Source organism: Fodinicurvata sp. EGI_FJ10296 (genome assembly GCF_040712075.1).
In the GTDB taxonomy this organism is placed as follows: domain Bacteria; phylum Pseudomonadota; class Alphaproteobacteria; order DSM-16000; family Inquilinaceae; genus JBFCVL01.
In genome coordinates, this window is sequence record NZ_JBFCVL010000001.1 from 295299 (window position 1) to 408762 (window position 113464).

Annotated in this window: 107 protein-coding genes and 2 tRNA genes (2 of these 109 only partly in view); 40 read left to right on the plus strand and 69 right to left on the minus strand. The window is 63.1% G+C overall.

Features of this window, described 5'->3' with window-relative positions; genetic code table 11:
• Positions 1–400 carry the 5' portion of a Xaa-Pro peptidase family protein gene (locus ABZ728_RS01320; RefSeq protein WP_366653781.1) on the minus strand. 788 nt of this gene lie to the left of the window's left edge, so 400 of the gene's 1188 nt are visible here — the first part of the coding sequence; it begins with the start codon at positions 398–400; its stop codon lies off the left edge, out of view.
• Positions 397–1596: a diaminopropionate ammonia-lyase gene (locus ABZ728_RS01325; RefSeq protein WP_366653783.1), complete on the minus strand. Its 1200-nt coding sequence runs from the start codon at positions 1594–1596 to the stop codon at positions 397–399. The genes ABZ728_RS01320 and ABZ728_RS01325 overlap by 4 nt, the downstream gene beginning before the upstream one ends.
• Positions 1597–1747: 151 nt before the next feature.
• On the opposite strand from ABZ728_RS01325, the gene ABZ728_RS01330 reads away from it, so the two are divergent.
• Positions 1748–2209 carry an Lrp/AsnC family transcriptional regulator gene (locus ABZ728_RS01330; RefSeq protein ID WP_366653784.1) on the plus strand — a complete coding sequence of 154 codons (462 nt, stop codon included), beginning with the start codon at positions 1748–1750 and terminating at the stop codon, positions 2207–2209.
• 93 nt (positions 2210–2302) lie between these two features.
• A complete protein-coding gene (locus ABZ728_RS01335) occupies positions 2303–3472 on the plus strand; it encodes a mandelate racemase/muconate lactonizing enzyme family protein (RefSeq protein WP_366653786.1) in 1170 nt (389 codons plus the stop codon).
• Positions 3473–3723: 251 nt separating this feature from the next.
• Here the strand turns inward: ABZ728_RS01335 and ABZ728_RS01340 are convergent, their stop codons facing one another.
• From ABZ728_RS01340 to ABZ728_RS01350, 3 genes are all read right to left on the minus strand, one after another.
• Positions 3724–3993: a hypothetical protein gene (locus tag ABZ728_RS01340; protein ID WP_366653788.1), complete on the minus strand. Its 270-nt coding sequence runs from the start codon at positions 3991–3993 to the stop codon at positions 3724–3726.
• Positions 3994–4168: 175 nt separating this feature from the next.
• On the minus strand, positions 4169–6577 hold the full coding sequence (locus ABZ728_RS01345) for a DUF2309 domain-containing protein (RefSeq protein ID WP_366653790.1): 2409 nt from the start codon (positions 6575–6577) through the stop codon (positions 4169–4171).
• 22 nt (positions 6578–6599) lie between these two features.
• Positions 6600–8162 carry a proton-conducting transporter membrane subunit gene (locus ABZ728_RS01350; protein WP_366653791.1) on the minus strand — a complete coding sequence of 521 codons (1563 nt, stop codon included), beginning with the start codon at positions 8160–8162 and terminating at the stop codon, positions 6600–6602.
• Between the two features lie 115 nt (positions 8163–8277).
• Here ABZ728_RS01350 and ABZ728_RS01355 point away from each other — a divergent pair, with 115 nt between their 5' ends.
• Positions 8278–9168: a LysR family transcriptional regulator gene (locus ABZ728_RS01355; protein ID WP_366653792.1), complete on the plus strand. Its 891-nt coding sequence runs from the start codon at positions 8278–8280 to the stop codon at positions 9166–9168.
• Positions 9169–9199: 31 nt separating this feature from the next.
• Here the strand turns inward: ABZ728_RS01355 and phnE (ABZ728_RS01360) are convergent, their stop codons facing one another.
• From phnE (ABZ728_RS01360) to ABZ728_RS01380, 5 genes are all read right to left on the minus strand, one after another.
• On the minus strand, positions 9200–10015 hold the full coding sequence (gene phnE / locus ABZ728_RS01360) for a phosphonate ABC transporter, permease protein PhnE (RefSeq protein ID WP_366653793.1): 816 nt from the start codon (positions 10013–10015) through the stop codon (positions 9200–9202).
• Positions 10015–10824, minus strand: a complete 810-nt coding sequence (gene phnE / locus ABZ728_RS01365; protein ID WP_366653794.1) for a phosphonate ABC transporter, permease protein PhnE — start codon at positions 10822–10824, stop codon at positions 10015–10017. The genes phnE (ABZ728_RS01360) and phnE (ABZ728_RS01365) overlap by 1 nt, the downstream gene beginning before the upstream one ends.
• On the minus strand, positions 10821–11666 hold the full coding sequence (phnC, locus tag ABZ728_RS01370; protein WP_366653796.1) for a phosphonate ABC transporter ATP-binding protein: 846 nt from the start codon (positions 11664–11666) through the stop codon (positions 10821–10823). The genes phnE (ABZ728_RS01365) and phnC overlap by 4 nt, the downstream gene beginning before the upstream one ends.
• A gap of 113 nt (positions 11667–11779) precedes the next feature.
• The gene (gene phnD / locus ABZ728_RS01375) at positions 11780–12766 is read right to left on the minus strand and encodes a phosphate/phosphite/phosphonate ABC transporter substrate-binding protein (RefSeq protein ID WP_366653798.1); all 987 of its coding nucleotides are present in this window, start codon (positions 12764–12766) and stop codon (positions 11780–11782) included.
• Positions 12767–13108: 342 nt separating this feature from the next.
• Positions 13109–13810 carry an FCD domain-containing protein gene (locus tag ABZ728_RS01380; protein WP_366653799.1) on the minus strand — a complete coding sequence of 234 codons (702 nt, stop codon included), beginning with the start codon at positions 13808–13810 and terminating at the stop codon, positions 13109–13111.
• Between the two features lie 238 nt (positions 13811–14048).
• On the opposite strand from ABZ728_RS01380, the gene ABZ728_RS01385 reads away from it, so the two are divergent.
• From ABZ728_RS01385 to ABZ728_RS01405, 5 genes are all read left to right on the plus strand, one after another.
• Positions 14049–15035, plus strand: a complete 987-nt coding sequence (locus ABZ728_RS01385) for an ABC transporter substrate-binding protein (protein ID WP_366653800.1) — start codon at positions 14049–14051, stop codon at positions 15033–15035.
• A gap of 80 nt (positions 15036–15115) precedes the next feature.
• Positions 15116–15943: an ABC transporter permease gene (locus tag ABZ728_RS01390; protein ID WP_366653802.1), complete on the plus strand. Its 828-nt coding sequence runs from the start codon at positions 15116–15118 to the stop codon at positions 15941–15943.
• Positions 15940–16770, plus strand: coding sequence for an ABC transporter ATP-binding protein (locus ABZ728_RS01395; RefSeq protein ID WP_366653804.1), 831 nt, complete (start codon positions 15940–15942; stop codon positions 16768–16770). Before ABZ728_RS01390 ends, ABZ728_RS01395 begins: the two co-directional genes overlap by 4 nt.
• Before the next feature lie 4 nt (positions 16771–16774).
• The gene (locus ABZ728_RS01400; RefSeq protein WP_366653805.1) at positions 16775–17527 is read left to right on the plus strand and encodes an ABC transporter permease subunit; all 753 of its coding nucleotides are present in this window, start codon (positions 16775–16777) and stop codon (positions 17525–17527) included.
• Positions 17527–18258: a fumarylacetoacetate hydrolase family protein gene (locus tag ABZ728_RS01405; protein ID WP_366653806.1), complete on the plus strand. Its 732-nt coding sequence runs from the start codon at positions 17527–17529 to the stop codon at positions 18256–18258. The genes ABZ728_RS01400 and ABZ728_RS01405 overlap by 1 nt, the downstream gene beginning before the upstream one ends.
• Before the next feature lie 96 nt (positions 18259–18354).
• On the opposite strand, the gene ABZ728_RS01410 is transcribed toward ABZ728_RS01405, so the two are convergent.
• Positions 18355–18786, minus strand: coding sequence for a DUF305 domain-containing protein (locus ABZ728_RS01410; RefSeq protein ID WP_366653807.1), 432 nt, complete (start codon positions 18784–18786; stop codon positions 18355–18357).
• A gap of 140 nt (positions 18787–18926) precedes the next feature.
• Complete coding sequence (locus tag ABZ728_RS01415) at positions 18927–19541, minus strand: hypothetical protein (RefSeq protein WP_366653808.1); 615 nt, start codon at positions 19539–19541, stop codon at positions 18927–18929.
• 628 nt (positions 19542–20169) lie between these two features.
• Between ABZ728_RS01415 and ABZ728_RS01420 the strand changes: the two genes are divergently transcribed.
• The gene (locus ABZ728_RS01420) at positions 20170–20946 is read left to right on the plus strand and encodes a response regulator transcription factor (RefSeq protein ID WP_366653809.1); all 777 of its coding nucleotides are present in this window, start codon (positions 20170–20172) and stop codon (positions 20944–20946) included.
• Positions 20947–21204: 258 nt separating this feature from the next.
• On the opposite strand, the gene ABZ728_RS01425 is transcribed toward ABZ728_RS01420, so the two are convergent.
• Positions 21205–21849 carry a hypothetical protein gene (locus ABZ728_RS01425; protein WP_366653810.1) on the minus strand — a complete coding sequence of 215 codons (645 nt, stop codon included), beginning with the start codon at positions 21847–21849 and terminating at the stop codon, positions 21205–21207.
• 135 nt (positions 21850–21984) lie between these two features.
• Between ABZ728_RS01425 and ABZ728_RS01430 the strand changes: the two genes are divergently transcribed.
• The 5 genes from ABZ728_RS01430 (at position 21985) to ABZ728_RS01450 (ending at position 26263) form a co-directional block, all read left to right on the plus strand.
• Complete coding sequence (locus ABZ728_RS01430; protein WP_366653812.1) at positions 21985–22755, plus strand: CsgG/HfaB family protein; 771 nt, start codon at positions 21985–21987, stop codon at positions 22753–22755.
• A gap of 2 nt (positions 22756–22757) precedes the next feature.
• Positions 22758–23816 (plus strand): hypothetical protein, encoded by a 1059-nt coding sequence (locus ABZ728_RS01435; protein WP_366653813.1) that lies wholly within the window; start codon positions 22758–22760, stop codon positions 23814–23816.
• Between the two features lie 198 nt (positions 23817–24014).
• On the plus strand, positions 24015–24533 hold the full coding sequence (locus tag ABZ728_RS01440; protein ID WP_366653815.1) for a hypothetical protein: 519 nt from the start codon (positions 24015–24017) through the stop codon (positions 24531–24533).
• Positions 24487–25029, plus strand: a complete 543-nt coding sequence (locus tag ABZ728_RS01445) for a hypothetical protein (protein WP_366653816.1) — start codon at positions 24487–24489, stop codon at positions 25027–25029. Before ABZ728_RS01440 ends, ABZ728_RS01445 begins: the two co-directional genes overlap by 47 nt.
• Positions 25030–25273: 244 nt before the next feature.
• Complete coding sequence (locus tag ABZ728_RS01450) at positions 25274–26263, plus strand: cation transporter (RefSeq protein ID WP_366653817.1); 990 nt, start codon at positions 25274–25276, stop codon at positions 26261–26263.
• 313 nt (positions 26264–26576) lie between these two features.
• Here ABZ728_RS01450 and ABZ728_RS01455 read toward each other — a convergent pair.
• Positions 26577–26652 (minus strand) — tRNA-Ala (locus tag ABZ728_RS01455).
• Positions 26653–26874: 222 nt separating this feature from the next.
• Here ABZ728_RS01455 and ABZ728_RS01460 point away from each other — a divergent pair.
• The 3 genes from ABZ728_RS01460 (at position 26875) to ABZ728_RS01470 (ending at position 28342) form a co-directional block, all read left to right on the plus strand.
• Positions 26875–27171, plus strand: a complete 297-nt coding sequence (locus ABZ728_RS01460) for a YggT family protein (protein WP_366653818.1) — start codon at positions 26875–26877, stop codon at positions 27169–27171.
• Between the two features lie 9 nt (positions 27172–27180).
• On the plus strand, positions 27181–27549 hold the full coding sequence (locus ABZ728_RS01465) for a DUF167 domain-containing protein (RefSeq protein ID WP_366653820.1): 369 nt from the start codon (positions 27181–27183) through the stop codon (positions 27547–27549).
• Positions 27550–27610: 61 nt separating this feature from the next.
• Positions 27611–28342 (plus strand): NnrU family protein, encoded by a 732-nt coding sequence (locus tag ABZ728_RS01470; RefSeq protein WP_366653821.1) that lies wholly within the window; start codon positions 27611–27613, stop codon positions 28340–28342.
• Between the two features lie 17 nt (positions 28343–28359).
• On the opposite strand, the gene ABZ728_RS01475 is transcribed toward ABZ728_RS01470, so the two are convergent.
• The 5 genes from ABZ728_RS01475 to ABZ728_RS01495 all read right to left on the minus strand — a co-directional run bounded on the left by ABZ728_RS01475 (position 28360) and on the right by ABZ728_RS01495 (position 32203).
• The gene (locus tag ABZ728_RS01475; protein WP_366653823.1) at positions 28360–29589 is read right to left on the minus strand and encodes an argininosuccinate synthase; all 1230 of its coding nucleotides are present in this window, start codon (positions 29587–29589) and stop codon (positions 28360–28362) included.
• A gap of 181 nt (positions 29590–29770) precedes the next feature.
• Complete coding sequence (locus ABZ728_RS01480; RefSeq protein WP_366653825.1) at positions 29771–30034, minus strand: hypothetical protein; 264 nt, start codon at positions 30032–30034, stop codon at positions 29771–29773.
• Positions 30035–30038: 4 nt separating this feature from the next.
• On the minus strand, positions 30039–30329 hold the full coding sequence (locus ABZ728_RS01485; protein ID WP_366653826.1) for a hypothetical protein: 291 nt from the start codon (positions 30327–30329) through the stop codon (positions 30039–30041).
• On the minus strand, positions 30326–31525 hold the full coding sequence (rlmN, locus tag ABZ728_RS01490; protein WP_366653827.1) for a 23S rRNA (adenine(2503)-C(2))-methyltransferase RlmN: 1200 nt from the start codon (positions 31523–31525) through the stop codon (positions 30326–30328). The genes ABZ728_RS01485 and rlmN overlap by 4 nt, the downstream gene beginning before the upstream one ends.
• Positions 31526–31660: 135 nt before the next feature.
• A complete protein-coding gene (locus tag ABZ728_RS01495; protein ID WP_366653828.1) occupies positions 31661–32203 on the minus strand; it encodes an invasion associated locus B family protein in 543 nt (180 codons plus the stop codon).
• 331 nt (positions 32204–32534) lie between these two features.
• Here ABZ728_RS01495 and ABZ728_RS01500 point away from each other — a divergent pair, with 331 nt between their 5' ends.
• Together ABZ728_RS01500 and ABZ728_RS01505 are read left to right on the plus strand one after the other, a co-directional pair.
• On the plus strand, positions 32535–33131 hold the full coding sequence (locus tag ABZ728_RS01500; RefSeq protein ID WP_366653829.1) for a sigma-70 family RNA polymerase sigma factor: 597 nt from the start codon (positions 32535–32537) through the stop codon (positions 33129–33131).
• A gap of 108 nt (positions 33132–33239) precedes the next feature.
• Complete coding sequence (locus ABZ728_RS01505; protein ID WP_366654339.1) at positions 33240–33929, plus strand: ChrR family anti-sigma-E factor; 690 nt, start codon at positions 33240–33242, stop codon at positions 33927–33929.
• 15 nt (positions 33930–33944) lie between these two features.
• Here the strand turns inward: ABZ728_RS01505 and ABZ728_RS01510 are convergent, their stop codons facing one another.
• Positions 33945–34472 carry an RNA methyltransferase gene (locus tag ABZ728_RS01510; protein ID WP_366653830.1) on the minus strand — a complete coding sequence of 176 codons (528 nt, stop codon included), beginning with the start codon at positions 34470–34472 and terminating at the stop codon, positions 33945–33947.
• A gap of 204 nt (positions 34473–34676) precedes the next feature.
• Between ABZ728_RS01510 and ABZ728_RS01515 the strand changes: the two genes are divergently transcribed.
• Both ABZ728_RS01515 and ABZ728_RS01520 read left to right on the plus strand, forming a co-directional pair.
• A complete protein-coding gene (locus ABZ728_RS01515) occupies positions 34677–35741 on the plus strand; it encodes an asparaginase (RefSeq protein WP_366653831.1) in 1065 nt (354 codons plus the stop codon).
• 42 nt (positions 35742–35783) lie between these two features.
• A complete protein-coding gene (locus tag ABZ728_RS01520; protein ID WP_366653832.1) occupies positions 35784–37106 on the plus strand; it encodes a class I SAM-dependent methyltransferase in 1323 nt (440 codons plus the stop codon).
• 9 nt (positions 37107–37115) lie between these two features.
• Here ABZ728_RS01520 and ABZ728_RS01525 read toward each other — a convergent pair whose 3' ends face one another.
• The 3 genes from ABZ728_RS01525 to ABZ728_RS01535 all read right to left on the minus strand — a co-directional run bounded on the left by ABZ728_RS01525 (position 37116) and on the right by ABZ728_RS01535 (position 39156).
• Positions 37116–38318, minus strand: a complete 1203-nt coding sequence (locus ABZ728_RS01525) for an AMP-binding protein (protein WP_366653833.1) — start codon at positions 38316–38318, stop codon at positions 37116–37118.
• A 4-nt stretch (positions 38319–38322) separates the two neighbouring features.
• Complete coding sequence (gene pyp / locus ABZ728_RS01530; RefSeq protein ID WP_366653834.1) at positions 38323–38700, minus strand: photoactive yellow protein; 378 nt, start codon at positions 38698–38700, stop codon at positions 38323–38325.
• A 255-nt stretch (positions 38701–38955) separates the two neighbouring features.
• Positions 38956–39156 carry a succinate dehydrogenase assembly factor 4 gene (locus tag ABZ728_RS01535; RefSeq protein WP_366653835.1) on the minus strand — a complete coding sequence of 67 codons (201 nt, stop codon included), beginning with the start codon at positions 39154–39156 and terminating at the stop codon, positions 38956–38958.
• A gap of 162 nt (positions 39157–39318) precedes the next feature.
• Here ABZ728_RS01535 and htpX point away from each other — a divergent pair, with 162 nt between their 5' ends.
• From htpX to ABZ728_RS01555, 4 genes are all read left to right on the plus strand, one after another.
• Positions 39319–40188 (plus strand): zinc metalloprotease HtpX, encoded by an 870-nt coding sequence (htpX, locus tag ABZ728_RS01540; protein WP_366653836.1) that lies wholly within the window; start codon positions 39319–39321, stop codon positions 40186–40188.
• A gap of 111 nt (positions 40189–40299) precedes the next feature.
• Complete coding sequence (locus ABZ728_RS01545; protein ID WP_366653837.1) at positions 40300–41793, plus strand: transcription antitermination factor NusB; 1494 nt, start codon at positions 40300–40302, stop codon at positions 41791–41793.
• A 70-nt stretch (positions 41794–41863) separates the two neighbouring features.
• A complete protein-coding gene (rpe, locus tag ABZ728_RS01550) occupies positions 41864–42523 on the plus strand; it encodes a ribulose-phosphate 3-epimerase (protein WP_366653838.1) in 660 nt (219 codons plus the stop codon).
• Between the two features lie 13 nt (positions 42524–42536).
• Positions 42537–44279, plus strand: coding sequence for a heparinase II/III family protein (locus tag ABZ728_RS01555; protein WP_366653839.1), 1743 nt, complete (start codon positions 42537–42539; stop codon positions 44277–44279).
• A gap of 529 nt (positions 44280–44808) precedes the next feature.
• On the opposite strand, the gene ABZ728_RS01560 is transcribed toward ABZ728_RS01555, so the two are convergent.
• From ABZ728_RS01560 to ABZ728_RS01570, 3 genes are all read right to left on the minus strand, one after another.
• Positions 44809–45321 carry a DUF3576 domain-containing protein gene (locus tag ABZ728_RS01560; RefSeq protein ID WP_366653840.1) on the minus strand — a complete coding sequence of 171 codons (513 nt, stop codon included), beginning with the start codon at positions 45319–45321 and terminating at the stop codon, positions 44809–44811.
• A 201-nt stretch (positions 45322–45522) separates the two neighbouring features.
• A complete protein-coding gene (locus tag ABZ728_RS01565; protein ID WP_366653842.1) occupies positions 45523–46887 on the minus strand; it encodes a porin in 1365 nt (454 codons plus the stop codon).
• Between the two features lie 209 nt (positions 46888–47096).
• A complete protein-coding gene (locus ABZ728_RS01570; RefSeq protein ID WP_366653843.1) occupies positions 47097–48446 on the minus strand; it encodes a porin in 1350 nt (449 codons plus the stop codon).
• 300 nt (positions 48447–48746) lie between these two features.
• On the opposite strand from ABZ728_RS01570, the gene ABZ728_RS01575 reads away from it, so the two are divergent.
• Positions 48747–49454, plus strand: coding sequence for a YggS family pyridoxal phosphate-dependent enzyme (locus tag ABZ728_RS01575; RefSeq protein ID WP_366653844.1), 708 nt, complete (start codon positions 48747–48749; stop codon positions 49452–49454).
• Positions 49455–49673: 219 nt separating this feature from the next.
• On the opposite strand, the gene ABZ728_RS01580 is transcribed toward ABZ728_RS01575, so the two are convergent.
• The 6 genes from ABZ728_RS01580 to ABZ728_RS01605 are packed head-to-tail and all read right to left on the minus strand — an operon-like array spanning position 49674 to position 53097.
• Positions 49674–50171, minus strand: coding sequence for a L,D-transpeptidase family protein (locus ABZ728_RS01580; RefSeq protein WP_366654340.1), 498 nt, complete (start codon positions 50169–50171; stop codon positions 49674–49676).
• Between the two features lie 49 nt (positions 50172–50220).
• Positions 50221–50622 (minus strand): DUF971 domain-containing protein, encoded by a 402-nt coding sequence (locus ABZ728_RS01585; protein WP_366653845.1) that lies wholly within the window; start codon positions 50620–50622, stop codon positions 50221–50223.
• A gap of 2 nt (positions 50623–50624) precedes the next feature.
• Positions 50625–50861 (minus strand): Trm112 family protein, encoded by a 237-nt coding sequence (locus ABZ728_RS01590; protein ID WP_366653847.1) that lies wholly within the window; start codon positions 50859–50861, stop codon positions 50625–50627.
• A 59-nt stretch (positions 50862–50920) separates the two neighbouring features.
• Positions 50921–51583, minus strand: a complete 663-nt coding sequence (locus tag ABZ728_RS01595) for an LON peptidase substrate-binding domain-containing protein (RefSeq protein WP_366653849.1) — start codon at positions 51581–51583, stop codon at positions 50921–50923.
• Positions 51580–52497 carry a thioredoxin gene (gene trxA / locus ABZ728_RS01600; RefSeq protein WP_366653850.1) on the minus strand — a complete coding sequence of 306 codons (918 nt, stop codon included), beginning with the start codon at positions 52495–52497 and terminating at the stop codon, positions 51580–51582. The genes ABZ728_RS01595 and trxA overlap by 4 nt, the downstream gene beginning before the upstream one ends.
• Positions 52498–52557: 60 nt before the next feature.
• Positions 52558–53097 carry a prolyl-tRNA synthetase associated domain-containing protein gene (locus ABZ728_RS01605; RefSeq protein ID WP_366654341.1) on the minus strand — a complete coding sequence of 180 codons (540 nt, stop codon included), beginning with the start codon at positions 53095–53097 and terminating at the stop codon, positions 52558–52560.
• A gap of 235 nt (positions 53098–53332) precedes the next feature.
• Between ABZ728_RS01605 and ABZ728_RS01610 the strand changes: the two genes are divergently transcribed.
• A tRNA-Gly gene (locus ABZ728_RS01610) sits at positions 53333–53407 on the plus strand.
• A 124-nt stretch (positions 53408–53531) separates the two neighbouring features.
• Here the strand turns inward: ABZ728_RS01610 and ABZ728_RS01615 are convergent.
• From ABZ728_RS01615 to ABZ728_RS01625, 3 genes are read right to left on the minus strand one after another with little or no spacing between them, the layout of a single operon-like run.
• On the minus strand, positions 53532–54209 hold the full coding sequence (locus tag ABZ728_RS01615) for an ABC transporter ATP-binding protein (protein WP_366653851.1): 678 nt from the start codon (positions 54207–54209) through the stop codon (positions 53532–53534).
• The gene (locus ABZ728_RS01620) at positions 54206–55411 is read right to left on the minus strand and encodes an ABC transporter permease (protein ID WP_366653852.1); all 1206 of its coding nucleotides are present in this window, start codon (positions 55409–55411) and stop codon (positions 54206–54208) included. Before ABZ728_RS01620 ends, ABZ728_RS01615 begins: the two co-directional genes overlap by 4 nt.
• Positions 55411–56442, minus strand: coding sequence for an efflux RND transporter periplasmic adaptor subunit (locus tag ABZ728_RS01625; RefSeq protein WP_366653854.1), 1032 nt, complete (start codon positions 56440–56442; stop codon positions 55411–55413). Before ABZ728_RS01625 ends, ABZ728_RS01620 begins: the two co-directional genes overlap by 1 nt.
• A gap of 398 nt (positions 56443–56840) precedes the next feature.
• On the opposite strand from ABZ728_RS01625, the gene ABZ728_RS01630 reads away from it, so the two are divergent.
• Positions 56841–57212 carry a helix-turn-helix domain-containing protein gene (locus ABZ728_RS01630; RefSeq protein ID WP_366653855.1) on the plus strand — a complete coding sequence of 124 codons (372 nt, stop codon included), beginning with the start codon at positions 56841–56843 and terminating at the stop codon, positions 57210–57212.
• Here the strand turns inward: ABZ728_RS01630 and ABZ728_RS01635 are convergent.
• The 4 genes from ABZ728_RS01635 to ABZ728_RS01650 all read right to left on the minus strand — a co-directional run bounded on the left by ABZ728_RS01635 (position 57199) and on the right by ABZ728_RS01650 (position 67048).
• Positions 57199–58617 carry an HlyD family type I secretion periplasmic adaptor subunit gene (locus tag ABZ728_RS01635; RefSeq protein WP_366653857.1) on the minus strand — a complete coding sequence of 473 codons (1419 nt, stop codon included), beginning with the start codon at positions 58615–58617 and terminating at the stop codon, positions 57199–57201. The two genes, ABZ728_RS01630 and ABZ728_RS01635, sit on opposite strands and share 14 nt — an antisense overlap.
• Before the next feature lie 126 nt (positions 58618–58743).
• Positions 58744–60948: a peptidase domain-containing ABC transporter gene (locus ABZ728_RS01640; protein WP_366653858.1), complete on the minus strand. Its 2205-nt coding sequence runs from the start codon at positions 60946–60948 to the stop codon at positions 58744–58746.
• On the minus strand, positions 60945–62804 hold the full coding sequence (locus ABZ728_RS01645; RefSeq protein WP_366653860.1) for an ATP-binding cassette domain-containing protein: 1860 nt from the start codon (positions 62802–62804) through the stop codon (positions 60945–60947). The genes ABZ728_RS01640 and ABZ728_RS01645 overlap by 4 nt, the downstream gene beginning before the upstream one ends.
• Positions 62805–62866: 62 nt before the next feature.
• The gene (locus ABZ728_RS01650; protein WP_366653861.1) at positions 62867–67048 is read right to left on the minus strand and encodes a DUF4114 domain-containing protein; all 4182 of its coding nucleotides are present in this window, start codon (positions 67046–67048) and stop codon (positions 62867–62869) included.
• Between the two features lie 317 nt (positions 67049–67365).
• On the opposite strand from ABZ728_RS01650, the gene ABZ728_RS01655 reads away from it, so the two are divergent.
• Entirely contained in the window at positions 67366–67563 is a 198-nt protein-coding gene (locus tag ABZ728_RS01655) for a hypothetical protein (protein WP_366653862.1), read from the plus strand.
• Positions 67564–67612: 49 nt separating this feature from the next.
• Here ABZ728_RS01655 and ABZ728_RS01660 read toward each other — a convergent pair whose 3' ends face one another.
• Positions 67613–68224, minus strand: a complete 612-nt coding sequence (locus ABZ728_RS01660) for a hypothetical protein (RefSeq protein ID WP_366653863.1) — start codon at positions 68222–68224, stop codon at positions 67613–67615.
• Positions 68225–68420: 196 nt separating this feature from the next.
• Between ABZ728_RS01660 and ABZ728_RS01665 the strand changes: the two genes are divergently transcribed.
• On the plus strand, positions 68421–69965 hold the full coding sequence (locus ABZ728_RS01665; RefSeq protein WP_366653864.1) for a M81 family metallopeptidase: 1545 nt from the start codon (positions 68421–68423) through the stop codon (positions 69963–69965).
• A 27-nt stretch (positions 69966–69992) separates the two neighbouring features.
• Here ABZ728_RS01665 and ABZ728_RS01670 read toward each other — a convergent pair whose 3' ends face one another.
• Positions 69993–70517, minus strand: a complete 525-nt coding sequence (locus tag ABZ728_RS01670) for a hypothetical protein (RefSeq protein ID WP_366653865.1) — start codon at positions 70515–70517, stop codon at positions 69993–69995.
• A gap of 228 nt (positions 70518–70745) precedes the next feature.
• Here ABZ728_RS01670 and ABZ728_RS01675 point away from each other — a divergent pair, with 228 nt between their 5' ends.
• Complete coding sequence (locus ABZ728_RS01675) at positions 70746–71969, plus strand: pyridoxal phosphate-dependent aminotransferase (protein ID WP_366653866.1); 1224 nt, start codon at positions 70746–70748, stop codon at positions 71967–71969.
• Between the two features lie 24 nt (positions 71970–71993).
• Here ABZ728_RS01675 and ABZ728_RS01680 read toward each other — a convergent pair whose 3' ends face one another.
• From ABZ728_RS01680 to ABZ728_RS01715, 8 genes are all read right to left on the minus strand, one after another.
• The gene (locus ABZ728_RS01680) at positions 71994–73406 is read right to left on the minus strand and encodes an MFS transporter (RefSeq protein ID WP_366653868.1); all 1413 of its coding nucleotides are present in this window, start codon (positions 73404–73406) and stop codon (positions 71994–71996) included.
• Between the two features lie 73 nt (positions 73407–73479).
• On the minus strand, positions 73480–74016 hold the full coding sequence (locus ABZ728_RS01685; RefSeq protein ID WP_366653869.1) for a PRC-barrel domain-containing protein: 537 nt from the start codon (positions 74014–74016) through the stop codon (positions 73480–73482).
• A 234-nt stretch (positions 74017–74250) separates the two neighbouring features.
• Complete coding sequence (locus tag ABZ728_RS01690; RefSeq protein WP_366653870.1) at positions 74251–75156, minus strand: hypothetical protein; 906 nt, start codon at positions 75154–75156, stop codon at positions 74251–74253.
• Complete coding sequence (locus tag ABZ728_RS01695) at positions 75153–75728, minus strand: sigma-70 family RNA polymerase sigma factor (RefSeq protein WP_366653871.1); 576 nt, start codon at positions 75726–75728, stop codon at positions 75153–75155. The genes ABZ728_RS01690 and ABZ728_RS01695 overlap by 4 nt, the downstream gene beginning before the upstream one ends.
• A gap of 204 nt (positions 75729–75932) precedes the next feature.
• Entirely contained in the window at positions 75933–77342 is a 1410-nt protein-coding gene (locus tag ABZ728_RS01700) for a ferric reductase-like transmembrane domain-containing protein (RefSeq protein ID WP_366653873.1), read from the minus strand.
• Between the two features lie 69 nt (positions 77343–77411).
• Positions 77412–78764: an MFS transporter gene (locus tag ABZ728_RS01705; RefSeq protein ID WP_366653874.1), complete on the minus strand. Its 1353-nt coding sequence runs from the start codon at positions 78762–78764 to the stop codon at positions 77412–77414.
• Positions 78765–78931: 167 nt separating this feature from the next.
• Positions 78932–80023: a hypothetical protein gene (locus tag ABZ728_RS01710; RefSeq protein WP_366653875.1), complete on the minus strand. Its 1092-nt coding sequence runs from the start codon at positions 80021–80023 to the stop codon at positions 78932–78934.
• Positions 80020–80613, minus strand: a complete 594-nt coding sequence (locus ABZ728_RS01715; protein WP_366653876.1) for an RNA polymerase sigma factor — start codon at positions 80611–80613, stop codon at positions 80020–80022. Before ABZ728_RS01715 ends, ABZ728_RS01710 begins: the two co-directional genes overlap by 4 nt.
• A 173-nt stretch (positions 80614–80786) precedes the next feature.
• Here ABZ728_RS01715 and ABZ728_RS01720 point away from each other — a divergent pair, with 173 nt between their 5' ends.
• Positions 80787–81164 (plus strand): DUF4168 domain-containing protein, encoded by a 378-nt coding sequence (locus ABZ728_RS01720; protein ID WP_366653877.1) that lies wholly within the window; start codon positions 80787–80789, stop codon positions 81162–81164.
• A gap of 87 nt (positions 81165–81251) precedes the next feature.
• On the opposite strand, the gene ABZ728_RS01725 is transcribed toward ABZ728_RS01720, so the two are convergent.
• Positions 81252–82502, minus strand: a complete 1251-nt coding sequence (locus ABZ728_RS01725; RefSeq protein WP_366653879.1) for a PqqD family peptide modification chaperone — start codon at positions 82500–82502, stop codon at positions 81252–81254.
• 46 nt (positions 82503–82548) lie between these two features.
• Here ABZ728_RS01725 and ABZ728_RS01730 point away from each other — a divergent pair, with 46 nt between their 5' ends.
• On the plus strand, positions 82549–82977 hold the full coding sequence (locus ABZ728_RS01730; protein WP_366653880.1) for a hypothetical protein: 429 nt from the start codon (positions 82549–82551) through the stop codon (positions 82975–82977).
• 46 nt (positions 82978–83023) lie between these two features.
• Here the strand turns inward: ABZ728_RS01730 and ABZ728_RS01735 are convergent, their stop codons facing one another.
• Entirely contained in the window at positions 83024–87946 is a 4923-nt protein-coding gene (locus tag ABZ728_RS01735; RefSeq protein ID WP_366653882.1) for an NAD-glutamate dehydrogenase, read from the minus strand.
• A 352-nt stretch (positions 87947–88298) separates the two neighbouring features.
• On the opposite strand from ABZ728_RS01735, the gene ABZ728_RS01740 reads away from it, so the two are divergent.
• Positions 88299–88814: a hypothetical protein gene (locus tag ABZ728_RS01740; protein ID WP_366653883.1), complete on the plus strand. Its 516-nt coding sequence runs from the start codon at positions 88299–88301 to the stop codon at positions 88812–88814.
• Between the two features lie 119 nt (positions 88815–88933).
• Here ABZ728_RS01740 and ABZ728_RS01745 read toward each other — a convergent pair whose 3' ends face one another.
• From ABZ728_RS01745 to ABZ728_RS01770, 6 genes are all read right to left on the minus strand, one after another.
• Complete coding sequence (locus ABZ728_RS01745) at positions 88934–89257, minus strand: hypothetical protein (protein WP_366653884.1); 324 nt, start codon at positions 89255–89257, stop codon at positions 88934–88936.
• Between the two features lie 119 nt (positions 89258–89376).
• Complete coding sequence (locus tag ABZ728_RS01750; RefSeq protein WP_366653885.1) at positions 89377–89973, minus strand: L,D-transpeptidase family protein; 597 nt, start codon at positions 89971–89973, stop codon at positions 89377–89379.
• A gap of 101 nt (positions 89974–90074) precedes the next feature.
• Positions 90075–90629, minus strand: a complete 555-nt coding sequence (gene thpR, locus ABZ728_RS01755; RefSeq protein ID WP_366653886.1) for an RNA 2',3'-cyclic phosphodiesterase — start codon at positions 90627–90629, stop codon at positions 90075–90077.
• 117 nt (positions 90630–90746) lie between these two features.
• Entirely contained in the window at positions 90747–91790 is a 1044-nt protein-coding gene (locus ABZ728_RS01760; protein ID WP_366653887.1) for an NADP(H)-dependent aldo-keto reductase, read from the minus strand.
• A 42-nt stretch (positions 91791–91832) separates the two neighbouring features.
• A complete protein-coding gene (locus ABZ728_RS01765; RefSeq protein WP_366653888.1) occupies positions 91833–93035 on the minus strand; it encodes an FIST N-terminal domain-containing protein in 1203 nt (400 codons plus the stop codon).
• Positions 93036–93131: 96 nt separating this feature from the next.
• Positions 93132–93893 carry an arylesterase gene (locus ABZ728_RS01770; RefSeq protein WP_366653889.1) on the minus strand — a complete coding sequence of 254 codons (762 nt, stop codon included), beginning with the start codon at positions 93891–93893 and terminating at the stop codon, positions 93132–93134.
• Between ABZ728_RS01770 and ABZ728_RS01775 the strand changes: the two genes are divergently transcribed.
• The 3 genes from ABZ728_RS01775 to ABZ728_RS01785 all read left to right on the plus strand — a co-directional run bounded on the left by ABZ728_RS01775 (position 93892) and on the right by ABZ728_RS01785 (position 98117).
• Positions 93892–94638, plus strand: coding sequence for an ABC transporter ATP-binding protein (locus ABZ728_RS01775; RefSeq protein WP_366653890.1), 747 nt, complete (start codon positions 93892–93894; stop codon positions 94636–94638). The genes ABZ728_RS01770 and ABZ728_RS01775 overlap by 2 nt on opposite strands.
• The gene (locus ABZ728_RS01780; protein ID WP_366653891.1) at positions 94635–97226 is read left to right on the plus strand and encodes an FtsX-like permease family protein; all 2592 of its coding nucleotides are present in this window, start codon (positions 94635–94637) and stop codon (positions 97224–97226) included. The genes ABZ728_RS01775 and ABZ728_RS01780 overlap by 4 nt, the downstream gene beginning before the upstream one ends.
• Positions 97227–97364: 138 nt before the next feature.
• Positions 97365–98117: a Bax inhibitor-1/YccA family protein gene (locus ABZ728_RS01785; protein WP_366653892.1), complete on the plus strand. Its 753-nt coding sequence runs from the start codon at positions 97365–97367 to the stop codon at positions 98115–98117.
• 97 nt (positions 98118–98214) lie between these two features.
• On the opposite strand, the gene ABZ728_RS01790 is transcribed toward ABZ728_RS01785, so the two are convergent.
• From ABZ728_RS01790 to ABZ728_RS01840, 11 genes are all read right to left on the minus strand, one after another.
• Entirely contained in the window at positions 98215–98742 is a 528-nt protein-coding gene (locus ABZ728_RS01790; protein WP_366653894.1) for a DinB family protein, read from the minus strand.
• Positions 98743–98837: 95 nt separating this feature from the next.
• Positions 98838–100433 (minus strand): bifunctional phosphoribosylaminoimidazolecarboxamide formyltransferase/IMP cyclohydrolase, encoded by a 1596-nt coding sequence (purH, locus tag ABZ728_RS01795; RefSeq protein WP_366653895.1) that lies wholly within the window; start codon positions 100431–100433, stop codon positions 98838–98840.
• Positions 100434–100567: 134 nt separating this feature from the next.
• On the minus strand, positions 100568–101575 hold the full coding sequence (locus ABZ728_RS01800) for a hypothetical protein (protein ID WP_366653896.1): 1008 nt from the start codon (positions 101573–101575) through the stop codon (positions 100568–100570).
• Between the two features lie 200 nt (positions 101576–101775).
• Positions 101776–103902, minus strand: a complete 2127-nt coding sequence (locus ABZ728_RS01805; protein WP_366653897.1) for a peptidase domain-containing ABC transporter — start codon at positions 103900–103902, stop codon at positions 101776–101778.
• Positions 103902–105038 carry an HlyD family efflux transporter periplasmic adaptor subunit gene (locus ABZ728_RS01810; RefSeq protein WP_366653898.1) on the minus strand — a complete coding sequence of 379 codons (1137 nt, stop codon included), beginning with the start codon at positions 105036–105038 and terminating at the stop codon, positions 103902–103904. The genes ABZ728_RS01805 and ABZ728_RS01810 overlap by 1 nt, the downstream gene beginning before the upstream one ends.
• Positions 105039–105258: 220 nt before the next feature.
• Positions 105259–105420 carry a hypothetical protein gene (locus tag ABZ728_RS01815; RefSeq protein ID WP_366653899.1) on the minus strand — a complete coding sequence of 54 codons (162 nt, stop codon included), beginning with the start codon at positions 105418–105420 and terminating at the stop codon, positions 105259–105261.
• 263 nt (positions 105421–105683) lie between these two features.
• Positions 105684–105830, minus strand: a complete 147-nt coding sequence (locus tag ABZ728_RS01820; protein WP_366653900.1) for a hypothetical protein — start codon at positions 105828–105830, stop codon at positions 105684–105686.
• A 49-nt stretch (positions 105831–105879) separates the two neighbouring features.
• Positions 105880–106047, minus strand: a complete 168-nt coding sequence (locus ABZ728_RS01825) for a hypothetical protein (RefSeq protein ID WP_366653902.1) — start codon at positions 106045–106047, stop codon at positions 105880–105882.
• Positions 106048–106170: 123 nt separating this feature from the next.
• Positions 106171–106341, minus strand: a complete 171-nt coding sequence (locus ABZ728_RS01830) for a hypothetical protein (protein WP_366653903.1) — start codon at positions 106339–106341, stop codon at positions 106171–106173.
• Between the two features lie 177 nt (positions 106342–106518).
• The gene (locus ABZ728_RS01835) at positions 106519–107124 is read right to left on the minus strand and encodes a hypothetical protein (protein WP_366653905.1); all 606 of its coding nucleotides are present in this window, start codon (positions 107122–107124) and stop codon (positions 106519–106521) included.
• Positions 107121–107630 (minus strand): disulfide bond formation protein B, encoded by a 510-nt coding sequence (locus ABZ728_RS01840; RefSeq protein WP_366653907.1) that lies wholly within the window; start codon positions 107628–107630, stop codon positions 107121–107123. Before ABZ728_RS01840 ends, ABZ728_RS01835 begins: the two co-directional genes overlap by 4 nt.
• 374 nt (positions 107631–108004) lie before the next feature.
• Between ABZ728_RS01840 and ABZ728_RS01845 the strand changes: the two genes are divergently transcribed.
• Positions 108005–109762, plus strand: a complete 1758-nt coding sequence (locus ABZ728_RS01845; protein ID WP_366653908.1) for a sulfatase-like hydrolase/transferase — start codon at positions 108005–108007, stop codon at positions 109760–109762.
• Positions 109763–109800: 38 nt separating this feature from the next.
• Here the strand turns inward: ABZ728_RS01845 and ABZ728_RS01850 are convergent, their stop codons facing one another.
• Entirely contained in the window at positions 109801–111780 is a 1980-nt protein-coding gene (locus ABZ728_RS01850) for an acetoacetate--CoA ligase (RefSeq protein WP_366653909.1), read from the minus strand.
• A 178-nt stretch (positions 111781–111958) separates the two neighbouring features.
• Here ABZ728_RS01850 and ABZ728_RS01855 point away from each other — a divergent pair, with 178 nt between their 5' ends.
• Both ABZ728_RS01855 and ABZ728_RS01860 read left to right on the plus strand, forming a co-directional pair.
• Entirely contained in the window at positions 111959–112678 is a 720-nt protein-coding gene (locus ABZ728_RS01855; RefSeq protein WP_366653910.1) for an HAD family hydrolase, read from the plus strand.
• A gap of 54 nt (positions 112679–112732) precedes the next feature.
• Positions 112733–113464, plus strand: partial view of a BMP family ABC transporter substrate-binding protein gene (locus ABZ728_RS01860; RefSeq protein ID WP_366653912.1) — the 5' portion only. 276 nt of this gene lie beyond the right edge of the window; only the first 732 of its 1008 coding nucleotides appear in the window; the start codon lies at positions 112733–112735; its stop codon lies beyond the right edge, outside the window.

Genomic DNA, 113464 nt, shown 5'->3' on the forward strand with positions numbered 1-113464 from the left:
GCGGCATCCGTACATGCGTCTCCGCACCCATGGGCACGCCCAGCCGACCACCGGGACCGACACTCTCCGCCACCGTGGCGGCGAGCAGGCTCACCCCCTCGTCGGCCGGTGCGGGCGACGGCCAGGTGCGGATATCGTCGACCCAGGTTGCGCCCATGCACGCGGCGCCGATGGCCGGGATCACCGCGACCGGCTTGCCGGCGGCGGGCAGGATCAGGAACCACGGCCGGGTCGGACTTTGCCAGAACTGGGTCAGAAAACCGGAGAAATAGCGGATTTCGGGTTCGGTGGTCAGCAGCATGGCGTCCAGCCCCGCCGCAGCCATCAGCGACTGCGCGCGGGCGGTCCGGTCGGCGTATTCACCCGCCGGAAAGCCGCGCGGCGGGGCGGCCCCCGTCATGCGGCGGCACCGTCGACCAGGGCGCGGTAAATATCGGGATCGGTCGCGCCCTCGCTGCCGAACAACAAAACGCGGCTGTCACCGTCAAGACCGATGGCGCGGCGCAATTCGGGATCGGCCGCGACGCCGAGCAAGCCGACCAGACCGGCCACACCCGATTCCCCGGCCACCACCGGGCCGCCGCCGGCCTCGCCCGTTGCCAGCATGCGCATGGTCGACGCGACCGCATCGTCGCCGACGGTCAGGTAATCGCCAGCGCCCTGCTTCAGCACATCCCAGGCCAGCAGCGACACCGTTCCGCAGGACAGGCCGGCCATGATGGTTTCCTCCTCGATCGTCACGACGGTTGGACGGCCCTGACGGGCGGTGGCGGTCAGGCAGGCCGCGCGGCTGGGCTCGACCACGACGAATCGTGGCCGGTTCGGGCCCAGCACCTGCCAGAAGCGCGCCAGCACGGCCGCCGCCAGCCCGCCAACGCCGCCCTGGATGAAGACATGGGTCGGATGCCGGCCGGCGGTCTGGTCGAGCGCCTCGGACGCCATGACGCTGTAGCCCGCCATGACATCGCGCGGCACCTCCATATAGCCGTCATACGAGGTATCGGAGACCACGAACCAGCCATTGGCGGCGGCGTCCTCGGCACAGCGCCGCACGCTGTCGTCGTAGTCGCCGTCGATGCGCACGATCTCCGCCCCCAATGCCGCCATGGCGTCGCACCGCCCCTGGCTGACACCGGCATGGACATAGATGCGGCTGCGGCACCCGGCCATCGTCGCGCCCCAGGCGACCGACCGGCCATGATTGCCGTCGGTGGCGGTGGTGACGGTCAGCGACGACAGCACCTGGCGGAACGCGCCCTCGCGGATGCGGCGCAACGGCGGGGGCGCCTCTCCCGTCTCGGCGACGTGTTGAGCCGCCAGCCGCAAGACCGCATAGGCCCCGCCCAGCGCCTTGAAGCTGCCGAGACCGAAACGCGTGCTCTCGTCCTTGTACGCGATGTCGGCAACGCCGAGCTGCCGGGCCAGAACGTCCAGCCGGCGCATGGGTGTCGGCGCATAGTTCGGCCAGTCGGTGATTTCCCGCTGCGCCGCGTCGGCCATGGCGGCGGAAAGGACGCCATCCAGCGCTTGCGGCCATCCGCCGTCGCCGGTCGGGCGGACGACATGGTCGAGGATTGCGGGCGCCGGGGTCAGCATGGCGATATTCCTTTGGCTGGGCGGATGTTCCTGTTCGATAAACAGCCTACCGCCGTTTCGCGTCGGAATTTCCGACGAGATTGGCGAAATCAGGCGCCGTTTTCGCTATTATGACAATTTGAGCGCGGAAATTCGGAACAAGGGGGACCGCATGGACAAATTCGACGCCCGGATCCTCGACCTCGTGCAGCGCAACAACCGCATGACGGCGGAGGACATGGGCGAAGCGGTGGGCCTCTCGCCGGCCGCCTGCCAGAAACGCCTGAAGAAACTGCGCGACCGGGGCGTGATCGAAGCCGATATCGCCGTGCTGGCGCCCGAAGCGGTGTCGCGCGGCCTGACCATGATCGTCGAGGTCAGCCTGGAGCGGGAACGCGCGGCCTTCCTCGACGCCTTCAAGGCATCGATGCTGAAGGCGCCGGAAGTCATGCAATGCTATTACGTCACCGGCAGCGCCGACTTCATCCTGATCCTGACCGTCCGCGACATGCAGGACTATGACGCCTTTACCCGCCGGCATTTCTTCGCCGAATCCAATGTCAGCCGGTTCCGGACCAATGTGGTCATGGATCGGGTCAAGGTCGGGCTCAGCGTGCCGGTCGAGGTGTCGTAAACCTTGCCCGCAGCGCGTGGGCGCCGCATGCTGGCGCATACCAAGAGAACCTTCGCGATAACCCGCGAATAACCTGAAAATGGATCGCCATCTATGCGTATCGTCGACATCGCCGAAGTCACGGCCTCTATCGCTTCGGACATCCGCAACGCCTATATCGATTTTTCCAAGATGGACGTCTCGGTGGTAAAGATCACCACCGACGTCATCCGCGACGGCAAGCCCGTGGTCGGCTATGGCTTCAACTCCAACGGCCGCTATGCCCAGGGCGGCATCATGCGCGACCGCATTCTGCCGCGCCTGCGGGCGGCGTCGCCGGACGACCTGCGCGATCCCGAACGCGACAATCTCGACCCGTTCCGGGCCTGGGACATCATGATGGCCAACGAAAAGCCGGGCGGCCATGGCGAACGCTCGGTCGCGGTCGGCGTGGTCGACATGGCGCTGTGGGATATCGTCGCCAAGATCGAAGACAAGCCGCTGCATATCCTGCTGGCCGAACGCTATGGCACGGGCCGGGCCGAGCCGACGGCTTTCGTCTATGCCGCCGGTGGATACTATTATCCGGGCAAGGATATCGAGGCCCTGCAGGCCGAGATGCGGGGCTATCTGGCCATGGGCTATGACACCGTCAAGATGAAGATCGGCGGCGCGCCGCTGGCCGACGATATCAAACGGATCGAAGCCGTGATCGCCATTCTCGACGGCGATGGCAGCCGTCTGGCGGTCGACGCCAACGGCCGGTTCGACCTGGACACGGCGATCGCCTATGCCCGGGCGCTCGATCCGTATGGCCTGAAATGGTACGAGGAAGCGGGCGATCCGCTGGACTACGCCCTGCAGGCGACACTGGGCGAGATCTATCAGGGGCCGATGGCGACCGGCGAGAACCTGTTCTCGCACCAGGACGCGCGCAACCTGCTGCGCTATGGCGGCATGCGCCCGGACCGGGATATCCTGCAATTCGATCCGGCGCTGTCGTATGGGCTTGTGGAATATCTGCGCACGCTGGCGGTCATGAAGCAGGCCGGCTGGTCGCCGCGCCGCTGCATTCCCCATGGCGGCCACCAGTTTGCGCTGTCGATCGCCGCCGGCCTGGGCCTGGGCGGCAACGAATCCTATCCCGGCATCTTCGCACCGTTCGGCGGTTTCGCCGACGACGCCCCGCTGTCGGCCAGCCGCGTCGACCTGCCGGCCGTGCCCGGGGTCGGATTCGAGACCAAGGCGAAGCTGATGGACCTTTACGGCCGCCTGTTCGACTGACGGCCCCAACCCTGCCCCCTTGCTCCTCCCCGGAAACGCGAAGCGCTGTCCGTGCCGCACACGTTCCAGGAGAACGCCGGTAGTGTGGTCCCCGGCTCTGCGAAGCAGCACTTCGTGCCGCATCGCGTCCGGGGAAGCGATTTTTTAACGAGACAACAATTCTCTATCTCCTCCCCGGAAACGCGCAAGCGTTGTCCGGGGTCCACACGTTCCGCGAGAACGTTGCTGCAAGTGGCCGGGCCCCGAACCCCTCAGGCCGCCCGGGTCAGCCAGGCAATCGGTTCGCCCGTAACACCGGCATCAGCCAGCGCCGCACCAAAAACGTCCGACGTGATGAAGGCTTCGGCCTTTTCCCGGGTTTCGAAGTCGTGCCAGACGGTGACATCGTTCGGGTCGTCGAGGGCGTGGAAAATGCCGTTGGCCTGAACGCCACCCGCCTGACGCAACGGCTCCATGCCGTCAAAAGCCTCCCGCCATTGGGCGAAGTCTTCGACGATGTGGCGCAGGAACACTCTGATCATGAAATTTCCCTTCGGGTCGATGGAGCGGGGCACGGTAACATTCCCTGCCCATTCATCAACCCGCGCGATGGCCCCCTTATTTAAGCGGGTTTTATTAAGCGCTCCCGCTAATTAAGCAAAAGGCCTTTTGCTTAATTAAGCGGCCGCCTGTCTTGCCGGGCCCGCATATCGGGCGTCACGCCGCGAGTTCCGCCACCGGTTCGCTGGACCATGCGCGGCCGGGCCGGTAGCGCGCGGCGATGCGCCCTTCCTTCAGCGCGAAGAGATGCAGCCAGCCGTTATCGAACAGCGCCTGAACATCCGGGTGACGGTCGAGCACATCGGCGATCGCCGACTGTGGCGCCTCGATCATGACGGAAAGACGCAGCGGATCGTGGACGAGGCGCTCGCCGTCGTGGACGGCCTGCCACGGCAGACCCGGGCGCAGCCGTCCGCCGTTGCCCTCGACCACGCCGATTCCGCCCACGACGTTGTGGATCAGCTTGTTGCCCCCGCCGAAAGCCTCGGGCGCGACAGCAGAGCCGTAATACTGAAGGCTGATCCAGCTCGCCACGACGACCGGCGCGGTGAGGATCAGTTCCAGTGTCGTGAAGTCCTTGTCCGCCTGCCAGTCATAGCTGTGCAGGAAGGCCCGGCCGCCAAGATCGGCCCCCGATGTCACGGCCCTTGGGGCCGCGATGAAGGCGGCGCATCCTGCCAGCCCCCATTCCGGCCGGACCTCGGCCCAGTTGACCGCCCGCCCGGCGACGGTCTCGGCCGTGGCGCGCGGAAGCCGCAGGGCCCGTTCGGCGCGCGCCTGCGCGCCGGCCCGGGTCAGATATGTTTTCAATGGCGCGAGATCCGCCGTGGCGACGATGTCGCGGTCGTCCTCGAAGATCGTGACTTCGTCGGTCGTCGTGTCGTGAAGCCCGGCAAGGAAGACCGTGTCCGCCGGGACCTCGATGCCGTGATCGGGCAGGCCTGCGCGCGTCTCGGGGTCATTGAGCAACCGCGCGAGCAGGCGGGCGGACACTTCGCCGGAGTAACCGCCGCAGGCGCCGCAGTGATAGGCGCTTTCGTGCGGGTTGTTGGTCACTTGCGCCCCGTGCCCGATCAGCAGAACAACCGGCGCGTGGTCACGCGTCAGGCTCATTGCCGTCAGAACCATCGCAGCGGTCTCGGCCTTGGCCCCAAGGCCGGAGTGGTGGCCGGAGCGTTGGCCGAGGCCGGTTTCCAGACGCGGCGCGGGCGCCACTGCCGACGACTTTCGCACCAGCCCGAGCGCGTCCTTGACGAGTTTCCAGCCATAGAAGGGGCCAGCCGCCTCGACAAAGGCGAAGGAAGAAACCGCCGCCTGCCGGAACCGGCCCCAGGCCCGGGCCGCGCGGGCTTTGATGCGCGTGCCGTGTTCGGTCTCGGCGGCACCATGGCTCGTCGCTGCCAGCGACGGCTTCAGCAGTACCGGGAGATGGTTCTCGACCACGTCCGAACCGTGCGCCCGATGGGCCACGGGCAGGCCGAAGAAGCCGGCGAAGCCGATGGTTTCGATGCCCGGCGCCTGATTTTCGAGGGCGCGGCGGAAGACCTCTGAACGGACATCGATGCAGAAGGCGGCCTGAAGCGTGGGGCGCGCACCGGCGGGTGCCCGGCCCTGCAGCTTGTCGGCGAGCCGGCGTTGCGCCGCGCGTTCCGCAGCCTCCTGCAGGATCGCATCGATGACCTGATCGGGCGTGGCTTCAACCGGCTTTTCATGGTCGGCAACGGTCTCGCGCCACCGCTGGTCCAACTGCTGGTCCAATTGGGGCACATGCGCGAACAGCGCTTCCTCCCAGACCAGGCGGATGGCCAGCATATCGACGAGCGTGCCGTCGGAAGCGCCGTCGTGCTCGGCCTGCCAGAGCATCCAGCGCGCGTGCTGGGCCCAGCCGCCGAGATCCATCAGCAGCCGGTGGAATACGGTCGCGGCCGCCTTTTCGCTGATCTTCAGGCGATCGGCGGCGCGGACGATGGCCCGTTCGGACGTATCGGGCGCCGAATTCACATGGGCGCAGAATCCCCGCAAACCGGCGATTTCCGGCGTCAGGTCGCGGCTCGCCCAGGTCTGCCAGGCGGTATAGGCGCCGTGGCCCGGAGCGGGCGACCAGAGCGCCTGTCCGTCATCGAAGTGTCCGGCCGCCCACAGCCCGACCGTCCGCTCGATGATCGCCGGCCAGTCGATGCCCGTGATTTCCGCGGCCAGGTCCGCGACGGTCACAAGGGCCCGCGGTGCGGGGCACGGCGCCGATGCCCCGGCCTTGAGCAGGGCGAGATCGCCGGGTTTGTGCGGCGACGCATTCGCCATCAGGGCCGCGGCGAGATCGTCGTCGGTGATGCGTCCCGATGCGATCTCGGCGGCATAGGCCGCCCGCGGCCGGGTCAGCCCCACGCCCGCGACACGCGCCAGGCGTGCCGAGGCCTTGGCAAGGTCGTCTTGCGTCTGCCCGAGAAACGGGTTGACCGCGACTGTCGCGGCCAGCGGAAAGGCGGGCGGAAGGGCGCGGGCGGCGGTCTCGGCCGCTTCGAGAAGCCCGGAAATCCGGGTTGGAGCAATTTGCGCGTGCGTCATGAACATACGTGTTGCCTTTGCTTCAGCTGGATTTCGTGACCCGGAATCCGCCAATCAGACGATCGAGGAGTGCATTGAGATAGAGTCCGTTCGCGATATGCACGCGCAGACCCGCCGCGGAAGGGTGGTGCGCCCAGAGCGGAAACAGTGTCTGAGCAACGGCCACGACGCCGAAGGAACAGACCGCCAGCACGATCAGGGCCCATTCCAGCGGACCCGCGAACGGCGCGGCCGGAAGCGACGCGCCCCAGAGCGCATCTGCCGCCTGCTGGAACGTGAAATAGGCCAGCGCGGCACCGAGGGCGGCGAGACCCGTACGGCGGGTAAGCGCCGCTGGCGCGGCATCGGCCAGCCCCTGGGCCACGAGATAGGCGACGCCGAATATCAGCATCGCCCCGATTGCCAGCGCCTGCGGCGATTTCGGCCCCGCCATCAGCGTGAAGGTGAGAGCGACGGCGCCATAAAGCGCGAGCGCAAGGCCAAAGGCTTTTACCACCGCCGCAGCCTTCGGTACTGCGATCGGACCCGGCCGGGACAGGCTGGCGATGGCCTTCACGGCGCTCCCTGAACCGAGGAAGGCATGGGCCTTGTACATCGAATGCGCGACGATATGCAGGAGCGCGAGCGGCCACAGCCCGAGCCCGCATTGCAGCAGCATGAAGCCCATCTGCGATACGGTCGACCAGGCAAGCGCCGTCTTGACCGCGCTCTGGGTCAGCATCACGACGGCGCCGAACAGTGCCGTGAACCCGCCGATGATCACGAGCGCGGCCATGGCACCGGCGCTGGCCTGAACCATGTCCGCCGTCCGGATCAGAAGAAAGCCGCCCGCATTGACGACCCCGGCATGCAGAAGGGCCGAGACAGGGGTCGGTGCCTCCATGACTTCGGTGAGCCAGCCGTGCAGCGGAAAGGCCGCTGTCTTCAGCGCTGCGGCGAGCACGAGCAACGCCACCGCCAGATGGGCGGCAATGGGCAGGCCCGACGCGGCGGCGGCGGCAAGGGGCGCGATTTCAGACGAGCCGAAAGCGACGAAAAGCAGCAGCGCGGCCAGGACCAGCGCGGCGTCGCCGGCATGCCAGACCAGCGAGAATTTGGCGGCGGCGCGACGGGCGGCCGCGCGTTCGGGATAGAACAGCAACAACCCGCGCAGTCCGGTTCCGACGCCGACAAAAGCGAGAATCAGAATTGTGAAACTGCCCGACTGTACGACGATCAATACCGCGGCAAGCGTCGCCAGCATGCGCCCGTGGAACCATCCCTCGCGGGCCTCGCCATCCAGATAGGTGCGGGAATAGCGCATCACGACCCAACCGATGAAGGCGACGAGCAGGGTCATCGTTGCGCCGACGGCATCGAGACGGATGACAAGCGCGAAGGGCCCGTCGAAGAGGGAGAGCTGCGCCGGTCCGGTGGCGAGAAGTTGCACGAGCCCCGCCGCCGCCAGTCCGAGTGCCGCCAGCGGCGCGGCCTCGGACAGCCACGGCGTGGCACCGGGGCGCGTGCCCGGACGTGCAAACGCGACAACCGCTGCGGCCAGGAGGGCGATCGGGGCGAAAACGGTCAACGGCAGAAATGACAACAAGGCGGACCTCTGGACGGCAACGGGCGGGCGGAAACGGGCTCGCCATGCATTTACCGCCTTACGTCCCATCAAAAAATTACATATTATTCGCTTTATCGTTCGGTATAATAGAATAATGACCACACTGAACCTGCATCACCTGCGCCTGTTCCGTGCCGTCGCGCGGGACGGCACCCTGACCGGCGCGGCGCGGGCGCTGAACCTTTCGCAGTCTGCGGTGTCCACGCAGATCAAGGTCCTTGAAGCGGCGCTCGGCCACGATCTCTTCGAACGGCGTGGGCGGGGCATCACGCTGACCGAGGCCGGCCGCATCGCGCTCGACCACGCCGACGCCATCTTCCGGACCGTCGACGACCTTAGCGCCACGTTGCGCGACACCGGAACGACGCGGCGGGCGCTCAGAATCGGGGCGTTGGCCACACTGTCGCGCAACTTCCAGATCGGATTGCTGAAGCCGCTGATCGGCCGTCCGGACGTCGAGGTCGTTCTTCGCTCGGGTTCACAGGCGGAGCTTCTCAGGGGCCTGGAGGCGCTGTCGTTCGATATGGTGCTGACCAACCTCGTTCCGGCACGAGACGCGACGAGCCGCTATCTCATCCGGAACCTCTCCGAACAGCCCGTCAGCCTGATCGGCACGCCGCCACCACCCGATCGCGTGCCCCGACCCCTGGCCGATCTGTTGGCTGAAGAACCGTTGATCCTGCCAACGCCGGAATCGGCGCTTCGGGCATCGTTCGACGCGCTGGTCGAACGGCTCGGCATTGTGCCGAGGATCGCCGTCGAAGCGGACGACATGGCGATGATGCGCCTTCTGGCGCGCGCGAATGCCGGGCTGGCCGTGCTCCCGCCCATCGTGGTGCGCGACGAGTTGGCCGCCGGATCACTGGTCGAGCTCTTCCGGCTCGACGGCATCACCGAAGGCTTCTTCGCCGTTACCCTGCAACGACGCTTCCCGAACCCGCTCGTCGGCGAGCTGCTGGAGGCCTTCAGCCTTGATCATGGATGACGGAGACGAACACGGCCGCCCGCCCCGCGCCTCAGATAATCGCGTGGCGGACCCGGGCGGAGACCCATTCGCTGACGACCACGGTGGCCAGGATGGCCAGGAAGATGACCGAGACCTGGTTCCAGGCCAGCGAGTTCACCGAGGCCTGTAGCTGGATGCCGATGCCGCCCGCGCCGACGAGGCCGAGGATCGTGGCTTCGCGGATGTTGATGTCCCAGCGATAGACGCTGATGCCGGCGAAGGCGGGCATGATCTGCGGTGCGACGCCAAAGGCGAGGCGCTGCGCCGATCCGGCGCCGGTGGCGCGGATGGCTTCGACCTGGCGTTCGTCGATTTCCTCGATCGCCTCGTACAGCAGTTTGCCGATGAACCCGATCGAGCGCAGCCCGATCGCGATGATCCCGGCCAGCAGCCCCGGTCCCAGCATCAGCACCAGCAGCAGCGCCCAGATCAGCGAGTTGATCGACCGCGACGCCACGATCACCGCCAGCGCCACCGGCCGCACGAAGGCGCGGCTGGGGGTCGTGTTGTGCGCCGCCAGGAACGCCACCGGGGTCGCAATGGCAACACCCAGCAGGGTGCCCAGGGTCGCGATGTTGATCGTGTCCCAGAGCGGTTTGGCGATGACTTCGAGATAGGCCCAGCGCGGGTTCGACATGCGCGACGCCATGTCGAAGGCCTGCTCCGGCGCGTCGAGAACGAACATCCAGATGGTCTGGTTGCTGATATACTGCCAGCAGACAACGGCGATCGACACACAGACCAGCCACACCAGCCACAGCCCCAGCTTTTCCCGGGCGTCGCGGCGTTGCCAGACCCTGCGGCCGGCGATTTCGGCAACGGGCATTACAGAAACCTCCTGCGGATCGCGCCGGACGAATATTCCACGATCAGCACGATGCCGATGATGGTCATCAGGATGGCGGCGGCGCTGTCGTACTCATAGCGCGCGACGGCGGTGTTCAGCGTCGCGCCGATACCACCGGCGCCGACGATGCCGATCACGGCCGATTCCCGGAAATTGATGTCGAGGCGGTACAGCGACAGCCCGACGAACCGCGCCGCCACCTGCGGCTGGATCGAATAGTTGAGCATCTGCAGCCAACTCGACCCCGTCGCCCGCACGGCTTCGACCTGATCGCGGGAGACGTCCTCGATGTCTTCGGCCAGCAGCTTGGCCATGAAGCCGATGGTCGCGAAGGCCAGCGTCACGACCCCGGCAAACGGGCCGAAGCCGAACATCGCCACGAACACGATGGCAATGATGACCTCCTGAAACGCACGCGAAATCGTGATGATGCCCCGGCACAGATAATAAACCGGCGTCGGCGCCAGATTGCGCGCCGCCCCCAGCGCGACGGGAATGGAAATCAGCACGCCGATGATCGTGGAGACGACCGTCATGGTCAGGCTTTCCAGCAGCCCGCGCGAGATGTCGTTCCATCGCGTGACGAAATCCGGCGCCAGAAAGCCGCCGATGAAGGCCCCGCCACGGTCCAGCCCGGCGACCATCCGGCTCCAGTTCAGATCGACATCGGCGACGGCCAGAAACAGATAGCCGACAGCGGCGGCATAAAGGCCATAGCGCCAATATGGGCTGGCGATGAAGGGCGGCTTGCGCCATCGGCGCCGGCCGGCAAGTGCATCGGCCGTCATTGCACCGCCGCCTTGCGGATTTCCGGCACGTCGAGCGAGGCCGTGATCCTGCGGGCGGCGTCCTCTTCGGCGGCAGGCCGGTCTTCGTCAGCCGTGCCGGACCAGTCCTCGGCGCCGTAGATCTCGGTCAGCGTGGCGTCCGTCAGGCCCGAGGGCGGGCCGTCATAGACGATCTCGCCGGCGCGCAGGCCGACGATGCGTTCCACGAACATCTTCGCCAGCAGGACGTCGTGGATGTTGATGATCGTCGCCAATCCACGCTCGCGGCACAGTTCCAGAATCAGGCGCATGATCTGGCGCGATGTCTTGGGGTCGAGGCTGGCGGTCGGCTCGTCGACCAGCAGAATTTCGGGATCCTGGATCAGGGCGCGGGCGATGCCGACCCGCTGGCGCTGGCCGCCGGACAGGGCGTCGGCGCGCTTGTCGACCATGTGATCCAGGCCGACGCGTTCCAGCAGTCGGAATGCCTCGTCGATGTCGCTGTCGGGAAACCGCCTGAGGAAACTGCGCCAGAAGCCGACATAGCCAAGCCGCCCCGACAGCACGTTCTCCATGACCGACAGCCGTTCGACCAGGGCATATTCCTGAAAGATCATGCCCATGCGGCGGCGGACGCGGCGCAGATCGCCGGTTCCCAGCGCGGTGATATCGCGGCCCGACAGCGAGACCCGGCCCTCGGTCGGCTCGACCAGCCGGTTGACGCAGCGGATCAGCGTGCTCTTGCCCGCGCCGGACGGCCCGATCAGGGCGACCACCTGCCCCTTCTCGATGGTCAGGTCGATGGATTTCAGCGCCAGATCGCCGGTGGGATAGCGCATGGTCAGGCTGTCGATGGTCAGCATGGGCGGCCTGTCTTCAACGAGGGATGAAAGATGAGTGCACGCAAAAACGGGCGTCTCCGGCCCACCCCTTGGGCGAGCCGGAGAACGCGAACGTTAATGGGCGGGCGTGACGGTTAGCTGCACTCGAACACTTCGCCGATTTCGTTGGCGATGGTGCGGATGATCCGCCAGTCGTCCTCGTAGCTGATTTCGACGAAGCCGTCGGAATCGGAGAATTCCTCGGCCAGCGCGCCTTCCCACGGGAAAGTCTGGAACGCCTCGTCGATGTCGGCCTTCAGGTCGGGATGGAGATCGTTGACATAGCCATAGGACGTCGTCGGGAAGGTTTCCGACTGATAGATCGTGACGATCTGATCTTCGCTCACGACATCGCGATCCAGCATCCGGCCCATGACCGAATTGGCGACGGCGGCGGCGGGGTAGTCCTGATTGGCGACGCCCAGGATCGACTGGTCGTGCGCACCGGAGAACGTGGTCTCCAGATCTTCCTCGACGTTGATGCCGAACTCGGCGGACAACAGCGCCGACGGCGCCCGATAGCCGGAATTCGACGCCGGATTGGTAAAGGCCAGGGTCTGGCCGATCAGGTCGTCGACCTCTTCGATGCCGCTGCCGGGATAGGTGATGATTTCCATCTCATAGCCGCTGATCACACCGTCGGTGCCCATGGTATAGCGCGGATGGAAACCGGCGCAGTTCACGCCCAGCGGCACGGAACCGGTGGAAAAGCCGCCGATATGCAAACGGCCGGCGCGCATCGCCTCGACCATGGCGGCATAGGAATTGACGGTGAAATAGGTGACGTCGCGGCCGGTGACCTCGGCCAGATGGGCGGTGAATTCGTCCCAGACTTCGCGGTACAGGGCCGGATCTTCCACCGGCGTGTAGGTGAAGATAAGGGTCGAGGGATCGACGAAATCGGCTTCGTCAGTCGGGGCGTCGGCCAGCAGATCGCCGTCGGTGTCGCAGAAGCGGTCGTCGAGATCGCCGCGGGCGCAGTCGTCCTGGGCGTGGGCGGCGTTCGGGGCGCTGATGCCGATGACGGCCAGCAGGGCAAGGGCGGAGGCCCCGAGAAGGGTCGTGCGGCTAATGGTGTCCAACGGTCTGTCTCCTGTCTGAAGGAAGCAAGGCAACGGCGGAACGCAAGAGCATGCGACGCCGCGATTGGACCGTTGATACCGATGGGCAGTGACAGCCGTATTACGGCAGGGTGAATGTTTTATTGCGGGCTGACGCCGAAGGCCGGGCGACCACTATCGAGCTCCTGATCGTCCCTTCGCTCCTCCGGGGAATGGAATAGGAGACGGATGGCGTGTCGAGAAACACAGTTGCCGGATCAGCGAAGCGTCGCTTCGTGCCGCATCGCGTCCAGTGAGGGGCAATTGTTTGCGGCCCCCCTTGTCCCATCGCCCCCTTGCCCCATCGCCGGAGGCGCAGATGCGCTAGGCGGCGACGATCCGCGGTTCGACCAGTTTCTGTTCCACCGACCGCAGATGGGCCTGCATCGCCTGGCCGGCGCCGTCGAGATCCCGTTCCTCGATCGCCCGAACGATGCGGTCATGCTCGGCGAAGGAATGATGGTCCGCCGGCGGCTGCGAAACGTTGGATCGAAGCCGCCCCCATACGACTGCCCTGCGCACGGAATTGAGCGCGTCGAAAAGCGCCAGCAGCAGACGGTTGTCGGCGGCCTCGGCGATCCGCCGGTGAAGCTCGTTGTCGGCCGTCTCGTATTGGCGCCAGGTCGAAGCCTTGTGGGTCAGATCGATGCACCGGCGCAGCGCCTCGACATCCGCCGATGTCGCGTTGAACGCCGCTTCACGCGCGATCATCGGTTCGATGAGCAGCCGCGTTCGCATGACCTCGGCGGGATTGGTTTCGCGTTCGATCTCCGACAGGCTCATGATGTCGTCGATGGGCCGTGCGCCGGTGAACGTGCCCTTGCCGACATGGCGCCAGAGCTGTCCCTCCGATTCCAGAACCGCCAGCGCCTTGCGAAGATCACCACGCGAGACGCCCAGCAGGTCCGACAGTTCGCGCTCGGCCGGAAGCCGTGTATTGGGCGGAAAATCCCTGCTGGTCAGCCACGCGCGAAGCTGCACCAGAGCCGCGTCCCGGCTCCCCAGGGCCTTTTCGGATTTATCCATCACCCCGTCTTCCTTTCCGCCGGCCAATGGCGACGCTGCATCATTCGCATTCTGACCAATACCGAATTGGTTCGCATTTTTCAATGGCGGCAACCGCCCGATTGAATGGGTTGACGCCTGACCAATTGGGGATTTATGTTTAACCAATAAGGAATTGGTCCAGCCCCGCGAACAATGAAGGCTTGGCCGCAACAGCCGGCAATAACCGGAAAAAGCCGGCAGAATGGGAGGAACGACAATGAAATTTTCCCGCAACACCTTGGCGACCACCGTCGCCGGCGCCTTTGCGCTCGCCAGTCTTTCAGGGGCGGCAGTCGCCGACGACGATCCGATCCAGATCGCGTTCGGCGACATCGCGAGCATCGAGAGCCTCAATCTGCTGATCGCGATCGAGCGAACGAAAGAACGCGGCGTCCCGGTCGAACTGACGTTCTTCAATTCCGAGGATGTCGCGACCCAGGCCGTCGTTTCCGGTCAGGCCGATATCGGCGTCGGCGCGCCCTATGCCTTCATCCAGAATTCCGGCGCGCCGCTGCGCATGTTCTATCGCATGAGCACGCTTCTGTTCTTCCCCGTGGTCAATGGCGAGGTTTACAGCGGCTGGGAAGATCTCGACGGCGAGGAAGTGGCCGTTCATTCGCGCGGCTCCGGGACCGAAGCCCTGATGCGGCTGATGGAGTCGATCCACGATATCGAGTTCTCCAATATCAGCTACGTGCCCGGCGCCGAAGTCCGCGCCGGTGCGCTCCTCCAGGGCACGATCAACGCGACCATCGTCGACCCGGCCTCGTGGCGGCTGCTGGAAGAGGAAGGCGAGGGCCGGTTTCAACGGCTGCCGGTCGAGGGCGTGAACGCGACCGACGAGGCGCTTTACGCCAATATCACCTTCCTGGAAGAGCAGGCCGATGACGTTCAGGTGCTGGTGGAAGAACTGCTCGGCACCTGGAACGACATCGCCGACGACCCGCAGATCGTCGGTGACCTGCGCGAGGAATACGACCTTCTGCCGGATCTGCCTGCCGAAATGGACGACGAGGTCGTGGCCTTTTACGAGGAAGCGGTCGAGAACGGCGTGTTCCCGCTGGATGGCGGACAGCCGGAGGACGCCGGCGACGACCTCGAATTCCTGGCCGCTGCCGGTCAGGTGGATAGCCCCGAAGAACTGAACATCGAAGACTACTGGCATTTCGAGGCGCTGGAAGCCGCGCGTGCCGCACAGGACTGATCCGGCGACCCGTCGGCGGCGCGCCCCGTGGCAACTCGGGCCGCGCGCCGCCGCTTGCACTCTCGAAAGGAGCCACGTGCATGACGTCTGCACATGGAACAGTCGCCAATCTCGGCGGCGGCGGCGTCCGAAAGCCGTCACTGGGCCATCGAATAGCCGGTCAGTCGCTGTTCTGGCGGCTCGTCTCGCTGGCCATGGTGTTCGGCGCGTGGGAACTGGCCGGACGGCTGGACTTCAATTTCGCCTTCCCGCCCTTTTCCGACACCCTGGTCGCCTTCCTGTCCATGGTTGCCGACGGCACCATGGGCTGGGCCTATCTCCGCACCATGGAGCCGCTGGCCATCGGGCTGGTCTTTTCGCTGGGCGTCGGCATCACCGCCGGTGTCGCCATGGGCCTGCGCGAGGATGTGGAGTGGTTCTCGCTGCCGGTCTTCATCGTGATGCAGGCCGCCCCGATGGCGGCCCTGATACCACTGGTCACCTTCGTCTATGGCATCGGCCTGACGGCGAAGGTGCTGGCCGTCGTGATGCTGGCGCTGCCGGTGATCGCCATCAACAGCTATCGGGCGGTGCGCAATGTTCCCCCGTCCCTGATCGCCATGAGTCGGTCCTTCATGGGGTCGCGGCGCCAGCAGATCGTCAAGGTCGTTCTGCCGGCGGCGAGCCCGATGATGTTCGCCGGCATCAGGCTGGGCGTGGCCGAGGGTTTCAGCGGCGTTGTGCTGGCGGAACTGCTGATCACGCCGACGGGGATTGGCGATCTGATCACCTTCCACCGGTCGGTCGCCAATTACGCTCATATGTACGCCGTCATCGCCTCGATCGTCGCATTCGCGGTCATCACGGTGACCATACTGCAAATGGTCGAGACCAGACTGTTCCGACCGGAAAAGCGGAGTTCCAAATGACCGTCGCCGTCGACAGCCCCCCGAGCCGATCCTCAACCGGCAGCGGCACCGCCACCGGCGCCTCGGCCCAGCCGATCATCGAGGTCCGGGGCATCTCAAAGACGTTCGGCCCCGACGTCATCGCCCTGCAGGACATCGATCTGACTTTCGGTGCGGGAGAACTGACCAGCCTGCTCGGCCCCTCGGGCTGCGGCAAGACAACGTTGCTGAAGATCGTTGCCGGCCTGCTGGAACCCAATCGGGGGCAAGTGTTCGTCAAGGGCCAGCCGGTCGCCGGGCCCGGTCCCGACCGCGCCTTCGTGTTTCAGGATTTCGCCCTGATGCCGTGGGCCACGGTGCTGCGCAACGCCGCCTTCGGGCTGGAGCTGCGCGGCGTGGCAAAGCGCGAGCGCGAGGAAAAGGCCCGGCACTACGTGGCCGAAGTCGGCCTGAGCGGCTTCGAGGACAAGTATCCCCACGAACTGTCCGGCGGCATGCGCCAGCGGGTCGGCCTTGCCCGGGCACTGGCCGTGGATGCCGATGTTCTGCTGATGGATGAACCGTTCTCCGCCGTCGATGAACAGACCCGGCGCAAATTCCAGGAAGATCTGCTGCGATTGCGCCAGGTTGAGAACAAGACGTTCCTGTTCGTCACCCATTCAATCGAAGAGGCGGTTTACGTCTCCGATCGCATCGTTTTGCTCTCGCCCCGGCCGGGCCGTGTGTCGCGGATCATCGATCCGGACATTCCCCAGCACGACGGAGACCCCGAAGCCATACGCCGAGACCCCGTCTATCTCGATACCGTCGAGGAGATCTGGCAGGGGCTGAAGCTTTACGTGGAGTAATCGCATGACACTCTTCGGCTACAGGCTGCCCAAAATGGCGTCCCTGATCTTCTGGATCCTGCTTTGGGAAATCATCGGCCGGTTCGAACTGGTAATGCTGTTTCCGCCCTTCACCGATGTGCTGGCGGCAATGACCGAGGTTCTGACCTCGTCCAGCTTCGCCAACGCAATGGCCGTCACACTCTATGCCTATTGCGTCGGTCTCGCCATGGCTATCGTCTTCGGCGTCTTTCTGGGCTTTCTGATGGGTCTGGTGCCGGCGGCCGATCGCATCTTCAACATGTGGGTCAATATCTTCGTCTCGGCGCCGCTGTCGGCGCTGGTCCCGGTGATCATGATCCTGTTCGGCATGGGCACGCCGACCGTCGTCGTCACCGTCTTCATGTTCGCGGTCTGGATCATCGCGCTTGACACACGCGCGGGTGTTCAGCATGTGTCGCCGTCCCTGATCGAGATGTCGCGCTCGTTCGGCGCGTCGCCCTGGCAACGCTTCAAGATCGTGTTTCTCGCGTCTTTGCCCGAGATCCTCGCCGGCATCCGTCTTGGCGTCATTCGCGGCGTCAAGGGCGTGGTCATCGGCCAGTTGCTTGTCTCGATCATCGGCGTGGGCGCCCTGTTCACGCTGTACTCCCAGAACTTCCTGATGTCGCATTTCTGGGCGCTGATACTGATCCTCTTCACCTTTGCCTTGACGCTCGCCGGTCTGGTCGGGCGTATCGAAAACCGCATCGAATACTATGCAGGAGAAAGAAGCTGATGACCCCGACTTCCACCCAGGCAACTGCCGCCACCAATGACGAGTCCGGATATGTGGTCACGCCGCCGCCGGTCGTGTCCCTGCCCATCGTCGGCTCGGACCTCAGGTTCCCCGTGCGCCGGGTGTATTGCGTCGGGCGCAACTATGCCGCCCACGCCGTCGAGATGGGGCACGATCCGGACAAGGAGCCGCCGTTCTTTTTCCAGAAGAATCCGGACAACCTCGTTGTCGGCGAGGACACCTTCGAGTACCCCCCGGCCTCCAGCGACGTTCATCACGAAATCGAGATGGTCGTGGCTTTGGCCAAGGGCGGCCGGGACATCCCGGTTGAGAACGCGCTCGACCACGTCTACGGCTATGCCGTCGCCCTGGACATGACGCGCCGCGATCTTCAGGGCGAGGCGAAAAAGCTGGGCCGTCCGTGGGAAGTCGGCAAGGCGTTCGAAAAGTCGGCCCCCTGCACGCCGCTGGTGCCGGCGAGCGAGATCGGCCATCCCGCCAAGGGCGCCGTGTGGCTGAAAGTCAACGGCGAGACCAGGCAGAACGGCGACCTGGAACAGCTTTTGTGGAAAGTGCCGGAGATGATCTCCATCCTGTCAAAGCTGTTCACCCTGCAGCCGGGCGACGTCATCATGACCGGCACGCCGTCGGGCGTCGGACCGGTCGCACGGGGTGACCATCTGCATGGCCATGTCGACGGCGTCGGCGATCTGCGTGTCACCGTAGCCTGAGTTTCTGGCGCCTGAGCTTCTGGCGCCTGAGTTATCTGGCCCCTGCCCCTGCCCGTGCCTTCTCCCATCTGGTGGGGCGCTACGGGCGGGGCGCCGTCAACCGGCTCCGCCGCTCTCCAGGTCGTCGATCAGATTGCGCATCTCATCGATTTCCCGGCGCTGGGCTTCGATGATCTCATCGGCCAGTTCCCGCACACGCGGGTCGGAGATCCTGGCACGCTCGCTGGTCAGGATGGCGATCGAATGATGCGGAATCATTGCCTTCATATACGAGACATCATCAACGGTCTGCTGGCTGCGGACGAGATAGAGGGCGATCGCGAAGACGATAACGGCCCCGATCATGATGCCGATATTCAGGCCGGCGCTGGGATACATGCCCATCATGTAGGCCATCATGACCACCGCCATGGTGGCCCCCATGATGACCGCCATATAGGCGCGGGTTTCGCTGAAGGTGACATGATCGAGCTGGTAGGTGTTCAGATACATCAAACCATACATCACGACGGTAGACGTCGCGATCATGGCCGCGAATCTTGGATAAGACGACATCGACATGCCCTGCGCGCTCCCTCATCGCTGCTTCAACTGGAAGCAGAACCAGTTCCAGGTCCATCGGTTCCGGATCGATTTCGAAGCAGATAGAGTTCCGGCAGGGCGCACGCTTACAGTTGAACAACCCCATAGATATGCGAGAATCGGTCGAGATTCGGCGGTTTGGCAGAAGAGTCGGCCAGAGCGTGAACGGAACCCCAATTATAAAGATTACCATTGTTGTCGACATAGACCCAATGCCTGAGCCCGCCATTATATCCGATGCCGACGGCACATTCGCGATGCTTTATCAGGCTCGCCTGCGACAGGGATGTCGGAACAGTTCTCTTTATCGAGCACTGAGCGCCTGCGAAGTCTGCGTAATCGGCAACCGCGTTCGTCGGCATGGCAACGCCGATGCCGCCCTGATTGATGACGCTGGCCGTGTCGTGGGCCGAGCTTTTCAGTTCACGCTCAAGGTGGCGGATCAGGTCCGGGACCCCGGTATACCTGTTATACGGATGACCGAAACTCTTGGTAAATGTAAGTATTTCATTCGTAATGGTCGGGTTCTGCAGATTTCGTACCTTTAGATAAGTTATGACCTCCGCAACCAGCCTCTTCTGCACGGACTCGATACCGAGTTCCGTGCCGAATTCTTTCAGCTTTCCGTTCATGTGCAGAGCGTTCAGTACCGACACGAAGCCGCACACACCCCACTTGCCCTGCTTGACGATCCCGCCCATGGCACCCTACCGATGTTTTCCCGCTTTCCCGGCGATTGCAACTGGCCGAACCGATGACCACACGGCATCGACCAGGCAATCGATCAGCGATGATCGCAGAGCATCGCGACTATGGCAACCTATGGTTGATCTGTTCTTGGGCCATGCGCAGAGCTTCTGCAGCTCACGGTCGAACGCATGTGCTGAATTTGCGCTCCCCCGGGCTATCCGACTCCCCGGAAAGACTGCTTCTTTCCGCTGGCCGGACATGACGTCCGTGAAGAAAATTATATTTCTCGATATTTTACCGCATTGAGTCGAATTGAGTAGATTCCGATGATACACACGGCTTTGCATTTGGCATAAGTTCCGCAGCCACGCATCGGGCAGCGATCTCAATTTTCGTAAATTTCGGAATTCTTCGCAGGCCTGTTTCGATCGGCCGATTCTCCGCGCTTGTTGTTTGAGCCGCAGCGCGGCTGCTTTTCCGAACTGCTCATGTTCGGGCAACCGTAACCAGATCTTTTGCTGGCGCCGACGGCACTCGCGTCGCCGCAGTTGCACACGCTGAATGCGAGCGGCGCCTTGACCCGTTGGTCGTGGTGTTCGTGCACCAACTTGGAATCACAAAAAGTACAAGGAGGCATTGATGGATAGTGGGAGCCGTGAGTTTGACATTGAGCGGCCATTGCAGGGGATGGGTGTTGTGGTTATCGACCCAAGCCGCCTCTTTCGCGAAGGCATGAAACACTTGTTCGAGGCGACCAGGTTCAGAATCGTGGCGGGGGCCGGGTGTCTGGACGAGGTGATGCCGGAACTTCGACGCGCCCGGTCGGAGCCACGACTTCTGATCGTCAATTGGTGCGATGATGACCCGGACTTCCTCAAATCCATCATCGAGTTGAACGCCATGGGCAGTGCTTATCAAATCGTAGCGATAAACGCCCGCGTTGAGAGCCACGGCTTGATGGTAGCCTTGCGCGCTGGGGTAAAGGCATTCCTGCTGAAAGACCTATCGGCCGATGCACTGATCCAGTCGTTACGATTGGTGGAGATGGGAGAGATCGTGTTCCCAACGGAACTGGCAGCGTTGTTGACTTCCGGCAGTGTGAAATTTTCCGAGCGGGGCAATCCGGTGGCCAAGCAGGCTGCGGCATCGATTACCGACCGCGAATTGGACATTCTGCGATGCTTGATACGGGGCGAGCCAAACAAGGTCATTGCTGTTCAGTTCAAGCTTAGCGAAAACACGATCAAAGATCTCATGAGAATTCTATTCAAGAAGACCGGTACCGGGAACCGGACCGAGGCGGCGATCTGGGCCTTGGATCACGGGCTTGATCGTGTCCTGGGTGATGACCCGAAATCGGCCACCGATTCCGTTTCGCGTTCACCCGCGACCACTGCGACCATGGCGATTGTTTAGGGTCGACGAACTGCGTGGCGCCCATCAACACAGGCCGCCGGCGTCGATTGTCAGGCAACCGCCCGCCTGACGACTTCACTCCCAGCGTCAATCTCTGAAACTTGCGGGTGCGCCTGCGCCGCGCCGCCCTACCCAGCCCGGACGAGGGACAAGGACGACCGGCGAGGCCAAGCAAGCCCCATTCCGGGGTTGCGATCGGCCGGGGCGGCGATCTGCTGATTGGTCAGGCCCTCGGCCAACACCGATAGAGACCGTCGATCATCGTCCCGAATGCACCGCCCCCAACCGTCGAAATGCCGCACACTCGACAAGAATGGTCACAACATCTCCTGGAATTGCCAGAGACCCGCTGGCCACCAGGTTGCTGACCGCACCGAGCGGCACCTTGTAATTCTCCGGAACAGCCATGCCATCGACCGCGCGCGGCCGCCCAAACCGGCCACGCTCGCTCGGAACACCGGCGCCTTTCGCGGCAGGCACGCCCACCAGTATCACCCTGTCATCCGCCCCCACATGCGCCAGGGCCGGCCCTGGCTCGCGCATTTCGCTTGGGCCGAGGACAACCACGTCCTTCAAACGGCGCATTGTTAAATGCGGGCTCCGATAGCGGCCCCCAATAAAAAATAATCGCATCCGGCCCTCAGCCGACGAAACCAAATATCGAAAATTCATTTTTTGACGTTTCTGCGGACAAAAAAGCGAAATATACCGTCCGCACAGACCTTTCTTCCTAACTTTCTCTAATATCTTCATCTGAATTGCCCAGATCGACATCTGATTGTCGGCTTCTTCATCAATGGAGTTAGGTTCATGCGCACAAAGGGGGGCGCTAACCTGTTTGATGGATGCCTTTATATCCGATGCCAGCGTAAATAGCCATTCGTTGCCTATTAATACAAACATAAAATGGATACTCTCTCGTAGTAACTGAATAATCACACCCTGTTTTAAATAAGCCGCACAGAGGTTGATATGATTACCAAATCTATTAGCGCATCAATAATTGCCAGCGCGCTCCTATCCGGCTGTGCCGGCTCGATGGCAACACAAAGCAATGGTGTACAACCAAGCTATTCGTACCCGGTTACATCGAATTATACGCCGTACACCCGGTGCCTGGCGCAGCTTGCCGAACTGCCCGGCGACAATGTCCCGACCTTCACGGTCGGCGAAATCCTGGACAAGACCGGACAGCGCGACACGGAAAGTGACAGCATGGTGCTGACGCAGGGCGTGACCGAAATGGTCATGAGTGCCATGTGGCGCACCCGCAAAGTCCGTCTGGTCGAGCGCTTCGATCTGCGCATCCCGCTCGCCGAACGCGAGATGGTCAACCAGGGCATCATGCCCCGGACATACCCGAACAGCCCGACTGTCAGGCCGTCGAACTTCGTCGTGCTCGGCGCGCTAACCGAGCTCAACTACAACATCGTCAGCCAGGGCGCCGGGCTTTATGTCGGCGGCGCCGGTCTGGGCGGACGTTCGGTCGTGATCAATGTCGGCCTCGACCTCAGGGTCGTGAACCCCGTCACCTTCGACGTCCCCTATGTGACCACGCTGCAAAAACAGATTTCCGGCTACGAAGTGGAAGCCAATGTCTTCCGCTTCTTCGGAGACCAACTCGTCGAGTTCGACGCGGGTCGTATCGAAAACGAACCGCTTCAACTCGGCGTGCGGTCCGTCGTGGAGATGGCAACCCATCAGATCATGACGGATTTCCTCGGACTACCCGCCAGTCCTGAATGCGAACTGGCCGAGACCGAGTTCTTTACTGAAACCCTCAATCGCAATCGTACATCGGAGAGCTAGTTATGAGAGTCTCACAAAAACTCGGCATGTATGCCGGCGTTTCCGCAGCCGCCCTGGGCCTCGCGCTCATCGCCGTTCCCGCTTCAGCATTCGACGAGGTCAACTGGACCTGGAATGCCGCAATCGACGAAACCGTCACCAAGACGGTCGATATCAATGTCGACCTCAACCCGACCGGCATGACCATGCTGGAAGACCTGCAAGTCTCGATCGGCGACCACACGGCCACCAGCAGCGTCAACGACATCTTCAACAACCAGCCCAGTGCCGGTGTCGACAACAACGGTGAAGCGACAGTCGATTTCAATTGGACCACGGAGGTCGATGACCTCGCCGCTGGTCAAGTTAGCTCCACAACAATTCTCGACTCCGCTGACGACGTCATATTCCTGGACGAAGCCGGCAATGAAATTGACCCTCTTGAGCTGACTTGCCAGGGCACTGCTGAATGCGACGATAGCGGCGTTTTCTCCATCGTTGTCGAAGTTGACGGTGAGTTCATTGAACTCGACTCGCTCGATGCCGCAACCGAGTTGCCGGAAGTCATCAGCGCCGCCACGGCCGTGGCGAACAACACGGCGATCGAAACCGACACCTCGGTCCAACTGCATGAAGGCCAGTTTGCCTTCGGCGGTGGAAACGGCGACTCAGGCGACTTCAACGGTTTCAATGGCGTCGACGGCGACCCTGATGGCATGAACTCCAACCTGGTCGCTGCCAGCACGCTCGGCGCAGCCGCCATCCTCGGCATCCTGGACCAGGCCGAAATCAACGCCGACTCCCAGGTCGGTAACATACACAACGCAAGCGTCGACAGTTCGGCCACTGCGGTCGTCAACAACCTGACGGTCGATGTCGCCGCCGAAGGCGACGACCGCCTGCTGATCGGGGATGCGGTTCAGTTCTCGTATGCCAACACCAACGCCATGTCGGATGTTAGCGGCGTCTACCTGAACAACTACACCAACCTCGGCGAGATCGACCGGGCGATCACCAACTCGGTCGCCACCGCAGTCGGCAACAACAAGTCGATCACCGTATCAGCGCCTGTGATCGAATAAGTCTTTTTCGGATCCGGCACTCGATAGGCGGCTTTATCGGGTGAAGGTAGGCTGGGCGGAATGGGGAAACCCATTCCGTCCGACCGTTTTTCCGGGCCGTATTTTTCATTCGGCCGAAATTCAGATTTCTCCCGATCGGGCCGGTCGCGCCATTGCGGCCCGCAGGTCAGGAGATGACGATCCATGGGAGACATGACAATGAGGTCAATAACCATTCTTTGCGGCGCCATCTGCGGTCTTTTTCTCGCCGATGCCGGCGCGACGGCGCTTCATCTGCCGACGCCGCTCTCCGTTCAGACGGCAGAAGCGCAACAGATGAGCAAGCAGCCCTGGAGCCCGACGGCGCGCAACAGGAGCCTGTCCGCCCAATTCCAGCATTCCGATCGTCAGCTCCGGGAAACCAGCGGCGGCGATGGAATGGGCGCCTTGCAGCAGTTTGTCGAAACCTACAACCACACCTACAACAGCTCATCGACATCGATTGGCAACCTGAACGAGATTTCACAGATCCTTTCAGATGGGTCGACCGGCAACGTCCAACAGGCAACCGACCAGGACAGCCAGGGCAATCAGGGATCGGCCGCCAACACCGAAGCCGCGGTCGACAGTCAGACCAGTTCTACCAGCAGCGCCGCCACCAATACCAATGGCGGTGACGACGACAACACCGATGGCGGTGACGACGACAACACCGATGATGGAACAGGCGCCAATTGACGCGTTGGAGCTTGTCGAGATGAACGCGCATTCAGCCGGAATCATGACCGCTCAGCCGGCCACCAGAAACGACGGCAGCCCTCCGACGATCCTGCTCATTGGCGATAATACCCATTTCGTCGACTATGTAACCGCCGTGGGAGCCGCCGCCGGCACCGAGGTGGTCGGACTCGCCGCTTGCCCGCGGCTACCGGAAAACCTTGGCCGGATTCTACCTCTCGCAGCGATCGTTGACATGTTGCGCCCGGACCACGATGCAGCGTTCGTTCTGCCCCAACTCGCCGCGGCCCGATCGATCGGGCATCTGGCCATCCTGGCCGATCACCCGTCGACATCCGCCGTGGCGACGGCGGAAAGGCTGGCCCGGTCGATCGCCCCATGGAGTGTGGAGGTCTGGGCAAAGCCGGTCCACGCCGCCTTTCTCAAATGGCGACTGGCCGCAATGGCAGGCAAGACATCAGAGACTGCCGGTTCGGGTTTCGACCAATCCCGATAAGACCGGTGCCGTCATCCACGTCCGGCCCGACTTCGCCAGTTGCGGCGGCCTTTCCCGTGGACGCCGCATCGCCGTGGCGGCACATTTGGGGGTGGCACCGCACAACCATGCCCATGTCAGCAACGGGCCGCTTGTAAAGACGTTGTCGCCGGAGTTTAATACGGGTGACCGAACGGATAATCGGACAAGAGGCGAAGGACCGGATCGGTTGAACGGCTGAAGAATAAAAAAGTGGGGCGGGCTTTTGTCAAAGGAACTGCAAAAACGCCGGGAATCAGCGTTAACCATGGCGCTAAGTCTCGATGGCGCCATGCTATTCTTATACATTGTGATTGGAATCTGGGCAGGCTCCATTACCATACTGGCAGAAGCAACGCGAGGGGGCCTGCTGCTCATCGTCGGGCTTGCGTCCCTTGTGACGCTTCGCCGTATTCACCGTGGACAATTAGGCCTCTATGACTATGGTGCCGGAAAATTGGAGCAATCGTTAACCGTTGTCATAGGATTCCTGCTGATCGTCTCGGCGGCGTTGCTCTTCTGGCGATTGACCGGGCTGGAGCCCGTAGAAAGCAGAACATTCGGACAAGCTGCTTTTTCCATCACGAGCGTTACGGTTAATCTGATCATCAATGCATCACAGCTGTGGTTTTTACACAAAGCGAGCCGTGGCGGCGATTCTGTCATTATGACCGCACAGTATTGGTCACGCTGGGTAAAGACGGTGGCATCTTTTATCGTCGTTCTAACGGTAAGCTACGCAATGATTGCCGACGATCCATCAAGTGCACTCGTGGCAGAACAGCTCGGCACGCTTTTGGTAGTCGCCATTATGATCGGCACAGGTGCCGCGATGATCAAGGGCAGCTTGCCCGATCTGCTCGACCGGTCTCTGCCGGAAGCGATGCAATTTGCAATTAACCGGGTGCTGGCGGCAAATATTGACGGTTACGAACAAATCGGCCGTGTCCGGAGTCGGCGGTCCGGCAACACGACGCATGTCGAGATCGAAGTTTTTCTATCGCCGGTACAATCAATGCAGCAGGCATCAGACTTTGCCGCCAAAATGGAGGAGGGATTAAAGCGGGAGTTGCCGGGGACGGACCCGGTCATCATATTGCGGTCGATGCCGCCGATTGTTTCGGCGCCCACCTCTGACGCGGCAATCGGGCCGGAACCGACGGACGCTGGACAACACTCAAGCGGTCAAGCCGTGACAACTGGCGCGGCAGGATAAACTCGGCTCGGTTCAGGATGGCAGAATCAGGCGTCCCGATGTCCAAATATCACAGTGTCTTCGCCCCACGTCTACGTCGGCAACATAGCGCGTGAATGCACGGTATTCGCGGGATTATCTGCGAGGGGCTGCCGGAGCCCTGGAACTCGGTGGATTCGACTCAACCGGCGACACCTGAATCTCATGCCGCCAAGTCCTTGAAAACCATGGTTTTTCCGGATCACATGCCACGTGCGACCGGATTTCCAGGGCCCTGTCGATTCATTCGAACCGACGGCGGCTGGAGTCTCCGCCGCTAAATCTTTGAAAAAATTGGTGGAGCCAAGGGGAGTCGAACCCCTGACCTCTAGAGTGCGATTCTAGCGCTCTCCCAACTGAGCTATGGCCCCGCCGGATTGGGATGCACGGCCTTTCGGACCGCGACGGCGCGGAATATGGTCCGGGTCGCCCCATGGTGTCAAGCGGATATCGTTGCGCCTGAGCCGGGTAAAGTTCAAAGCCGGCCAGTGGATCAGGCCCGCTCTTGTCGATCCGGAACGAACGGGCTAGCTTGCGCACCGGGTCGGACCGGGTAGAGTTTCCGACAGCTTGGCCAACAGCAAGGATAGCCGATGCAATCCCTCTTTCTCCTCGTCGATACCATCCTTAGTCTCTACACTTGGGTGATCATCATTTCAGTGATCCTGAGTTGGCTGGTGGCCTTCAACATCGTCAACACAAGCAACCGTTTCGTCTCGATCATCGGCGACATCATCTGGCGCCTGACGGAGCCGGTCATGGGTCCGATCCGGCGCATGCTACCGAATATGGGCGGCATAGACCTGTCCCCGCTGGTAGTGCTGCTGCTTATCTTCCTGTTGCGCAACCTGATGCGTGAATACGGGCTGCTTGGTCCGGTAGGCTTCTAAGGTCGTGGGATGACGCCGCATCCCCCGATTGAAGCCTCGCCAACCGGCATTCCCTGCCTCGAAGCGAGGGGCGGTCGTACCATTCTGCATCTCAGGGTGACGGCGAAGGCGGCGAACAACCGGCTCGGCGGGGTCGTCGCCGACGCCGACGGGCGCCACAGGCTCAGGATCGCGGTCACCGCCCCGCCGTCCGACGGCGCGGCCAACGCCGCTGTCATCAAGTCTCTTGCCAAGGCGCTCGGGCTGCCCAAATCGGCACTGAGCATCGTCGCCGGCATGACCGATCGGAACAAGCAGATCGAGATCGCCGGCTTCGATGGTGACGGACAATTGGCCGCCCGCCTGGGCGCACTGGCGCAAGATCGTAATCCATGTTGACCGGGCGCCCCCAACCACGGGCCAACGACGAACGGACAGGATTCGCCATGGAGCGCGACGCATGATAGCCAGCCCCGCCTGGATCGGAACAGGGCAAGACGCGCTGGCCACTCTGGCCATACTGTCGACGCTCTTCGTTCTGACCCATTTCGGACTGGCCACCCAGGCTGTTCGGGATTTTCTTTCGGATCAACTGGGCGAGCGCGGCTATCGCCTGCTCTATTCCGCGATCGCGACCGCTCTCGTCGTGCTGATGGTCCTAGCCTATCGCGCGGCTTCGGCAGGACCCTGGCTGTTCGACACCGGTTCGCTGGGGCCGACCGTGACGGCCGTGGCGCATCCGATTGCCGTGATCCTGTTGGTCGGCGGCCTGACCATGCCCAATCCCACCGCCGTCGGCGGCGAACATCACATCGATGAATTGCAGCCGCTGACGGGCGTGCTCCGGATCACGCGGCACCCGGTCCTGTGGGGCATCATGCTCTGGGCCGTATCCCACATCATCGCGGTGCCGACGGCGCGGTCTCTGATCTTTTTCGGCACCATGACCTTTGTCGCCGCCGTCGGCACGATTGCCATCGATCACAAGACCCGGCGGCGGCGCGGCGCGGCATTCGCCCCGATCGAGCTGTCGTCGTCCAATCTGCCATTCCTGGCGATCGCGCAGCGGCGGCAGAGCTTCGCAGCCGCTGCGCGCGAGTTCGGGACGCAGCGGCTGATGATCGTGGTCATTGTCTATGGGGTCGTCTTCTTCAGCCACTCCTGGCTGTTCGGCGTCGCACCCTATGGGTGAGCGCAGCGCCGGTGCACTCAGGACCCGCTGCGCAGCCGGTTCAACCTGAGGCGCAATGCATTCAGCTTGATGAAGCCGGCGGCGTCGCGCTGATCGTAAACGTCGTCTTCCTCGAAGGTCACATAGTCCAGATTATAGAGGCTGACGGGACTGCGCCGGCCGACAACGGTTACGGTCCCCTTGTAGAGCTTGAGCCGCACTTCGCCCGTCACCGATTGCTGCGTGCTGTCGATCAGCGCCTGAAGCGCCTCGCGCTCCGGCGAGAACCAGAACCCGTTATAGATCAGCTCCGCATAGCGCGGCATCAGTTCGTCCTTGAGATGCCCCGCGTCACGATCGAGCGTGATGCTTTCCATCGCGCGGTGCGCCGTCAGCAGGACCGTGCCGCCCGGTGTTTCATAAACCCCGCGGGACTTCATGCCGACGAACCGGTTCTCGACCAGATCGAGCCGGCCGATGCCGTTGTCGCCGCCCAGAGTATTCAGCCGGGTCAGGAGCGCAGCCGGTGACAACGCTTCGCCGTCGATGGCGACGGCGTCGCCCTTCTCGAAGCCGACGGTAATATAGGTCGGCTTGTCCGGCGCTGCCTCGGGGCTGACCGACCGCGTGAACATGTCGTCGGCCGGCTCGACCCACGGATCCTCCAGCGCACGGCCCTCGTAGGAGATGTGCAGCAGGTTGGCGTCGGTCGAGTACGGCGGCTCGCCGCGCTTGTCCTTGGTGATCTCGATCTGCCGATCTTCGGCATAGGCGAGCAGCTTCGTCCGGCTGTTCAGATCCCATTCACGCCAGGGCGCGATGACCTTGATGTGGGGGTCGAGGCCGTAATAGCCGAGCTCGAACCTGACCTGGTCGTTGCCCTTGCCCGTCGCGCCATGGGACACGGCATCGGCACCGACCTGATGCGCGATCTCGATCTGTCGTTTTGCGATAAGCGGGCGGGCGATGCTGGTCCCGAGCAGATAGGTGCCTTCGTAGAGGGTATTCGCGCGGAACATCGGAAACACATAGTCGCGGACGAAAGTCTCGCGGACATCCTCGATGAAGATGTGTTCCGGTTTGATGCCGAATCGTTCGGCCTTGCGGCGGGCGGGTTCCAGCTCTTCGCCCTGGCCGAGATCGGCGGTGAAGGTCACCACCTCACAGTCGTAGGTGTCCTTCAGCCAGTGAAGAATGACCGACGTATCGAGGCCGCCCGAATAGGCCAGCACCACACGCTTGATTTCGCCTTTTTTGGCCGCAGCCATGCCATGCACCTTTTGTAGGACGCGGGGGATTTCGCGCACCTTAATTAGCCGGCCGATGGCGGGCAAGCGTTCTCGCAGGGCGTTTGGATCCCGGGTGACGCTTCGCGTCTCCGGGAATGGGATGGAGGCGGATGTTGTGTCAACAGACACTGTTGCCCGACAGGTGGGTGTCGGGGGACCGTCAGGAGCGCGGTGCGGTGTATTTCCACGGATTGTCGCGGCGGTCGACCCAACCTTCCGGGTCCTCGATGCGCGGCCACCGGTAATACGCGAAAATCCAGATCGCCAATGGCTGGACAAACGGCACCAGCAACAACAGAACCCAAAGCGGGCTGCGGCCGACCCGCACCAGCACGAAGGCGCCGAAGCCCATCATCGCCGCCAATGCCGTGCCGTAAATGGTCAACGCCGCCCATAGCGGCAGACCCAGTATTGCCTCGCCCATGGTGTTACTCGCGCGTCGGAGCCGGTACGCCGGCGGTCGTCAGTTGATGGCGCAGGGCCGGCGATGCGCCCTGCGGATGCGCCACGCCGCCGGGGCGGACAACCGGCCAGCGCTGCAGGCACAATGCCGCCAGGACGGCCGCAATGCCGATCAACGGCAGAAAGACCAGCAGCGACCACCAGGGCTTCAGCCCCGCGCGCAGGAAGATGCGCCAGAACGGCCAGACCGTCAGCAGCCCGATAAGGATGCCGCTGCCCTCCGGCGTCCGCAGGAATAGCGCCACTGCGTCGATCATTGCGCTTGCGACAGTTCTGCCGGCGCGCCTTCCGGCACCGAAACGTCGGGGGAAGAGGCTTCGGGCGCGGTCTTGTCAATCACGCGCCGCCGCTGGCGAACGCTGTCGGATTTCAGCTGCCCGCAGGCCGCCATGATGTCCTGACCGCGCGTGGCCCGGACCGGACTTGAATATCCGGCATTCATCAGGATTTCCGCGAATACGCGAATCCGGTCCTGTGTCGAGCATTCATAAGGCGCGCCCGGCCACGGATTGAACGGGATCAGATTGACCTTGGCCGGCAGTCCGTCCAGGCGTCGAACCAGCTCCCGTGCGTCGGCCGCGGAGTCGTTCACACCCTTCAGCATGACGTATTCGAATGTGATGCGGCGCGCGTTGCTCGTGCCGGGATAGGAACGGCAAGCGTCCAGCAGTTCCGCGATCGGATATTTCCGATTGAGCGGCACCAGTTCGTCGCGGAGGTCGTCGCGGGCCGCATGCAGCGAGACGGCCAGATTGACGTCCAGTTCCTCGCCGCATTTCCGCATCATCGGAACCACGCCCGATGTCGACAGAGTGATCCGGCGTTTCGACATGGCGAATCCGTCGCCATCCATCAGGATCGACAGCGCCTTTGCCACGTTGTCATAGTTATACAGGGGCTCGCCCATGCCCATCATGACGATATTGGTGAAGCGCCTGTCTTCGTGCGGGATGCCCCATTCGTTCAACGCGTCGCGCGCCAGCATGGCCTGTCCGACGATTTCGGCCGGCTCCAGATTGCGCACGAGACGTTGTGTGCCCGTATGACAGAACCGGCAATTCAGCGTACAGCCGACCTGGGATGAAACGCAAAGCGCACCGCGATCGTCTTCGGGGATATGAACGGCCTCGACTTCCTGTCCGTCGGCAAGCCGCAGAAGCCATTTACGCGTTCCGTCAAAGCTTTCCAGCGCGCGCGCCACGGTCGGACGTTCGATGACGAATCGCTCCGCCATACGGGTGCGCAACGGCTTTGCAAGGTTGGTCATCGCTTCGAAATCGGTAACGCCGCGATAGTAGATCCAGTGCCAGAGCTGCTTCGCCCGGAACGCACTCTCGCCCATTTCGAGAACGGCATCATGGATCTCGGCTTTCGACAGGCCGACCAGATTCCGGCGGCCGTCCGACCGGGGCGGCAATGGCGCAAACATGCTGCTGTGCGATTCGAGTCCCATGACAGGGCTGTTCCTCAAAAGGAGTCGTTCAAAAAATGACGCAAGCGCGCCAGGACGGTTGGTCCCGGCACGCTACTGGGCATCTCATGAGCCCCTGGCGTAGATCGGCCGGCCCATCCGGCCCGCCGACCGAATTCAGGTCGGGGCGCAGGCGCGGTCGATTTCTTCCAGCGCCGCCGTGAACCCCAGCAAACTGTAGGTGTCAGTCGTCAGTGTCCCGCGCGAGGACCGTCCCCGGACCACCATATTGAGACCGGCACGCATGGCGTCAACCAGACGCGTGTCGGTTTCCGCATCATAGGCCCAGGCCGTGTCCTGGTGCGTGAACAGCGTGAAAGTCTCGTCGCCGACCGAAACGGTGACTTCGCTGTCGGACTGATATGTATAGCCCGTTATGAAGCTTATCTCGTTCCGGGAGTCCTGATAGGGGCGGTGGGTCACCAGCACATACACGTCACCGCGCTGGCTGTAATCGCCTTCTTCGTCGGTCGGTTGACTGGCGATGTAGCAGACGCGGTTGCCGTTCTCCGTCGTCTGAAACGCATGCCAATCGCGATGCGTGTTGATGTAGCTGACGTCCTGGGCCTGTGCCGTCGACGTACCGACGACCGGCATGAGCCCGGGGGACACAGCGAAAACCGCGAAGACAACCATCGAGAGCGCGAAGCCGAACCGCATTGCGTAAGCCGTCCTTGATATTCCTGGTTGGGAGGCAATCCTGATCGTGATCCGATTTCCATTGCCCGTCGGGGAGCGCCGGAACCGATTCTCTGGCCGACACTATAGGGTTTTCATGCCGCAACGCCAGAAGAAAGGCCCCGGCACCATACCAGCCGGGGTGACGGGAATTCAGGTAATTTGATGACATTTTCCGTTCCGGCGTCGCCCAACGATGGCAATCCGCGCATTTCGGGATGCGATGCACCGGGGCGAAGCTTGTCGCGTGCCGCTATTTGCTTTTCAATGACCGGCCGGGCTCAACGTCCGGGCACAACGATTGGCCAAGGTAATGACGGCGTCTGACGGATTCGACACCCCTGAAGCAACCGACACTGCGGGGCGCGGCGCAAAGCCGCTCGACCGTCTGATAGAAGCCGTGGGCGCATGTCAGGATCGTCAGGCGTTTCAGGCGCTGTTCGCGCATTTCGCCCCCCGCATCAAATCCTATCTCATGCAGTCCGGCAGCGATGCCGGCCAGGCCGAAGAGGTGGCGCAGGAAGTGATGATCACGGTCTGGCGGCGGGCGGCCCTGTTCGACCGGCGCCTTGCATCGGCGTCGACATGGATCTTCACCATCGCCCGCAACAAGCGGATCGACAGCATTCGGCGCCAGCGGCGTCCGCAGATTGATTTTGAAGATCCGGCATTCGTTCCTGATCCGGTGGCGCCTGCCGACCGTATATTCGAGGAAGGTGAGGACGCCGAACGCGTTCGTGCCGCGATTGAAACCCTCCCGGAGGAGCAGCGGGCTCTCCTCCGCATGGCATTCTTCGAGGACAAACCGCACAGCGAAATCGCATCGCTGTGTTCTTTGCCTCTTGGAACGGTGAAATCGCGGATCAGATTAGCGATGACACGGCTTCGCAAGCAGTTGAAGGACGAGTAGAGAACGATGGCGGATCGGGACACCAGACAGGGGACTGCTCCGAAGGGGATCACTCCAGAGGGGATCGGCAGATCGCCGTGTGACAAAGCAGCCGGTCCATCCCATCATATTCAGGACGAGATACTAATGGATTATGCCGCCGGAACCTCGTCGGAACCGGAAGCCGTTTTTGTTGCTGCGCATCTCGCGCTCTGCCCGCAGTGCCGTCGCAGGATCGAGGAACTGGAGGAAATCGGCGGCGCATTTCTTGAATCGGTCGGGCCGGCAGAGTGCGGCGAAGATGCCTTCGACGCCTTGATGGCCCGGATCGACGCCGGCGATGAAAGTTCGGATGAGCAGAGCGAAGGGGCACCGATCACTGCCCGGGCTGGCCCGGTTCTGCCGGGGAATCTCGATGACGCAACCGCCCGGATCATTCCCCGGCCACTGCGCGACTATCTGGACCAACCGATTTCAGCGCTGCCCTGGAAGTCGGTCATGCGCGGCCTGGACGAGGTATCGGTGCCGATCGGAGAAGGCGACTCAAAACGCAAGGCCCGCCTGCTGAGGATCAGGGCCGGCACGCAAATGCCGAAGCACACCCATGCGGGATCGGAAATGACGATCGTTCTTTCGGGGTCGTTCTCCGACGAACGCGGCGCTTTCGGACGGGGTGACGTCGCCATTCACGACGACGACGTCGATCATCAGCCTGTGGCCGGTGACGAGGAAGATTGCCTGTGCTTCGTCGTAACCGATGCGCCGCTGAAGCTGACCGGCCGGTTCACGCGATTCCTGAACCCGTTCGTCAAGTTCTGACGGCAAAGGCCCGAACTATCGCTTGCGGGTGATCTGGCCACCGTGAACATGCGGCGGCAGATCCTCGGTCGGGCCGCCTGCGCGTTCGGGCCGCGGCGCATGACGGCCGAGCGTGATCAGGCGGTCGTACATCACCAGGGCGCCAGCAAGGGACAGATTGATCGAGAACCGCGTCGGAATGCGGACGATGTGATCGGCGCGGGCAATCAGGGGTTCCGACAGACCGCCCCGCTCGGACCCCAGCAGATAGGCCGCCCGGCGCGGATGGCGAAAGCTGGGCAGGTCCACCGCATCGTCATGCAGTTCGATGGCCACGACCTCGCAGCCCTGCGGCAGGGTCATGGTTTCCACATCCGCAAAAGCATAAAGCGGCATGTTCCGGCTGGCCTCGGACGTATCGGCCTGCCGAAAGGCCGAAGCATCGACCTGTCGGTCCACGGTAAAGGCGAAACTGGCGTCGAAGGCATGCGCCGTCCTCAGCAGCGCACCGACATTCGCCGCCTTGCTGATTCGTTCCACCCCGATTCCGAAATAGCCTCGCATGCTTCTCCGTTCTCCCGTCGATCGATCTTGTCGGACGCCCGTCCGCACCGGAAAGGCCCCGTCTGAAGAAAGTGAAACGCGGCATAGCAGAACCGCGCGCCATCGGCCACTGCTTCGGCCTCTGGTCATACGCCGTCGGGTCCTTTATGTCTCGTATCCGCGTTTCCTGGCCATCCGGAACGACGCTGTCACCTGGAGTATCCGATGCCGACCGACCCTTCTTCTTCTCCGGATTCCCGACCCGTCGCCCCCCTTCTCGTTGACGTGCTGCGCGGGCCGTTCGCCGAAAGCGGCCATCGCGGCCACGCCGTGGTCATCGACGCCGATGGCGGCCTGCTGGCCCATTGGGGCGAGCCCGACCTGTCGGTGATGCCGCGATCGGCCATCAAGTCGCTGCAGGCGCTCGCCCTGGTCGAGAGCGGCGCCGTCGAGGCTTTCGGCCTTTCGGCGGCCGATATCGCCCTGGCCTGTGCCTCCCATGGCGGCGAAGACAAGCATGCCCGCCGCGCAATCGATTGGCTCGGCCGCATCGGGCTGACCGTCGCCGATCTGGAATGCGGCGCCCAGCCGCCCATGCACCGGGACAGCGCCGACGCGCTGGTGGCCGCAGGCACGTCACCGACAGCGGCCCACAACAATTGTTCGGGCAAGCATGTCGGCTTTCTGACCACGGCGGTCCATCTCGGCATCGACCATCGCGGCTATACCCGCCACGATCATCCCATTCAGGCCCTGGTCCGCCGGCACATGCAGGCCATGACCGACATCGATCCCGACGGCCGACCCTGGGGCATCGACGGGTGTTCGATCCCCGCCCATGCGCTGCCTCTGCGAAATATCGCCCTGGCCCTCGCCCGCCTCGACGCACACGGGGCCGACGACACGACCGCACACGGCCGGGCCTGCCGCCGGATCGTCGAAGCGTGGGGCGCTCATCCCGACCTCGTCGCCGGAACCGGCCGCTTCGACACCCGCCTCATGACGGCCGCGCAAGGACGGGCATTGACCAAGGCCGGGGCGGAGGGGGTTTCCTGCGCGATCGTGCCCGGACGCCGCATCGCCGTCGCTGTCAAGATCGAAGACGGGGCCGAGCGCGCCGCCTCGGTCGTCATGGCCGCGATCCTGTCCGCTTTGGGCGCCGTCGACCGAAACGACCCCGAAATCCGGTCACTTGCCGCGCCGACGCTGAGCAACTGGAACGGCATTAGCGTGGGTGGCCTGACGCCGACCGCGGAATTCGCGGAGTCGCTGAAGGCCGCTTTTTCCTGAGGACGCCATGACGGGAGCCGCGCAGACCAGGAGCAGCGCACGATGACACCATCGGACAGCAAACCGCACGGAGTTGGCGGATCGGATGCCGATACGCGAACCGGTACGGGCGACGACCGCATCCGGCAGCAATACGAATCGCTGCCGTATCCCGAGCGACGGCCCGCCGACGAAGACAAACGGCTGGTGACCGGTTCGCCCAGTCATCTGCATGAAGTCGATCACCACCTCTTCGGCGGCCAGCTCGCCCGGAGGCGCGAAACCTTTCGCGTGCTGGTCGCCGGCGGCGGCACGGGCGATGCGTTGATCATGCTGGCGCAACAGTGCGCCGATGCCGGTATCGACGCCCGATTCACCTATGTCGACCCCTCGTCGGCGGCCGGGGAAGTCGCGCGCAAGCGCGCCGCCCGCCGAGGCCTGGACGACCGGATATCGTTTCTCCAGGGCGGCCTGCCCGACCTGCCGCTGCCCGACGACGCGCAGTTCGACTACATCGACTGCTGCGGTGTGCTTCATCACCTGAGCGATCCGACAGCCTGCCTTGGCGCGCTGCGCGACCGGCTCGCCCCCGGCGGCGGCATGGGCATCATGGTCTACGGCACATACGGTCGCACCGGCGTCTACACCCTGCAATCCGCCCTTGACCGCATGGGCATCCGCGATCTGACGCCAGCCGACGCGGTCAAGGCGGCACGCCGGGTGCTGAACGCCCTGCCGCCCTCGAACTGGCTGAAGCTCAATCCGTTCGTCGGCGACCACAAGATCTCCGATGCCGGGTTGTACGACCTGCTGCTGCACAGCCGCGACCGGTCCTATACCGTTCCGGCGTTTCTCGACCTCATCAGCGGCGCAGGTCTGGAGCCGGTCACGATGATGCTCCCCGCGGCCTATGATCCGGCGGCACTGCTGCCGGATGCCGGGCTGAAACAGCGATGGCAGGATCTGCCGCTGCGCGAGCAGGCGGCACTGGCCGAAGAGATCGCTGGCGGCCTGAAAGTCCATATCGCCTATCTCGCCCGCGCAGGCGAGACCCAGGGCCGACAGGCTCGACCCACCGGTGACATGGTGCCGGTTCTGAAGGACAATGACGGCAAGGAGATCGCCAAGGCAACCCGGCCGGGAACGCCTCTCGGCATCACGATTGCGGGGCTGCGGCTGTCGGTGTCCATTCCGGCGCTCGGACCCGCCATCCTGTCGCGCATCGACGGCATGCGGACCATCGACGCCCTGTTCGACGACATCGCGGCGTCACGGGGCGGCCGGCTCGACCGGGACACGTTCGACCGCGATATGGCCGCCGTCGTGGACGGTTTCGCCGGCATCGGGCGGCTGCATCTGCGCGCAGCCGGGACAGACGCCGGATAGCACGACTTATCAGGGCGCAGCGTCGACCGGCCAGTCGGCGAGTTTGCCGATCTCGTTCGTGGGCAGGTGGTCGCCGAAAGTCAGGCTGACCGGCCGCTCGGCGGTCGAAAATGCCTCCCGGACCCATTGGCGTATCGCCGTCGGCACATCGGAATCGGCCTCGCCCCCCTCATCGGCCAGAACGACAAAGGCCTTGAGGCGCAAGCCGCTGCCGGTATCGGTCGGGCGGACCGCGCAGTCGGCAACAGCGGGATGATCTCTAAGCCGGTCACGAATTTGCGCGGGATAGACGTTGGTGCCGCCGACCTGAACGGCACCGTCACGGCGGCCGATCGGCAGCAATCGGTCGGCGCCCTGCCATTCGACCCGATCGGGAAGAACGGCCACCCGGCCCGACTGGTGACGCAGGCGATCGGCATCCAACCGGGTCCAGTGACCCAGCAGTCGGTAAGGGTCTTCCGGCGCGTCGCGCCACCCGATTCCTCCGGTTTCGGACGATCCGTACAGTTCCAGCATGCGGCCCAGCCCCCGCCGCCTGAGCGCATGGATCACGACGGGATCAGCAGGCGCGGTGGAAGTGACGCCCGTGGCCTCGGCAGGCAGACCGGAAACGGCCGATGCCACATGACCCCACTGCACGGGGACGGCCACGATGAGGTCTCTGGATGCCACACCGCCGGGGACGGCTCCGCGCATCACGATGTCCTGTGCAGAGGAGTCAGCGATCAATTCCGCTGACAGGCAGTCCGCGATCAACGCCCCCCAAAGGAACCCATAGATATGATGAAGGGGCGCCAGACACAGGACGCGGCGCGTCGGCCCGACGAGTTCGGCCAGTCGCTCAGCTTCGACGGTCAGATCGGCCATCGACTGAAAAATCGGTTTCGGGGCACCGGTCGTACCGCCGGACCGAAAGGTGACGCCTGACAGGCCGGCAACCGCCGAGGCCGCAACGACCTCCGCCCATGCATCCATCGTCAGGCGCCGAAGGAGATAGTCCTCGCCGCCTGCTTCGTGCAGGCGGAAGAACATGTTGACGGCGGTCGCGGCGGAAACGATTTCCAGCGAGTCGGCCTGGATCAGGTCGCCGTTCAGGGGCTCGTTGGATTGTAAACGTCGTTCCGTTTCCCGAAACGACGCGCCCCGCCCCCCCGATAACTCGGCAGCCACCACATGCCGGACCACCTGACGATACGCATCGCGGCTGAGCATGAAATTATAACCGCTTCACGAAAACCCAATAGCTGTCGCCGACGACGGCTTTCTTCATATGGACCTTAACTTTTGTCGGCTTCATCTGGTAATCGAACGTGTACTCGAACATCGTCTCCAGTTTCCCCGAATCGACACCGGTCTTGAATCGACCGTAGAACTCTTTGCTATTCGTGCACGGCGCCACATCCGTGAAGAAGTTCTTCCCAAGAACTTCTTCAGGTTTGCGACCGGTTATCTCACCTTCAGCTTTGTTATAATTCAGAATTTTACCGGTTTTATCCAGTTGAATAGCGCCGAAAGCCAATTTATCAAGATCGCGGTCGCCCATCTTTGCAAGTGTGTTCTCGATATTGTCGGCACCGAATTTAACGACATCCATCTCTTCTTTTCCCGTTCTGATTTTGCCATTCCAGAACAAAATTGTATGCTCTATTTCTTTCAAGAACGTTAATTTTTCATCGTTTCACTACTTCGAAGTACCGCAATGGACCGTTGCATTTCGGCAGGGATGCTCTCGGCCAATCGAGATAGCGCCCATTCCTGAAAGGACAAGGGGCGGCGCGCAGCCGAACACGGCTCTCGCGCCGGATTCCCCGCAATAGCCGACGTCCTCCGGCACGGCCATCGCTGGCGCTCAGAAATCGGTGCAGCGGCCGCCGACCTCCCAGTCGCCGTAGCGGGTCGGTTCGGGGCCTTTGCCGCCGCCGCGCTCCCCCGGTTTCTGCGGTGCGCCGCGACCGCGCGGCTCAGCCGCCGGCGTCGTGGTTTCCTTGACCGGTTTGTCATCCGCGCTGCCACGCGTTTCCCCACTCAGGCCACTTCGACCGCTCATCATTTCCACTCCGTCCCGATTTCAGCCTCTTTCGATGATAAGGAAATAGGGCCGGCCTGGGCGGGCGCAACCATATCGTACGATATCAACGCTGCCTTGAAGCCATCCGGCCATTGCCCACATCTCGGGTTGTCAAACCCGCCAACCATTGGAGCGAAAATAAAAATGGGATACGTCCGCACGGCGATCCTGATGGCTGCGATGACGGCCCTGTTCATGGGCGTCGGGTTCATGCTGGGCGGCGAGGCCGGTATGATTCTCGCCCTTCTGGTCGCAGCCGGCATGAATGTCTACAGCTACTGGAACTCCGACCGCATGATCCTGCGCATGCACAACGCGCGGGAGGTCGATGACAGGACCGCCCCCGGCCTGGTCCCCATGATCCGCCAGATGACCGAGCGCGCGGGCATGCCCATGCCGCGCGTCTATATCATCGAAACCGAGCAGCCGAACGCCTTTGCCACGGGGCGGAATCCGGAAAACGCCGCCGTAGCGGCGACAAGAGGGCTGCTGCGCGCGCTGTCGACCGAAGAGGTGGCCGGTGTCATGGCCCACGAGCTCGCGCATATCAGGAACCGCGACACTCTCATCATGACCATTACCGCCACTTTCGCAGGCGCGATATCGATGCTGGCGAATTTCGCAATCTTCTTCGGTGGCAACCGCAACAATCCCCTCGGCATCGTCGGCGTCATCGCAATGATGATCCTGGCGCCGCTGGCCGCCGGATTGGTCCAGATGGCCATCAGTCGTTCCCGCGAATACGAAGCCGATCGTATCGGCGCAGAGATCTGCGGACGTCCGCAATGGCTGGCCGGTGCGCTGGAAAAGATCGACGTCCTGGCCAAGCGCATCGACAACAATGTCGCGGAGCGGAACCCCGCTACCGCCCATATGTTTATCATCAATCCGCTGCACGCCCATCGCTACGACAGCCTGTTCTCGACGCACCCCGCCACGGCCAACCGGGTGGCGGCGTTGCGGGCCATGGCCGGGGCCGGTTCACCAGCAGCCAGCCGCCGCCCCTGGGGCTAACGCCGGCGAGCGGGGCTTGGCGGGACGGGCCATGCGGAAATTCGGGGGTTATTTTGCCGATCGGGCCGAGGATGCTTAATTTGCCGACGCGAATGGGTTAAAGGGGGAGAGATGGAAGACGAACCCCCCGAAACCCGGACCGATGGTTCTCCCGACGCCGCGCCGTCGGGCACCACCACTGATGTCCTCGTGCCTCACAGCCCCTCACAGGGGTTGGCGAGCCGCCGCGCGGCATTCGACATCCTGCACAAGGTGCTGATCGAGCGCCGCCTGCTCGACGATGCCCTCGCCGACCTGCCCGCGGCGACGAAAGCGGCGCCGGTTTCCCCATCGGAACCGGAGCCAGGACCCGACGACGAACCGGGTGGCCTGTCGACACGCGATCGGGCGTTCGTTCGCCTGCTGGTCGGCACGACGCTGCGCCGTCTCGGCCAGATCGACGCGCTGATCGCCTATTCGGTCGAGCGCCCCCTTCCCCGGCAGGCCGCCGCCGTTCGCGACGTGCTGCGGCTGGGGCTCTGCCAGTTGCTGTTCCTCGACACCCCGGGCCATGCCGCGGTCTCTACCGCCGTCGATCTGGCCGTACAGGTGGATGTCCGCAGCTTCAAGGGGCTGGTCAACGCCGTCCTCCGCCGCATGGCAGAAGAGGGGCCCGAGCTGGTCGCTGCGCAGGACGCCGCACGCATGAACACGCCGCAGTGGCTGTGGGAAAGCTGGGTCAAAGCCCATGGCGGCAACCGGGCGCGGGCGATCGCCAGCAGTCATCTACACGAGGCGCCGCTCGACATCTCGGTGAAAAGCGATCCTGATCGCTGGGCGGGACTGCTCTCCGGCACGCGGCTCCCGACCGGGACGATCCGGCGCGCGGCCGGCGGCATGGTGACCGACCTGCCAGGATTTGCCGACGGTACCTGGTGGATACAAGACGTTGCAGCCGCGCTGCCGGCACGCCTGCTGGGACCGGTGGACGGCCTGCGGGTACTGGATATGTGTGCCGCTCCGGGCGGCAAGACCGCGCAGCTTGCCGCCGCCGGCGCCGTCGTCACGGCAGTCGACCGCTCGGCGAAACGCCTCAACCGGGTCCGGCAGAACCTCGACCGGTTGGGCCTTGGTGCCGAACTGGTTGCCTCGGATGCGATGCTGCTGCAGCCATCTGAACTGTACGACGCCGTGCTTCTCGACGCGCCGTGCAGTGCGACCGGGACGATACGCCGCCATCCCGACATCCCCCATACCAAGGGACCGCAGGATGTCTCGAAACTGGCGGCGGCCCAGAGGGCGCTGCTTGGCCGCGCCGTCGATCTGGTCAAGCCGGGCGGTCTGATCGTCTGGTGTACCTGTTCGCTTCAGCCCGAGGAGGGTGAGCGTCAGGTCGATACCCTGATCAGGAGTGGCGCCCCGGTGGAACGCGTGCCGATCGGCGCCGAGGAAATCGGCGGTCTCCACGACGCCGTCACCGCCAAAGGGGACGTTCGGACACTGCCATATTTTTCGCCATTGGCCGCAGGTGAAGCCGGGGCCGACGGCGGGCGCAACAGAATCGACACCGGAGTTGCCAACGGCGGCATGGACGGGTTCCATATCGCGCGTCTGCGGCGTAGATAGGGGCCAGGATCAGGGACTGCCTGCGCTATTGTTCCCTACCACCCGACCGACACGAGGAAACCAGAACCCGATGCAGAAACCGACCCGGATCGCGCCGTCCATACTTGCCGCCGATTTCGCCCGCCTCGGCGACGAGGTTCAGGCGCTGACTGACGCTGGCGCGGATTTGGTGCATATCGACGTCATGGACGGCCATTTCGTGCCGAATATCTCCATGGGCCCGGCCATCACCAAAGCCCTGCGGCCGCATTCCACCCTGCCTTTCGATGTTCACCTGATGATCGCGCCCGTCGATGCCTTCATTGGCGCCTTCGCCGACGCCGGCGCCGACATCATCACCGTTCATCCCGAGGCCGGGCCGCACCTGCACCGGACGCTGCAGACGATCCGCGTGGCGGGGTGCCGGGCCGGCGTCAGTCTGAACCCGGCAACCCCGATCAGCGTGCTGGATCACATCATCGACGATATCGACCTGATCCTGGTCATGGGCGTCAATCCGGGGTTCGGCGGACAGTCCTTTATCGAAAGCCAGATCGACAAGATCGCGCGCATCCGCAAGCTGATTGACGCCTCTGAACGCCCGATCGACCTGGAGGTGGATGGGGGCATCAATTTCGAAACGGCGCCGCGGGCGGTCGCCGCCGGTGCGGATATGCTGGTAGCCGGCACGGCCACCTTCCAGGGCGGGCCGGAGCATTACGCCCGCAACATCGCGGCATTGCGCGGCTAAAGGAGGCGGCCTCGTGACCGAACGGGACGATCCAGGCGACAACCCGGGCGGCAGCGACGACCAGGGCCCGGTCAAGCGGTCGGCGTCACGCTTTATCCGGCGGGGTTTGGCATCGTTAACCTATGGCAACCCGTTCTATACGATGACGCTTGGCCGCGGCGGCGCGCGCCAGTTCGCCGTTGGCTGGTCGGACCCGTGGCCCGGCGATGCGCGCGATGGCCACGCCTTGCTGGATGGCCAGTTTCGGTTCGGCGGCCAGACGGTGAAATTCGATGGCACCGATCCCGAATCGGCGGCGGGCGCGGTCTGGCTGCCGGTGGGCGCGGGTGCCGATTTCCTTACCGAGCTGCACGGTTTCGACTGGCTGCGCGACCTTCGCACCGTTTCGGGCGTCGATGCCCGTCGATTCGCCCGCGTGCTGGTGTCGTCATGGATCGAGTGTTTCGACGCGTGGCACGATACCGCGTGGCGGCCCGACATACTGGGCATCCGTCTCGCCAATTGTATCGGATTCTATGACTTTTTCGGCCGCAGCGCCGACGATGAGTTTCAGGCCCGCTTCTTCGTCAGTCTCCACCGGCAGGCCAATCATCTGAGCCGCAGTCTGGCATCGCGCTTGTCGGAACCGATGCCGGGCGGGCGCGAAATCCTGGCATTGAAGGGGCTGATCGTTGCCGGCGTCTGCCTGGAACTCGGCGATCCGATCGTAATCGCCGCACTTGATGAACTGGAACGCGAAATCGGCGATCAGGTTCTTTCGGACGGCGGTCATGGCCGCCGCAACCCGGAACTCCATGTCGATCTCCTCCGTCACCTGGTCGATCTTCGCGCCATTCTGCGATCGGGGGACTGGGTCGTTCCGGATTCGCTGCTGGCGGCGATCGACAGCCTGACACCATCGGCCCGGATGTTCCGGCACGGCGACGGTTGTCTGGCGCTGTTCAACGGCGGACGCGAAGGCACGCCTGCCGCGGTCGACGCCGTCATATCCCAGGCCGCACCGACCGCCCGCACCGTCCGCAGCCTGCCCGAGGCGGGATTCGAGCGCATCGCGGCCGGCCGCACGCTGGTCATCATGGATACCGGCGCCCCCTTTGATCCGCCCTTCGACTATGGCGCCCATGCCGGGGCGCTGTCGTTCGAAATGTCGATCGGCCGTGACCGCGTCGTCGTCAATTGCGGCGGCTATCCCGGCCGGGCCAGCGAAGAGGCGCGGGCATGGAACGCCGTGCTCCGGGGAACCGCCGCGCATTCCACCATGGGCGTGGAGGACGGCAACAGTGTCCGCCTGATCGCTGGCGGCGGGGTCCGGGACGACCCGTTCACGGTCACCGCCGACCGGGAAGACGCCGAAGGCGCCGTGCTGATCGAAGCCACCCATGACGGCTATCTCGACCGATTCGGGCTGACGCATCTGCGCCGCCTGTATCTCAGCGCCGACGGCGACGACCTGCGCGGCGAAGATCGCCTGGACGGGCATGCCGGGCAGTTCTTTACTGCCCGTTTCCACTTGCATCCCTCAGTGGCGGTCTCACCGGGCGAGGACGGCGCATCGGCGCATCTGCGCACGGCATCGGGATTGACGCTGGTCTTTCAGGTCCGGGCAAGCGCTGACGACACGGCCCTGGAAGTCGAGGAAAGCGTCTATTGCGGCGGACGGGAGGCCATGAAGAGCCGCCAGATCGTCGTTTCGGGGATCACCAATGCCAGCGGCGCCACGCTGAAATGGGGTTTCCGGCGCGATCCGCAGCGGTGATCGGGGCGGGCATCGAAGAATCCGGCACAGCCCTGATCGCTCCCGACGTCGATCGGGAGCCCCGAGACGGATGAGCCCGGTTCCCGTTTTCCGATCCCGAGAGCCGCCGCGCGAGGTCCCCGCTCAAGGCGGGGACGATCAGGAGGGTGAGGCGTCGGAGATCAGGCACAAATTCGCGACCAGCCTCCTGATCGCTCCCGACGTCGATCGGGAGCCCCGAGACGGATGAGCCCGATTCCCGTTTTCCGATCCCGAGAGCCACCGCGCGAGGTCCCCGCTCAAGGCGGGGACGATCAGGAGGGTGAGGCGTCGGAGATCAGGCGCAAATTCGCGACCAGCCCCCTGACCGCTCCCGACATCGATCGGGAGCCCCGAGACGGATGAGCCCGGTTCCCGTTTTCCGATCCCGAGAGCCACCGCGCGAGGTCCCCGCTCATGGCGGGGACGATCAGGAGGGTGAGGCCGGGACGATTAGAAAATTGAGGCCCGAGAGTATCAGGGAGACGACAAAAGCGGCCGACTCCCGGTATCAGCCGCGAGACTGGCGGAGTTGCAGCGCGCGTTCCAGAATGGCGTTTTCAAGCTGGCGCGCGGTCTGCGGGTCGACGGGGGCGTCAGCCCAACCGCCGTTGGCGCGCACCTGACGCAGCGTGCCGACCGTGATCGCGTCCGACCGCAAGCTGCTGTCGAGGATGGCAACGTTCACGCGAATCCGCTCATTCGGGGTTTCGGGCCCGGAATACCAATCAGTGATCACGACGCCGCCGAACGGATCGGCCTGATCGATCGGCATGAACGAGACGGTATCCAGCGTCGCCTGCCAGAGATCGCTGTTGACGCCGATGGAGGCGGGACCGGCATTGCGCGACCGGCCCGGATCCGTGCTGAAGGTCAGGGCATCCCCGAACAGAAGCCCCCCCTCGTCACGCTCGATCTCTTCCGGTGTCCGGGTGTCGCCGCGGGGCGACATGTCCATGCCGCACGCCGTCAGAACGGGCAAAAGGCCGATCACGGCCAGGGCAGCGAGCAGTTTTCGGGTCATCGCGGGCAATCCCTCACCATCTCTTTGATGCATCGCCGGGACAATACGGAACAAGACGCCGCCACGCCACGGTTTTTCCGCCGGGGTGGGCCGGGGCGCCACTTCAATGCCCAGCCGATCAACAAGAACGCCCCTTGCCGGCTGGCAAGGGGCGTTCCTTCGATACAGTCCTCCGGATGCCGGTCTTGGGCAGGCAGTGGATCAGAAACTGAGACGCGTCGACACCAGGCCGACCCAGCCGGCATTGTCCAGGGACAGCGAGTCCTCGTTGCCCGCCGCCCGCCGCGTGGACGTCCAGTCGCTGCGGAAATGGGTCAGGTCGCTGAGAATGTCGAGACCCGGCGCGACGCTATAGGACCCACCCAGACCGACGACACGTTCACTGACCGTGAACGACGCGCCGTTGTCGGCGTCGCGGCTGACGCTGACTTTTTCTTCAGCATCGGCATAGTTGATACCAAAGCCCCAGGGTCCAACGGTGTATGTGGCACCGACGCTCCAGGTGCGGTCGGTCGACCCGCTCGGCTTGCCGGAATCCCGATTGTCGACATACTGCGCGCCAACCGTAAACCCGCCGACGCCCAGATTGGCACCCAGTTGAAAGGCGCTGAGGTTCTGGCTGGAAAATTCGAGATCGTTGACCGGATTGCCGTCCGCGTCGACGTCGTTGAGGTTGGTACCCGGCTGCCAGATGCGGAAGGTATCGCGTTCATTCGAAGTGCCGAACTCGTAACCGGCGCTGCCGGAAAGCGAAACGCCACTGAACTCGCCCTGATACTGCACGGCCGCCGACACGGCGTCCTGGAAGCCGTCTTCGTTGTTGCGGGCAATCGTCCAATCGTTGGAACCGGTCTGCGGCGTATAGGACAGACCCAGCGTCACGCCAGAATCGTCCAGCGCCGTGCCGGAGGTCAGATACGTAATGTTGGTACCGTCAGCCCCGGCCGTGCCGGTGTCGATGATGCCGGCGTTGAAGACATAATCGCCCCAGTTGCCGTCGAACCCGCCAGTGCCGGCCGAGGGGCTGCCGATGCCCAGTTCGTTGGCGGCGGCGTCCCAGTCGCCCATGCGCACGGTACCGAAGGCACCCGACAGGAAAAGCTGCGCAGACGCGTTGGTCTCGCCCTTCAGAATATTGTAGGAGCCGCCATAGGTCAGGCCGTTGTCCACCGTGTTCGACACACTGATCGTTACGTTGTCCGCGCGATTACGGAAGTCGCCGCTGCGCTCGGCGTCGGTGGCGGCAACTGATTCCGCGCCCGGATTGTAGTCGGCACCGGCGAATCCGTCGTCTTCATCCAGCGCTGCAGATAGGCCGGCACCTGTGATTTCGTCCAGGGACTCTTGCTTGTCCTGAACCGATCCGGGGGCGTCAAGGCCGAATGTATCCAGAAGATACGCGCCTTCAATCCCGGCACTGCCGGTGGCGCCGATGTCGTCGCTCATGGCCGCGCCGGCTTCGAAGTCGAGTTGGCCGCCGACGGAGACTTCCATCTGTGCCGCTGCCTGGTTCGCCGACAGGGCGACGGTGAGCAGGGCGGATGCCGCAAGCAAAGATTTTGTCACCTTGATTCCCTCACGCGTTGGTCGGACCAGAGTGGCACCGGCGTTGGGGTCGTTTCCGACCGAATTTATTCATTTATTTCTATTAAAACGGGAAATCCCGAGCCCACGCAGGGCGTCGGCTCAGGATCCTGCGGGTACCGCCGCCGATGGCGGCGATACCCGTTCAGGTCAGTTCCCGATTTATCGGCCCGTTTGATCAGCCCGGTTGATCAGAACGACAGACGGGTGTTCACCAGACCAACCCAGCCATCGGTCGACATCGTGACGTCGCGAGCTTCGCGGCGGATGCCGTCGGACTGTGTCTCGCTGGCGTTCCAGGTGTTGTCGTAGTAGGTCAGGTCGGCGAGAATATCCAGACCGGGCGCCACGGAGTAGCTGGCGCCGAGGCCGAAGCGCTGTTCTTCGATCTCTTCGTTGACGCTCGCCGTCAAGCCGTCGTCCGATTCAGAGTACGAAACTTCCTGCGCGCCATTGGCGTAGTTGGCGCCGACGGTCAAAGCACCCATGGCATAGGTTACACCGACCGAGACCGTGCTGTGGCGGCCGCCGCTGAGAAGACCGGAATCGCCGTCGTCGACCCACTGACCGCCAAAGGTGAAGCCGCCAAAACCGACATTGGCGCCCAATTGATAGGCGCTGAGGTCTTCATGATTGCGGGTGCCAAAGAAGGCGCCCAGATCTTCGGTCTCGTTGGAGGTGCCGAATTCATAGCCGGCGCTGGCGGACAGCGAGACGCCGCTGAATTCACCCTCGTATTTCGCTGCCACGGAAGCGGCGTCCTGGAACCCGTCAGCATTGTCCCGCTCGATGGTCCAGTCGCTTGAATCGGTTTGCGGCGTATAGGAGATACCCAGTGTCAGGCCGGTATCGTCCAGCGCCGTGCCGGTGGTCAGATACGTGACGTTGGTACCAGCAGCCCCGGCCGTGCCGGTCTGGATGATGCCCGCGGTCGGCACATAGTCGCCGAAGTTGCCGTCGAAGCCGCCGGTGCCGGCGGAGGGGCTGCCGATGCCCAGCTCGTTGGCGGCGGCGTCCCAGTCGCCCATACGCACGGTACCGAAGGCACCCGAGACGAAAAGCTGTGCCGAGTCGTTGCCCTCACCCTTCAGGACGTTATAGGAGCCACCATAGGTCAGGCCGTTGTCGGCCGTGTTCGACACGCTGATCGTCAGATTGTCCATACGGTTGCGGAAATCGCCATTCCGCTCGGAGTTGAGCTGAGCAGGCTCAAAACCTAAGATTCTGTCCGGCGCGTCAATATCAGTATCGTTCGGGTCAATCGGACGGGTGAAATTGGCGAAGCGGCCGTCGTGTTCGATAAGACCAATCTCTTCGAACGCGTCTGTGATTTCGTCGCGATCGAGAGCTTCTGTTTCGTCGATGTCTAAGCCCGGTGCACTGTCGTCTCGGTCGATCGAACCGCTGAAATTGTCCTGGATTACCATGCCGGCCTCGAAGTCGAGCTGGCCGCCCAGGGATACTTCAATCTGTGCTGCGGCTTGGTTGGCCATCAGGCCTGCGGCGGCCATGGCGGATGTCGCCAGAAAAAGCTTCTTCATCATATTCCTCGTTGGCTTGGGGTATATCCCCGGTTGCTATCGACCCGTATGGTGCTTTTCGACCAGATGGTTTTGCCCGCAAAAGGTGCAGGGACTGGATAGCTGATGGGGCACCGCGACAGAAGCCGAAAAGTTGTTTTTTGGACACGTATCGCATCTTGTGTGCGTTTTATACAACAACAGGTAGTTCTCTATCTAATAATCGCCGGTGACCGGCCGGGGCTTGCGGAAAGCCTGGAAATCGGCGCGGTCCCGGCGTTATGGTCCGGTACCGACTGAACCCAGCCGCCGGACCCGCGCATGACCGCTGCATCGACATCACCGATCGAGGCCGAAATCTCGGCCAATCTTGCGGCGCTGAACGCCCGCATCGCCGCAGCGGCAGCGGAGTCCGGGCGCCCGGCCGAGGCCGTGACGCTGGTCGCGGTTTCCAAGGTCCAGCCCGACGCGCGGATCGACGCGGCGTTGGCGGCGGGCCACAGGGTTTTTGGGGAAAACCGGGTGCAGGAGGCGATGGAACGCTGGACGGGACGGCGCGGCGCCTACCCGGATCTACGGCTCCACCTGATCGGGCCGCTGCAGACGAACAAGGTGCGCGATGCCGTCGCCCTGTTCGACCGGATCGAATCGGTCGACCGGCCCAAGCTTGCCCGCGCTCTGGCGCGCGTTATCGCCGAAGAGGGGCGGGACGTCGATTGCCTGATTCAGGTCAATACCGGAGAAGAACCGCAGAAGGCGGGCGTTCTTCCGAAGGATCTGGACGATCTGGTAAGGGTGTGCCGTGAAGAATGCGGCCTGCCGCTGGCGGGGCTGATGTGCATTCCGCCCGTCGAACAGCAACCCGCGCCGCATTTCGCTTTTCTGGCCGAACTGGCCGATCGCCATGGGCTGCCGGTGCGCAGCATGGGCATGAGCGGCGATTTCGAGACCGCGATCCACCAGGGCGCCACCCATGTACGGGTCGGCACCGGCGTCTTCGGCGAGCGTGATTACGGCGACAAGGTTTAGCGGCGAGTCGGGGATTTGGCGCGGGAGAATTCCCCTTCCCCGGACGCGCTGCGGCACGGACGTGACGCGGCGCTGATCCGGGGACCACACTGTCATCGCTCTACCGGTGCGTGTGGACCCCGGATGGTGCTTTCGCACCTCCGGGGATGAGGCAGGGGGCGGATGCTGTGTTAATAAACACAGTTGCCGGGGATGAGACAGGGGCGGAAGCGCGCGTATTTAGCCAGGTGGCTTGACGACCAGCGCACCGCCGGGGGCGCAGAAGGCGAGCACGCGGCGCAGATCGTCGGGCGCAAGGGCAACGCAGCCTTCGGTCGGGGCATAATCCGGTCGCGCAATGTGTATGAAGATGGCGCTGCCGCCGCCGGGTATCGGCGGGGCATCGTTATGGCCCGGCACCACGACCAGATCGTAGAGCCCATCGTCCCGCCACATCCGCTCGTGCCCGCCCGGCCTCGGCAGGGTGACGAGGCGGTTATAGCCGTCCGGATCGGCCGGGTCGTCGCCCCACCCGTCAGTCTCGCCGATCGCCGCGACAGGCAGGGCCGTTTCCGGCGCGTCCAAACGATCCGGCCGGTAAAAGCACCGGCGCAGATCGAATCGGCCGATCGGCGTCACGCCGTCGCCCTCGCGCTTGATCAGGCGAACGCCGCCACGGCCCAGCGCGCAGTCAAAATCCGGCGACAGTCGCCGGCCCAGGCGATCGATCACGGCCAACCAGCCGGACCGGCTGTCACCCGTCGGCGTGACGACCAGATCGGCAGCGTCAGGCGTCACGGCTCATCCCGGCGGCGCTCAGCGCGGCGGAATAGCGGTCCATGATTTCCGACTGCCGATGGCCGAGATCGTAGAGATAGCGCCAGGTGAACAGGCCGGTGGCATGGCCGTCATCGAATCGGATGCGAATCGCATAATGACCGACGGTGTCGACCTCGGCGATCGCGACGTTCCGCTTGCCGGCAACCAGCACCTTCTGCGCCGCATTGTGCCCCTGAACTTCGGCGGACGGGCTCTCGACCCGCAGCAGTTCCGCCGGCAGCGACACCATCGTGCCGTCGTCGAAATCGACGTCCAGGCATCGATCGGCCCTGCGGACACGAATTTCCTTTGGCCATGGCGCCGTCTCGCTGGACGGCCCGGAAACGGCATTGCGTGCAGCATCGGTCATGATCAAACGCTCTCGGTATCGGGGTCGAGCCGCCGGGCTTCATCGACGAGCATGATCGGAATGCCGTCGCGAATCGGATAGGCAAGCCCGGCCTGCTCGCTGATCAGCTCCTGCGCCTCGGCATCGTAGGCCAGCGGCGTCTTGGTCACCGGGCAGACGAGCACTTCCAGCAGCCGTGGGTCTATGCCCGGCGCCGCGGGGGCATCCGGGGCGCGGGGATGCTCGTTGTCGTCATTCATCGTCTCGTCTCCTCCAGGCCTTGCCGACCGACCTTCCGTGAGCCTGCCGCAGCAAACCGTCAGTGCCGGGCGGCCTCGTCGTCATCGCCGGTCATGACGGCCATTTCAAGCAGGCTGATCAGCATCGCGCCGCGTTCCGACATGGTCCCGACCTCCAGCAGTGCCTGCTTTTCCGGCACCTCCAACGGGCAGATCATGGACAGCGAGGTAATCAGCCGTTCGTCAGCCGTATCGTCGATTGCCTGCCAGTTGGCCGAAATGCCGTGCTGGTCGAAATAGGGCCGCAACACCCGGCCCAGGCGGTCGCGGTCGATGCACATGGCTTCGGCGGCATCGAAATCGGCGGCGAAGGCCGACCAGTCTGCCCGCACGCGGCGATACCCGCGCCGGGTTTCGAGTTCTTCCGCCACCCTGAACCGGCAGACGCCGGTCAGGGTGAGCAGGTAGCGGCCGTCGTCGGTCTCGTCCAGCGACGTGATCCGTCCGGCGCATCCGACGTCGAACACCGTCAGGGCGGCGTCGTCCTTGTCTTCCGGCCGGGGCTGGATCATGCCGATCAACCGCGATTGCGCGAGCGCATCGTCGACCATCGCGATATAGCGCTGTTCGAAAACATTCAGAGGCAGTTGCCCGCCCGGCAGCAGCAGCGCCCCTTCCAGCGGAAAGATCGGAATCTCTCCGGGAAGGTCGGCAAACCGGGGTAGGCGTGGGTTTCTGGTCATGAAAACAATATCGATGACAGTTTGCGGCGGCCGGAGATCGTCAACGGATCAGTCGGGCCGAGCGCCTCGAAGAGCTTCAGTAACTCTAGGCGGCCGGCGCCGTCATTCCAGTCCCGGTCCTTGCGAATAATCGTCAGCAGGTGGTCCATCGCCTCCTCCTTCCGATTGGCGCCGAAGAGCGCACGGGACAATTCCAGCCGCGATTCGTGATCGGCGGGATTTGCGGCCACGGCGGATTCGAGTTCCGGCAGGTTCTCTGCCGCCTTGCGCGCCTGTTCGGCCATTTCCAGCGCCGACCGCACGGCCGCCACGGCGTCGCTTTTGGCCCGCTCTTCGGATAGCGAGTCCAGCAACTCGCGGGCGGAGGCCAGATCGCCCAGCTCGATCAGCGCCCGGACCACGCCGATCGCGGCGCGCTCGTTCTCGGGATCGTGCTGCATGACCTGCTGATAGAGCCCGCCGGCGGTGCGGGCATCGCCCGCCGCCAGTGCCTGGTCGGCCTGATCGAGGGCTTCGGCCACCGGATCGCCCTGGTCGCCCCCGGAAGACGCCAGCAGCTTTTCCACGAATTGCTGAAGCTGGCTTTCAGGCTGGGCGCCCTGGAACCCGTCGAGCGGCCGCCCCTGATAAAAGGCAAAGACCGTCGGCAGCGACTGGATGCGCAGCTGGGAGGCGAGCTGCTGGTTCTCGTCGACATTGATCTTGACCAGCTTGACCTTGCCCCTGGCGGCGCGAACGACTTTCTCCAGCGCCGGGCCAAGCTGCTTGCACGGGCCGCACCACGGCGCCCAGAAATCGACGATGACCGGCACCTGCATCGATGCGTCGATGACGTCGGCCTGGAATTGGGCGGTATCGCTGTCCTTGACCGGGTCTTCTTCGGGGCTGCCGCCGCCTATGATCAGATCGTCCATTTTCGACCCTTCGCGTTCGTGCCTGTAAGGTAGCGCCCCCGTCGCAGGGAGCGCGTGGAATCAGTCGGCATCCAGATCCACTATGTGTGGTGTGTGCCCGCATGCCTCAATGAATTTGAGCAAATCCTCGCGCCGAATCGATGTCGTTCGGCCGTTGACCAGAGGATGGTAGTTCAGCACGGCATTTTCCATCATCCGGGCGTCCAGAATCGGTTTCACCGACAGCGACCGGTCGTTGATCAATGCGAACGGCGTCACCGATCCGGGCGCGACACCCAGAGTTGCCATCAGCCGGTCGGCCGATCCGAACGACAACCGCCCGGCGCCCAGACGTTCGCCCAGCCACTTCAGATCGACGGTCCGGTCCTCGTCGCACACGATCAGCCACATTTCCTTGCGCTTGTTGCGCAGGAACAGGTTCTTGCAATGCCCGCCGGGAATCAGCCCGCGCAGATGCCGGCTTTCATCAACGGTGAATACCGGATCGTGGTCCCGGGTCGTCACCGAGATCCCCAGCGCCTCGAACCGGCGAAAGAGATCGTGGGGCGTTGCATGTCCCGGGGTCTCGGGCCCCACTGTTTCGGGCTGGTCCTTGTCCATGGCGTCCACGGCGTGCCTCGTCGGCTTGAAACGGAAAAAGCGTTCTCCGGCATGGCTTATAACGCACGCGGCAGGGGCCCGGAAGCCCGCTGCCCATGCTTTGAAGCAGATTTCCCCGCGGAGGCGAATTTGGTGTTGCATTCGCAATGCGCTTGGCTATATTCCCGCTCACAACGTCGGGCGCCGCAACAAGGTGGCCGACAGGCGATCCGGCTTCCGGATCACCGCATGGAGCGCGGGCGTAGCTCAGGGGTAGAGCACAACCTTGCCAAGGTTGGGGTCGAGAGTTCGAATCTCTTCGCCCGCTCCAATACTTTCCCGAATATCGGTCGGACCACAGGCCGGACCGCCAACTGGCGCCGCCGCCGCGATAGCGTCGGTCACGGCCGGGTTTTCACGCGCCGACTACTGGTTGCGTCCCTCGCCCCCGTCGACTATCCCGTTACCCTTCCATCCCCCACGACGATCTGCCGTCGGCATCGCGCGGCGATCTTCTCGTCATGGGTCGAGATCAGGAAGGCGGTGCCCTCTTCCCGATTGATTTCGCCGATCAGGTCCATCACCTGCATGGCCGTGGCCCGGTCCAGATTGCCCGTGGGCTCGTCCGCCAGCACCAGTTCGGGTCTGTTCATCAGCGCCCGGGCGACGGCGACGCGCTGCTTCTGGCCGCCGGACAGCTTTGCCGAGGGGAAGTCGACACGCGACTCCATTCCCATTCGCACGAGCAACTGGCGCCCGCGCGCCCGCGCCGCACCTGTCTCGCGCCCCGCACGCACCGCGGTGGGGAAAATGACGTTCTCCAGGGCGGTGAAATCAGGCAACAGGTTGTGAAACTGAAATACGAAACCGATGTAGCGGTTGCGGAACTCGGTCAAAGCGGCATCATCGGCACTGACCAGATCCTGCCCCAGCATCCGAAGACTGCCTGATGTAGGCTTCATCAGTGTGCCGAGGATGGTCAGCAGGGTGCTCTTGCCCGACCCCGAAGGACCGAGCAGGGCCGCCATCTCACCCGCCTCCAGCGTCAGGGACAGCCCGCGCAGGACATGGGTCGCCGCATCGCCCTCGCCGAAGGTCTTGATCAGGTCGCGAACCTCCAGCAACGCGGTCATTGCCCGATCGCCGTGACCGGGTCGACTCGCGCCGCAGCCCGGGCCGGCAGGATCGAGGCGAGGATGGCGCCCAATACCGTGAGCGTGACGGCAAGCCCGTAGGAGCCTTGCGTGATGTCCATTGGCAAAGTGCCGGAGACGAATTCATCGCGCGTGGGAAAAGGCAGCAGGGCCAGATAACCGAGGACGGCCCCGGTGATCCCGCCCATCAGCCCCACAAGAGCGCCCTGTGTGACGAACACGAACACGACAAAGCCACGCCCGGCCCCCATCGCCCGCATGATCCCGATCTCGGGGCGCCTGCGATAGGTCGAAAGCAGCAGCGCCGAGGCGACGCCGATTACAATGGTGATCAGCGCGAAGCTCTTGAGAAAGTACCCGGTCTGGGCCTGTGCGTTCAGCGCCTCCATCAACTGCTCGGCCCCATCCGTCCAGGGTACGGCATCGAGCCCGGTCAGCGCCCGGATGCGCACGGCCGTGGCATCGGCGGCATTCAGGTCGTCCAGTTTAATCTCGATCCGCGTGACCCCCTGTGGAATCGCAAAGAGCGTGCGCGCGGTGGGAAGACTGACAAAGACGCTGGACCGGTCCAGCATGCCTGTTCCGGTCTGGAAAATGCCCCCGACAGTCAGCGCCGCCGTCACGCCGTTGGAGGATTGCAGCCGCAGCACCTGCCCGACCGAAAGGTCAAGCTCGTCCGCCAGGCTGCGACCCAGGACGATCACGCCGGAGCCCAGTCGCGCCGACCCTGCAACGATATAGCCTTCCAGATCCAGGATGGCCGATTCACGGCCCGGCTCCAGCCCCGTCACGCTGACCTGCGCCACCTGCGCGCCGCGAGTCAGAAAGCCCGCACCGGTGATCTGGGGCGACACGGCCCTGACGCCGGGAACAGCGTCGATCATCGGCGCCCAGGTCTCTGCATCGCGCAGGGTGGCGGTGCGAAGGCGGCCCGGCTCGACCGCCGTCAACAGATGCCCGTCGACATCGATCAGGACGGCCGGGTCGGCGCTTTCCGCTTCGATCGTCACATGGCTGATGTCGCCTACGGTGCGCGACAGGATGAACTCGGCCAGCCCACCGATCAGCGCCGACATGAAAATGAAGATGAACACGCCAACCGCCACGCCCGAGACCAGAAGTGCGGTCTGCGCCTTGCTGGCGGTCAGGTAGCGCGTCGCGATCTTGAGACCGTAGAGCATCAGGGCGCGTCCCGGCTTATACGCAGCCCGTCGCTGAGGCCTGCCGCGTCGACAATCACCGGGTCGCCGGGCGCCAACCCGTCGGTAACGATCAGCCGGGCGGCGGGCCAGTCGGTCACCGTGACGGGCTGGAGCCTGGCCACCTCGTCTCGCGCCAGAAAAACCGCCGCGCCGTCTCCTTCTGTCACGATCGCCGTGCGCGGCACGGTCAGGGCGGCATCGCGCTCATCGACCACGATATTTGCGGTCACGGTCAGACCGATGGGCGCGCTGACCGGCGCATCGAAACCGATCTTCACGGCAAGGCCGCCGGTGGCCGCATCGACCCGGCCAGACACGGCATTGACATGCCCCGTCCGTGTCTCAGTCTGTCCCGAAAAACGCAAAACCGCCGGCTGGCCGACGGCGATCTGGCTGGCATACCCTTCATCAATATCGGTTTCGACGATGAGGTCGTCCAGATCGGCGACGGTCATCAGCGCGGTCGCCGTGTCAGCGACCTGGCCCCTCTCGGCATCCACCGCCACGATCGTGCCTGAAATGGGCGCGCGCAAGGTATGGCGGGCCAGTTGTACCTGCGCCTGTTCCAGCAGTGCCCGCATGCGCGCGACCTCCTGCACCGCAGATTGCAACGCGCGGCGGTTCGCCTCCAGTGCGGCAACGCTGATGTTGGCCCCCAGCGCCAGAGACCGCGCGTAAGTCGCATCGGCCTGTTCCTGCGCGACCAGCGCAGCGTCGAGCGCGGCCCGACTCTGCCGTACGATCGCATCCTGTGCCGCGGCATCGATCCGGGCGAGCACCTGCCCGGCTTCCACCCGTTGCCCCTCGCTTGCCGACACCTCCGTCAGGGTGCCGGTCACCTGCGGGCGCAGGTCGACCGAATGCCGCGCCGCGATCCGGCCGTTGACCGCCAGCACACGGGTGACGGGGGCCATCGCGACCTGCTCGACGGCAACGGATATCGGCGTCGGGCTCCAGGGTTGCAGGTAACCGATGGCCGCCGCCAGCGCGGCAGCAACGCCTGCCGCCAACCATAGCCATCGACGCGGCTTCCGGCCGCGTGCTGGCATCTCCGGTGACGGGCGAAGCACATGCACAAGTGGCGAAGTCGGCTCAGACGATGCCCGCTCCGTTGGCAACCCTTCGTTTTGCTGCCTCGGAGGTTCAGGCAAAATCATCGCACCATCGTTTTCAAGGAATGAACGAGCCTTGAAAAATACATTGGAGTGAACGGGGCCGACTTCAATCGATTGCCTTCGTCGACTTGATCACAGTATTTAAATTGTGATGATGGCACCGGATCAATTCGTCGTTCGATGCCATCGATTGCCGTCTTCCGGTTTGGGACCAACCATTCAGCCGGAGGCAGCGTAGACCGCGTCGCGCATCTCGGCAGGAAACGCGCCAATGACGCCAGCGAGCGATGTGTTTGTCAGGACGACTACAGACGACGCCCGCTCCGGAACCCTACCCCGTCGCCCGAATGGCCCAGTTGTCCGACCTGCCCGAGCGCACCTTCAAGCGCCGTTTCAAGGCCGCCCCCGGCTATGCCCCGATCGACTATGTCCAATCCCTGCGCGTCGAAGAAGCCAAGCAATTGCTGGAAACGACTGGCGATGCCACGGATGCGGTGGCCCAATCCGTCGGCTACGAGGAACCCGCCTGTTTTCGCCGCCTGTTCAAGCGTCTGACCGGTGTCACGCCGGCCGCCTACCGCCGGCGGTACCGCTTCATCGGCATGGCCGGACAGAACGGGCACACAGATCGATCCGGCCGGGCAGAGCGCCCTATCTCTGGGTGAACAGACGATCCTGGATGAAGCGCAACGGCTTGAACAGATATTCCAGAAGGGTCTTTTCCCCTGTGATCACATCGACCTGCGCGGTCATGCCGGGCAACAGGCGGATGTCCGGGTCATCGGGCAGCGCATCCTCATCGACGGTCACGAAGGCCTTGAAATAGGACCTGTCGGCCTCGTCGACAAAGGTCGTGGGGAGAATATCGTCGATGCGGCCGTCGATGGCGCCGAGCTGTGCGAAATCGAGCGCCGGAATCCGGATCATCACCGGGTCGCCGGTCTCGATCACCGCGATATCGCGAGGGTCGATACGGGCAGTGATTCGCAGCGGGCTGTCCAGCGACGCGATGCGGGCGATCTCCGCGCCCGGCGCGATCACACCGCCAACGGTGTCGGCGAAGGATTCCTTGACGATGCCGGCGGTCGGCGCGGTGATCTCCGCCCGCGCCAGCCGATCGTCCAGTCCGCCGATGGTCTCAAGCAGTTCCGCCCGCTCGCGCAGCACCTCGTCCCGGCGGCCGAGATAATCCGCGCGCAGATTGGCATCCAGTTCGTCCAGTCGGCGCTCTGTCTCGGCGATCGACTGCTGAAGTCGGGTCAACTCCCCCTCTATGCGGCCGACATCGGTGCGCGCATCGCTGTGGCGCAAATCGGCCTCGATCACCTGCAGCCGGCTCGCCGCGCCGCTGGCGGCGAGTTGCTGGCGCATCGACTGTTCCTCGCCCACCAGGGTCAGAATCGTTCGGGCCTCTCCCAGCACACGCTCGGATGAGGCGATCTCTGCCTGAAAGGTATCGATCTGGCTTTCAAGCACGCCGCGCCGGCTTTCCTCGGCCGCCCACTGGCCGTCGTACAGCGCCTGTTGGGTGGCGATCACGGTGTCGGGGGCATCCGCGACAGAGTCGAAGTCGGGCCGGCGACCCTCCAGCAGCGCCGACAGTCGCTCCGCATCGAGCGCCAGCGACTGCGACCGCACGACCAGTTGCGCCCGCTCGGCCAGGATCGCGCGGGTATCCAGACGCACCAGCAGATCCCCGCGCTCGACCAGCTGGCCGTCCTCGATTGCGATATCGGCGATGATACCGCCCTCAAGGTGCTGGATGCGCTGAATCGGCGCCATCGAGACGACCTCGCCCTCGGCATGGGCCATTTCCTTCATCCGCGCCATCGACGCCCAGACCACGAACGCGGTCAGCACGATCAGGACGACGAAGACGACCCAGCGCAGAAGGTTCGGCGAGGACCGTTCCTCCAGCAGGATCGAGTGGTTGAGAAACGTATCCTGACGCCGGATTCTGGCCGGCGCGCGCATGTTGTCGCGCCCACGCCCCGGCAGGGCGTGTTTCGAGTTCCGGGCCGGCGGTCGCGCGTCGCGTCCGGTGGGTTTGTGATCGATGATGACGGTCATGCCGGAACCGCGTGATGGCGTGGAAATTCGAAGGACGTCGCCATTCGTAGCGCCATGTGCGCATAGAAATGCTTAACGCCGGCAGCATTTTCACGCAAAACTGGCTGGACCCGGAGGCTTTATCCATCACAGGATATCGGCCGGCTTGCCGTTCTTGGCGACCATACCGTTGTTGATCACCAGCAGACGGTCGGCCTTGCGCATGGTCGACGGCCGGTGAGTGACCAGAATCACCGTCGTCTCGCCGCGCATCCGGTCGAGTTCCTCGTAGAACAGCGCCGTGCGTTCATTGTCCAGATTGTCGATGACCTCGTCGATCAGCAGCACCCTGGGCTGGCGGGCATAGGCCGCCGCCAGGGCGATGCCATTCAGCAGCATGGTCGATATCTGCCCCATCTTCTGGTCGCCGACGCGATGGGCATAGCCATCGGGCAACCCCTCGATCAGGTCGTGGACCCCCGCCCGCCGGGTGGCGGCTTCGATCCGGTCGCGGGTCGCGGTCGGCATCGATAGCCGCAGATTCTGCATCACGGTGCCGAAGAACAATTCGAAATCCTGCGGCACATAGCCGATCGCCTGACGCACCGTGATCGCCGCATGCTGACGGATGTCGATGTCGTCGATATGGATGCTGCCGGCCTGGGGCTGATAGAGGCCGAGTATGACTTTCAGCACCGTCGATTTGCCGGAACCGTTGGGGCCGGTGATCGCGACCACTTCGCCCGGCGCGAATTCCGCGCTGACGCCGAGCAGCGCCGGGTCCATGTCGCTTGCATAGCGGAACGAGACCCGCGACAGCGCGACCTTGCCGTCCTGGACCACGGCGACATCCTTGCCGGCCGTGGTGCCGTCCATCTCCTGCGGGCTTTTCATCGCCTGATTGAGCCCGTTGATTGTGGACTGGAGCTGTCCCAGACGGGTCAGCAGCAGAAAACCGGCCTGCAGCGGGCTGATGGCACGCCATGTCAGTGTCATGACGGCAATCAGCGCGCCCACCGACATCTGGGCATTCATGACCTGCACGGCGCCCAGAGCAATGGTCAGCATGCCGGTCATGACCATGACTGACTGCCCGACGGCCGTTGCCGCTGCCGATGCCTGGGCCGCCTTATAGGTCGAGAAGGCCGCTCTGCCCGATAGCTCTCGGTATCGTCGACGCCAGGCCGCGGTCGCGCCGCTCATTCGCACCGCATCGTGTCGCGCGACGGTTTCGAAAAGGAAGTCCTGGCGTTCCAGCCCCTGCCTGGCCGCGGCGGAGGTCAGCGCCGTCATGCGTGGCGCCATCAGCCAGGCAATGGCGCAATATATCAGCGCAGCGGCCAGCGGCACCGCCGCCAGCCACCCGCCCAGCAACGCCAGCGCGACGAGAAACACCAGCGCGAACGGCAGCTCCACGATCGTCGTCGCCGCCGATCCGCTGAAGATGTCGCGAATGGTGTCGGTCTGGCGCAATCGCTGGACCTGCGAGCCCAGACGCATTCGTTCACTCAGCGCCAGCGGCAGCCGGAGCAGATGCGAAAATATGCCACCGGCAACGAGAATGTTCAGCCGCGAGCCGATATGGGCGAACAGCCGGCCGCGCAACAGCCGCAGGCCGGCCTCGCCGAGCAGGGCCATGACCGCGCCGGCCAACAGCATCTGAAGCGTGGTCAGTGACCCCGACGGGATCACCTGATCGTAAAGCACCATGATGAAGACGGCCGGGGTCACCGCCAGCAGGTAGGTCAGGAAAGTCAGTCCGGCGATCCGCGCGAACAATCCCCTGAATCGGGCGACGATGAACCAGATCCACCGGCCGCTTTCCGCGGCTTCCCTGGCGCCATCATGTCCCTCGGCACGCGTGAACAGATAGATATCGCCCTTGAGCGCGCGAAGATCGCGGCTGACGATGCGGCCGATCGCCGGATCGAACAGCATCACCTGACCGCGGCCGGTCGCCCTGAGCAGCACCAGCGCCGGCGCCCCGGGGCGGATAAGCAAACAGGGCAGCAGTCGGGAATCAATGCGGTCGCAGCGGGCCGCGGGTACGACGACGCTGGCATAACCCAGCAGCGCAAGGACGTCGCGCAGTGCCGCCGGGTCCAGGCGCTCGGCGAAATGGGGCAAGGCTTCGGCGACGCTGCGGGCATCGCCGCGCCAGCCAAGGGCCTCCAATAGCGGCCAGAGGCATACGGCGATATCGTCGACGTCGTCCAGGACCGACAGGCTGGCCTGGACCGTCGCGGCAGTCGCCCCCGGCCCGGATCCGAAGCGATTGGCCTTCGTGTTCTCGCCGTCATCCGATGGAACCGGCGTGTCGTTGACGGGTGGCGCGGACCGGGCCACGGTCATGACGGCGTCCTTCGTCGCCGGGCGCGGATGACGGTGGCCGGCTTCTGTGGCTCATTTTCAACCAGACGACCGTCCGACAGCGTGAATGCCCGGTCGACGATTCGCAGCAGCGAGGGGCGCTGGCTCACCACGATCAGCGTCTTTGCGCCCTTTTGCTCTTCCAGCACGCCGCGCACCAGAGCGTCGCCGTTGGTGTCCAGCGCGGTGTTGGCGGCGTCGAACAGGATGACCGGCGGATCGGCGAACAGGGCACGGGCGATCGCGATGCGCTGAACCAGTCCATGCGGCAAAATATAAGGGGATCCCGGCCCGATCACGGTATTGAAACCGTTCGGCAGCCGGCCGGCCAGCGCCGTCAGCCCCAGGCGCGCCGCGATCGCGTAGGCCCGCTCCCGGTCGCGCTCGATGCGATCGCGGACGGACGATGTACCGCTGTCCGCGTCACTGCCGCCCGGATAATCCGGCGTATCCTCAGCCGCCATCCCGTCAGCGGGTGAAATGTCCTGTTCGGCGAACATCGTGATGTTGTCGAGCAAACTGCCCGCGAAAATTGTCCCGCGGCTGGGGATATAGGCGATCCGGGACAGGACGCTTTCTTCGGTAAAAGCCCATGGATCCTTCGCGCCGTCGAGGCGCACCGTGCCCGTGTCAGGCCGGACCAGCCCCGCCATGACCATCAGCAGCGTCGTCTTGCCCGAACCGGCCTCACCGGTGATGCCGACCGCCTCGCCCGGGCGTACGTCCAGATTGACGCCATCCAGGATGGCCGGCAGCGACGGACCGTACCGCAGCCCGATATCATGCAGCACGATCCCGCCCTTGATGCGGGGAAGTACACGCGTGCCCCATGGCCGGGACAAGGGCAGGGTCATGCCCTCGCGCACATGGTCGTTGTGAAGCGACAGTTTCTTGTAGCTGGTCCAGATACCGAACGCGCGCTGCAAGGGCTGAAGCGCCCGATTGGCCAACAGCGTGCAAGCCGCCAGTTCACCGATCGACAGCGCGCCATCGATGACGGCCACGGCACCGCCGGCGGCGACGGCGATCATGGTGATGCCGCCCAGTGACGCCGACATTGCGCTGGCGGTCGCCGCGTTGGCGGCAATAGCATGATCGTTGCCGGTGGAGGTCCTGAGGAGCCGTTCGTAGCGGCGCATCATCGGCGCTTCCAGCGCTTCGCCCTTGATCACCGTCATGCGCCCCAGCGTCTCCAGTTCGAAGTTCAGACGATGGGTATGGGCCTTGTCGGCCGCCCGCAGCAGAGGCTTCAGGAAAATGTCGCGAAAAGCAAAGATCGCCAGAAATATGCCGAAGATCGCCAGCGGTATGGCAGCGACCCAACCCCCGATGATGTAGATCAGGCCGACGAACAACGCGACAAAAGGGATGTCGGCGGCAACGCCGAGCGCCTGTCCGGCGTGAAACTCCTTGATTTTGCCGACGGAGGCAAACCGTTCGCAGTGCTGACCGTTGCCGCCGCCCGCGATCGCGGTCCGGTCAGCCGCCAGAAACCGCGACAGCATGTCCGTGCCCAGGATGTGTTCGAACCGGGCACCGGCCCAGGCGATACTGGTGGACCGGATATAGGTCAGAAGCGCTTCGAGCACGAGCGCGACGGTCACTCCCAGGAAGAGCACGGTCAGCGTTTCGATCGCCGAATTCGGGATGATGCGATCATATAGCTGCAGGATCGCCAGCGGCATTGCCAGGGACAGGACGTTCATCCCGACCGACGCGGCCACCAAAGGCATGGACCGCCAAGAAAGCAGGCGGGGTCGTGCCGGTCGCCGCCCATGGCCGTCCTGCGCAATGGTCTCAGCGACCATGGCAACCATGGCCGCACCGGAGGTGATCACGCCGGAGATCGCGACCCCGGAAAGCGTTGGTGGCCGGCGTCAGCCGCACCGCATGCGGGCGCTCATACGCATGTCTCCAGACCCGTCGGATCGCAATCGAACGAGCCATCGTCACCGCCGATGCCATCGAAAACGGGGTCGTCGCCACCCGCGTCGCCACCGCCGGCGTCGCCACCACCGTCATCGAAGGTGAAAAGGTCATCTGCCGCCCCATCGTCCGATCCACCATCTGATGTGCCGTCATTCGCCGGTGCGTCCGGAAACGGCCTGTCGCCGTCTTCGGTGTCGTCGATGATCGACGCGGCCTTGTACGCATCTGTCTCCGGTGGCACCGCAATGTTGATTTCCGGAGCCTCGCCGCCCTGTTCCACGACAGTATCCGCATAGGCGTCCGCGGCGTCGGCCGCATCGGCCATGGCATCGCGATAACCTTCATAAGCAGAGTCCGCCATCAGGGCGGCCGCCCTTACCGAATCGACATCGGCGTCCGCCGCATCCGCAGCGGCCCGATAGTCTTCCAGCGCACCGGCATACGCGTCCTCGGCCTCCTGGTAGGCTGCCAGTGCTTCGTCAAAGTCACTGCGCGCCGCCGCGACAGCGTCCGCTGCACCATCGGCCGCCGCTGCCGCGGCCTCGAACTCCGCCGTTACTGCTTCGTAGGCCGGTACGACGGCGTTTTCGAACACGGCCACGGCCTGATCATAGGCACCCGACGCCTGACCGAAGTCGCTCCAGGCTTCCTCGGCCGCGTCACCCGCAGCGTCGGCCTGCGCCCGCGTTGCGGCCAGTTCCTGCTGGGCGGCGGTGTAGTCGGCGTCCGCTGCCGAAAATTGCTGACCGGCGGCCTCGAACGCGGCGTTAGCGGCATGGGCCTCGGCGGCGAGGCCTTCGTAGTCGTCCACCAGCGCTGCCAGACGGTCTTCGGCCCCTGCAATGCCGGCCTTCTGATCGGCCAGTGCTTCGTTCAGCGCCTCGATCCGGCCGAGGTCCGCGTTATAGTTTCCGACCGCCTCGTCGAGGCTCGCGCGCGCTTCGTCATGGGCCTCGATCGTCTGCTCGTACCGCGCCTGAAGATCGCTGCGCCCCGGGTCGCGTGCCAATGCGCCATGGGCCTGACCGACAGCATCCTGAAGCTCACCGACGGTGGCCTTCATCGATTCAATGGACTGCCGGTCCCCGTCAGCGGCATCGGTCGCCTCCACGATCGACGCCTGGGTGGCCGACGCTTCATCGACCAGCGTCGCCAGCTCCGCCCGCGCGGACGCGATCTCGTCTGCTTTCGTCTCTGCGGCCTGGCGGGCGGTCATCGCCGCGTCGCGCGCCGACAGCGCCGCGCTGCGGGCGTCTTCGGCCGCCGTCAAGGCCGTCGCGGTCTGGGCTTCCGCTGTATCGACGGCGCGGACAGCGTCGTCATAGACACCCTCGGCTGCAACGGCCGCATCATGAGCCGTGCGGGCGTCGGCTTCGAGCGTCGAAATCGTATCGATTGCCTGCTCGGCCTGTTCACGCACGTCGGCCACGCGATCATGCGCCGCGTCGGCAACCGCGACGGCGGCCTCATGAGCATTCACGGCATCGGCAACATCCGATTGTGCCGCACTCACCTGCTCGTGAGCGGTTTCCATCGCTGCCGCGCGTTCTTCGGATACGTCCCATGCGCCCAGTGCGGCGTCTATGGCGGCATCCGCCGCGTCGGCGGCCTCTGTCAGCCCTGTATGCGCCGCGTCATAGGCAGCGAATGCCTCGTCTGCAACAACCATGGCATCGGCAACCGCGCCGTGAGCATCGGCGATCTCGTCGTTGCCGGCCTCGACCCGATCCTTTTCGGCCGCCCACGCCGCCATAGCGGCATCGTGCTCGGCGGCGATCTCGATGTTGCTCGGCCCGGTCCGGATGACCGTCGGCGACGGCGCGTTCACGGCGTCGTCGGGATTATGGGCGACGCGGACGACCGACTGGACAATGTCGCTGTCGCCGCCCTGGCCGGAAACCTGAAAACCGACCAGCCGGTCTCCTTCGGTCAGGGTGTCGCCGTCGGCATTGACGGTATCGATCTCGACCGAATCCAGCAGCGATTCGAAGACCGATGGCGGTGCCATCCCCGCGGTGCTGAATTCGACCGTCGCGCTTTCGCCGTCCGCGGCCCGATCGACGACGAACGCGACGTCATGGCCGTCGACCTGGAGGACGCCTTCGCTGTCCGTGCCATTCCACCCGTCGAAGCCGAACACGGCGCCATCGAGTTGATCGAAGGTCACGACCGCACGATTCAGGGTGTCCCCGTCATCGCCATGGCCCAGCGAAACACGCGGCGAGGTCGAGACCGTTTCCAGGTTTTCGATGAAGACCGGATCGACGTTCAGCCGGAATACGAGGTCGTTGAAGTCGCTGTCGCCGCCGGGACGAGCCAGATCCTCGAACCCGATCAACAGTTCACCGGTATCGACGCCCCAGGCATCCAGTTCGCCGCGGTCCTCGCCGACGACGCCACTCATGGCCTGCTGCTTGTTCGACGTGTTCAGGCCCAGCGTGTCGCCGTTGGCGGCCGTGTGGAAAACGTCGTTGGAGACGGTCCCGCTGCGGGCATTGCCGTGATCGTCGACATAGTCGAAGGTCAGGCGCGGCGTGCCTGCCTCGCCGCTGACTTTCGCCGGGTTGCCATCGGCGTCCCTGAACGAGAGAGCCGCCCGGCCGCTCTCCATCGCTTCACGGAAGTCGCGGTTGTTGTTGCCGTTGGAAACGAGAAAGAAGCCGAAGGAATCGCCGGCCGAAAGGTTGGCCAACTCTACCGTGCTCTGGCCCGGCACCAGATCGCCGCCCTGATTGATGCCGCCATAGATGCGGTTGATGGCGGCCAGCTGGTCGGCGTCGGCGCCCTGATCCTGCCATGCCTTGAGCACGTCGGCCTTGTTGGCTCCGGACGCATTCTCCCAGATCATCGACACGTCGCTGATCGTGCCGTCTTCACCGATCTTGTAGTAGCCGAGCGCGTTCTTGTGACCGGCACCCTCGCCGACAAAGGTCACGCTGACCGGAAAATCCTGCTCCAGCGACAGGTTGTTGATCTTCTTGGTACCGTTTATGTACTCCGGATTGACGTGGCTGCGCTCGCCGCTGAACGGGTCCAGATACTCCCATGTCTCCGATTCGTCCGGCGGGTTCAGCATTTCACCGGCGGAATCGAACACGATCAGCCCGCTGCTGGCGTTGATCTCGGGGCGGAACGCGACCGGGTCCGGTGCATCAGGCACGGTCATCTGTACGGGCTGTCCCGCGCCAGCCAGTCCGATGGCCGGCCCATCGGCCAAAGCCGGAATGGCGAACATGCCGTAGTCCGGCGCCGATGCACTATCGGCGAAAAGATCCGGCGTATCCGGCACCGACAGCGCGGTTGCCTGCCAGGACGGCAGATCGGCAATCTCCAGATCCGAGGGGCTGAACGACCGGCTTTGGATGGCCGAAGGTGTCCAGACCGCAGGCGACGCGACAGTGGCGGCAAACGGCGCCACGCCGTCGAGGCCGCTCAGCGTCGTTTCACCCAGTGCATCCGGGCCCACCGGTACCGGTCCGGGAGCATCCAACGCCGGCAGTTCGTCGAAGCCGGGAAGTTCGGGAACTGCGGCGGCGGCGTCAGGTTGCGGGCGATCCGGCACCGCTGCCGATCCATCAGCAGGCGTGTTCGGGCCGTCATCCGGGCCGGTGCCTGCGGGCGGCGGAACGTCTGCAGCCGGTATGCCGCTGTCCTGCCGAAGGTCAGCATTAGAAGCCGCCGCTCCGCTGCGGCCGGCATCGCCCCTGTTCTCGCTTTCCCTCGCTGCGGATGTCAGGGTGTCGATGGTGCCGCTGTCGCCGGGCTCGATCCCCGACTCAATACCCGATTCAAGACCGGGCGCCGTCGTCGTGGAGAACCGGGCACCGGTCCCGACATCGCCCCCGACGGCAGCCCCGAGATCCGGGTCGACGAACCCCAGGGGGTCGGCCGGATAACCAGCGCCACGGGCGGTCGTCGGTGTGTCCGTGGCCGATCCCGTTACACCCTCGGGGGGCGCGGGCACGGCGGCCGGATCAGGATCCTCGCCATGCAGGACCTGGAGGGTTTCCAGCCGGGCATCATTGACGCTGACCGAAACGCCGCCAGCGTCGTTGGTCTCGGCCGCCGGTTTCAACGCCGCTCGCGACAGAGCTGTCAGCTCGTCGTTGATCACGTCGTCCGTCAGTTGCGCGCCGTCCTGCTGCTCCGCCATGAGCCCCTCCGTCCTTCATCGACCGGTCAGTCGCCGATCGGGATATGCGAGGATCGCCGTGCACCAGCGCCGGCCGATCCGATCAATCAAATCTGGTTTCAATCGACAGAGCGGACACAATTAATTCTATAATAAGTTGCAGTTAATGCGGTGGACCCGGCCGCAGCTGGCGCCGACACCGCTCTACAGACTGCCGAGGAAACGTTAACAAGGTGTTGATACGGTCCATCGGGATACCCGCCGCTGGAAAAGGCAGCTGAATCCCTTATGTTATTGAGGGACGCGGGGGCGTGACTGCATTTCCGGGAGGATGAACGATGACGAAGGCCGCACTAGTCGCCCTGATGACCGCCACTATCGTCGTGGCCGGCGGTTGTACGACCAATCAGCAACGGCTGAGCGGTGCCGCGACAGGCGCGGCTGGCGGCGCTGTAATCGCCGGACCGATCGGCGCCGCTGTGGGTGGTGTCGGCGGCGCGCTTGCCGCACCGACGGTCGTCCGCGAAACGCGATGACCGGACCGTTCCGATCCACCCTTGGCCTGTTCAGTCCTGCGGGGCCGATCTATGCCTGTGGAGGACGAAAACGATCCAGGGCCGCAAACGCCGACTCATAGGGCGCAAATCGGTCCATCTGGTCGTTCTTCTCAGCCATCGTGGCCGGTTCCTGTTCGCCGTCGGAGTCGGCGTGCGGGCCGACAAACCCCATGATCGGGCCGACGGCCTCGCGGGGTGATCCGTCGGCTCGCGGCCGGTTGATCACGGCGTCTACGATGCGCCGGAACGCGGACTCGGCCTCAACGGCCGGAAGGATGAAAAACCGCCAGTCATCCGGCGTCTCGCGCTTGCCCACCGGCCGTGCCGGCGTGGCGAGCACCAGGAAATCGGCCTGGGCCTGCGGCGCGGCTGCACGGTTGACGATGGGCGCACCGTCGCGGACGCTTTCCGTCACACTGCCCCCGGACACCCAGCCATAGCGATTGGTGGCCGTCACCGCGAGCTGGGCCTCCCGCTCTCCGTTGATGATATGCAGATCGACGTTGTCGCTGAGTGGCGCATCGACCGTCGGCAGGACCGTCCAGCCCCGCGATTCCAGGGCGTCGGTCACCGCGTCAATACCGGCCGACGCGAGCGCCTTCTGCCAACCTGTCTGTTTTCCCGCGCTGCTCTTCGCCAAGGCCGTAACCCTTCCTGATTGTTCGCCTGATTTCTCGATTGCACGCCGATCATCCTGCACATGGATATCGGCCGCGGCTATCCCAAGGCCCCTCATACCGGACCCGCGCCAACCACGGAAGAGGGATCACCCCGAATACTCCCGCCCGATACTCCCGCCCGCCCCCCGGAAAGACGCAGCGGCGCAGACGAACCGCATGCCGACAAATGCGCGGGAATATGTCATTCTCGCCGCAACGACTGCCACGACCGAACTGGAACCATCAATGCGTATCGCCCTTGCCGGATTCAACCTGGAATCCGTCAGTTTTCTGCCCTCCGAAACCAGTATCGCCGATTTCGAGCATTTCGAAGCCAAAGGCGATGCCATCATTCCCCGATTCCGGGGCACCAACACGGTCATGGGCGGATTCATCGACGCCTGCGACGCGGCCGGGGCCGAGATGCTGCCCATCGTCCAGACCGAGGCCGGCGCCCGCGGTTCGGCGTCGGAGGCCGCTTTCAAGCATTACGCCTCGATGATCGTCGACGCGATCCGGGCCGAGGCCGGGCGGCTGGACGGCGTGCTGCTGCACCTGCACGGTGCGCTGACCACCCCCAGCCGCACCGACCCGGACGGCGACATCGTCGCCATGGTGCGCGCCGCCATCGGCCCGGACATGCCGATGATGCTAGCGCTCGACTACCACGCCAACATCGATGCCGCGTCGATCGGCGGCGCCGACGCGACCTTCGGCTATCACTACTCGCCCCATATCGACATGGGCGAGACCGGGCGCCGCGCCGGAAACTGCCTGGTCCGGACGCTGCGGGGCGAGATCAGGCCGACAACGGCGATCGTCAAGCCGGGCCTGATGGTGCCCAGCATTCTCAGCGCCACCGGACTGCACCCATTGGCCGAATTCGTCGAACAGTCGCTGCGCCTGCCGGCCGAGGACGCCCGCATCATCGATGCCACCGTGTTCGCCGGATTTTCCTATGCCGATGTGCCGAACTGCGGGTTCTCGGTCGTCGTTGTCACCGATGGCGATCCCGACCTGGCGCACCGAACCGCACTGACGCTGTCGGACAAAATTTTCCAGGCGCGCGAGGCGCTTTACAAACCGGGTTTCGCAATGGAGATGGCCACCGGCGTCGACCACGCACTTGCCGTGGCCGCCACGGCCGACGCACCGGTGGTGATCCTGGAACATGCCGACCGGATGAACGACAGCACCCACATCCTCCGCACGCTGGTCGAGCGCGGCGCCAAGGGTGTTGCCGTTCCCTATCTTTGGGACGCCGAAACCGCCCGCGACGCCTGCGCTCTCGGTACCGGCAGCGTGGGCAGGTTCATGGTCGGCGGCAAGTCCGACCCTCGCGCCGGCGGACCTGTCCTGATGGAAGCAGAAATTCTGTGGGCGGGACACAAGCAGTATATCGGCACGGGACCGTTGCGCAAAGACAGCCCGGTCGATCTCGGCTGTACCGCCGTTCTGCGCAGCGGCGGCATCACCGTCAGCGTGACCGAGGTGCCGACGACCGCCATTGACGAGGACCCGTTCCGGCAGTTCGGCATGGCGCCGGGAGATTTCGACATCGTTGTCCTGCGATCGAAAACCCATTTCCGCGCCATCTGGGAGCCGATCGCCGCTGAAATCGTCATCGTAGACACACCGGACTGGGGACCGGCGGACCTTCTGTCGCTGCCCTATCGGCATGTGCCGAAAACTGCTTATCCGTTCTCGGCGGCTGGCTCCTGAGGGCTGCGGCGCTGTGCGGGCAGGAACTCACGCGATGACGATGGGTTCGCAGACCACGCGGCGGATCGGATCGTTCGGGTCGATCGCGGTCCAGGTATTCGGCCTGGTCAGAACGGTTGTGTCTCCCGGCTCGACCGCATCGAGACGTTGCGGGTTCACGCAATCATAGATCTGCCGCTGAAGGACCATCGACCCGAACCGCTGCACCAGCATCACATCCACGACAGCGAGGGACGGAGAGTCTGCCGGACGGACGATGGTGGCACGATCGACGGCGGCAAAGCGCTTGACCGGGGGCGCGATCAGTGTCCAGGGCTCAAACGGGCTGGCGCCGGTAGCCGTTTCCACGACGATCACACTGGCGGGCAAGGTCCGGGCGACCGATCGAAACCATGTGTAGTCGGTCCAGACATGGAAAACGAGCATCGCAATGCCGGCGCCGATGATCGGCAACCATCCCGCAGTGGGCTTTGCTACCATCCGTCTGAACGCAATAACCAGAATGGCGGCCACGATACCAATCGATACCGTACTCAGAATTGTCAGCAGCATCGTTCGCATGCCTCGGTTCGGCGCCGCGAGGGGGCGGTGTTTTCTTGGTGCGCCTGTGGCCCCCGAGATAGACCTCGTGATAGCCACAAGGAAGTTACCACGTCGAACGGCCGATTCGAGGCCAAATATTTGGATGCTGAGCGTCATCGGCGTTCCGACGTTGCCAAGCCCGCCGACCATGGGCACCATCAGGCTGAATCAGACATCCATATTCAGGAGCCCCGGCCCTTGTCAGCATCGACCCCATCGCCCGACAGCCACCCTGGAAGCGCATTGTCGGCTGTCCGCCAGCCGATCCTTGACCTGCCGAAAAGCGGCATTCTCGATGTCGTGGACTATGCGCGCGGCCGCGACGACATCCTGGCGCTCTGGTTCGGCGAAGGCGACCTGCCGACTCCATCCTTTATCTGCGACGGAGCGTCGCGCGCCATGGCCGAGGGTCATACATTCTATACATGGCAGCGCGGCATCCCGCCACTGCGCGACGCCCTGTCGTCCTATCTCGGCCGGTTGCATGCCCAGCCGGTGCCCGTCGACCGGATCACGGTGACGACATCCGGCATGGCAGCGATCATGATCACGATGACTGCCCTGGTCGGTCCCGGCGACGGCGTCGCCGTCGTCAGCCCGGTCTGGCCGAACGTCTTCGCCGCGGCAGAGATCGCCGGCGCCCGGGTCACATCGATCCCGGCTGAACGGGAGCCGTCGGGCCACTGGACTCTGGATCTGGACCGGCTGTTCGCCGCCTGCGATGCCGATCCGTCGATCAAGGCGATCTTTCTCAATTCGCCCTGCAATCCCACCGGCTGGGTCTGTCCGGCGGCGGACATCGCGCGTCTGCTTGACTACGCCCGACGGCGCGGCCTCTGGATCATCGCCGACGAGGTCTATGGCCGCTTCACCTACGACACGGTCAGTGGATCACCGGCCGCCACCGCGCCAAGCTTTCTGGACATCGCCGATCCTGAGGACCGTCTGATCGTCGTCAACACCTTCTCCAAGAACTGGTGCATGACCGGATGGCGTATCGGCTGGATGGTCACGCCGGCATCGTTGGGGCCGACCCTGGAAAAGCTCGTTCAATTCTCGACGTCCGGCACCGCACCGTTCCTGCAGTATGGCGCGCTGACCGCTCTTTGTGACGGCGAAGACTTTTTCCAGGACCTGCTCGCCCGCTGCGCCGCTGCCCGGCATACCGTCGTTGACACGCTCGCAGGCCTGCCGTCCGTTGACCTGGCGGCGCCGATGGGCGGATTTTACGCGTTCTTCCGTGTCGCGGGAGAACCGGACAGCGCCCGGCTGGCCAAACGGCTCATCGATGATGCCGGTGTCGGGCTGGCCCCCGGTGTGGCTTTCGGGCCCGGCGGCGAGGACTATCTGCGGCTGTGCTTTGCCGGGTCGCCCGATCTGGTCGCACGGGCGACGAAACGGCTGGCGGACGCTCTCAGCTGACCGCCGGCCCGGCGCGGGAAGCATTCAGGCCGGCCCCACCGTGCCCTCTGGCCGGTCGCGCGGCGGGGCCGCGACGGTCATCAAGATGGCGCCGCCCGCCGCCAACGCCAGGACGATCGTGGCCATCCCCGCCCGCTGGCTCTGAAACAGGCTGGTGGCAACGCCGTACATCACAGGCCCGATGAACGAGATTGACTTGCCGGCAAGGGCATAGAGGCCGAACATTTCCGTCTCCATGCCCTTTGGCGCCATTCTTGCCATCATGGATCGGCTGGCCGCCTGCGTCGGACCGACGAAGGTTCCAAGTGCCAGCGCCAGTACGATGAACAGTGTCGCATCGGAGATGGCCAGAATCGTAATCCCGAGGCCCACCAGCGCCGACAGCGCGACCAGGATCGTCGGCTTGGGTCCAACCCAGTCATCGATGAAGGCGAAACCGGCCGCGCCCAGTCCCGCTGTCACATTCAGGCCGATCGCGAACATCAGGATCTGTTCAAAGGTCAGGCCGAATGTCCCGGCGGCATAGAGCCCGCCGACCGCAAACAGCGTCGAGAGCCCATCGCGATAGAGCGCGCTGGCGATCAGGAAGCGCACCAGATTGGCCTGTTGTCGAATCTGTTTCAGGGTATGCCAGAGGATCGACAGACCCCTGGTGATCTGGCGTGGCATTGGTTCGCCGGTGGGCGGCGTGTCCGGCGTGAAAAGAAAAAGCGGTATCGCGAAAACCGTGAACCACACCGCGACCAGCAGGGCCGTGGCACGCACATTCTCGGCGTTCTCCGTCGAGAAGCCGAATATCGGCGTCTCGGCCTGGACCAGCAGGAAGAGACACGCCGCAAGGCAGGCAAGGCCGCCGGCATATCCCATGGCCCATCCCCAGCCGCTGATCCGGCCGATCATGCCGGGCGGTGCGATGGTGGGCAGCATGGCGTTGTAGAAGACGGAGCCCAGCTCGAAGGCGACAGACGCGATGATGATAAGGACGAGCGCATAGATCACGAATGCGTCATCCGGCTCGGCGAACCACATCATGGCCGTTGCGGTGACGGTCACCGCCAGAAAAAAGAGGATCCACGGCTTGCGCCGGCCGCCGCGGTCCGCGATGGAGCCGAGAACGGGGCTGAGTAGCGCCACCGCCAATCCGGCAACGCCGATGGCATAACCCCAGACCGCAGCGCCGTCGGTTTCGTCGCCATAGATCCCGCGCGCGAAATAAACCGAGAAAATGAACGTGCCGATGACGGTGTTGAAGGCAGAGTTGGCCCAATCATACAGGCACCACGCTCCCAGACCCAGACGCCGGCGCGCCGGCGTCTGGGCCGCGTGACTGTCAGCAGGCGATATATCGGTGTTGCGATCGGGCACGGGGGTTCGGGCTTTCCTGGTCGATCCGAAAAACGCCCGAGACCCTACCACGGCAATTCCTGCCGCAATCACGATAAAATGCCGTGCCCGCAACCGATTCGGTCAGATGCCGCTCCCGCTGCGCGTGAACGACACCCGCGACCGGTTATTCTTCGCCTTCGTACTCGGGAAGTTCGTCGAATTCTGCCTCGGTTATCGACAGCACAACGACTTCGTTCTCCTGGTCGAACGTGATATCGGCAACATCGACCGCCTTGGTCTCGGCGCCGAGTCCCAGCAGGCCGCCGGTCTCGATGAGGATTCTGCCACCACCCTGCTGAATGACGTCTTCGACTTCGCCAAGTTCCTCACCATCGCTGCTTTCGACCGTCGCGCCGATCAGCGCCTCGGTATCCAGGTCGCCGAGAACGGTGGCACCCGCATCCGCGCCTGCTTCCGCTTCGGTATCCGTTTCGGTGCCCATATCGGCATCAGCATCCACGTCCATATCGGCGTCCGCATCGACATCGGCGCCGACGTCAGCATCGGCCTCACCGTCCGTGCTGCCTTCGGTTTCGAGCTCGGCTTCGATATCGGTTTCCGCGCCGACGCCGGCGTCGGTATCCTGCTGCGCAGCCACCAGTGAGGTGCCGGACATGGTCAGTGCCAGAGCGGACACGGCGGCGATAAGTTTGCTTCTCATTTGATCCTCCAATGCAGAGATGAACGAGAAGGCATTTGGCGCCTTCAATCATAACAACACGGAGACCACTGGATGAAGTCCATGCTCGACGAATGTTGTCACACGCTGTGACAAAAAACGTGGCTGGCGTTATTGATGGAACCTTGTCGGAGCGACTAGTAACGGCTCAGCTTTTCGTTATTTCGCATCGATCATGACGGCATTTTCTTAAAATACCGCCACGACGCGATCAGATTACTCCCCGCCGCCTAGCCATGCTTCCAGCCCGGGGAGGCCCTCCAATCCGGCCGGTGCCGCCAATGCATAGGCCAGCATCCCTTCGGCGCGATACTGGAAGGCGATGTCGTCACGTTCGATCGCGTTCTGGAAGCGACCGTCCTCACTCCAGTTGGGCTGGACGTAGAGGCTGACTTTTCGCCCCTCGTCATCGATATAGTGGAAGACCGCGCCGACCCGGCCTTCTACGGGAATAATTTCCGACGACACGAGACGGAACGAGTCCCGCGACATCGGCGGTTGGAAACTGGCTCCGCCCAGTCCTTCGGCAAGGGTCGTCAGAACCGAACTCAACCGGTCTTCGCTGATGGCGTCGCTGGCCGTATCCGGCGAATACAGATTATAGGCGGAATAGGCCTGATTCATGAAGGTCTGGGCCTGCGCTTCGGCATAGATGCCCTGAATATAGCGCGCATGCCCGATCCAGCCGCCTGCCAGAGACGCGCCGAGCAGCAGCACGGTACCCGTCGCGGCGACGGCATACCGCCTCCACCGAGTCCGGGATGCACCAGCCCCGGATTTTCCAGCACGTATATTGCCGCCCCTCGCATCGCCATCCGAAAGCAATCCCGGCCTTCCCTGCAGTGCCGCGGCCGATTCCTTCCCCGGACTCGCATTGGCGGGTTCGGCCGCAGGCTGCCCATAGATAAGGCGGCGGAGATGTTCCGGCGTTTCGGCCGGCAGTTTGCGATCGTACAGCGCCCGTAATGCCGCGCCCTGGAACCGGTAATCCTCTGCCCGAGCCATCGCCTCGGGATCGTCGCTCAACCGATATGCGGTATACGCAAGCTGCTCCGGCGCCATTTCGCCATCCAGATAGGCGTTCAGCTCGTCATCGGATATCTTGCGGGATGCGTCTGTCATTTGACCTCCCGAGCCTGCTGTTGAGTGTCGGATGCTTCCAGCCAATCCCGCAACGCGGATCGTGCCCGCGAAAGCCGGGATCGAACAGTGCCGACCGGCACATCGAGCGTCTCTGCCGCCTCCTCGTAGCCCATTCCCTCCAGACCAATCAGGAATAGGACGGTCCTTTGATCGAATGGAAGGCGCCACAATGCCGCTTCAAGATCACGCAACATAATGTGGTCGTCCTGGGTAGCTGCGGCAATGTCCGACGGCACCGTCCCGTCCTCTGTCGTCGACTCCCGCCAGCCGCGCCGTTTCCCGTTAATGAACAGATTGTGCTGAATTGTGAACAGCCATGCACGCATCTTCGTTCCGGGTGTCCAAAGATGGATTCGGCTGAGGGCCCGGACGAGCGTGTCCTGTAACAGATCATCGGCCGCCGTCGCGTCGCGGGTCAGAAACAACGCATACCGTTGCAAGTGCGGTATTTCCTGCTCAATCAGACTTTGCGGCTCGGGCATGATGTCCATGGACAGTGTCGGTGCAGCGCGGTCCGGCACGAGGTCCGTGGCGCCTGACGTGATTATCATCGTACCACGCGGTTGACAACATGTTGTCACAAGCACAGCCCACGCGGTGAACGCGCCGCAAGGGACGGCAACCGGGCACCGGCAACGTCAGCTTCTGCTATGCCGCCTTCAGGCGATGACGAACGCGATCACCGCCGCAACAAAGGCCGCCGCCAGACCGAAAACCAACCGCCCAAGGGTGGCGTGACGCATGACCCCCTCCTGTCAATCGTACTTGAATCTTTCGGCGACGATCCGATCGCCTGGCACGCCCATACCCACCAGCGCATCCTCCACCACCGTCATCATCATGGCCGGCCCGCAAACCAGATAGAGTGTGTCGCGAGGAAGTGCGTCCGGCAGACATGCGCGCAGTACGTCGGGCGTCAGATTCCCGACTTTGCCCGTCCATCCCTCGGGCGGCTCCGACAGGACCAGATCGACCCGCATGTCAAGTACAGCCGCGGCCTGCTCCAGGCGATCGCGGTACATGATCTGGGATTCCAGACGATTGCCGTAAATCAGATGAACCGGTAGCGGATAATTCGTATCGACCAGATGCGCCAGGATTCCCGCCATTGGCGCCAGCCCGACGCCCCCGGCGATCATGACCAGGCCGGCGGAATCGGCGCTCTGCGCGGCACCTTCCGGCGCGCGTCCGTCGACAGGACGATCGCGGCCAGTCGTCGTGAAGCTCCCGTGCGGGCCGTCCAGAAAAGCCCGTGTACCCGTTGCTATTTCGCCGATCCGACTGGTGAAATCACCACTTTCCTTGATGGCGAAACCGATCCTCGGCAGGGCGGATGGCGGCGTCGCTATCGAGAACGGATGCTCGGTGAGGCTATAGGGTTTGTGGCCCAGATTGAGCCAGGCGAACTGGCCGGGTGCGTGCACCGGAATCCTGCCATCGGCATGCTCCGGTTCGACGACCACCTCCCAGGTCCGGTCGGCGATCCGGCGATTTGACACGACGCGATAGGGACGGCGAGCCTTGATGACGGGCTTGACACCGTAGACGAACAGCACCGATCCGACGGCCACCGCCGTCATTGCCATCCAGTACCACGCCAGCAGCCCGGAACCGCTGTGGGTCCCGACTGCCAGAGTGTGATCCAGCGCCAGAACGGCAATAGCAACCGCGCCGACGCCATGGCTGAGGCGCCAAGCCTCGTAGCCGACCCCAAGCCGGTCGCGGAAGATGGCCATCACGACCAGGACGATCAACAGTACCCATGCGACGACACCGGTGCGGAGCCCGGTCGATGAGACCATCCCCACAAGCATCGCCCAGGCACCGGCCGGATTGTCGGGGAGCCGGGCCAAGGGGTAGAGCAATGGGTGCGCAACGATGAAGCCGAGCACGATCCACGCGGCGAGTTGATGGAAACGCATCGTGACATCGATGCCCACCTTGCCCGAAACACGCTCGAACCGTCCTGACAAGACGAACTGCACAAGCATCAGCGAGAAAGCCACCATCACAAGTCCGCCGGAAAGCGCGCGCAGAATTGGCTGGTCGCCCGCATCGCCGAACCAGGCAATGATCAACGGCAGAATGCCCAGCAGAAAATACCCGCCGATCAACGCGGCGGGCGAAAGTCCGGGCAGGTGCCGCGGGGCTTGGGTCGATGGCATGACGGCTCCGTTGCAGGTTTCGGTCGTTGCCAAACTATTGCGCCGGCCAGAGTTCGACATTGAGCAGGATCAATGTCTGACCGAGACGTCGCCCTGTTGATCGGTGGGACCGCTTTCCGCTGCCGGATCCTCAACGGGATCCGCTGCCGGCCCCACGGTTGGCCCGGATTCCGGTTCGGTCCCGTCGGCTTCGACCTCAGCCATCGACAGGGATGCCTGCGTGGAGTTGCGCGCGATCCCGACATAGCTGCCCTTCTCGTCGGATGACGGCGCCGATCGCTGACGCAGGCGGTGCAGGGTGAACAGCGTGAACACCCCGTGGACGGCCGCCGTGAATGCGAACAGGCCGCTATCGCCCAATTGGCGCATGGCCAGAGCTGCCATCGCCGGCCCGACCGCCGCGCCGATGCCATAGACGACAAGAAGGCCGCTGGAGGTCGCTACAAATTCATCCCGCGGCGTGAAATCGTTGGCATGAGAAACCGCCAGCGGATAAAGCGGGTAGATGAACAGACCATAGACGCCGACGCCGACGATCAGAACCATCGGCGACAATGCTGGCAGGAACCGCGGGCCGGCGACAAGGGCGATGCCGATCACGCTGGCAGATACCGTGCAGGCCAGCATGATCTTGCGTCGGTCGAAGATATCGGACAGCCGGCCGAGCGGAAACTGGGCCAGGGCACCACCCAGCAGGGACGCCGCCACGAACAGCGCGATCTCCGGCGTCGCAAGACCGAGGCGCTGGGCGAAAACGGCGCCCAGCGCACCGAACGCGCCATTTGCCAGGCCGACAGCCAGACACCCGCCGACGCCGACCGGCGAAATCTGATAGAGACGCCGAATATCGAGCCTGATGCGGGAAACCGTCGCCGGCGCCGCGACCTTCGACAGCGCCGTGGGAATGAGCGAACAGACAACCGCGATCGTTGTAATCGCAAAAAGCGTGAATGCCATGGGATCGGCCGCGCCCAGCAGCAGGGTCCCGGCCATCACGGCCGCCAGGTTGACGGCCATATAGAGGGAAAAAACCAGCCCGCGGCTTGTATTGGTGGCCTTTTCGTTCAGCCAGCTCTCGGTAATCATCGCCAGCCCGGCAAGGGCGAACCCGGTGATGACGCGCAGCGCCACCCACGCATATTCATCCAGTATCAGGGGATAGAGCAGAACGGTCGCGGCGGCGATCGCCGACAGGACGGCCAGGGTTCGGACATGCCCGACGCGTTGAATCATCCACGGCGTAATGAGACAGCCCAGGATGAATCCGACCGCATGAGAAGCCCCCATCAGGCCGATCGACAGGATCGAGAATCCTTCCAGCCCCGCCCGAACCGGCAGCAGGACTGCCTGCAGGCCCGTACCAATCAGAAGTATCGCGGCGCCCAGAAGAAGGGCAGAGATTGGCAGCAGGGTCTGACGCATGAATCGGGCCGATAATTCGCGGAAAAGGGGTCGCGGAAAACGGCGACCGCAGGGACTGATTCCGCCGTAGGCGCATGGCGACCCGAGACGATGCCAAAGACGCCGACGCCGTTGCCTTACTTTCCGTGAAACAGCCCCGGGACGTCAATGGCGTCACGGCATCTGCGTCACATTTCGTGATCGGACTGCTGTACGGGCATCGGGCTTACAACCGAGTCCGGCACCATGATCCGTTCAGGATCCTGGCCGGCGTCCATGTTCGGAACAACGGATCCGGCCGTCGTGGCGGTTGTCGTGGCCGGCGCCGACTCCGGTGGCTCGGGCACCTGGACCGGGACCGGTGGTGGATCGTCGGGGGCCGCGCCTTCGCCCTCCAAAGGCAGTGTGCCCGCGGGATGCGTCAGGGCCGGACTGGACAGTCCTCCGGCCTTCATCACCTCGTGGACCGAAATGCCGAGATCGCGGATCACCTCCGGCTGCGCGTCGCCGGCCAGCGCAAGCGCCAATGGGCCATCATACCAATAGGCGGTCGAGACGTCGTTGTGCTGCGCTGCGCGAAAACGCGGCTGGCTTTCCTGCCATCGGGTCGTCATGAACAGCGCCAGCCTCTCGCCGGCCGAATCCGTGTAATTGATTTCGACGATGTCGCCCTGCCCGGTCTCGGCCACGCGCTGTCCGACCATTGTATAACCAAGGCCGGTCAGATCCGGCGCCTGCACCTCGAATGTCATCCGGTCGTTCAAAGCTGAAACGGCGGCCGCATTGCCATCGCCTGCCGATGCCACGGTGACCGGGCCGCTCGATCCGTCACCGGCGGCGTCGAACTGCGGTTCGTCCAGATAGGCCGTCGTAACCTGGGAAAGAAGCCGCTGATCAACGGCCAGGCCTGTCGGTGCCTGGGTCTGACCACCGGCCCACCAGCCCAGAAACCCGGCCCCGAGGACCGAGGCCGCCATGGCCGCGACCCGGGTTGCGCGCATCGGGTTTCTGTCAGAGCGGCCGCGAAGCGCCGCTTCCAACCGCTCGGGTACCGGTTCGGTAATGACCGGGTTATAGAGCGTCCTGATCGCTTCGGTGATGGCAATATCGGTCTGGATATCTGCGGCGTCATCCGGGCGCGCCGCAAGCCACGCTTCGACTTGCCGATGCCGATGAGGATCGAGGCGTCCGTCGACATAAGCCATGAGATCGAAGTCGCTGACGGCAGGCTGCGCGGCCTGATGGCTGTCGGCCGTATGTCCGTTGGTTCGATCGTTCATTTGACTCTCCTCAACCAGCCGGGGCCACCGGCACCCGTCGCGCCTGCTTTCTCGTCGACCTTCTCGCCGGCACGGGCACCGGCTTGACGGCCAGCGCCCCGGGCCACCAATGCCCGCAGCGCTTCCCGTCCCCGCGAAACCCGCGATCTCAGGGTCCCGATCGGGATTCCCAGAGTTGCCGCCGCCTCGTCATAGGGCATGCTTTCCAGGCTCACCAGCAACACCGCGTCGCGTTGCTCGGGCGGCAATTCCTCCAGTGCCTGGGCGACCCGCCAGCATTCGATACGCTTGTCCGGAGCCCCGTTGACCGACAATATATCCGGCGCCAGGCTGTCCGGCGCGTCGTCGATATTCACCTGAGCCTGCTGGCGTTTTCTTGCGCGTCCGCCATTGAGGAACAGGTTGTACAACATTCTGAACAACCAACTCCTGAGGCTGCCTTTCTGGGTCCAGAGCTGTCGCTTGTTGATCGCCCTTTCCAGACAGTCCTGCACGAGATCGTCGGCCTCGTCGGCGTTGTTGGTGAGCGACCGAGCATAGCGCCGAAGATGCGGGATCTCCTGCGCGATCAGCCATTTCGTGTCATCCACCCGTACTTACCTCCAGGCTCGGAACGTCGCAGCATGCTCGCTGTCGAAAGGACACTGTAAAACCCGAAACGGTTCCCGTCAGAAAAATCAGGAACCGATCGCGACCCCGTCTTGTCCGTTGGGGGAGCCGCAATCAAGCGGCTTGACGAAAGCAGACACCAACGGAGTTTCCGATGTTCAGGAACACCACGCGCACCGCCGTTCTCGCTCTTGCAGCGGCCGCATTCGTTTCGGGCCCCGCCCTTGCCCAGGAACAACAGCCACAGCAGCCGCCCCAGATCGAAGTGAACGACAGCCAGCTGGATGCGTTCGTCGATGCCACCGTCGAAATCGTCGACATCCGCGAGGATTACCAGTCGCGGGCGGCCTCCGTCGAATCGCCCGAAGAGATGGGTGAACTCGAAACACAAGCCAATGCCGAAATGATCGACGCCGTCGAAGGCGCCGGTCTGCAGGTTGAGGAATACAACCAGATCGCTCAGGCCGCACAGCAGGATCCGGAACTCGATCAGCAGATCGTCGAGATGATGACCGAGCGTCAAGAGCAGTAGTCTTTTCTCCAGTGGACGATAACCGGTCCCTTGGCCCCAAGGTTCGGTTAATTCTCCGGCGTCGCGGACTTCGCGGCGCCGGCTTTTTTATGCCGACTCTATCAAACGGCTTTCCACGAATCGCGCAAACAGAGCCGTAACATCACCGGCAACCACATTCGACGGGACCTCGGGGAACGCGCCCTGCAGGATGGCCGTCGCCTCTGCCGGAGACAGCGGCTCGGCCAGCAACGCCCACATTCCCCGCGCCGTGGCGTTGAGCGCATGGACTGAACCGTACTGCGGATGGGCAACGAACATTGTGTCACCCAGGGTAACCTCGTTCGCGTCGGCAATACGAACATACTGTGCGGTCGGGTCCGTTCCGGCGGACAGATGCCTGCCCGCCACCGCTTCCGGACCCGTCGCTTCCGGACCCGCCGACCCGCCGGCCGCCGCCTGCGAAGGCGCGCGCGATGGCAAACTGTGGCCGGCGGCGACACTTTCAAGGGTATTCAGCAGCGTGACCGCAGCCTCGTCGGATGCCGAATAAGTCAGTCGGATGCAAAGTGACGATGCGACGAGCGCCACAACCTGCTTGACTAACTCTTCGATCAACATCGAGCCGGAGAATGTCTTCACGATCAGTTCGGCGAATGCCGCGTCCGGATCCATGCACGCCACCTCGGCCGGCCCCTCGGTCCGGCGATCCAAAAAAACCAGCCCACCCAGGGGCGCGGTTGAGCCGAACGGCGCCTGCGCGATCGTGTCGGGCCGCAAATAGAGATAGCGTCCGTCTTCCGGTCCGCGGTGGTCGTTGTCACCCTCCGCAACAATCCTGCCTTGAATGGCTGGCGGCAGCGGAAGCCGAAGCCGCGGGGGAATTCCCATCGACATCCCGACGCGCGCATCGAGATCGACAAGAAGAATGTCATCGGTGAAGACCCTGACTCCCCTGCAGGCAAGATCGGCGATCAACGTGCTTTTGCCGGCCCTCCAGGGGCCGACCAGCAGGACGAGGCAGCCATCGACCTCGATCGCACCGCAGTGGAGACAGCGCCAACGCGGCTGTCCGTCCGCATACGCGCGGACGAGGTCGACCAGCAGGCTGCAGGCCGCCGCAACCGGTGTATCGGCCGCCAGGTCCTCGCGGCGCCACGGCGCGCAGACACGGTAGCCGACGCCCTCGCGCCGCACGGCGATTTGTGGCGGGAGGGACGGTTCGAGGGTGCTTTCGAAATGCCAGCCCCAGAGCAGGGCTCTGAGGACGGACGCGACGTCAGCCGCATCATCAAAGCAGACCGGGTGATAGACGCCAGTGAAACGGGCGCTCGAAGCTGCCTTCCCCAACCGGCTCAAGCCGGAATCCACGCGTTCTTAACGCCAGAAAAAGCTCGGCCACCGAATGGTCCAGTTGCCGGAGGCCGATGATGAGCCGCCTCTGGAATCGCTGCCGGCGCTTGCCCGGCTTGCCGAACTGCCGCGACTGGCCGGACTTCCCCGACTAGCGGGACTGGCGGCACTGGTAGCGCTGGCTGCACTGGCAGCGCTTCCCCCGCTGCCGGCACTGCCGGACGAGCCCGAACCGTTTGACGCGGCCTGGGCCGACCCCAGGCGCGAAACGCTTGGCGCCAGGTATGCGGCGCCCGCCGCAAGTCCCAGTCTGGTGAGAAACTGCCGGCGATCCGGACGGGTATCGCTGTCCCCGTCGTTGTCGTTTACGTTATCGCTGGGCATCGACGTCTCCCTTATGCAGAAGGCCACGCAAGCGAACAGCTTATCACCGGGACCAGCGAGATTTGTGACTAATGGGAGACAAGTGCAGCACCTGTAATGGGCCGCCCGAAGCCTGCATTCCTCCGCCAACATTCCTGAGGACGTCACAACACCATCATGCCTCGCAACCGGCGATTGGCGACCGCAAGCATGCTGAGGTCGAGGTGGTCCATGGCCTTCAGCTCGGTAACCAGCTGATCGACCCGGTCGACGGCATCCGGCCGACCCGAGATCCACCGTTCAAGCGCATCGTGGGCGTCACCGATGGCGCAGCCACCCGGACCATCCTGCCTCAGCGCACCGATGACGCGAATGGTCAGGTCGGCCTGAAGGGCATAGAGATCATCCACGATCGCCGCGACGGCCTGCTTGTGCCAGTGATCGGTCGATTTGCTGTTGGTCGCGGCATCGCGCAACCAGGCCAGACCGAGCCGGTCGCCCAACGCGAAGTACAGCGGCGCCGCGTCGGACAGGGACAGCGAGAAATCGTCCGTGATCCGGATCAGATCGGTTGCGGCGGCCATCAGATTCAAGGACGAGACCCGCAGCGCCAGTTCCCTCGGCACGCCAGCCTCGATCAAGCCATCGGAGCGTGCCTCGATGACCTGCCGGGCCGCCGGATACAGGACCGAATCCAGCGACCCCGTCAGCGTCTCGATCCCCTGGCGATAGCGGTCGGCCAGGTCGGCAATATCGAGCCGGTCGCCGCAGTTCCTGAGGAACCAGGCCGTCATGCGGTCGACGAGACGGATTGTCATGGACATCATCCGGATCTGGGTTTCGGCAGGCACCTTGTTGTCGAGCGCCTCGATCGATGCCCAGATCGCCGGCAAGGCGAAACTGCGTTCCGTCATGAGATAGGCACGGGCAACATCCGCCGGACCCATGCCGGTTTTCTCGACCATGTCCATGACGAAGGTCGGCGTCGTCCTGTTGATGATCACATTCGTGACGATGGTGGCGATGATCTCGCGGTGCAGCTTGTGACGGTCGATCGCATCGCTGTACCGGGCCAGAGCGTCGGGGAAATACGACCTGAGATCGGCCGTGAGACTGGGATCGTCGGGCAGCGTGCTGGCCAGTATGTCGTCGTAGAGGGTGATTTTGGAATACGACAGAAGGATCGACATTTCAGGCCGTGACAGGCCCGCGCGATGAGCCGCCAGATCCGCCAGGTCCTCGTCGTCGGGCAGGGCCTCGATCGCCCGGTCGAGCCGCCCCGCCTTTTCGAGCCCCTTCATGAACCGGGTCTGCTGATCCAGATGCTCCGATGCCTCCGACATCACCAGACTGAGCGCCTGGGTCTGGAGATAGTTGTCGCGGAGTACGAGTTGCGCCACATCGTCGGTCATCGACCCGAGCAGCGCGTTGCGCTGTTTCAGAGTCATGTCGCCCTCGGAGACGACATCGTTCAGCAGAACCTTGATATTGACCTCGTGGTCGGAGCAATCGACGCCCGCCGAATTATCGATGAAGTCGGTATTGACACGCCCACCGGCGCGGGCGAATTCGATGCGCCCGCGCTGCGTTACGCCCAGATTGGCGCCTTCTCCAACCACGCGCGCGCGGATGTCGCGGCCATCGATACGCAAGGCATCGTTCGCCTTGTCGCCAACATCGGCATGGGACTCCGAGGAGGCCTTGATATAGGTGCCGATCCCGCCGAACCAGAGCAGATCCACCGGCGCCCTGAGCAACGCCGAGATCAATGTGTTCGGCGTGACGCTGGCCTGGGTCAGCCCGGTCAGCGTCTTGATCTGAGGCGTGAGCGTAATCGATTTCGCCTTGCGATCGAAAACGCCGCCCCCTTTCGAAATCAGCGCCTTGTCGTACTGGTCCCACGACCCGCGACCCAGTTCGAAAAGCCGTTTACGCTCCTTGAACGTCACAGCCGGATCGGGGTCCGGATCGATGAAAATATGCAAATGATTGAAGGCGGCCTGAAGGCGGATTCCCTCCGACAGCAGCATGCCGTTGCCGAAAACATCGCCGGACATGTCGCCCACGCCGATGGCGGTGAAAGTCTGGGACTGGGTATCGAGACCGAGTTCCCGGAAATGCCGCTTTACGGACTCCCACGCGCCCCGCGCGGTGATGCCCATCTTCTTGTGATCGTAACCCGCCGATCCGCCCGATGCGAAGGCATCGTCGAGCCAGAACCCGTAGGACTGGCTGACGCCGTTGGCGATGTCGGAGAAGGTGGCCGTGCCCTTGTCGGCGGCCACGACGAGGTAGGGATCGTCCTCGTCGTGGCGGACCGTCCGTTCGGGATGCACGACACTGTCGCGAACGATGTTGTCGGTGATGTCGAGCATGCCGCGCATCAGCGTCTTGTAACACTCGATTCCTTCGGCCTGCATGGCTTCGCGCCCGCCCTCGCGCGGGGGTCTCTTGACGACGAACCCGCCTTTCGATCCCACCGGCACGATGACGGCATTCTTGACCACCTGCGCCTTCATCAGCCCCAGAATCTCGGTTCTGAAATCCTCGCGCCGGTCCGACCAGCGGATGCCGCCGCGGGCAACCTTGCCGCCGCGCAGATGAACCCCTTCGACGCGCGGTGAGTAGACGAAGATTTCCCGCCACGGACGGGGCTTGGGAAGGTCGTCCAGCATCGCGCTGTCGAGCTTCAGCGACAGATACGGCTTTGGCTCGCCGTTGTCGTCCGTCTGGTGGAAATTCGTCCGCAGTGTCGCCCGGACGCAGTTGATGAACCGCCGGAGGATCAGGTCCTCGTCGAGATTGGACACTTCGTTCAGCTGCGTATTCAGCACGTCCAGCACACTTTCTTCCACCGCCTCGCGGTCCGCACCGTCGGGCCCATCGACATCGAAGCGGACCCGGAAAAGATCGACGATCTTGCGCGAGATATCCGGATGGGCAGCGAGTGTGTTTTCAAGGCTGTCCTGGCTGAAGGTAATCCGCGCCTGCCTGAGGAACCGGCCATAGGCCCGCAACACGACGACCTCGCGCCATCCCATGCCTGCCAGCAGAACGAGGCGATTGAACCCGTCATCCTCCATGCCGCCTTCCCAGATGCGGGCGAAAGCCGACTGGAATTTTTCCTTCAGTGTCTTGACGTCGATGGCGGACCCGTCCTGGGTCTCGGTCGCGAAATCGTGAATCCAGACAAGGACGCGGCTGGTTTCGTGGTCATGGCCGCGCACGCGTACGTCATAGGGATTCTCCGCGATCACCTTCAGGCCCATATGCTCCAGCATGGGAAGGACATCGCTGAGCGGCACGGGCTGGCCGGCATGGTACAGCTTGAAACGGACCTGGTGGTCGTCGGATTCGATCTCGCGATAGAGATTGAGACCGATCCGGCCGGTGCGGATGACCTCCTCGATACGGTCGATATCGTTGATCGCCGCCTGCGGAGGAACGGCTTCCCGATAGCTTGTCGGGAACGCCTCGCCATATTGCCGCAGCAGAAGGAGACCACGCTCCTCGCCCCGTGCCTCGATCAGGGAGTCGCGCAGATGATCGGCCCAATACCGGGTCGCCTGGACGAGCCGATCCTCGATCTCCTTGACATCGACGGCCGGAATCTTGCCCGGCTGGGTGCTGATGACAAAGTGTACGCGCGCATGCGCCGCCTCGCCGAATTGCGGAACGAACGACTGGATTTTCCCATCGAATGCGGATTCCAGTATGGCCTCGAACCGCCGTCGCAAATCGGTGTTGTACCGGTCGCGCGGCGCGAACACGAGGCATGACACGAACCGCTCGTACGGGTCGCGACGTACGAAAAGGGCGGTGCGCTGGCGTTCCTGAAGATGGAGAATGCCCAGCGCCATATCCAGAAGATCATCGTCGCCGATCTGGAACAGTTCATCGCGCGGGAACGTGTCCAGGATATGAGTTAGCGCCTTGCCGTCGTGGCTCTGCGGATCGAAGCCGGCTGTCGCAAGACAGCGTTCCACCTTGCGGCGCAGGAACGGAATGTCGCTGGCGGAGCGGCTATAGGCCACCGACGTGAAAAGCCCGACGAAAATGTGCTCGCCGGCAACGTTGCCGTTCTTGTCGAAGGCCTTGACGATGATGGTGTCCATCGCGGTCGCCCGATGAACGAAGGATTGCCGATTTGCTTTCGTGACCATCAGAAGGTGCGGCTGGCGCATGAAGGACTGGACGTCCGGCGGCAGTGCGGAGAATTTGCGCATGCCATCAAAGATCGAAACGTCCGGATCGGACAGCACGCCCAAGCCGGAATCCGCCACCGGACTCAGTTCCGTCCGGCCGCGCTTGTCGGCGTTGAACGCATAGTGCCGATACCCCAGAAACGTAAAATGGTGGTTGTCGAGCCATTTCAGGAAATCGCTGATCTCGCCGCGGTCCTGGCTGCCGCCGGGAACCGTGGCCGATCCGAGATCGGCAATGACCTCCTGTATCTTGTCGCGCATGGACTGCCAGTCGTCGACGGCCGACCGCACTTCCTTCAGGGTCCGCGCGACCTCTTGCTCAATCCGTTCCAACGTCTCGGGCGAGGTCTGCTCGTCCACCTCGACATGCATGAAGCTTTCGAGGCCAAGGCCCTCATCGCCGGCATCGGCCTTTGCCCGGTCCACCATGCCGCCTTTCGACGCCCGGGTGACGTCGCGGACGGCGGTAAGCCGTCCCTTGTCGTCGCGCTGTACCGCGAGGATCGGATGCACGACGATGTGCACGGTGAGAGCGAGAGCGTTTAGAGCCGACGTGACGCTGTCGACCAGGAAGGGCATGTCGTCGTTGATCACTTCAACGACGGTGTGGCTGGTGTGCCAGCCTGAGGCGTCGTAGGTGGGATTGAAGACCCTGATGCTCGGTTCCGGGCCGCGTCTGGCTCCGAACTGCATCAGCCCCAGGGCGGCGCCATACAGGTCGTCGGCCCGTTCGACCAGAATGTCGTCGGGCGGAACGTGGCGGTAATAGGCACGAATGAACGCCTCCGCCAGTTCGGTCTTGTCGGGCCCCAGCCGGGTATGGGCGATTGCCACGACCTCGTCGATCAGTTCCGCCTTCTTCTTGTCACCCGTGGTCGGCATCGCTTCCTCACTCCCCTGAATTTTTCTCGTGCCTGGCCCGGCAGCACGGCGCCGGTCGCGAGCATCCGCCGCCGTCAATCACGCCCGCGACTCACCGTCAGGCTAACCAATCCGCGGACGGAACCCAACCTTCACACGCGCCGGGTGACGACATATTCGGCGCCGACGGCGACCGGCGCGTTCGGGCTGCGCGGCCCATTCGACGCGTCGAAATCCGCTTTCGGATTCCACGGATACTCCCGCGGATCAAATTAGGTCAGGATCTTCCAAAATCGGAAGAAACGGATATGAAATTTCCAACAGTAATCGGGGATCCACGATCCTCGACAAATCACGATGGAGGAAGTGCGAGATGTCAGCTATACGGAATCCGATGGCACGCAGCCTGATACTTGCGGCAGCCGTCACACTATTTGCGCTGCCGGCCAACGCCGAAGATATGCCGAGTTCGGCGCTGCAAGCGGCCGACATGAGCGGCGTTCCCGAGGGGTTCGATTCAGAAACCTGGATGGCGGCCGGCGGGACAGCATCCGTGATCGATCACCAGAACGGTTCCCATATCATCGAAATAACCGCCGACGACCTCGTGCCGGACGGCATCTATACCATCTGGTGGGTCAACGAGGCGACTTTCGGCATGGATATGGGCCCTGGTGGCGGCCTTCCCGCGAATACCTTCACCGCCGACCACGAGGGTAACGCCGCAACGCAGATTGCCGTCGACAGCGACAATGACTATCAGATGATGGTGATCGCCTATCACGCCGATCATCGAACTCACGGCGATATGCCGGGCGAAATGGGCGAGGTTACCTTCGAACATCTCATGGGACCGTGGCCGGGCCCGGGCGGCGAAATGCCGATGTAACGGCGCCGGTTCCCACGAAGAATAATGACCGGGTTGCGGACAAAAAAGGGGGGTGGATTTTTCCACCCCCGAACATTCCGGTCGTCAGAAATCTTTACAGCTTTGGCGGAATACCGGTATCAGTAAATCGTGTAGCTGCCGAGTTCGCAAAGATCGACAGTATCTTCAAGAACATCGCCGTCGCCGAATTCCATTCGCAGGTCGTAGTCGCACTGGCTGCGGCCGTCGGCGATCGTGACCTGAGCACTTTCGCCGCTGTAGAGGATGTCGTCACCCAGGATATCATCTTCCCAGTTCGCGACATCCGTTGGCGAGGCATAGAAATAATATAGATCTGCTGCACTGTCATTGGACAGGGTAAAAACAAGATCTTGAGCAAAAGCCGGCGTAGCGGCGAAACCTAACGAAAGCGCAACCAGTGCTGAACGAAGCACGCTTTTCATTTCTGTTTTTCCTAAAAGGGGTAAAAGTGATCAGGCATCAGATAGCACGCTGTCACAGTACCTAATAGCTCTATTTTATGGTTAATTATTTTTTCTTCGGGCTGGCACGACGCCTGCCGTCAGGCGAAAATGACGATGCCGGTACCATCGGCAACGCTGGCCCAGATTTCCTCGACCTCGCGGCTGGTGACAGCGATGCATCCGTCGGTCCAGTCCCGCCGGGGATGACCGACAGCGGCGGCGTCACGATCATTCGGCAAACCATGGATCATGATCGCCCCGCCCGGATCCACCCCGCGTGAAGCGGCCAGTTGACGATCGACGTCATTGGGATACGAGACATGCAGCGAAAGGTGGAAATCACTGTTCGGGTTGCGCCAGTCGAGAATATAGGCACCCTCAGGTGTGCGCTGATCGCCCTGCCGGCCCTTGTGCCCGGTAGGATTTCCGCCGAGAGCCACGGTATAGCGGCGCAATCGTTCGCCATCGCGCATCAGGTGCAGTTCGCGGCGTGATTTGTAGACGACGACCAGATCGGCCAACCGGAGATCGGCGCCATTGCGCATGGCTGCAGTCGCCCGCGCCGCCAGTGCCGGCGTCGCCGATCCGGCGGTCACCAGGCCGATGGCAGCCAGGCTTGCACCGATGCCGGCCCCCGACAGAAAGTTGCGCCGGGTCGTGGTGGCATCGGTTAGAAGATCGCGTCGATACTTCATTGGCAGTTCGCCCCACATTCAATCACTTACAGGAATTTCTTTACCGAATCTGATCGCCCGGTCAATCAGTTTTGTGGCAACCGGATCAATGGCGCCCCCCTTTACAGAAGATCCGCTGTCTCCAGGTTGTACTCCCGCAATGGCGTATGGATGGCCCGCTCGCCGCCCAGATAGCTGGCATAGAGCGTAAACGTGGTCATCGAAAGCGGCGGCGACCGGAAGAGGCCGTTATTCTCAAGCCAGCGGCCCACACGGTTGAGCGGCGTCGACTGAGGCAGCCGCGCCAGTGTCACATGCGGCCTGAATTTGCCGCCGTCGGCCGGAATGCCGGCCTGGCGGACAGCACCGTCGACTTTTTCCTTCAGCAGGCAGAGCGCATCGGAACGTTCAACGCCGACCCAAAGGACGGTCGGCTTCCGGCTGCTGCCGAAATGACCGACCCCGGTCAGCCGGAGATCGAATCCCGGCGCGTCGATGCGGTCGAGCGCCGCGGCGACCTCGTGAGCGACATGGTCTTCGACCTCGCCCACGAATCGCAGCGACAGATGCAGATTGTCCCGGTCCATCCAGCGGGCGTTGGGAACGCCCGTCTGGATCATGGCGAGGCGATCACGGATCGCCACCGGGAGCGGAAGGGCAACGAAAAGCCTGAGCATGACGGCGGCTCCCTTTCCGGTTGCCGGGGAAGCCTCTTGAGCATCCTTCCGACGATGCATCTATCGGATCACGATCTCCGCCGCCCGGGCAAGTGGTTTGGTGCCCCGGGACACGAATCAGGGACAGGGATTGGAGATTTCGGCGTGTACCGCCTCGATCTCGGTCAGCACCGCTTCGCTCAAGGTAACGTCCAGACTGTCGATCGCGGTGCGCAGCTGCTCGGGCTTGCTGGCGCCGACGATATTGGCGGTCAGGAACGGACGGCTGTTCACGAAAGCGTGGGCCATCTGCACCGGGTCGAGACCATGCCGCTCGGCGATTTCCACATAACGCCGGGTTGCTTCATGGCCGCCCGGCTTGTCGTAGCGCGACTTCTGCTTGAAGACGTCGGCGCGGCTGCCCGGTGGCACCTTGCCGCCGAGATACTTGCCGGAAAGAAAACCGGCCGCGATCGGCGCATAGGCGAGAAGGCCGACATGCTCGCGCATGGCAATCTCCGCCAGGCCGACCTCGAAACTGCGGTTCAGCAGATTGTACGGATTCTGGATGGAGACGATGCGCGGCAATCCCGCCGTCTCGGCCAGATGCACCATCTTCATGACGCCCCATGGCGTGTCGTTGGAAACGCCGATGTGACGGATCTTGCCGGCTGTGACCATCTCGTTCAGGGCGCCGAGCGTCTCTTCCAGCGGCAGTTCGTCTGCATCGGGATCGTGGCGCCATCCCAGCGTCCCGAAATTGTTGGCCGTCCGGTCGGGCCAATGGGTCTGGTACAGGTCAATATAATCTGTCTGCAGGCGCTTGAGGCTGTCGTCGACCGCCTGGTGGATGTTCTTGCGGTCCAGCCGCGGCTTGCCGTCGCGGACATAGTCGAACCGCGACTCGCTTGGCCCGACCAGCTTGCTGGCCAGAATGACACGGTCACGGTTGCCGGTCTTCCTGAACCAGGTGCCGATGATTTCCTCGGTCCGGCCATGCGTTTCGCGGCTGGTTGGCACGGCATACATCTCTGCCGTGTCGAAAAAATTGACGCCGCGGTCCAGCGCATAATCCATCTGCGCATGACCCTCGGCTTCGGTATTCTGGAAGCCCCAGGTCATGGTACCGAGACAGATTCTGCTGACCTTGAGACCGGTTCGGCCAAGTTCGCCGTATTCCATTGGATAGTGTTCCTTGGATTGGAAAGAAATTGGGAAAAGGAATCAGGAATTGTCGGTCCATAGGGTAAGCACCGCGGCCCGGCTGTAAAGGGTTTCGCCCATGATCGGTGTATCGGCCTGAAAACCGATCATCGGCACCGGCCCAAGTCGATCGGCGATCCGCATGAAGTCGATTCCCGGGTTGCCGAAGATGGATGTAGCGCGATCGCCGCAGGTGATCAGGTGCGCCGCCCTGATATGCGCGCGACCGGCGCGGCGGATCAGGCGGTCGACCATGCGGTCCAGCGCGGCGATCGCCGATGCCTGGTCCCGGCGCACGAAGACGATACCGTCACCCGGCGCCGGGTCCGTCGTCAGCCTGATCGCGTCCTGACAGCCACCGGGCCAGCCACCGGGATCAACGATCGAGGCGACGGCATAGTCGCCGGGCTCGATGACCTGGCCATTGCAGGCCCGGCCTGCCGGGGACCCGTTGCGCCCGCGTATCAGCCCGGCGAACACGAAACCCTGCGTTCGCTGCGGATCGCGGGCCAGAAGATCGCCGATATCCTGATGAAAGGCTGCGCGGGCAGAGTGACCGTCAAGACCGGATACCACGCCGCCGTCGGCGTCGCTGACCCACCGGACCGGGCCGATGGGCGCACACCCCTGTGCCAGACCGGATATCCCACGGGCCGCGCCGGCGAACAGAACCCCCGTCGCCCCGCCTTCGGCCACCACACCGCAGATCTGCGGACGCGCGGCCCCCGGCCCGGCACCATCGCCCACCGTTGCCCCGACCAGCGCCAACGGTTCAGCCGAACCGGGGATGTCGCCGCAGACCGCCCGCAGGGACCCGGCCGCCTGGACGGCCGCGCGGCTCGGCTGGTCGGCATGAAACATGGCGGATGGTTTGCCTGCGGACTGCATCCAGTCAAATAGTCCGGGTTCGGGCGTTCCCCCGGGGCTTTCGGGTGACAGCCTTATCAGCCGATGAGAGTCGGCAGGCAGGGCCAGAATCATCATCGCCACCCCCGGCCCGCTACCGGCGCCGTCCACTGAAACCTCTGGACCAAGCACTTCCGGACCTCGGGGACCGACCGCCATGACGGCGTCACTGCCGGCACCGACCCAATCGTCGATGCCCGTCAGCCGCCGCGCGAGGGTGGCAATGCTGCCGGCGTGGGGGGCGAATGCCGTGCTGAAATACAGAAAGCCGAGACCCGAACTCGGTATCGGGCCGAGTTGGTCGAGACAGGATTTCACCGCGATAGCCCAATCCGCCGCGCCGCCTGCGCCCGTCCGCCCGACAGCCGCACATGTCCTCAACGGGCGGTAAGGGCTGCTGTCCACCGGCGGGGCTTACCCATCGCCGCTCGTATTGCCATGGGCCTGCTCAAGCAGGTCGGTGACATGGGGCAGCAGGTTTTCCACCATCACCGCGACGCCTTCGGCATTGGGGTGGATGCCGTCGCCTTGATTCAGGGCCTCGACCATCGCCACGTCCTTTAGAAAAAAGGGAAAGAACCCGACGTCATGAGTGGCGGCGAGATCCGGATAAAGACCGTTGAAGGCCTGTTCGTACTCCCGGCCCAGATTGGGCGGCGCGTACATCCCGGCAAAAAGTGTCGGCAAGTCTTCGTCCCCGGCCAATCGGGCCAGGATGGCATCGAGATTGGCCCGGGTTTCGTCCGGGTCGATACCGCGCAGCCCGTCATTGGCGCCGAGTGCGACAAGAACGGCATCCGGCTCGTCCGCCAGAACCCAGTCCAGCCGCGCCCGGCCGCCGGCCGACGTATCGCCGGAAACACCGCCGTCCAGCACCGTCACCGGCCAGCCCTCGGCCCGGAGTGCGGATTCCAGTTGCGCAGTGAACCCTTGTTCCGGAGGCAGGCCATAGCCGGCGATCAAACTGTCGCCCAGCGCCAGCAGGCGCAGGTCGTCATCGGCCGCATCATCGGCCATTGCCGGAACCGAACCGGCCAGAACCACCATCGATGCTGCCCCCAGAGCCGAAACGAGCCCCAGCGCGGCAAGCCGTTTCAGTGCGGGAAAGCCCGTGTTGAAATACCGTCCTGCAAGGCCATTTGACGTTGGAACCGCAGAGACATCTGGATCATTCATGAAAACCACGCTGACAGAACGGAAATCGGGCGATCCGGCGATCGCGCTCGACAGGGTCCATCTAGAATTGGAAAGCGGGGCCGGCCCCGTCAACATCCTTCGTGGTATCGATCTGTCGATTGCGGCCGGAGACGTGGTCAGCGTCGTCGGGCCGTCGGGTTCCGGCAAGTCGAGCATGATGATGATCATAGCGGGGCTGGAACGGCCGACATCCGGCCGTGTGGTTGTCAGCGGCGCCGATCTGAACACCATGTCGGAAGACGCGCTCGCGCTTTTTCGCCGCGACACCATCGGCATCGTATTCCAGAACTTTCACCTGATTCCGACGATGACCGCGCTGGAGAATGTCGCGATTCCCCTGGAGTTCGCCGGGCGCAGCGACGCTTTCGACCGGGCGTCGGATGCCTTGACCGCCGTCGGGCTTGGTCACCGCCTTACCCATTACCCCGGTCAGCTGTCCGGTGGCGAGCAGCAGCGTACGGCGCTGGCACGCGCCTTTGCCGCCGACCCGCCGATTATCCTGGCCGACGAACCAACCGGCAACCTTGACGGCGATACCGGCCGTCAGGTCATCGATCTCATGTTCGAGCTTTCCCGCAAGCGCGGCGCAACCCTGATCCTGATCACCCATGACGCAGCACTCGCGGCCCGTTGCGACCGGACGGTCCGGCTCGAAGACGGGCTCATCCGCGATCCGTCATCGACACCGGCCCAAACCCCGGCCCGATCCCCGGTGACGGCATGACGGCCATCGCCGGCGAAGAATCGGCCCGTTCATTATCCCGGCGGGAGCGCCATGCGCGGGCCGAGCCCGGACTGCTTCAGGCTGTCAAGCTGGCACGTCGCGAGCTACGCGGCGGCCTTGCCGGATTTCGGATATTCTTCGCCTGTCTCATTCTGGGCGTTGCCGCCATCGCCACCGTGCAATCCGTCTCGTCGGGCATTCTCGACACGCTGCAGGACGACGGCCGGGCCATTCTCGGCGGCGATATCGCCGCCCGGACCCAGTTCACCGACATTACGCCCGATCAGCTTTCGGCCCTGAACGACATCGCCGAAACGGTGTCGTCCACGACCCAGATGCGGGCGATGGCGCGCGACCCCGAAAGTGGCGACGCGATTCTGGTCGATCTCAAGGCCGTGGACGAACCCTATCCGCTCTATGGTGCGATGGAATTGCGTGGCGGCGGCAGTCTGGACGACGCGCTGGCCGAACGCGGCGGGACGAGAGGCGCCGTGATCGAATTGCCGGTCGCAGCAAGGCTGGGGGTCGAGGTCGGCGACACGATCACGCTCGGCGAAGCCGGTTTCGAAATCCGCGACATCATCGTCGCCGAACCGGATCGCGCCGGCGGCGCCGGATTCGCCTTCGGTCCCCGCGTCATGATCGCCGACGCCGGATTGGCCGCCACCGATCTGATCCGCGAAGGATCGATGATCGACTATTACCATCGGCTGCGGCTGCCTGAAGGTCTGTCGGCAAGCGCCGCCGAGGAGGCGCTGCGCGCAGCCGCGCCGGACGCTGACTGGCGTCTGCGGACCTTCGACCGGGCGTCACCGTCACTGGAACAGATCGTCCAACAGATCACGCTGTTCCTGACCCTTGTCGGCCTGACCGCCCTGCTGGTCGGCGGTGTTGGCGTCAGCAATGCGGTCCGTGCCTTCGTCGAAGGCCGCACCCCGACGATCGCAACATTGAAATGCCTTGGCGCCACGTCGCGGCTGATATTTCAGACCTATCTCATTCAGGTTCTGGTCCTTGCCACCGGGGCCATCGTGATCGGGTTGGCCATTGGGGCCGCGACGCCGCCTCTGGTCTCGACGCTGCTCGCGGACCTCCTGCCGTTTTCGCTGCGCACCGGGGTGTACCCCGGAGCCCTGGCGATCGCGGCCCTGTTCGGTCTGCTGACGGCCCTCACCTTCTCGCTTTGGCCGCTGGCGCGAGTGCGCGATGTTTCCGCCGCCGCCCTGTTCCGCGAGGCCGGAGGGACCCTTCGGGGTTGGAGCCGCGGGGCGGTCGCGGCCGTCGCCGTTTCCGGTCTCGCCCTTGCGGGGCTGGCGATCGGCACCGCCCGCGATCCCGAATTCGCCGCATGGTTCGTCGTCGGGTCCCTGGCAACGCTGGTCGTCTTCCGCCTGATCGCCGGTGTGGTCGTTGCTTCGACGCGCCGTCTGGGCACGATCCACCGGCCGCTGGTACGACTGGCGATGGCCAATCTCAATCGCCCGGGCGCGCCGACGGTGAACGTGGTCCTATCCCTTGGCCTCGGGGTCACCGTGCTGGTGGCCATCGTCCTGATCGAAGGCAATCTGAAACGGCAGATCGAGGGCGATTTGCCCGACCGGGCGCCCAGCTTTTTCTTCGTAGACATCCAGGCCGACCAGCGTGACGCCTTCGTCGACACGGTCTCCGCTTTCGAGGGCGTCTCGGACCTTCGCGACGTTCCGTCGCTGCGCGGCCGGATCGCCGAGGTCAACGGCGTCCCCGCAGAGGATGCGCTGGTGGATGGCGCGTCGGGATGGGTGGTGCGCGGCGATCGGGGCGTTACCTATGCGGCCGAGCCGGAGAACCGGGACATCGTAGCTGGCGACTGGTGGGCACCGGATTACGCCGGGCCGCCGCTGGTCTCGATATACAGCGATATCGCGGAGGCCTTCGCGATCGGTGTCGGCGATACCATGACGGTCCGCATCCTCGGACGCGACATCGAGGCTGAAGTCGCCAATGTCCGCGACATCGACTGGGGCACGCTTGGAATCAATTTCACCATGGTCTTCTCGCCAACACCGCTGAACGCGGCGCCGCATACCTATATCGCCACGCTTCACGCTGCCGACGCGGCGACCGAGACTGCCCTGCAACGCGCCGTCGCAGCCGAATTCGGCAATGTGACCACGGTCAATATCCGGCAGGCGCTCGACACCTTCGGCAGTATCCTGGAGCGGCTGATCGTCGCCGTACGCGCCATTGCGGCGGTGACGATCGTTGCCGGAACGCTCGTGCTCGCCGGCGCGGTCGCCGCCGGTCACCGCCGGCGGGTCTACGAGGCCGTCGTCCTCAAGGTTCTCGGCGCGACCCGAGGAAAGATCCTGCGGGGGTACGCTCTCGAATACGGACTGATGGGGCTGCTAACCGGAATCGTTGCCGCGGTCCTGGGGACGCTGGCGGCGTGGATCGTGGTGACCCAGGTCATGGACCTCGACTGGGTCTTTCTGCCGCTGACCATTGTCGCGACCACCATTCTGTGCATCGTCATAACCGTGGCGCTCGGATTCGTCGGGACATGGCGGGCGTTGAGCCGCAAGGCCGCGCCCCTGCTGCGCAACGAATGACGGCGTCCGGAAAATCGCCACGCTTTCGGCGCATGGTGCGGGCTGATCGGCGCCATTGGTTCGATTTTGGTTGAAAAACAAGCCACTATCGCCAATATGAAGCTCGCTGAGAGTTTTTTGAGACGGGTGAGGACTAGGATGGCAACGCAAGGACAGGATCGCTTTACGACGGTCAACCGCAGCCGGACGGTTGATCAGGCCGAGATGGATCTCGGACTGCGGGACTATATGCTCCGGGTCTATAACTACATGGCAACCGGTCTGGCCGTCAGTGGTCTGGTCGCGTGGCTGGTGGCGAATACGGCCCTGCAGGGCGTGTTCTTCTCGGTCAACCCGGAGACGGGGATGGCCGGGCCGAATCTGCTGGGTCTGATCGGCATGTTCGGGCCGCTTGGCCTTTTGTTCGCGATGATGTACGCGGCACACAAATCGTCCGCGTCGACGCTTCAGGCTATGTATTGGGCGTTCGTGGCGCTTCAGGGCATTTCGCTGTCGCTGATCCTGATGATGTACACGGGCGAAAGCGTCATGCGCGTGTTCTTCATCACCGCCGCTTCGTTCGCTGGTCTCAGCCTGTTCGGCTATACGACGAAGCGTGATCTGTCAGGCTTCGGCTCGTTTCTGGTCATGGGCCTGATCGGCCTCCTGATCGCGATGGTCGTGAATATCTTCGTCGCAAGTTCAATGCTGATGTTCGTGATCTCTGCCGCTGGTGTCCTGATCTTCGCCGGGTTGACGGCCTATTACACGCAGGAAATCAAGCTGCAGTATTCCGCCGACGCTGACAGCGAAACCCAGACCAAGGGCGCGATCATGGGTGCGATTACCCTGTATCTGGCTTTTATCAACCTCTTCCAGTTCCTGATGATGTTCCTGGGGCAGCGCGAGTAACACCGTCCGCCTCCGGTCCGGCTTTTATCCGGAAAAGACCAGGCCCGGTGCTGCATTGCGGCACCGGGCCTTTTCATGCGTCAGCCTTTTGATACGCTCAGTCGGTATTGGCGGCTTCACGCTGATATGCGATGAGGTCGAGCGACGGCGCGTCGCCGGTCAACCGCGTCATGAGGGCATGAACCTGCCCGCGATGATGGGTCTGATGGTTGAAGAAATGCATGAGCGCCGGCGCCAGCGGCTGCTCGATCTCCTGGGGATGAACGATCGTCCGATATGTGATGGTGCCGGCCAGCGCATCTCCGTCCAGGCTGTCGGTATAGCGCACGATCGCTTCGTCTTCCGCATCGCGCGCGGCCCGCAAGGCGGCGAAATCCTCATACAGGATGGTGTCCAATCGGTCGGCAGGTGACGGTGCGCCGGTGAACCGGCTCATCCAGATCCGATCGGCCAGCAACAAATGATTCAGCGTGCCGTGAACGGACCGGAAATAGGCTTCGAGATCCTCGCGGTACTGACTGTCCGGCAAACCGGCGGCCGCGGCGAAGATGCGCTCGTTGGCCCATCGGTTGTAGCGCGCCATCATCGTGAACAGATCGGGCATCGTGAACAGATCAGGCAACATATCGGCACACCCTGACATCAGTTGTGGGAAGCGTCGATGATGCCTCAAACCGCCGACCGACGGCAATAATCCGTCAGCGACCGGCTTTCGCTGACTTAGTGGCGGAAATGCCGAATACCTGTGAACACCATCGCCAGACCCGCATCGTCCGCGGCCTTGATGACCTCGTCGTCACGGATCGACCCGCCGGGCTGGATCACGGCCGTCGCGCCGGCCTCGATCGCCGCGTCGAGCCCGTCGGCAAAGGGGAAGAACGCATCCGATGCCACGACCGAGCCCTTTGTTGCCGGCGTTGCCTCACCGGCCGCGTCGGCGGCATCGGCGGCTTTACGCGCCGCGATCCGCGAGCTGTCCACACGGCTCATCTGTCCGGCACCGATGCCAACCGTCGCCCTGTTCCTGACATAGACGATGGCGTTGGACTTCACATGCTTGGCCACGCAGAACGCAAACAGCATGTCGGCCAGCTCGATGTCGGTCGGCGCACGCTTTGTCACCACCCGGATGTCGTCGGCCGTCACGCGCCGGGTATCCGCATCCTGAATCAGAAACCCGCCGGAGACGGTGCGGATCGTCGGTCGCAACGCCGATCCATCGGCCGCCCGGTCCGGCATGTGACCGGTTTCCAGCAGCCGCAGCGAGGTCTTTCCGGCCAGACGCTCGACCGCGGCTTTGTCGAAGGACGGTGCGATGACCACTTCGAGGAACAGGGACGCGAGACGCTCGGCCAGTGACTCGTTGACCGGCCGATTGCATGCCACGATCCCGCCGAAGGCACTGACCGGATCGCAGGCCAGTGCCCGGTCGTACGCATCGACCAGGGTTGAGCCGGTCGCCGCACCGCAGGGATTGGCGTGTTTGATGATGGCGATGCCGGGATCGTCGAATTCAGCCGCCAGTTCGAAGGCCGCGTCGGTATCATTGATGTTGTTGTACGACAGTTCCTTGCCCTGAAGCTGTCTGGCCGTCGCCACCCCGGGACGCTCCGGCGAGGTCGCGTAAAAAGCGGCGGACTGGTGTGGGTTCTCGCCATAGCGCAGAAACTGCCGACGCTGCCCGCCGAAAGCAAAACGGCGCGGATACCGCTCACCGCTTTCCGCATTCAGCCACGACGCGATCGCTGCGTCATAGCCGGCGGTTTTGGAAAAGGCTGCCGCCGCCAGACGCTTTCTCAGTTCGGGCTGCGTCGCACCGCCGCTCGCATGCATATCGTCCAGCACCGCCGCGTAATCATCCGGATCCGTGACGACAGTGACATAGGCGTGATTCTTCGCCGCGGCGCGGATCATCGCCGGCCCGCCAACGTCGATGTTCTCGATGCAGGTGTCGAAATCCGCACCGCCAGCCAATGTCGACTCGAACGGGTAAAGGTTCACAACCAACAGATCGATACGTCCGATGCCATAGTCGGTCATCGCCTCGACGTGGTCGGTGTCGTCGCGGCGGGCAAGCAGTCCGCCGTGGATACGCGGGTGCAGGGTTTTCACCCTGCCGTCCATGATTTCTGGAAAGCCCGTATAGTCCGATACGTCGCGCACCGGGATCCCGGCCTCGCGCAAGGCCCGGGCCGATCCGCCCGTCGACAGCAGTTCGACCTTCTGGTCCGCGAGCGCGCGCGCGAAATCGATAATCCCTGACTTGTCCGAAACCGAGATCAAGGCCCGTTCGATACGCTGGGAAGTAGTGACCATTGGATCCGCCTGCCGCATTGTCATGAAACCCCGGTGAAGCGTCGTTCATACCCCCACCGGTCGACGCATGCAAACATCACGGCACCCGACGGCCGGGATCCAGGCCCGGGTACGGCGCCAGGGCACGGCTCGGCTTAACCGGCGGGACTGCCTTTTACGGCCTCGTCGGCGGTTTCAGGTTCGCGTTTCTCCATGCGGAGATACTGGACCAGTTCGTCCTGCAGATCGTCGCGAATGCGATCGGGATGGGTGATCTGCAGATAGAACAGGGTGAAATAGTTCACCTTCACCCAGGTGACCCCTCGCGCGACGATGATGCTGCCCGCCTTGCCCAGGAAGGCCGCAACGAACAACGGGACGACCGAGATCACAAGAGCGCCGTCGGTCAGCAGGAAGTCCGGCAGTTCACCGCCGCCGACCGGAAAGGCGCCCGACGGCAGGACCGACGCGAGGTACCACGACAGGAAGATCGCCAGCGGCACCATGACCCCATAAATCGGAGCAGCGAGGGCGGCGGCGACGCGGCCGAACAGGTCGATGCCGAAGACGCCGGCCAGCGTCGCCGGCACCCGGTCGCGCAGTTCCTTGATGCGGCCGATGGACTCCCGGATCGACAGGCCGTCGATCGCGATGGCCGGCAGCACATAGTGACTGACCAGATCCCATACCTCGAGAAATCCGGACAGGATCAGATTAATCAGCCCGCCCGACTTCCGGTTCCGCGCATATTTCGCGTACGCCATGGCGATATCGAGCAGCGCCAGGCGCCAGACCGCACCACCGTGGCTGGTGTCGGCGGCCGCAGCCGATGCGTCCCCGGCCACAATCCGCCGATGAACGATCGCACTCTGGCGAAGCTCCGATCCGATGAAGTAGAAGAATTTTCCGAACCAGAGGACCGCGGCGGCCAGCAGCACCAGCCAGGACGTTCCCCAAAGCGCGTTGTCCTGCACGAGCACCGCATGCATCGCCATCCCCAGACCGGCAAGGAATACCGCGGCCTGAACGATGCCAAGGATCGAGGTCGTCACCATGGGCTTCAGGATCGACCAATCCGCACCGACGATCGTTACCGAATTCTTTATCAGGTATCCGATGTTCTGGATGCGATCGGTAAGGGGAATGCGTCGAAGATTGTCCATGTATTACCCCACTGACGGTACCGTTTACCGGCCTCTTTCGGCTTAATTGCTGAATACGTATTGGTTAGCCTGTCGGGGTATACTTTCCTACGTCCGGGTTGGTGTCAACCGTATCGCACCCACTGCTGGGACTCGGCGGCCGTCCGGCCGTTTCGCGTTCCGTAGGTATTCAGGACAACATCGTCGGTCCGGGTTCCAGCTTACTCGGCCGCCGCTGCCTGCCCTTCCTCGACCGCCGTCATGCGTATCACCCTGTCGGCGGTATCAATGGTTTCCTTGCGGTGAGCAATGGCGACGCGGGTGATCCCCATCGACTTGATCACCTCGCTGATCCGGTGCTCGTTGTCGACGTCGAGATGGCTGGTCGCCTCGTCCATGAACAGGATCTTCGGCTTGTGATAGAGGGCGCGCGCAATCAGAATGCGCTGTTTCTGTCCGCCGGAAAGACTGCTGCCCAGATCGCCGACCAGCGTCTGGAAGCCCATGGGCATCTTCATCACCTCTTCGGCTATCGATGCCGCCGCGGCGCATTGGACGGCCAGTTCCATGTCCGGCGTGTCGTCGAACATTGTAACATTGTCCAGAATACTGCCGGCAAACAGTTGGTCGCCCTGCGATACAATGGCGATGTCGTCGCGAAAATTGCGCACTCCATAGTCATAGATATTGACACCATCGACCAGCACCAAACCGGATGTCGGGCGCATCAATCCTGTCATTATTTTCATCAGGGTTGTTTTCCCGCAACCGGACGGTCCGGTTACGGCAACATATTCACCCTTCTCTATTTCGAACGACAGCTCTTTTATGACTGGCGCCTCTTCTTCGTGATATCGGAAGGTAAGATTGTTTACGGATATATTACCTTCAATCCTGCTCATCTTTCCGCGTTCTTCATCGTTACTTCTTTCCGGCGGTTCGATCACGATATCCGAAACACGATGCAAGTGCAGCTTCAGCATCCGGAATTCGATCGCTTTGTCGATGAAGGCCAGCGCCGCATCCGAGAACTGCTGCCGGTACGAAAGGAAGGCATAGAGCATCCCGACGGTCAGATCGTTCTCGATCACCAGCAAGACGCCGATCCAGACCAGGGTGACATGTTCGGCGCCCGTGACGAACATGCTGAGCGATCGATAGAAGATCCGGATCCGCTCGACCTTGACGCCGGAACTGATTTCGTCGGCAAATTTGTTCTTCCAGCCAGAGGTCCGGATCGGCTCGTGATTGAAGCTGCGGATCGTCTCCATCGCCCGCGCGGATTCAAGGAAATGGCTGTCTTCCTTGGCGCCGTTGATGATTTCCTCTTCCATGAGGCGCCGAAGCGGACGGATCAACACGGCCCTGACCGTGCCATAAAACATCACGACGCCAACCGCGACGGCCGTCAACGTCCACGAGTAATAGGCCATGACGACGACAACGGTCAGCACCACGATACCGTCTACGACTGCTTCGACGAAGCCGTTGGTCAGAACGCGGTTGATCTCCCGCAGCGAGCCGAATCGCGAGACGATATCCCCGACATGCCGCTTGGCGAAGAACGTCAACGGCAGCCGCATCAGGTGGTTGAACAGATTGTTGGCCAGCTGGAAGTTTAGCTGAGCACCGACAAAGGCGACGACCCACCCTCTGAGGGCAAAGGTTAAAGCTCGGAAAAAGTGAATCGCCAGGAAACCCAGACCGAGCACGAGCAGCAGATCTCGGTCCTGGCTCAGCGCAACCTCGTCGATGGCCAGCTGAACGAAATAGGGTATGACCAGCGCGAAAGCCTGAATGAACAGCGACAGCAGCAGGACCTTGCCCAAAGTCGCGATCAAGCCCTGGGAATGCTGCCAGAGCGAGCGAATGGTTACGTCGTTGCTGGCCTTGACCTGCTCGAAATCGGCGTTGGGCGAGAACTCGACGGCAACACCGGTGTAGCCGTCGGAGAGCTCGTCGAGCGTAAGATGACGTTCGCCCTGCGCCGGGTCATGAATGATGGCCTTGTTGCGCGTAATCTTGCGCAAGACGACGAAGTGATCGAAGCCCCAATGCAGGATGGCCGGCAACTGGATTCGCGGGAGGGCATGCAGGCCGACCTTCATCGGCCGGCCACTCATCTTCAGGCGCTGACCAATGGCCAGCAGGCTCTTCAGATTGGTCCCCCGCAGCGATGCCGGAAACTTCTGCCGTAGCGTCTCGACCGTCGTCTCATAGCCATGATACGACGCGACCATGGCCAGGCAGGTGATCCCGCATTCCGAACTTTCGGTCTGGTGATAGATCGGCAGCCTTGGGTAGAACCGGAAGTGCAACCGGTCGAAGACTCTCTTTTCAGCAACCATCACTCGAACCTTCCGGTGACGTCCTGGATCGGCTTCATCACCCAGTCGAATACCGACAGCGGCTGGCTTACGAGATCGACCTCGACGCCCATGCCGGGCAGCATCGGGAACACGCCGTCCCGCGTGATGACGTTCTGTTCGTCGATATCAATTCGCAGTCGGTATACGGCCGTCTGGAATTCGGCGGTTGCCGGATGGTCGCCCGGGCGCAATGTCGTATCGGAAATGTAGGTGACCTCGCCGTCGAACGTTCCATAACGCTGATAGGGAAAGGACGGAAACTTGATATCCACATCCTGGCCCAGGGAAACGCCGCCGATAGCCGCCGCCGGAACGAAGACTTCGGCTTCCAGCAATGACCAAAGCGGCAGCAAGGTCATGACGGGTGCGGCTGCGGAAACCGGGCTGCCGACGCTGGCAAGCATCGTTGTCACCCGCCCGTCGATTGGCGCCGCCAGTGTCTGGGTCAACTGTGATCGTCGTTCGATGGAAAGCTGCCGTGTCGTCAGTATTTCGCGATCGATCTGGACTTGAGCCCGGGCCAGTTCCTGCTGCGTTTGGGAAAGCTGATGCTCCAACGTCGCCTGTTCCGCCCCGTTCCTGGCGATCTCGATCTCTTTAACCCGGACGGCACTTTGAAGCGCGCTCAGTTCATCTTCTTCGGTTCGCAGCGCCGATTGGCTCAGGATACCCTGGCGGGCCAGACGTTCACGGCCAGCGAACCGCTCGCGCGCGTTGACCAGTTGCTCCTGCAGGGATTCCAGTTCCGTAGCGAGAAGGTCATGCCCCAGTTCCAGAGCATTCATGCGTTGTTCGGCAATATTGATTTCGGCCTCCAGGGACCGCTCGATCATTGCCCTCTCGCGCTCAAGGGAAGCGATCAGATTCTCCGCTTCGCTCAGCCACGCTTCACCCCAGCGGCGCCCACCATCCAATGAATTCTGATAGGAGACGACCATCAACGGATCGCCGGCTTCGACGACACTGCCATCCTCGACGAATGTCTCGATGACGACACCATTGCCTTCCGGGAATACCTTGGCCGTGCCATCCTGGGTAACGAGTTGGCCGGCGGCACCGGATCGGGGCCGATAATCCGCAAACGCAAAAAAGGTTCCGAGTGCGGTGACTAGCATAAGGACGATAGCAGCCAGCCACCAATTACTTGCGTTCGACGCAATTAAAACATTTCCATTGAGTCGATTTAAATATGCCTTGCGTGCTTTTTCTCTGAATAGATTTTCATTCATTGAGCGACCTGTCAATTAAAGCATTTTCTAACTCTATTATTATTATAAAGCGACGTTGTATAGGGGCTACCGTACACGCAACGATAGCCCCTTCGATCGGTACCGATTACATGATCACCGGCCCAGGGATCGGCCCCGGAACCGGGTAAGGCCCCGGAATCGGATACGGGCCCGGAATCGGATACGGGTATACCGGCAGCAGTTCGGCGGCTCCGCCGCTGACGACTTCGATCTCTTGATCGGTCATCACGTCAATCTGGTTTTCCATGGTGACATCCTTGGCTTGGACGTGACGGACCGGGATCCTGCGGTGTCGCCGCGATGGACGCGACGGAACAGCGTCACACTGGGGCCACACCGTGGTGGTGTTCATCCCGGCCTGAGGCGTACCATCGACGGAAGACGGCATTCAGCAATCTGCCGGTTGCGCGTCTTCCGCCGATCGTATAGTCTGTTTGAAGATTGGGTTCGGAACCGCGTCATGTCCCTGATGGCACCGTACCAAATCTCCAGTGGTGATCTATTGGGTCGTTAGCCCCAGATCAGATCACCGATGTCGTTGCCGACTTCCTTGCCGAACTGGTACCATTCGCGGGGATTCAGGATGTCCCAGGCGCTTCCGCCGTCGACCATGTCGATCTCGGCAACCGTCATGGCAACGATGTCGTTTTCCATCATGTTCGATCTCCTTGGAAAAGGTTGTTGATCTGTTGGTCGCTACAACTGATTAGTTGTTCTCTTTGTAGCTTTGGGCCAGGCCCACAGCGACGCCGCCCAGGAAGATGCCGCCGGCGATGATGCCGCCAACGCACACGCCGCCACAGACGACACCGCCGTCGACTTCGGCGATTTCGTCGCTGTTCAGGTCGGAGATCTGGTTTTCAACATGGCTCATGGTGGTCTCCATTACTTGGTGGTTCTGACAACCGACAGATGCACCTCACATTTGCCGGTGCGGGCTTGGAACTCGCCCGCTAAGTACCGGCGCGAATGCGCCGGATCCCATATGACGCCGATTCTACAGCTGGGGCTGACCCGCAGTGCGCAGGAGCCGGATCAGTTCTTTTGCGGCATCGATAATGCCACCGCCTTCAATCTCGGAAACTTCCTGGGCGGTCAGAGGCCGCACGGCCGTCTCGGCGTCGTCGTTCTTGATGGTTGAAGTGTTTTTTGTTTCATTGGTATTCATGAGAATACTCCAAATCTTTATTGATGATATTTCTTAAATAACTTTCACGTTACTTAAAAAATATCGTATACATGGCGTTGCCAATGGTGATTCCCGAAGCAAAAAGGACGATCCCACCAAATATTGACAACAGGACTATGACCGACGTTGGGAGATTGATATCCATTTTCTACCTCCTTACTGAATGGTTGTTAGATGATCAAGCAATAATAATAGGTTATCATTGCCCCTTGCACGTGCCGGATCGGAGAAAAATTTGTCATTTACGACAACAGCCGGAATTGCTCGTATTCTGTTTTCCAGTAGCCAAGCTCGTATTTCGTCTTCGCGATCACTAACAGCCCCACTTGAGTACGTTTCTTCAATCAAAACAGTCTGTTCGTCGCTAATCGGTAGTGAATCTATTAAAGCGTCTACGTCATCTGCTTCCACATCATTTTCGTGTATAGCTGTAAACAACGCAGTTATATTATCTTCTTGGTCATTGTTGGTTTCTTGCATCGTAATAATAAGGCGCCCAAGTTCAGCCCATTGATCTTCGTGGAAGAAGGGCACTCTCACGATATACAAGTCGTTCTCGTCTGCCCAGGCTTTGAGACCGTCTTCCAATCGATAACAATGCGGGCATGCAGGCGAGAAAATATTGACGACACTATCCTCGGAAGCACCGAAGGGTTCACTCAATTCTTCATAATGGACCCCTTCAACGGGTTGCTGAGCTTCAGCAACATTAGCCAGGAGTGCTAACACGAACGCTGAGTAAGAGAATTTTCCAATTTTCATTTCGCAACTCTCCGATGAAAACCTGAGGCGACGCCAACTATCGCAAAGCCTGTACACGCAATTCCAAGACCCAAAGCACCATAGTCGAAAGCGATTGAGATCGGTCGGTCGCCGCATAGCGCACGGACTTCGAATAACCACGGCGCCAATGTTTCGAGAGGCAACCAGTGCGGGAACGGTGAGCCAAAGCCGCAGGCAAAAACTTCACCGAATGCATTATTGAAACTCTGCCAAAGTAACACTAGGGACGAAATAAATACAAATGTTGTGACAATTCTATTATTATAAACAATACCAAACAGAGAGAAGAAGAATGCTGCGGCTACACATAGTCTGATTATGACACATTTTTGGCACGGCTGTATATCGAATGCATGCTGTGATACGAGCGCAATTACAAGAGCGGCGCCAGATAAGATTGATATTATAAAGTATACACTTCCGGTTTGGAATGTAGTCACTTTAGTTTTGATCTCTTCAATACTAAAGAAGCTTGAGATTAACATCTCGTTAACTTCCCGATAATCTGTCTTGATATGAAGATTGTCACGCACAGATAGTTATGTCAATGCCGACATCGCCATTAGGTTGTATTTTTCTCGCCGAAACCACCCGCTTTCCCCTCATAAACGGGCTGTGCAGGGATTGACCGGGCTGAAATTCGGCTTTTTCAACCGACTGGAGCACAGCTTTAAGATGTAGCGAATACATGAGGTTTTTGATCTATATTGCACCGCACAAATGCCGCCTTGGCCTGCTCTTGCTGGTATGCACGCCGCACCACGCATAGCATCCTCGGCCCGCCCCTTTCCCATCATCGTGAACCGCCTATTTTGAGCGTATCGGCCCAGCCCGAGGCCAGCGTGATCAGGAGACCATTATGATAGACCGGCATGCCCGTCGAGCGGTGCGGCCCTTCATTGATATCGCCGTTCTGGCGTTAGCATGGAGCGTGCTCAGCCTCGCCGTTGGCATCCCGGCCCGTCCCGACGCCCTGTTTACGGATTGGCATATCGGACTTTCCCTTGAAGTGGCCATCGGTCTCGGTCTGTTGGCGGCATGGCGCGCGCTGGGTCTGCCGCGCAACCGCGTCTGGATCGCACTATTCACAGCTGCCGTGGTTCTCACCGCTACGATCCAGCTTGCCGACATGACGGCCCGGGCCGTGGTCGCCAGACCGTTGAACATCGTGCTCGACATCACCCTCATCCCGGCATTGTTCGATGTCATGCAGACGACTCTGGGTGGCTGGCGGGCCACCGGGGCTATCATCGCCATCATTGCCCTGATCGTCCTCAGCGCGTTCCTGGTCTATAAATTGCTGCACCTGACCGACCGGCGCATGGGAAACCCTGCCGCCCGTGTTGGCGCAGGGGTGATCGTTCTCGTGGCCGCCGGGTTGACGGCTGGCCAGCACAGCGCCGGCGCTCTTATCGCGGGTTATCACCCGATGAACACCGGCGGCATGCGGGCCTGGGAAATACAAATCGACAAATTCGCCGAGAATCAGCGACGGAGGGCGGCATTCTTGCAGGCGGCCACGGAAGACCCCCTCAATGGATGGCGGCCGGGCAATGGCTCAACGCCGCCCGAAGCGTCGTTGTTCGACAGATTGAACGGCGCGGATGTCCTGCTCATCTATATCGAAAGCTATGGCCGCAGCGCCGTGGAAGATCCCCTTTATGCCGATACGGTCCGCCCGGTTCTTGAAAGGTTGGACGCGCGCTTCACAGACGCGGGCCTTAGCAGCCGCAGCGGATGGATGACCGCGCCAATGGTCGGCGGCCAGTCCTGGCTTGCCCATGCCACAATGCTGAGCGGTCTCTGGATCAACGATCAGGCGTTTTTTCATCTTTTCGTTGCCGAGCCCCGCTTGACCCTCGTGGACATGTTCAACCGCGCAGGCTATCGAACAGCCGCCTATATGCCGGCGATCACATTGCCGTGGCCGGAGGGACGGCGCTACGATTTCGACCGGATCTATGAAGTTCGGGACATGGATTATGCCGGCCCCAAATGGTATTGGGGGACCATTCCGGACCAATGGGTTCTGGATTTCCTGGAGCGCGGAGAGCGCCAGCGCCCCGCCGAAGGCGATCGCGCGCCGCTTTTCGTCAAGGCCGCACTGATTTCAAGCCATGCGCCCTGGCTGCCGACGCCGGAGGTCGTGCCGTGGGAGACCCTTGGCGATGGCGAAATCTATGACCAATGGGCCGGTCAGGGCGACCCTCCCCATGTCGTATGGCGCGACCAGGATCGGATTCAGCAAAAATACCGGGAGTCGGTTGCCTATTCGATCGAGGCGGTCGGCGACTATGTCGCCAACTTCGCCGATGACGAAACCCTGGTGATCTTTTTGGGCGACCATCAACCAGCAACGCTGATCACGGGTCTGGATGCCGGCTTCGATGTCCCGGTTCATGTGGTCAGCGGCGATCGAAACCTTGTCGATGCCTTCGCCGATCTGGATTTCCGGCCCGGCCTGATCCCCGCTGCCGACGCCACACCTCACCGGATGGATATCTTCCGCAACTGGATGGTCCAGGCCTATTCATCGCTGCCCGAATCGGTTGAAGACGGTCTGGTGTCCGAAACCGAAGCCGAATCGACGGCGCCGGCCATCAGCCCCGACTCCTGACCAGCTCCGGTTCCTGGACGGCCCCGGTTCCTGAACGACTATGCCTCCAACTCCGGCAGATCGCGGTACAGCTCCAGAGCTTCCGGATTGGCCAGCGCCTCGATATTCCTGACGGGACGGCCATGGACGACGTGGCGGACGGCCAGTTCCGTAATCTTGCCGTTCTTGGTGCGGGGGATGTCCGACACCTGTATGATCTTTGCCGGCACATGACGGGGGCTGGCCTCGGCCCGGATGCGGCGCTTGATCCGGTCGATGAGGTCGTCGCTCAGTGACAGGCCGTCGCGCAGCCGAACGAACAGAATCACCCGTACGTCGTTCTGCCAGTCCTGACCAATCACCAGGCTTTCCAGCACTTCGTCGATCGCCTCGACCTGGCGATAGATTTCAGCCGTGCCAATGCGCACGCCGCCAGGATTCAAGGTCGCATCCGACCGGCCATAGATGATCATCCCGCCGCGCGGCGTCAGTTCGACGAAGTCACCATGGCACCAGATGTTCGGGAATCGGTCAAAATAGGCATCGAAGTATTTGCGGCCGTCGGGGTCGTTCCAGAAGCCGATCGGCATCGACGGAAACGGCCGGGTACAGACCAGTTCGCCCTTTTCGCCGCGCACCGGCTTGCCGTCGTCATCGAAAACATCGACCGCCATGCCCAGCCCCCGGCATTGCAGCTCACCGCGATAGACCGGGGTGATCGGGTTTCCCAGCGCGAAGCATGACAGGATGTCGGTGCCGCCGGAAATCGAGGCCAATTGCACATCCGATTTGATGTGCTCGTATACGAAGTCGAAGCTCTCCGGCGCCAGCGGGCTGCCCGTCGACGCGATCGTGCGCAGATAGCCGAGGTCGTGCGTTGCCCCCGGCTTGACGTCACCTTTCGCCAGGGCGTCGATATATTTTGCCGAAGTTCCGAAGAACGTCATGCCATGGGCCTCGGCATATTCCCAAAGCACGGCCCCGGAGGGATAGAACGGGTTGCCATCATAGAGCAGCAGCGTCGCACCCGATGCCAGCCCCGTGATCAGCCAGTTCCACATCATCCACCCACAGGTCGTAAAGAAGAAGATGTGGTCGCCGGGCCGGATATCCGAATGCAGCCCGTGTTCCTTGACATGCTGAAGCAGGGTTCCGCCGACGCCGTGCACGATGCATTTCGGGACGCCCGTTGTGCCGCTGGAGAACATGATGAACAGCGGATCGTTGAACCCGACCCTGACATAGGGAATTTCGTCAGCGCGGTAAGGCTCGACGAATGCGGGGAACGGCACACCGCCCCGCACCGTCGACGCCTTGTCCGCATCAGGCGTCACATAGGGAACGACGACCGTGCAGAGCACCGTCGGCAGATGTTCCAGGATCGCCGGCAGTTTGTCGAACGCGTCATGGACCTTGCCGCCGTAATAGTATCCATCGGCGGTAAACAGGACCTTCGGCTCGATCTGCCCGAAACGGTCGACGACGCCCTGCACGCCGAAATCGGGCGACGCCGAAGCCCAGACCGCGCCAAGCGAGGCCGTTGCCAGGGCGGCAACGACGGTTTCGGGCATGTTGGGCATGAAGCCGGCGACACGATCGCCCTTCCCGACGCCCAGTGCCTCCAGGCCCTTTGCCGTTTTGGCGACCAGGTCGTGCAGTTCGCGAAAGGTCAGGCAGCGCTCGACCTTGTCTTCGCCGCGAAACACGATTGCGGTGTCATTCGTCCGCCGCTGAAGCAAATTCTCGGCATAGTTGAGGCGGGCATCGGGGAAGAAGCGGGCACCCGGCATGCGGCCCGGATCGACAATCGTCCTGGCACCCTTTTCGCCGGCAATGCCGAAGAAGTCCCAGACTTCGGACCAGAAGGTCTCGCTGTCGTCCACGCTCCACTGATAAAGGGCGTCATAGTCGGGCAGTGACAGCTCGTGGCGTTCCTGCACCCTGGCCATGAACCTGGCCAACCGGCTTTCCTGCCGCCGCGCCTCCGACGGGGTCCAGAGCGGTGTTACTTCGGTGCTCGCTGTGTCTTCCCTGGCCATCAGCCCCTATCCCTCCCGTTGACGCATAGTCCAACGATAAATCGCTTTTGTACCCCTGCCTTAAGGGATAGCTTTGCAGGCCTCATTCGACAACCGATTCCGCTTTGCGTCGCAATCCGACAGCAGATTCACCCTAAAGCCGGCCCCGATCCGACACCGACGACAGGAATGTCCCGACATGCTGACGACCATCGCGTTCGACGGCGACGATACTCTCTGGCACAACGAACGGATCTTCGCCGCGACCCAGGCGCGATTCGAGGACCTGCTTCGCCCGTACGCCGCCGATGTGGATATCCACGATCGGCTGTTCCGAACAGAAAAGAAGAATCTGGCGCTCTTCGGTTATGGCGTAAAGGGCTTCACGCTCTCGATGATCGAGACGGCCCTGGAGATCACCGACCATCGCATCCACGGCGAATCGATAGCCCGGATATTGCAATGGGGGCGCGAGATGCTGGCCGAGCCGGTGGAACCTCTGACCGACGTCAGGGAAACACTTCAAGCGCTCCACGGCAGTTATCACCTCATCGTCATCACAAAGGGCGATCTGTTCGACCAGGAGAACAAGGTCGCGCGGTCGGGTCTGGCAGACCTGTTCAACCGCGTGGAAATCGTGTCGGAAAAGGACGAAGCGACCTATAGGGACATCCTCGCGCGGTCCGGCACGAAACCGGAGGCCTTCGTCATGGTGGGCAACTCCTTGCGGTCGGACATCCTGCCCGTCCTGTCTCTCGGCGCCCGGGCCGTCCATATCGAATACGAGATCACCTGGGCCCACGAGGACGCCGAGAAGCCGGCCGACTCAAGCGGACGGTTCTGGCGGCTCGACCATATCGGGGCTTTGCCGTCCCTGATCCGTCGGATCGACGCAATGGATCCCATGCTGCGAAGCTGAGCACGACCTTCAACGCCGCCCCTGACTCCAGCCGAATCGATCGGAGACCCAACCATGCTGCGACGAACCCTGATCCGGATTTCCGCTGCCCTGACAGCCGCCATTCTTGTGCTGCCCGCCGGTCCCGTGCTGTCCGGGGATGCGGGATCGATCACCCCGGGTGTGATCTATGCCGTGGGCGAGAAGTTCGACGGCAGCTTCAACGAGGGCGCCTATAACGCCCTTACCGCCTTCCGCGAGGAAACGGGCACAGACTTTCTGGAGGTATCGCCTGCCAACCCGACGGAATTTCCCCAGGCGGTCGACCGTCTGACCCGGCGCGGCGTCGACACCATCATTGTTGTCGGGTTCTATTATGCCGAGCCGCTGTCCGAGGCGGCGGCAACCCATCCCGATGTCGACTTCACGATCATCGACAGCGTCGCCGACGCGCCCAACGTCCGCTCGATTCTGTTCCGCGAGCATGAAGGCGCCTTTCTGACCGGCATCATGGCGGCCATGCACAGCGAAACCGGCGCCATCGGTTTTGTCGGCGCTCTGGATATTCCCCTGATCCGCAAATTCATAACCGGGTTTGAGGAAGGGGCGCGCTACATCGACCCCGACATCGAGTATTTCGTCAATTTCGTCGGCAACACACCCGCGGCGTTCAACGACCCGTCGACGGGCAGTGAACTGACGCTCAGCCAGATCGACCGCGGCGCCGACGTCGTCTTCGCTGGTGCCGGGAACTCCAACCGCGGGGTTTTTCAGGCCGCCGCGGACCGGGGTGCCTTCGCCATCGGC

What these genes read in the sequence shown, in the direction of transcription:
- ABZ728_RS01510 (WP_366653830.1), bottom strand. Translation starts at nt 34,472, where the DNA reads ATGCGAGGCTATTTCGGAATCGGGGTGGAACGAATCAGCAAGGCGGCG.
- rpe (WP_366653838.1), top strand. Translation starts at nt 41,864, where the DNA reads ATGCAGAAACCGACCCGGATCGCGCCGTCCATACTTGCCGCCGATTTC.
- ABZ728_RS01485 (WP_366653826.1), bottom strand. Translation starts at nt 30,329, where the DNA reads ATGATCGACGCAGTGGCGCTATTCCTGCGGACGCCGGAGGGCAGCGGC.
- ABZ728_RS01700 (WP_366653873.1), bottom strand. Translation starts at nt 77,342, where the DNA reads ATGCCATCGACCCAAGCCCCGCGGCACCTGCCCGGACTTTCGCCCGCC.
- ABZ728_RS01460 (WP_366653818.1), top strand. Translation starts at nt 26,875, where the DNA reads ATGCAATCCCTCTTTCTCCTCGTCGATACCATCCTTAGTCTCTACACT.
- rlmN (WP_366653827.1), bottom strand. Translation starts at nt 31,525, where the DNA reads ATGGGACTCGAATCGCACAGCAGCATGTTTGCGCCATTGCCGCCCCGG.
- ABZ728_RS01595 (WP_366653849.1), bottom strand. Translation starts at nt 51,583, where the DNA reads ATGACCAGAAACCCACGCCTACCCCGGTTTGCCGACCTTCCCGGAGAG.
- ABZ728_RS01695 (WP_366653871.1), bottom strand. Translation starts at nt 75,728, where the DNA reads ATGATAATCACGTCAGGCGCCACGGACCTCGTGCCGGACCGCGCTGCA.
- ABZ728_RS01560 (WP_366653840.1), bottom strand. Translation starts at nt 45,321, where the DNA reads ATGACCCGAAAACTGCTCGCTGCCCTGGCCGTGATCGGCCTTTTGCCC.
- ABZ728_RS01745 (WP_366653884.1), bottom strand. Translation starts at nt 89,257, where the DNA reads ATGAAAAGCGTGCTTCGTTCAGCACTGGTTGCGCTTTCGTTAGGTTTC.
- ABZ728_RS01405 (WP_366653806.1), top strand. Translation starts at nt 17,527, where the DNA reads ATGACCCCGACTTCCACCCAGGCAACTGCCGCCACCAATGACGAGTCC.
- ABZ728_RS01705 (WP_366653874.1), bottom strand. Translation starts at nt 78,764, where the DNA reads ATGCGTCAGACCCTGCTGCCAATCTCTGCCCTTCTTCTGGGCGCCGCG.
- ABZ728_RS01430 (WP_366653812.1), top strand. Translation starts at nt 21,985, where the DNA reads ATGGCAACACAAAGCAATGGTGTACAACCAAGCTATTCGTACCCGGTT.
- purH (WP_366653895.1), bottom strand. Translation starts at nt 100,433, where the DNA reads ATGGTCACTACTTCCCAGCGTATCGAACGGGCCTTGATCTCGGTTTCG.
- ABZ728_RS01520 (WP_366653832.1), top strand. Translation starts at nt 35,784, where the DNA reads ATGACACCATCGGACAGCAAACCGCACGGAGTTGGCGGATCGGATGCC.
- ABZ728_RS01790 (WP_366653894.1), bottom strand. Translation starts at nt 98,742, where the DNA reads ATGTTGCCTGATCTGTTCACGATGCCCGATCTGTTCACGATGATGGCG.
- ABZ728_RS01815 (WP_366653899.1), bottom strand. Translation starts at nt 105,420, where the DNA reads ATGGAAAACCAGATTGACGTGATGACCGATCAAGAGATCGAAGTCGTC.
- ABZ728_RS01735 (WP_366653882.1), bottom strand. Translation starts at nt 87,946, where the DNA reads ATGCCGACCACGGGTGACAAGAAGAAGGCGGAACTGATCGACGAGGTC.
- ABZ728_RS01400 (WP_366653805.1), top strand. Translation starts at nt 16,775, where the DNA reads ATGACACTCTTCGGCTACAGGCTGCCCAAAATGGCGTCCCTGATCTTC.
- ABZ728_RS01810 (WP_366653898.1), bottom strand. Translation starts at nt 105,038, where the DNA reads ATGCTAGTCACCGCACTCGGAACCTTTTTTGCGTTTGCGGATTATCGG.
- ABZ728_RS01335 (WP_366653786.1), top strand. Translation starts at nt 2,303, where the DNA reads ATGCGTATCGTCGACATCGCCGAAGTCACGGCCTCTATCGCTTCGGAC.
- ABZ728_RS01615 (WP_366653851.1), bottom strand. Translation starts at nt 54,209, where the DNA reads ATGACCGCGTTGCTGGAGGTTCGCGACCTGATCAAGACCTTCGGCGAG.
- phnC (WP_366653796.1), bottom strand. Translation starts at nt 11,666, where the DNA reads ATGCTGACCATCGACAGCCTGACCATGCGCTATCCCACCGGCGATCTG.
- ABZ728_RS01440 (WP_366653815.1), top strand. Translation starts at nt 24,015, where the DNA reads ATGAGGTCAATAACCATTCTTTGCGGCGCCATCTGCGGTCTTTTTCTC.
- ABZ728_RS01730 (WP_366653880.1), top strand. Translation starts at nt 82,549, where the DNA reads ATGGTCCAGTTGCCGGAGGCCGATGATGAGCCGCCTCTGGAATCGCTG.
- ABZ728_RS01385 (WP_366653800.1), top strand. Translation starts at nt 14,049, where the DNA reads ATGAAATTTTCCCGCAACACCTTGGCGACCACCGTCGCCGGCGCCTTT.
- ABZ728_RS01685 (WP_366653869.1), bottom strand. Translation starts at nt 74,016, where the DNA reads ATGAGAAGCAAACTTATCGCCGCCGTGTCCGCTCTGGCACTGACCATG.
- thpR (WP_366653886.1), bottom strand. Translation starts at nt 90,629, where the DNA reads ATGCTCAGGCTTTTCGTTGCCCTTCCGCTCCCGGTGGCGATCCGTGAT.
- ABZ728_RS01775 (WP_366653890.1), top strand. Translation starts at nt 93,892, where the DNA reads ATGAAAACCACGCTGACAGAACGGAAATCGGGCGATCCGGCGATCGCG.
- ABZ728_RS01670 (WP_366653865.1), bottom strand. Translation starts at nt 70,517, where the DNA reads ATGCTGCTGACAATTCTGAGTACGGTATCGATTGGTATCGTGGCCGCC.
- ABZ728_RS01690 (WP_366653870.1), bottom strand. Translation starts at nt 75,156, where the DNA reads ATGACAGACGCATCCCGCAAGATATCCGATGACGAGCTGAACGCCTAT.
- ABZ728_RS01740 (WP_366653883.1), top strand. Translation starts at nt 88,299, where the DNA reads ATGTCAGCTATACGGAATCCGATGGCACGCAGCCTGATACTTGCGGCA.
- ABZ728_RS01605 (WP_366654341.1), bottom strand. Translation starts at nt 53,097, where the DNA reads ATGGACAAGGACCAGCCCGAAACAGTGGGGCCCGAGACCCCGGGACAT.
- ABZ728_RS01475 (WP_366653823.1), bottom strand. Translation starts at nt 29,589, where the DNA reads ATGGCTGCGGCCAAAAAAGGCGAAATCAAGCGTGTGGTGCTGGCCTAT.
- ABZ728_RS01435 (WP_366653813.1), top strand. Translation starts at nt 22,758, where the DNA reads ATGAGAGTCTCACAAAAACTCGGCATGTATGCCGGCGTTTCCGCAGCC.
- ABZ728_RS01760 (WP_366653887.1), bottom strand. Translation starts at nt 91,790, where the DNA reads ATGGAATACGGCGAACTTGGCCGAACCGGTCTCAAGGTCAGCAGAATC.
- ABZ728_RS01390 (WP_366653802.1), top strand. Translation starts at nt 15,116, where the DNA reads ATGACGTCTGCACATGGAACAGTCGCCAATCTCGGCGGCGGCGGCGTC.
- ABZ728_RS01825 (WP_366653902.1), bottom strand. Translation starts at nt 106,047, where the DNA reads ATGAGCCATGTTGAAAACCAGATCTCCGACCTGAACAGCGACGAAATC.
- ABZ728_RS01655 (WP_366653862.1), top strand. Translation starts at nt 67,366, where the DNA reads ATGACGAAGGCCGCACTAGTCGCCCTGATGACCGCCACTATCGTCGTG.
- ABZ728_RS01845 (WP_366653908.1), top strand. Translation starts at nt 108,005, where the DNA reads ATGATAGACCGGCATGCCCGTCGAGCGGTGCGGCCCTTCATTGATATC.
- ABZ728_RS01830 (WP_366653903.1), bottom strand. Translation starts at nt 106,341, where the DNA reads ATGAATACCAATGAAACAAAAAACACTTCAACCATCAAGAACGACGAC.
- ABZ728_RS01650 (WP_366653861.1), bottom strand. Translation starts at nt 67,048, where the DNA reads ATGGCGGAGCAGCAGGACGGCGCGCAACTGACGGACGACGTGATCAAC.
- ABZ728_RS01635 (WP_366653857.1), bottom strand. Translation starts at nt 58,617, where the DNA reads ATGACCGTCATCATCGATCACAAACCCACCGGACGCGACGCGCGACCG.
- ABZ728_RS01820 (WP_366653900.1), bottom strand. Translation starts at nt 105,830, where the DNA reads ATGATGGAAAACGACATCGTTGCCATGACGGTTGCCGAGATCGACATG.
- ABZ728_RS01585 (WP_366653845.1), bottom strand. Translation starts at nt 50,622, where the DNA reads ATGACCGATGCTGCACGCAATGCCGTTTCCGGGCCGTCCAGCGAGACG.
- ABZ728_RS01355 (WP_366653792.1), top strand. Translation starts at nt 8,278, where the DNA reads ATGACCACACTGAACCTGCATCACCTGCGCCTGTTCCGTGCCGTCGCG.
- ABZ728_RS01640 (WP_366653858.1), bottom strand. Translation starts at nt 60,948, where the DNA reads ATGACCGTGGCCCGGTCCGCGCCACCCGTCAACGACACGCCGGTTCCA.
- ABZ728_RS01525 (WP_366653833.1), bottom strand. Translation starts at nt 38,318, where the DNA reads ATGCTCAGCCGCGATGCGTATCGTCAGGTGGTCCGGCATGTGGTGGCT.
- ABZ728_RS01800 (WP_366653896.1), bottom strand. Translation starts at nt 101,575, where the DNA reads ATGGACAATCTTCGACGCATTCCCCTTACCGATCGCATCCAGAACATC.
- ABZ728_RS01415 (WP_366653808.1), bottom strand. Translation starts at nt 19,541, where the DNA reads ATGGGCGGGATCGTCAAGCAGGGCAAGTGGGGTGTGTGCGGCTTCGTG.
- ABZ728_RS01720 (WP_366653877.1), top strand. Translation starts at nt 80,787, where the DNA reads ATGTTCAGGAACACCACGCGCACCGCCGTTCTCGCTCTTGCAGCGGCC.
- ABZ728_RS01395 (WP_366653804.1), top strand. Translation starts at nt 15,940, where the DNA reads ATGACCGTCGCCGTCGACAGCCCCCCGAGCCGATCCTCAACCGGCAGC.
- ABZ728_RS01470 (WP_366653821.1), top strand. Translation starts at nt 27,611, where the DNA reads ATGATAGCCAGCCCCGCCTGGATCGGAACAGGGCAAGACGCGCTGGCC.
- ABZ728_RS01570 (WP_366653843.1), bottom strand. Translation starts at nt 48,446, where the DNA reads ATGAAGAAGCTTTTTCTGGCGACATCCGCCATGGCCGCCGCAGGCCTG.
- ABZ728_RS01340 (WP_366653788.1), bottom strand. Translation starts at nt 3,993, where the DNA reads ATGATCAGAGTGTTCCTGCGCCACATCGTCGAAGACTTCGCCCAATGG.
- ABZ728_RS01855 (WP_366653910.1), top strand. Translation starts at nt 111,959, where the DNA reads ATGCTGACGACCATCGCGTTCGACGGCGACGATACTCTCTGGCACAAC.
- ABZ728_RS01835 (WP_366653905.1), bottom strand. Translation starts at nt 107,124, where the DNA reads ATGAAAATTGGAAAATTCTCTTACTCAGCGTTCGTGTTAGCACTCCTG.
- htpX (WP_366653836.1), top strand. Translation starts at nt 39,319, where the DNA reads ATGGGATACGTCCGCACGGCGATCCTGATGGCTGCGATGACGGCCCTG.
- trxA (WP_366653850.1), bottom strand. Translation starts at nt 52,497, where the DNA reads ATGGACGATCTGATCATAGGCGGCGGCAGCCCCGAAGAAGACCCGGTC.
- ABZ728_RS01425 (WP_366653810.1), bottom strand. Translation starts at nt 21,849, where the DNA reads ATGTTTGTATTAATAGGCAACGAATGGCTATTTACGCTGGCATCGGAT.
- phnE (WP_366653794.1), bottom strand. Translation starts at nt 10,824, where the DNA reads ATGACGGCCGATGCACTTGCCGGCCGGCGCCGATGGCGCAAGCCGCCC.
- ABZ728_RS01465 (WP_366653820.1), top strand. Translation starts at nt 27,181, where the DNA reads ATGACGCCGCATCCCCCGATTGAAGCCTCGCCAACCGGCATTCCCTGC.
- pyp (WP_366653834.1), bottom strand. Translation starts at nt 38,700, where the DNA reads ATGGATGTCGTTAAATTCGGTGCCGACAATATCGAGAACACACTTGCA.
- ABZ728_RS01420 (WP_366653809.1), top strand. Translation starts at nt 20,170, where the DNA reads ATGGATAGTGGGAGCCGTGAGTTTGACATTGAGCGGCCATTGCAGGGG.
- ABZ728_RS01495 (WP_366653828.1), bottom strand. Translation starts at nt 32,203, where the DNA reads ATGCGGTTCGGCTTCGCGCTCTCGATGGTTGTCTTCGCGGTTTTCGCT.
- ABZ728_RS01325 (WP_366653783.1), bottom strand. Translation starts at nt 1,596, where the DNA reads ATGCTGACCCCGGCGCCCGCAATCCTCGACCATGTCGTCCGCCCGACC.
- ABZ728_RS01410 (WP_366653807.1), bottom strand. Translation starts at nt 18,786, where the DNA reads ATGATCGCGACGTCTACCGTCGTGATGTATGGTTTGATGTATCTGAAC.
- ABZ728_RS01785 (WP_366653892.1), top strand. Translation starts at nt 97,365, where the DNA reads ATGGCAACGCAAGGACAGGATCGCTTTACGACGGTCAACCGCAGCCGG.
- ABZ728_RS01545 (WP_366653837.1), top strand. Translation starts at nt 40,300, where the DNA reads ATGGAAGACGAACCCCCCGAAACCCGGACCGATGGTTCTCCCGACGCC.
- ABZ728_RS01345 (WP_366653790.1), bottom strand. Translation starts at nt 6,577, where the DNA reads ATGACGCACGCGCAAATTGCTCCAACCCGGATTTCCGGGCTTCTCGAA.
- ABZ728_RS01380 (WP_366653799.1), bottom strand. Translation starts at nt 13,810, where the DNA reads ATGGATAAATCCGAAAAGGCCCTGGGGAGCCGGGACGCGGCTCTGGTG.
- ABZ728_RS01535 (WP_366653835.1), bottom strand. Translation starts at nt 39,156, where the DNA reads ATGATGAGCGGTCGAAGTGGCCTGAGTGGGGAAACGCGTGGCAGCGCG.
- ABZ728_RS01710 (WP_366653875.1), bottom strand. Translation starts at nt 80,023, where the DNA reads ATGAACGATCGAACCAACGGACATACGGCCGACAGCCATCAGGCCGCG.
- ABZ728_RS01850 (WP_366653909.1), bottom strand. Translation starts at nt 111,780, where the DNA reads ATGGCCAGGGAAGACACAGCGAGCACCGAAGTAACACCGCTCTGGACC.
- ABZ728_RS01840 (WP_366653907.1), bottom strand. Translation starts at nt 107,630, where the DNA reads ATGTTAATCTCAAGCTTCTTTAGTATTGAAGAGATCAAAACTAAAGTG.
- ABZ728_RS01590 (WP_366653847.1), bottom strand. Translation starts at nt 50,861, where the DNA reads ATGAATGACGACAACGAGCATCCCCGCGCCCCGGATGCCCCCGCGGCG.
- phnE (WP_366653793.1), bottom strand. Translation starts at nt 10,015, where the DNA reads ATGCCCGTTGCCGAAATCGCCGGCCGCAGGGTCTGGCAACGCCGCGAC.
- ABZ728_RS01805 (WP_366653897.1), bottom strand. Translation starts at nt 103,902, where the DNA reads ATGGTTGCTGAAAAGAGAGTCTTCGACCGGTTGCACTTCCGGTTCTAC.
- ABZ728_RS01330 (WP_366653784.1), top strand. Translation starts at nt 1,748, where the DNA reads ATGGACAAATTCGACGCCCGGATCCTCGACCTCGTGCAGCGCAACAAC.
- ABZ728_RS01750 (WP_366653885.1), bottom strand. Translation starts at nt 89,973, where the DNA reads ATGAAGTATCGACGCGATCTTCTAACCGATGCCACCACGACCCGGCGC.
- ABZ728_RS01780 (WP_366653891.1), top strand. Translation starts at nt 94,635, where the DNA reads ATGACGGCCATCGCCGGCGAAGAATCGGCCCGTTCATTATCCCGGCGG.
- ABZ728_RS01445 (WP_366653816.1), top strand. Translation starts at nt 24,487, where the DNA reads ATGGCGGTGACGACGACAACACCGATGATGGAACAGGCGCCAATTGAC.
- ABZ728_RS01515 (WP_366653831.1), top strand. Translation starts at nt 34,677, where the DNA reads ATGCCGACCGACCCTTCTTCTTCTCCGGATTCCCGACCCGTCGCCCCC.
- ABZ728_RS01620 (WP_366653852.1), bottom strand. Translation starts at nt 55,411, where the DNA reads ATGCTCTACGGTCTCAAGATCGCGACGCGCTACCTGACCGCCAGCAAG.
- ABZ728_RS01665 (WP_366653864.1), top strand. Translation starts at nt 68,421, where the DNA reads ATGCCGACAAATGCGCGGGAATATGTCATTCTCGCCGCAACGACTGCC.
- ABZ728_RS01480 (WP_366653825.1), bottom strand. Translation starts at nt 30,034, where the DNA reads ATGGGCGAGGCAATACTGGGTCTGCCGCTATGGGCGGCGTTGACCATT.
- ABZ728_RS01500 (WP_366653829.1), top strand. Translation starts at nt 32,535, where the DNA reads ATGACGGCGTCTGACGGATTCGACACCCCTGAAGCAACCGACACTGCG.
- ABZ728_RS01575 (WP_366653844.1), top strand. Translation starts at nt 48,747, where the DNA reads ATGACCGCTGCATCGACATCACCGATCGAGGCCGAAATCTCGGCCAAT.
- ABZ728_RS01770 (WP_366653889.1), bottom strand. Translation starts at nt 93,893, where the DNA reads ATGAATGATCCAGATGTCTCTGCGGTTCCAACGTCAAATGGCCTTGCA.